Genomic DNA, 115,343 nt, shown 5'->3' with positions numbered 1-115,343 from the left:
ATAATACCTTGTTTTGATATTAGACCAATCAATGTTACAAGCCCTAGTTGGGTATATATATTTAGTGATGCCCATCCAGCACCCATATACTGACCAACATATAAAGGTATTAGTGCACCAGATATAGCCATTGGTATAGTAACTAAGATTACTAGAGAATCTCTAAAGCTCTCAAATTGAGCAGATAATGCTAAGAAAATAAGTACAATTGCAAATGCAAAAGCTACCATCATAGTATTACCGTTCTCAATATACTGACGAGCAGAGCCAGAGAAGTTGAATGAAAATCCTTCAGGTAACTCACTTCTAACCACACTTTTAACATAGTCAATAGCTTGACCTTGGGTTACTCCTGGAGCCATAACTGCTGAAATTGTTGATGCATTAAGCTGCTGGAATGTATTTAAGGTGAGAGGTTGTCCTTCAGTTTTAAAAGATACTAGTGCAGATAAAGGAAGCTCGGAATAAAACAAATCACTAGCTTCATCTGAACGGATATATATGTTGCCTAATTGCTCTTGAGTTAACATCTCATTACGAGCTAATTGAGGGATTACTTGGAAGCTATATCCTTTCAGGAAGAAATAGTTGATATATCCTCCAGCATAAGAGTAACCTAATGTTTTGGCAATATTAGACATAGTAATGCCTAATATACCAGCTTTTTCACGATCAATACTAATATCAACAACAGGGTTGTCAAATTTAAGATTACTTTGAGCGAATACAAATAATCCGCTTTTCATCATCTTATCTATTACTTTATTAGTAATTTCATCAATAGCTTCATAATCATTAACACTTTGAATAACTAAAGATAGCGGAGCACCTCTAGGTATTCCTGGAAGAGCAGGTGTTTGATATGTATAAGGTTGAATGCCTGGTAACCCTGTAACTTTTTCTTGAGCAATATTAGCAGCCTTTTGTTGAGATATTTCTCTTTTATCCCATGGTTGCATAATAAAGCCACCAAAGATTACATTTGAGCCTATTACACCATTAAGAATAAAAGTGTCTTGCTTGCCTGGAACTTCATCTAGTATGCTAGCTAATTTTGTACCAAAAGTTTCTAGATAATTGATATTTGCAGAAGATGGTGCTTGTCCCATAATTCCTAAGAAGCCCATATCTTCATTGGGAGCTAGTTCGGATTTAATGCCCTTGCCCATTATAAAACAGCTTGCTAGCACAATAAGCCCTACAATAGCTATTGCTGGTTTGATATCCAAGACAAACTCTAAGGTTGCTTTATATTTTGCAGTTAGTGCTGTAAAAAGTTTATCAATGAATTTAACTAGTTTTGTGCTCATCATTTCTCTATTTAGAATTTTAGAGCATAGCATTGGCGAGAGTGTATATGCAACTATACCAGATATTACAACTGCACCAGCAAGAGAGTAAGCAAACTCGGTAAATAGTTGTCCTGTGAATCCACCCATCATACCGATTGGAGCATATACTACAACTAGGGTTAGAGTCATTAATATAACTGGGTTGGCTATCTCTCTAGCGCCCTTGATAGAAGCTGCAAAAGGCTCCATTCCTTCTTCAATATGTCTATAAATATTCTCGAGTACTACAATAGCATCATCAACTACAAGACCGATTGCAAGAATCATGGAAAGAAGGGTTAGAAGATTAATTGAGAAGCCCATAAGCGACATCAAAAAGAATGATCCAATAATTGAAAGAGGAATTGCAACAACAGGAACTATAATTGCTCTAAACGATCCTAAGAATAAAAACATTACTACAGATACAATTATTATAGCTTCGAATAATGTATGTAGAACCTCTTCAATGGAAACTTTAATATATGTAGTACTGTTGTATGCAATATTAACATCTAGACCATTTGGTAAAGCAGCTTTAATATTTGGTAGCTCTTCAACTAGTCTATCGACGACATCTAGAGGATTTTCTTCTGGAGATACAACTGCTCCGGCAAGGACAGCATTCTTTCCATCAAAGTATACTGAAGAGTTGTAGTCTTGAGCTCCAAGCCCAACTTTAGCAACATCTTTAAGTCGCACTATTTGCTTATCACTCTTTTTGACAATTAAGTTTCTATACTCTTGAGCTGTAGACATACTTGTTTCAGGATTAAGTGTATAGTTTAAGTAAGGTCCTTGTATTTGACCGCCAGCTGAAACTAAGCTATTTGAACCTACTGCGGTAGCTAATTCTGTTGGAGTGATTCCATATTCTGCCATGCGAGTTTTATTTGGATATATACGCATTGCATAGGGCTTATTACCCCAAACATCAACAGATGAAAGACCTCCTTGAGCTAATAGTTTAGGTGTAAGCTCAGAGTTTATATATGCAGATATTTCGGATGTATTCATTGTCTTACTGGTAAAAGCTAGAATCAATGAAGGGAAGTTATCTGCAGGATTTAATTTAATAGCAGGAGAATAAGCATCTTGAGGGAGTTGGTTAAGTACAGAGTTTACGTTCTGGACTACTTCTGAGAGTACATCGTTAGTATTTTGGCCAAGTTTTACATATACAGTAATTGTACTTGTCCCTAGTGCTGATGATGATGTCATGTAATCAATACCTTTGGAGGAGCCTACTGCTGCCTCTATAGGTCTAGTTACAAAAGCTTGGATTGTAGCAGGGTTTGCACCTGGATAGGCTGTTGTAACTGTAATAGTAGCACTATCTATGTATGGATATTGTCTAATTTGTAATTGAAAAAATGAACCAACTCCTACAACAATAATCATAAAGCTTATTGAAAGAGATAGAACAGGTCTTCTAATAAAGAGATCAATTAAACGCATTATTGGATTCCCTGATTATATATATTGTTGTCAATCTTTACACTATTGTCCAGTATTGCATCCATTCCTTTATGCACTTTATTTTGTCCTGATGTGATAATGGTAGTACCAGGCTCTAAGCCTTTGACTAGTGCTAAGTTATTTCTAGTTTCTAAGACTTCAACATTAGCTTGCCCTACTTTATATAGTGTTTTGTCAGTATCAACGGTTTTCATACCACCATCAGCTGTAGATGTATAAGATGCCATAACAGGCTTACCATCTTTCATTACAGGTTCAAGTGTGAATACTGACTGACCGTAAAGGCTATATGAAACCGCATTTCTAGGGATTACAATAGAGTTTTTCTTAACAGGTAGACTAACATGGACAGTTAAAAACATTCCTGGGACGATTTTGTGGTGTGAGTTTTGGTATGTTGCCTGAACGGTTATGGATCTATTTGAATCATTAATAAAAGAGTTTATAGCTGTTATTTTCGCAGTAAATGTTTCTCCTGGATATGAGTCAGAATAGAAGTTAATTTCTTGACCAACGCTAATCATACTAACTTTGTTTTGTGGTACAGGGAATGTAATAAATATAGGATCAATTTTGGTAAGTGTAGCAGCATTATCGCCGTTGTTGAAATATTGTCCTAAACTTATATTTCTAATACCTATTTTACCATCAAATGGAGCTCTAATTTCTTTAAAACCAATTTGTGATTCTATATTTTGAACCTGTGCTAATTTAGAAAGGTAATCAGCATTAGCTTTATCAGCAGATTCTTTTGAAGTTGCTCTTTGTTCAACAAGTTTGTTATAGCGATCTTTAGTTATTTTAGCAAGTTTAAGGTTTGATAGTGCTTCTTCTAGACTAGCTTTTAGTTGACTAGTATCTAATTTGAATAAAAGATCATCTTCTTTAACCTCTTGTCCACTTTTGAAATTGATCTCACTTACAATACCGCCAGATTGAGAAGAAATCTCGGTGGATTGGATAGCTTGTGCTTCACCAATAGTGTTTATGACTTGTTTCCAGTCGGTCTTTTCTACAACAGAAGATGTTACAGCTACAGGTCGAGGTACATATGAAGCCATACCTTTCTTTATCATGCTTTGAATAAATTCAGCAAAACCAAAAATAGCTCCAAAAAGGATTAATGTCACTACTACAACTGCTGTTGAAGCAGTACGTTTATTTTTGAGTAAAGAGAGTTTTGTTTTAATATAGTTAATTTGAAAAATAAAGTAGACAATTGCTAGCGATATTCCAAGTTTACCGAGTATGAGCCAAGCTACAACAATGGTTGCCAGTGCAAAAATTGAGTAGTTTTTATTACTTGAATTAATTTTCTCTTTAAGGTCTAAAAAAGTTTTTTTAAAATCCACCGTTATATCCCACTATTTTTTAAATATTCTTACAAATAAACTGACACAATTTATGACTAATAAGCAAATTAAAAATATCAAACTATATACAGCCAAACTAACACCAGAGATCTCTTCAGCAATGCTAGTACAGCTACTGACAGTTCCTGTTAATGATTTTGTAGCATCAATTAGGAAAGGGTTGCTAATAGCACCACAGCTTGTAGGATCATCTGATATTGTTGAGGAGAAATACTGTAAATAAGCTTGATCGGCAGCGATATAGCAACCTATAATAATAATCAAGATAATTGCTGTTTGTACTATTGTGCTGAATCCTTTTGAACTATTTTTGATCAGCCCTAGAATGCTAAATATCATTGTGCAAAGTACACATAGTTGCTGTATCAGGCACATAGGGCATGGTTTCCATCCTAAGCCAATAATTGTGAACACCACTGCGGCTAACGCAATAAAACAAATAACAGTGTTAAATAAAAAAATGTGTCTAAATATAAATCTCATTATTAAACTTTTTAAATTCAAAGAAATTTTTGTAATTGTATCATAGATTTAATTGCTTTTTTATAATATCCATATAAAGGGTCTCAATGGTGTTTGCTAGATTTTCTTTTGGTACTGTTGTTATTAATGTCTTGATATTTATTGTATTTATAATATTTAGAGCACTTTTAAGTTGTTTGATAGTTGCATGAGAAAATCTTGAATTATCTATTTCTGAATATTTTTTGAAAATGTTTATCGTGTTTTGTTGTAGTTTCTTATCTTTTAGCAAATTTGCTCTTTTTATTAATTTAAGAGCGGTTTCTGCGTTCATTTTCGTAGATTCAAGAATTTTTTTGTGTTTACAGTGGCAACTAGAAGTTTGAATTGCTTATTTGTTAATAATAATTCTAGTTTTAAGTTGCTTATCGTATCATCTTCTAGATTTAACAAACATAGGCATATTTTTTCTTCATTTGATGAATTTAGATATATTTTATTTCTAAAGAAATTCTCATCTGAGATTGCATTTAAAGATTTTTTGATATTTGGGAATATTATTTGTAATGATTCAAGCTCATCTAATGTCTCAAAAAAATTTTTGGATTTCTAAGTGCTTTGATAAACTCTATATGCAAGCGCTCCTTAGTTAGGTAGTTTAGTTCTCCTGATTTAATAATGGATTTAATTATGTTTATTGTTTCATCAGCAATTGAAAAATTAAAAGCACTAAGCTGGACTTTGAAGCGGGTTAATCTAACTACACGTAAAGGATCTTCAATAAAGGCTTCTGATGTGTGTCGAAGTATTCTGTTTTTAATGTCATCTTGACCATTAAAAGGGTCGATTATGTTATTGTTTTTATCTATTTCCATAGAGTTGATGGTCAAGTCTCTACGTTTTAAATCCTCTTCTAAGGTGATATCGTTTGAAAAATTAACTTCAAAGCCATGATAGCCGTTAGCTATTTTTTTTCTGATCTAGCTAATGCATACTCTTCTCTAGTTTCTGGGTGTAGAAAGACTGGAAAACTAGATGGTACTTTTGTGAAGCCAGCTTTGGTCATTTGGCTTTCTGTAGCACCGACTACTACCCAATCTCTGTCTTTTGGCGTTATGCTAAGTAGTATGTCTCTAATAGCCCCGCCTACTAGATAAAATTCTATAGCTTGAAAAACATCTTTTTTGATTGCTTTATGTTAACAGAAAAAAGTGTATAATTATCTGTTATTCGCATTGGTTTTTTTAATAGCTTTTTATATATCTATGGCAAATATGATTGACAAAATTGATCTTAAATCTCAAGGTTCGGGCAATTTAAGTGGTGAAATGACAAATAAAGAAAGAGCGGGCACTCTTTATAAAAGGTTGTTACTTCAAGTTAAGCACTTATGGTATTTTCTAGTTATCGCGGCAATAGGAAGCATATTTTTTTCAGCTGCTGATGCTTCTATGATATATCTTATTAATCCGATACTGAATTATGGTTTTGGACCAGGAGGGGATATTACTAAGCAAAGTGCTAGTATACTTATGCTTATGGGTGTTGGTATGGTAGGGCTTTTGACCTTGAGATCAATAGGGTCATTTTTGTCACAATACTTTATAGGATCCTTAGGGCAAAAGGTAGTTTATAAGTTCAGAAAAGACATCTATAAAAGATTTATGAACTTACCTGCTAGTTTCTTTGATAAACACTCTTCGGGCCAGATTATCTCAAGACTTTTATATAATGTTGATCAAGTTACCGAAGCTACATCAACAGCTATTATCACGGTTGTTCAAGATGGTACTTTTGTTATAGGCTTGATAATAGTGATGGTGGTTTCAAGTTGGCAATTGTCATTATTCTTGATAATTATAGGGCCCTTTCTAGGCTTGTTTATTTCTATAATAAATAAGAGGTTTAGATCTTTGAGTAGAAATACTCAATCATCAATGGGCAATGTAACTCATACTGCAGAAGAAACGATAAGAAACTATAAAGAGATTAGAATCTTTGGTGCACAACAGAAGCAACAAAATAAGTTTTTTAAAAATCTTGATTATACTTATTCTCAGCAGATTAGAACAATTGCGTTAGATGCTCTTACATCTCCGGTTATACAGATTATTGCCTCACTAGTTCTTGCTTTTTCATTATTCACAATAGCAATCTTTGGAACAAATGAGGGTGGTGGATCATCTTGGTTAACTGCAGGCTCTTTTGCATCATTCTTTGCAGCAGCAGCAGCTATTCTAAAACCTATTAAGAATCTTACTAAGGTTAATGTGGTTATTCAAAAAGCAGTGGCGGCTACAGAAGATATATTCTATATCTTAGATTACCCAGCAGAGAAAGAAACAGGCAAGAAAGAGCTTGAGAAAGTCCGTGGTAAGGTAACGATTAAAGATGTTAGCTTCGCATTTGGAGATCATAAGGTTCTTAATGGAGTAAGTACAGAGATTGAGGCTGGAGAAACAGTTGCTTTTGTCGGTAAGTCAGGAAGTGGTAAGACAACGCTTACTAGCATTATCTCAAGGTTTTATATCCAGCAAAAAGGTCAAATATTATTAGATAATGTTGATATAAGAGATTTGACTTTAGAAAACTTAAGATCGCATCTATCTATGGTTTCACAAAATGTTCATTTGTTCGATGATACAGTATTTAATAATATAGCATTTGGACTTTCAAGAGATGTTTCTGAAGATGAAGTTGTAGATGCTCTCAAAAGAGCAAATGCTTATGAGTTTGTTGAAGAGCTTTCAGATGGTATTCATACCAATATTGGTAATAATGGTTCTAAATTGTCAGGCGGTCAACGTCAGAGATTATCAATTGCTAGAGCGTTATTGAAGAATGCTCCAGTACTGATATTTGATGAGGCAACAAGTGCGCTTGATAATGAGTCTGAAAGAGTGGTTCAACAAGCATTAGAAAGCTTGACTAAATCTTGTACTACTATAGTTATTGCGCATAGATTAAGCACTGTAGAGAATGCTTATAAAATTGTAGTAATGGATGATGGCAAAATAGTTGAAAGTGGTAAGCATGAGGAGCTGCTGGCAAAAGGTGGACTTTATACTAGGCTATATCAATCCGGACTTCAGTAATACTAATGATAGATAACATTTGGTATAAGCCTCAGCCAGGGATACTCAGTTATATTCTAAGCCCTATTGCTTTTGTTTTCTCAAAAATTGCTCATAATCGTAAAATCAAGTTGCAGAATAATCAATATAAGTCAAAAATTCCTGTAATTATAGTGGGTAATATTTCCGTTGGTGGAACAGGTAAAACACCGGTAGTTAGGATGTTTGCTAATCAATACTTAGAGCAAGGTAAGAAACTCGTTATAATCAGTCGTGGCTATGGTGCAAAGGCAGAAAAATATCCTTTTGAGGTAGGCTTAAAGACACCTGCAAGTGTATGTGGTGATGAGCCGGTGATGTTATTTGATGCATTAGGTGGTAAAGTACCAATAGTAATATCTCCACACAGGGTTGATTCTGTTAAATATATTGAAAAGAATTATCCTGATACCGATGTTATTATATCTGATGATGGTTTGCAGCATTATAAACTAGCTAGAACTAAAGAGGTTGTGGTAGTAGATTCAACGAGGATGTTTGGTAATCAGATGTGTTTGCCAGCTGGACCTCTACGTGAGCCAGTCGATAGATTAAAATCTGTAGATCAGATAATTGCTATAGGTAATCTCGATGACCAAAACTATGGTGAGTTGCTAGAGTATAACTCTAATATTGTCAAAGCTAAAATCAAGGCGACAAAATTTGTAAATCTTGTAACAAGACAAAACATACCCATAGATAGTTTCTATGGTAAATCAATAGATGCTGTTGCAGGTATTGGAAACCCTGATAAGTTTTTTAGTTCGTTGGATGAGCTTGGGGTGAATATCTATCATGAGCATATCTTCAGAGATCATCATAAATATATGGCTAAGGATTTTGAACATTTTGATCCTAAACAGATAGTTATTATGACTTATAAGGATGCGATTAAATGTAAAAATTTTGCCAAGAGTAATTGGTGGTATCTTGATATAGCCTTAGAGCTTTGTTGACCATTGATTAAATTGAAAATTTACCACTAGAATTGGAATCTAGAGTGTGAATCAGTTTGATATAATAAAGCATATATATTACTATTAACTTGATAAAAAAGTAGCTACAAAATCTATGAAAAAAATTGTTTTAGTTGATGGGTCATCATATCTTTTTAGGGCATATCATGCTTTACCAAACCTTACTAATAGTCAAGGCGATCCAGCAGGGGCCATTATAGGTGTGATTAACATGCTTAAGAAATTGCCCGCTATGTATGATACCGAGTATGTTGCAGTAGTCTTTGATCCTAAGGGTAAGAACTTTCGTCATGAGATGTATCCTGAATATAAAGCAAATCGTAAAGTAATGGATGATGAGCTAAGGGTGCAAATACAACCATTACATCAAATTATCGAGAATATGGGATTTCCATTGATAATAAAAGATGGTGTTGAAGCAGATGATGTGATAGGGACATTGGCAAGAGATCTTGAAAAGCAAGGTTATGATGTCATCATATCTACTGGCGATAAAGATATGGCACAGTTAGTTACGGATAGCGTGGTTCTTTATGATTCTATGAAAAACGTAACTACTGATATCGCTGGATTATTTGAAAAATATCAAATTAGACCAGATCAAATTATAGATTATTTAGCCTTGATGGGAGATTCTTCAGATAATATTCCAGGGATACCTAAGGTTGGACCTAAGACTGCAATTAAGTGGTTACAAGAGTATCAAGACATTGGAGGTATAATTGCTAATCAGGATAAAATAACAGGAAAGGTAGGTGAAAACTTACGCAATAATATTGAATTACTTAAATTATCTTATGAACTAGCGACTATAAAGTGTGATGTGGAACTTAATCTATCTATAGAAGACTTAAGGTGTAAAAATGCAAATAAAGAATACTTATATGAGGTGTTCACGCGTTATGAATTTAAATCTTTACTCAAAGATTTAAATATTCAATCTTCAGTAAAATTAACAAAACCGCAATCTGATAATATAGAAATTGACTATAAGATAGTTACAACACTAGAACAACTTAAAGACTTAGTTAGAGAGTTAGAATATAGCAGTAGTTTTGCTTTTGATACAGAGACAGATTCACTGAATACTTATGAAGCTAGTCTTGTTGGTTTATCATTTTGTGCAAAAGAGGGTCGAGCTTATTATATTCCTTTGCAGCATAGATACCTTGGAGTTCCACAGCAATTAGAACTAGAGATTGTTTTAGATAGTTTAAAAGCCATTTTCGTAGATTCTCAAAAGTCTAAAGTTGCCCACAATTTTAAATTTGATGAAAAAGTTTTGTCAAAATATGGAGTTAAGATAGTTAATCAAGTTAATGATACTATGATTATGGCATATGTGCTAAAAAGTAGTGGTAAACATGATATGGATAGCTTATCAAAAGAGCATTTAGGTATTGAGCCAATCGCATATACGACATTAGCTGGAACTGGTCGTAATCAGTTGACATTAGATCAAATAGATATAGAAAAAGTGGCTAAATATGCTGCTGAAGATGCTGATATTACATTTAGACTTTATAATCATTTCTTGAAAATGCTAAAAGATAATGAAGTCTTATATAGTCTATATTCTAAGGTTGAAATGCCATTGACTATTATTCTTAATAATATGGAAAAAATTGGTGTTAAGATAGATGCTGATAAACTTATAGAGCAGAGTGCTAATCTTGAAGACTCTATCAAAGAGCTTGAGATTAAGTGTTATGATCTTGCTGGTCAAGAATTCAATTTATCTTCTCCAGTGCAGTTAAGAGAGATTTTGTTTGAAAAAATGGGTCTTCCGCCTGTCAAAAAGACAGCTAAAGGTCAAGCTTCAACATCTGAAGAAGTTCTAGTTCAGCTAGCAGAAGAGTATGAAATAGCGGCCTTAATAATGAAGTATCGTCATTTATCAAAGCTAAAAAATACTTATACAGATAAATTACCGAAAATGCTTGATGTGAATGACCGAGTTCATACTTCGTACAACCAGACAGGAACTGTAACCGGTAGATTGTCTTCATCAGATCCAAATTTACAAAATATTCCTATTAAAAGTCCCGAGGGGCGTATGATAAGACAGGCATTTATCGCAGAACAAGAATTTTGTGTAGTTGCTGCAGATTACTCTCAGATTGAATTAAGAATTATGGCGCATTTGTCAAAAGATAAAAATCTTTTGAAAGCTTTAAATCAAGGTTTAGATATTCATAGTGCTACTGCGGCTGAGGTTTTAGGAATAAGTCTTGATATAGTTACTGGTGAACAAAGAAGAAGAGCTAAAGCAATAAACTTTGGACTTATTTATGGAATGAGTGCTTTTGGATTGGCTAAACAATTAGAAATACCACGAGGAGAAGCTCAGGAGTATATTGATGTTTATTTCAATCGCTATCCAAGTGTAAAAGAGTATATGACAACAGCCAAAGAGTTTGTAAAGCAAAATGGTTATGTTGAAACTATTTTAGGTAGAAGATTATACCTACCAGATATTAGCTCTAAAAATGTAATCCAAAGAAATGCTGCTGAAAGAGCCGCAATCAATGCTCCAATGCAAGGTACGGCTGCAGATATCATCAAAAAAGCTATGATAGATGTTAACACAATGATTTCGGAAGAGTATAATGATGATATAAAAATGGTTATGCAAGTTCATGATGAGTTGGTGTTTGAAGTTAGAAAAGCCAAGCTTAATGAAATAACTACAAAAATAAAAAGTATAATGGAGACATCTGTAAAACTAGATGTTCTTCTAGAGGTAAATGCCGATTCTGGTGAGAGTTGGGATCAAGCACATTAGGTAATAGTTAATTATAGGGTGTTTTATGTTGCTAGTAATGGATGTGGGAAATTCTCACATACACATTGGTGTTTTTGAGGGTGAGAATATAATTTCTCAGATTAGATATGCAACTTCATCAGTAGATTCGACGTCAGATCAGATTGGTGTATTTCTTAGACAAGCATTAAGAGAGAACTCAGTTGATTTAAGTAAGATCAAAGGATGTGCGATATCTTCAGTAGTTCCTCATTTGAATTATTCTTTAGGCTCTGCTGCTATAAAATATTTTGGTATGAAGCCATTTTTTATTAGTATGGAAACAACGGATCTTGATATGACAGCTGTTGAGGCTAATCAAGTTGGAGCTGATAGAATAGCTAGTTGTATCGGAGCTATAGCAGATTATCCGAATAAAAACTTACTAATCATTGACTTAGGTACGGCTACAACATTTGATCTGGTGACTAAAGATAAGAAGTATCTGAGTGGCTCAATTATGCCGGGGGTTAAACTTTCTTTAAATGCTTTGTGCCAAGGAGCTTCACAGTTATCGTCAATAACTATTATCAAACCAGATGTTGCCATAGGTTATGATACGAAAACTAATATTCGTTCAGGCTTATATTATGGTCATTTAGGAGCTTTAAGAGAGCTTAAAACTAGAAGTTTAAAAGAATTTAGAGCTCCTGTTTATACTATAGCAACAGGTGGATTTGTAGGATTGTTTAAAGATGAAGGAATTTTTGATGAGATATCCCCGGATTTAATTCTACGAGGGATTAGAATTGCATTCTTAGAGAATAACAAAAAAGGTGTTTAGTGATATGTTAAAGAATAAAAAAACGGTCATTTTATTATTTGATTCATTTGGTATAGGGCAAGCACCTGATGCTGCTGATTTTGGTGATGATGGATCGGATACTTTAGGCCACATTATTGATTACTTTACTAATAATGGTATGAGTATCAAGTTACCAAATTTAGCAAAAAAAGGTTTGTTGAAAGCTGCTGAATACAATAGATGTAAAGAATTCAGTCAACAAGTTGGTAATATAGATATTATTGAAAATGCCAAGTATGGCTATTGCGCTGAGGTTAGCAAAGGTAAGGATACACCAAGTGGTCACTGGGAGCTAGCTGGTGTGCCGGTTATGTTTGATTGGTATTATTTTACAAATAAAGGTGATCAGGGCTATTTTGATAAAGAGTTTATTGATAAATGGGTTGAAAGAGCTGGACTTACAGATGGTTTTATAGATGCTGGACATGCATCAGGAACAGAAGTTCTAAAAGAGCATGGTTGCGAGAGTTGTGTTACTAAGAAGCCTATTGTATATACATCTGCGGATAGCGTTTTTCAGGTTGCTGCTCATGAAGATTATTATGGTTTAGATAAATTATTGAATATCTGCAAAATAGCTAGAGAAATTCTTGATGAGATGGGAATGAAAGTTGGTAGAGTTATTGCTCGTCCATTTATTGGGGAGTCTGCCGATGAATATACTCGTACAGGCAATCGTAAAGACTTTTCAATATTGCCACCGGCACCAACATTACTTGATAAGTTAACTAGTCAAGGTGGTAAAGTTGTTTCGATAGGTAAAATTGCTGATATTTATGCTAATCAAGGTATATCTAAGAAAGTAAAAGCAACTGGGTTAGAAGAGTTATTCGATAATACAATTAGAGAGTATGAATCAGCAAAAGAAAGTACATTAGTGTTTACAAACTTTGTTGACTTAGACTCAAGCTACGGTCATCGTAGAGATCCTAAAGGATATGGTAAGGCATTAGAGTATTTAGACTCAAGAATTCCAGACTTAGATGCTAAGCTAGATGAAGATACTATTGTTATACTGGCAGCAGATCATGGTTGTGATCCAACCGCGCCTGGCTCAGATCATACAAGAGAATGTGTGCCGTTTTTATTATGGGGTAAAAATATCGAAGCAGAGTTCATCGGTGCAAGAGATACATTCTCTGATATTGGTCAAACAATTGCCGATTATATGGGTGTTGAGCCTCTAGAGTATGGTAAGTCAATATTTGGAGCTAATAATGACAACTAAACAAAAAATAGTATCATTAATGGATTTGACTCAGTTAGGTGAGAGTGATACTGATGCTGATATTATCAAGCTATGCACAAAAGCTAAAAATTCTTTAGGTGAAGTTGCTGCAATATGTGTTTATAAACAATTTGCCCCTGTAGTTAAAAAAACTTTAGGTAGTGATTTCAAAGTTGCAACTGTAGTTAATTTCCCTAAGGGTAATGACTCAGTTGAAGATATTGTCTTAGAAGCTAAAGAAGCGATATCATTGGGAGCAGATGAGATCGATTTAGTAATTGACTATAATGAGTATATCCAAAAAGGCCATTCACAAAAATCATGTGATATGATCGAGAAAGTCAAAAATGTATGCCAAGATCGAGTCTTGAAAGTCATAATTGAATCAGGCGAATTGAATGAAGATAATTTAATTAGTAAAGTAAGCCATGATGCGATAGTAAATGGAGCCGATTTTGTTAAAACATCTACAGGTAAAACACCAAAAGGCGCAAGCTTAGGAGCCGCTAAAGTGATTCTAGAGACTATAAAAAACTCTGGATATGAGGTTGGTTTTAAAGCTTCTGGTGGTATTAGAGAAGAAGTTCAGGCTTTAGACTATATTAAGTTAGCGGAAGAAATTATGTCAAAAAAATATGTAGTAGTAGATACTTTTAGATTTGGAGTTAGTGGTTTGCTCGATAATCTTTTAAATGGGGAAGTTAGTAGTGGCTACTAGGATATTGTTTTTTATACTGGGTATTATAGTTGTTTTTATATTGGCATATATATGGAGTAGTGATAGGAAAAAAATTAGATATAAAAATCTAGTGGTTATTTTGGTTGTACAAATAGCTCTTGGTTTTTTTATGCTCGAGTCTCGGGTAGGTATAAAGGTTGTCGGTTTTATTGCTGATGGTTTTGAGAATTTACTTAATTATGCTCATGAAGGGTCAGCATTTATTTTTGGTGATCTTACTGATATGTCTAAAAATGGCTTTATCTTCTTTTTCAATGTGGGAATGCCTATTGTTCTAGTATCTTCACTGATTGGTATTTTACAATACTTCAAAATACTACCTCTTGTAATTAAGGGCATGGGTTGGATTCTATCAAAAGTTACAGGTATGGGTAAATTAGAATCATTCAATGCTATTAGCTCACTAGCAGTTGGGCAGTCAGAGAACTTTATTAACTATAAAAAAATTATTGGCCATCTTCCTTCAAATGTGTTGTATACAATGTCTGCAACGGCAATGTCTACAGTATCTTTAGCGGTGGCTGGTGCTTATATGTCATTATTAGATCCTAAGTATGTATGTGTTGCGCTGGTGATGAATATGTTTGGGACTTTCTTTGTGTTAAACATTATTAATCCTTATGAAGCCTCTGAAGAGTTTAGTTATGATAAATTGCATGAAGAGTTTGAAGAAGAGAAGCAAGGCTTCTTTGAGATGCTTGCCGAGTACATATTAGATGGTTTTAAGGTTGCAGTTATTGTTTCAGCAATGCTTATTGGTTTTATTGCTTTAATTGCGATGTTGAATGCTATATTTAGCAGTCTATTAGGTCTAAGCTTTCAAGATCTATTAGGCTATTTGTTTTATCCTATGGCTTGGATACTTGATATTAATAATAATGAGTTGCACGCTGCAGGGCAACTTATGGGTACGAAAATGGTAACTAATGAATTTGTAGCAATGCAGATGATGAGTACACAGTCACAGCAGTTTACAGAGCATACTAAAGCCGTTATATCAGTATTTCTAGTCTCATTTGCAAATTTTAGTTCAATTGGGATAATCATAGGAGCGATTCAAGCACTAAGTAAAGAGGCATCAGTTAAAGTTTCGAAGTTTAGCCTAAAAATTCTTTATGGAGCAGTGCTAGTGAGTTTTTTATCAGCATGTGTTGTTGGATTAATAGTGTAAAGGTAAGGTTGTGATCTCAAGAATTTTATTCTTCGTTCTTGGAGTTGGAGTTGTTTTTTTATTGGCCTTTATTTGTAGCTCAGATAGGAAAGCTATTAAATATCGCTCTTTATTTATAATAATGACTGTACAATTAGTGATGTGTGTGATTTTGTTAGAAACGCGCTTTGGTGTTGTCATTATGAATGGTTTTGCCAATGTTTTTGATTTTTTAATCGATAAATCTCAAGTAGGTGTAAGATTTGTTTTTGGCAATATTGACACTAATGAGAACAATGGTTTTGTTTTATTCTTAAATGTTTTGATGCCAATAGTTTTTATTTCTGCTCTTATTGGGATATTACAGTACCTTAAGATTTTACCTTTAGTTATTAGGGGTGTCGGATTTTTGTTATCCAAGGTTAGTGGCATGGGTAAGTTAGAATCATTTAATGCTGTAAGTTCAATATCACTTGGTCAAGCAGAGAGTTTCTTAGCATATAAAAATATTATTGGGCATCTATCACCAAATGTTTTGTATACAATGACAGCTACGGCAATGTCAACGGTATCTTTGTCGATATTAGGATCATATATGACTATGATAGATGCAAAATATGTATGCGTAGCAATTATTATGAATATGCTAAGCACTTTTTTTGTACTGCATATAATAAACCCTTATGATTACAAAAAAGAATCTAGTTATGAAGAGTTAGAGGTTGATTATGATACGGACAGTAAAAGAGCTTTTTTTGTAGTATTAGGAGAATACATTCTCGATGGTTTTAAAATAGCCGTTGTAGTTGCGGCAATTTTAATTGGTTTTATGGCTCTAATAGCAACACTAAATTCAGTTTTTGAAAGTATTATTAGGTATTTCATTCCAAAACTTATTAGGTTATTTGTTTTATCCGTTTGCATGGGTTCTACATATTTCTGCAAGTGAGCTTTTATTTGCTGGAAAGGTGATGGGTACGAAATTAGTATCAAATGAGTTTGTAGCGATGTTAATGGTTAAAGATAATATGGCTAATTTATCATTACATACTCAGGCGGTTATTTCTGTATTTCTAGTATCTTTTGCAAACTTTAGTTCGATCGGAATAGTTGTTGGTACAATATATTCTTTGAGTAAAAAGTCTGGAGAGATAGTTAGAGCTTTTGGTTTCAAAATGTTGTATAGAGCTACTCTAGTCAGCTTTCTATCAGCAGTGATTGTTGGATTGTTTATATAAAAAGATATGTCAAAATTTATAGTTATAGAAGGTCTTGATGGTGCTGGTAAAAGTACAGTCATTGGTTTTATTAAGAAATATTTAGACTCTAAATCTTTAGCGGCAGTATATACACGTGAACCAGGTGGTACTAAAGTGGCTGAAGAATTAAGAAGTATAGTTCTACATAATGATTATGATGAAGAGATTCATCCGGATAGTGAACTACTGATGATTTATGCTGGAAGAATACAGCATTATAGAAATCTTATAGCTCCAGCCTTAAGTAAGGGAGTTAATGTTGTATCAGATAGATTCTACTGGTCTAGTATTGCTTATCAAGGAGGAGGGCGAGAGCTTGGTTTTGATAAGTTAAATGTTCTTAACGAGACATTCTTAAAAGATTGTCAGTCTGATTTAATAATATATTTAGATATTGATCCTGCTATTGGATTGGCTAGAGCAGGTAAAGTAGGCTCTCCTGATAGAATTGAGAAAGCTGGTTTAGCATTCTTTGATAGAACAAGAGCTGTTTTCAAAAGCTTAGTAGCAGCAAATCATAATGCATATGAAATTGATGCTTCTCAGTCTATAGATGTTATCGAAAAAGAAATCTACGCCATCTTAGATAAATATTTTTAGTTTTAAATAAAAATATTTCTAGTAAAATCTCTGTTAGTTTTATTTATGTAAGAAAATACAAATTATGAATGATATTTTAAAAGAAATTGCAAAAAGAAGAACTTTTGCAATTATTTCTCACCCAGATGCTGGTAAAACAACTATTACTGAAAAAATGCTTTTATTTGGAAATGCTATTAAAACAGCAGGAACAGTAAAGGCTAAAAAAAGTGGTGTTCATGCAACATCTGACTGGATGGAGATGGAAAAAGAAAGAGGTATATCTATCACAACCTCTGTAATGCAGTTTCCTTATAACAATAAAATTGTAAATCTGCTCGATACTCCAGGACATGAGGATTTTTCGGAGGATACATATCGTACATTAACGGCTGTAGATTCAGCTGTGATGGTTGTAGATGCTGTTAAAGGTGTAGAGGATCGAACAATCAAGCTTATGAACGTTTGTCGTCTTAGAGATACACCAATAGTAACATTTATGAATAAGTTTGACCGAGATACAAGAGATCCTTTGGAGCTTCTTGATGAGGTTGAAGATATTATGAAAATTAAGTGTGCGCCGATGAATTGGCCAATAGGTATGGGTAAATTCTTTAAAGGTGTATATGACTTATATAATGATGAAGTTACTCTTTTTGAAGGAGGGCATGGTCATGAAATTAACCCTTACAAGAAAATTAAAGGCTTAGCTAATGCTAGAGATCAAATTGGTACAGATCTGTTTGATGATTTAGAAATGGAGATAGATTTAGTTCGTGGTGCTAGCTATGAATTTGATCAAGAAGCCTTTTTAAAAGGAGAGGTAACACCAGTTTACTTTGGTACAGCATTGGCAAATTTTGGTGTGAAAGAGATGATGGATGGCTTTACAACTTATGCACCAGAACCTCAGCCACGTGAGACAAATGAAAGGCTTGTAAATACAGATGAGAATAAGTTAACAGGCTTTGTCTTTAAGATACAAGCGAATATGGATGATAAGCACCGTGATAGAATAGCCTTTTTTAGAATTTGTTCTGGAAAGTATGAGAAAAGCATGAAAATCTATCATGAGCGAACTGGTAAAATGATGCAGGTTTCGAAAGCTTTAACATTTATGGCCGGCGAACGTGAGCAGGTTGAAGAAGGTTATGCTGGAGATATTATTGGTTTGCATAACTATGGTAGTATACAGATAGGTGATAGTTTTACTCAAGGAGAGAAGCTTAAATTTAAAGGCATTCCAAACTTTGCGCCTGAAATTTTCAAGAGAGTTAAGCTAAATGATCCTCTTAAGATGAAAGCTTTACAAAAGGGGTTGGTACAACTTTCCGAAGAAGGAGCTACACAAGTTTTCAAACTAATGATTTCTAATGACTTGGTTCTAGGGGCGGTTGGTGTATTACAGTTTGACGTGGTTGCACAGCGTCTTGCTTCTGAATATAACGTTAAGTGTTCTTATGAAGGTGTTAATGTTTCTTTAGCTCGCTGGATCTTTTGTAATGATGAGAAAAAACTTAATGATTTTAAGAAAAAATACGAAGTTAATTTATCATATGATGGTGCTGGGTATCTTACATATCTTGCTCCAACGGGAGTTAACTTACAGTTAGCTCAAGATAAAAATCCTGATATTATATTTAGTGCTACAAGAGAGCATTAGAATCATATACTTTTTAAGTGGAAAAAATGTGCTATAATTTTTAAGTATTTATTCATTATTCTATTAAGGTGCTAGATGTTTAAGGGTATCAATAAGGTTATTGCTGTTGGATGTGCATTAGCTATGGCAATGCCAGTTTTTGCAATGGAAATATACACAGTCAAGTCAAATGACTATCTATATAAGATAGCCAAAAGTCATTCAATAAGTGGTGTAAGTACTTCGGAATTAACAGATGCAATGAAAGGCATAAATAAGTCAGAAATTCTAGGAATTGTTGATAATAGAATTAAAATTGGTGATAAACTAGCGATTCCTACTACAAAAGGCGAAGTTGAGGATGGTCTAACTTTAACAAGAAACCAGATGATTCAAGGCTCATATAATCAGCCTTCTTCTGTGTCAACTACTCCTAAGCTTGGTGATCAAACAATGGTTTCAAGCGATACTGAGTCTGATAGTTCTTCAACTCCAAATGTATTAAGTGAAGATAAAATTCCAACTTTGATCCCTGGAGAAGAAAATACTCAGCAATCATATAAGAGTAATTTAGATAGCCAAATAAATCCAACAGATATTCAAGAAAATGAGTCTCATGAGGAAAGTTCGTTCTCGTTTTTAGGATCTTTATTTAAATTTATAGTTTATGTTGTAGTTTTAGCAGTAGTTATTATTGTTGGTAGAAGATTTTGGGAAACAAGAAGTACAAAAAAAGAGCAAGAGCTTGAAATCATATCAAGAAAGAAACGTGATCATTTGATGTCACGTATTTCTCCTGTTGTGTCAGGCAATGAGTTTTATAGCTTTCGAAGATCTCATGATAGCCCTCGGGAAGAATTTGACTTTTTCAATAATGCTAACAAGGCTAATTCTGGTGCTCAAGCAGAGGTTAATCTAGAGGATTCTGAAAATAATAATCAAGATAATTTAGATATCAATGAAGGTGATGAGTTCGCTGAAATTGCAAATGATTTATACGCGGATAGAGATAATAATATTATAGTTAAAACAGAGCGAGGAGTTGTGTTTGAAACTAGTACTGATGAATCACTTTTAAGTAATGGTGGTGATTCAGAAATTCAAGAGATAGATGCTAAAGAACAAGCTGAGCAAGAGCTACAATATGTAAATGAGCTTGTTGAGCAATTTTTAGATAGTGAAAAGTATGTTGAAGCAAGTATAACGATTCAAGATTCTTTAGAGAAAAATCCTAATAATATTGATTTGCGTTATAAGCTTTTAGAAGTTTATGCTCAAGCAGGCGACGAGATTGCTTTTGAAGGAGAGGTTCACTTTATCAAATCTAAAAATATTGTGAGCATGTTTGATCCTTTACATCAAAAAATAGCAAAGCTTAGAGATAAGTATTTTGAGTAGTCAAATTTTATAATAATTTTTTTAGAGTATAGTGATGTTTTTTAAAAAAAAGAAAGAAACTCAATCATCTTCTGAGATAGAAAGAGTTCAGGAACAAGATAATAAAAAAGGACTATTTTCAAGACTTCAATCAGGTCTATCAAAGACAGCAAGTAAGTTTGGAAGTGGCTTAAGCACCATTCTTATGGGTCAAAAGGTGGTCGATGAAGAGCTCTTAGAAGGTATCGAAATGCAACTTTTAACCTCTGATGTTGGTGTTGAAGCAACTGATGAAATTATTGAATACTTACGCGGGAAAGTTGCGAGAAATGAACTTCAAACAGCAGATAAGCTTAATGAAATAATACAAGATAAACTGACAGAAATTATTTTGCCGTGTCAGAAACCATTGCAGATTAGTCATGAAAATACTCCTTATGTAATACTTATTGTCGGTGTAAATGGTGTAGGTAAAACAACAACTATAGGTAAGCTTACCAAAAAACTACAGTCTGAAGGTAAATCAGTGATATTAGCAGCTGGAGATACTTTCCGTGCAGCAGCAGTTGAGCAGCTTCGAGAATGGGGCGATAGAAATAATACGCAAGTTGTCTATCAAAAAGAAGGAGCTGATAGCGCGTCAGTTATTTATGATGCTATAAGCTCTGCAAAATCTAGAGGTATCGACGTCGTAATAGCAGATACTGCGGGACGCTTACATAATAAAGACAATCTGATGCAAGAACTAAAAAAAGTTGTTAAGGTAATCAAAAAAGTAGATGATTCTGCGCCTCATGAAACAATGCTTGTTGTAGATGCTACGACTGGTGGTAATGCTCTTAGTCAGGCTGAGGCATTTAATGAGATTGTTAACCTAACGGGTATAACAATCACTAAACTTGATGGTACTGCAAAAGGTGGGATAGTCTTCTCAATAGCTAAGAAAATGGGATTTCCACTTAGATTTATTGGTGTTGGTGAGAAAATTGATGACTTACAAGTATTTAACGCAAAAAACTTCACAAGCGCATTATTTAGCTCTAACTCACAACAGTAGTAAGTTTAGTTATTGAAACTTCACATTAGTAGAATATTTTTTGTTAAAATATTGTTTATCTAGTTATATAAAATATTGATTTTAATGTCTAATAAAGACTTTCTTTCAGGGTTAAATCCCCAACAAAAAAAAGCGGCCTTGCTAGAGGATCGTAATTCTTTGATACTTGCTGGAGCGGGTAGTGGCAAAACAAAAGTTTTAACTTCTCGCATAGCATATCTCTGTCGTGATAAAGGAGTATCTGTAGAAAATATTCTAGCTGTAACATTTACAAACAAAGCCGCTAAAGAAATCCAACATCGAGTTGAGAAGATGCTTGGGATTTCAACTTTTGGTATGTGGATAGGTACTTTTCATGGTATTGCTCATAGGTTATTACGTAAGCATGCTCATGAATTAGGCCTAGATAAGAACTTTAGAATTCTTGATCAAGATGAGCAGGCTCAATTAATCAAAAAAGTAATTAAAAGTTTAGATCTTGATGATAAAAAGTATCTACCAAAATTATTGCAAAATTTTATTAATAAGCAAAAAGACAAGGCTGTTCGTAGTAACAAATTAACAAAGCAGTATGATATTAATTATGCTCATATCTATATTGCTTATGAAGAGAGGTTGCAGTTAGATAATGCTTTAGATTTTGCTGATTTACTTTTGTATTTATATGAGCTGTTTTCTCTTAATCAACAGCTTAGAGAATACTATCAGAGATTATTTAGATATATTTTGATAGATGAGTTTCAGGATACTAACCAAGTCCAATATATGTGGTTGAAGTTACTTGTTACAGATAATAACTATATGATGGCAGTTGGTGATGATGATCAGTCAATATATGGTTGGCGTGGTGCCGTTGTTGATAATATTCATAAATATGTCGCAGATCTAAATGATGTTGAAATTATAAAATTAGAACAAAACTATCGTTCAACGAAGAATATTCTGAAAGTAGCTAATTCTGTAATCAAAAATAATGATAATAGAATGTCAAAAGAGCTATGGTCTGCTGCTGAAGATGGCGAAAAAGTTGAAGTATATTGTGCAGTTAATGAGCGTGATGAAGCTAAATATATTATAGATAAAATTCGCCAATTACATGATACAGGAGTTAACTATTCTGATATAGCAATTTTATATCGTTCAAACTACTTGTCGCGTGTCCTTGAGGAGAGTTGTATTTATGCAAGTATACCTTATAGGATTTATGGAGGTTTTCGTTTCTTTGATCGAGCTGAAGTCAAGGACGCCTTAGCATATTTAAGATTAGCTGTTACAAGTAATGATAACTTAGCATTTGAGAGAATTATTAATACACCAACACGAGGGATTGGCAACAAAACCTTAGATACAATTAGAAATTTCTCACAGATTAATAATGTCTCATATTGGCAAGCTACTATAGATATTGTCCAAAAGGAAATTGTAACAAAAAGAACAGCATCTCTTCTATTAAAGTTTATAGAGCTTATAAATACTATTTCATCACAAATAAATGACTTAAGTTTAGATAAGCTTCTTGAAATGGTAATCAACGAAAGTGGTTTATTGGCGTCATACGAAGAGAAGGATACTGAAAAAGACCATCAAAAAATTAATAACTTAAAAGAGTTGATAAGTGCGGCTAAAGATTTTGAACCGCAGATAGAGCTACTTGATGATAATACTGATATACTACAAGACTTTTTGTCTTTTGCGGTGCTAGAAGCTGGTGAGATGCAAGCTGATGAAAATACAGATAGTGTTCAGTTAATGACAATACACGCATCAAAAGGTTTAGAGTTTCGCTATGTCTTCTTAGTGGCGGCAGAAGAAGGAGTATTTCCTCCTAACTCGATTATTAATGCTGAAGAAGCATATACTAGTGCTGAATCTAAAAAAGTTCAAGAAAAGTTGGCTGAAGAGAGACGTTTATTTTATGTGGCCATTACAAGAGCTATGAAGGCTCTAACTATTAGCTATGCTCAAGTGCGTAATATCTTTGGCAGAAGTAGTTTCCAAGTCAAATCACGCTTTCTTATGGAAATAGACTCTGAACGTATTAATGAGGGTAAACTAACTGTAGGATCTCAAAATAAACCAAAGTTAAAACAAAAATCAAATTTTGGAGTATCTCCTTTTGACTTTCTTAAGTCAAATGATACGAAAGGTAATAAGTTCAAAAAAGGAGACAAGGTGTTCCATAAAGTTTTTGGTAAAGGAATTTTTATCAAAGCACAATCTCAAGGTTCAAAAGAGTTTTATACTGTAGACTTTGGTGTAGATGTCGGTCAGAAGATTTTATTGGTAGATATTGCTAATCTTGTTAAGGTTTAAAAAATATACAATCCTAGTATGTATAATCATTGCGTTTTAAAAATTGATAGTTTAGATTGAAATAATTAACATTTTTCATATTAGATTATGTTCAAGAAGACATTAATACTCCCATCTTTGGTTAGTGTGCTTATTTTAGCTAGTTATTCAAATGATTTGGATAAAAATTCTGATCCTTATCTGGACAATCAACAAAGGATAATAATCAACTAGTTGTAAATATAGGCTCTGATATGCCATCAATTGATCCACAACAATCTTCTGATAATAGTTCGAGTAGAGTAATTGAGGATATTTTTGAAGGTTTGGTTGATTATAATCAGAAGTCAGAGGTTATTCCAACGGGGCATCTAGTTGGAAGATATCCAAAGATGGTAAGACTTATACGTTCTATCTAAGAAAGGATGCTAAATGGACTAATGGTGATCCTGTGACAGCAGATGACTATGTCTACTCATACAGAAGATCTGTAACACTAGAGACTTTAACACGTGCTTATGCTTCATATTTTAACCCGATTGTAAATGCTGTAGCTATTCAGGCAGGCAAAAAGTCTCCAGAGTCACTCGGAGTAAAAGCCCTAGATAAATATGCTCTACAGATCAAACTCACAGAACCTAATCCAACATTTTTAGACTCTCTTACTATATATGTATTTTTCCCGGTGAATAAAAAGGCAATAGATAAGTATGGTGACTCTTGGGCGGTAAAGCCTGATACAATCATAAGTAATGGCGCATATAAGCTAATAAAATGGGTGCATAATGGTTATGCTTTGGCAGAGAAGTCTCCTAATTACTGGGATGCTAAAAATGTAAGTATTGATTCGGTAAAATATCTAATAATTAATGATGTTACTAGCGATTTGGAGAATTATAAAGCTGGAGGAGAAAGTCTCACCTTATAATACACTCCCTGCTAATACAGCGGAATAGTATAAAGAAAATTTCACAAATAATCAATTTCAACCAGCACCAATGCTTTCGCAGGCTTCATTGGAGGTAAAATAGATGGGTTTATGATGAGAATTGTAGATGCTTTGTATGAGTTACCATTTTTATTTTTTGCAATATTGCTAGTCACATTATTTGGTAGAAACTTTATACTTATATTTGTTGCAATCGGTGTGGTATCTTGGCTTGATGTGGCTAGAGTTGTGCGTGGGCAAACTATTGCACTTAGACATAAAGAATTTGTTGAAGCTGCCAAAGTTAGTGATCTTACTAATCGTAAGATTGTCACTAAGCATATTATCAGAAACCTCATTGGGATTATTATTGTATATATCACTTTGACAATTCCTACAGTGCTTATGTTATCAGCTTTTTTTAAGTTTCTTAGGGCTTGGTGTGCAACCACCAATGACAGATTGGGGTGAGATGATAAGTGACGGAGCGTCATATATAACTATGGGATATTGGTGGTTATTAGTCTATCTAGCTGCTTTTTTAACTATAACACTTCTAGCTCTAAATTTCGTTGGTAATGCAATGAGACAAGCACTAGATCCAAAGAGTAAGAGATAGATAATGAAAGATTTAGCACTTCAGATTAAAGATTTAAATGTCGGATTTAAGACTGATGATGGTATATTTTCTGCTGTCAGAGATATCAGCTTTTGGAGCCTTTAACAATACATAAGGGTATGTCTCACAAAGATACAACTAAAAAAGTCCTAGAGATGTTGGATGCAGTGCAAATTCCAGATGCAAAGAATAGGCTTAAATTATATCAACATGAGTTTTCTGGGGGTATGCGCCAAAGAGTTATAATTGCTATGGTACTACTTTATTCACCTGAAATACTAATTGCTGATGAGCCTACTACAGCTCTAGATGTTACAGTTCAATGTCGGATTTTACTGTTATTGTCTAATTTGCAAAAAGAATTTCACATGTTGATGTTATTTATTACTTATGATTTGGGTGTGGTAGCTGAGATTTGTCATGATGTAATGGTTATGTATTGTGGCAATATTATGGAGCAGGGTACAGTAGATAATATCTTTGTAAATGCGTAATATCCGTATACAAAAGGTCTGCTAAATACAATGCCTAGCATTACAAGGGATGTTGATATATTACAGACTATTCCTGGTGAAACGCCAAATATTCATAATATGCCAAAAGGTTGTCCATTTGTTACAAGATGTGATTTTGCTATAGATATATGCAGAGATATTAATCCAGAATTGATGTCATATGCAGATCAACGTACAGCGTGCCATCTTGTTAAGGAGTATAAATAGAAGAATGTTCTAGAAGTCAAAAATCTCACCGTAGAATTTCCTATAAAAAACAATCACTGGCAAAATCACCCCAAAAGTTACAGCTGTAAAGGATGTCAGTTTCTATGTCAAAGAAGGCGAGATTATCGGTATAGTTGGTGAGTCTGGCTGTGGTAAGTCATCTCTATTAAGAGCCTTGATTGGGCCTAACGAGATCACTACTGGTGAGGTTATTTGGAAAGGTGAGCACCCTCTACACAAGTATAAATCACATAAACAGTGGTTAAGTGTAAGAAGGGATATTCAGATGATTTTCCAAGATCCTTTTGCTTGTCTTAATCCAAGAATGGTAGTCAGAAATATTATTGCAGAGCCTCTTATTAATTTTAATAAGAATCTGAGTAAAAAAGAAGTTGATGAAAAAGTTCTTAAAATGATGAAAAAGTTGGTCTTAATGAATCGCAGATGTATCGTTATCCACACGAGTTTTCTGGAGGTCAGTGCCAAAGGATAGGTATCGCAAGGGCATTAATTTGCGAGCCAAAGCTACTTATCTGTGATGAACCAGTTAGTGCGTTAGATGTATAAATATAAGCACAAGTTGTAAATCTTCTAAAAGAACTACAAAAAGACTTTAAACTTACGATATTATTTATTGCACACGACTTGAGTATAGTTAAGCATATTTCTGATAGATTATTTGTGATGTATCTTGGTAGTTTGGTTGAGGTGTCTCCTAAACAAAGTATTTATAATAATCCTGTGCATCTGTATACAAAAGTACTCCTAAATGTTATTCCAATTGCAGATCCACAACTAGCTAGACAACGAACAATTGAAATAGAAAAATCAGAATTACCTTCTCCTATTAATCCATCTAAAGGTTGTGCATTTCATACAAGATGTAAGATAGCTACAGATATCTGTAAGAAAGAGCATCCAAGTTTAATATCGATCAAGGACGATGTTTATGTGGCTTGTCATAATATCTAAACTTTAAGAGTAATTTTTGATTTTTTGAGCATATTTATCATGATAATAAATGCTAAAGCTAGAACAATGCCAAAAGCAATCGTTATACTTGTATTTGCACTTATATTAAAGTGATCGCCACTATCAATAGCGAGTCCAGCACTAAGTTGTCCAATTTCTATGACTAACGTTATGAGCATATTTGTGATAGTAATTCCAACCGCAGCGAAACTTGGCGGACATATTTTATTAAAGTAGTACCATACTAGAACTTGTGATGCTGAAAAAGTTCCAAATAAGAATGCTATACTAATTGCATAATTTTTGAATAATTGTGCGTTAATTAGGATAGATACTAATAAAATCCCAGCTATTGAAATAGTTATAATTTTTTTACCGCTAAATTTATTACATAGATGAGTCATTATTGGAGAGAAAATAATCCATCCAACAAAAATGGCGGTTATCATGGTTGTTGAATATATGCTATCAAAACCATAAGACTGTTTGAAATATAGTACTCCATATTGCGATGTTAAAATCACTGTAGGCGTATATAGCAGTCCTGCCCACATTGCATTTTTCCAGATTAAACTATTTTTTATTAGTTGCTTACCTCTTTTTAGTATTTCACTAAATTTGGGCATAAGAGCAGAAGAATATTTTTCATCCGAAATTATAAGCTGAAAAAATATAGCTAACGGTAAAGCTATTACACCAGAATAGATAAAAATATTTATCCAAGAAGTGTCATAGTGAGAGATAATTACACTTATGTTTTGAGAAAATGCTGCTGCAAGAGTACCTAAAGATATAACAAGACTTGTGATAATCGGGAAATACTTTGACTCAAAATTCTCTAAAGTAAGCTTCAGAACACCAATAAATGCAAATGAAGAGCCCAGTCCAACTAACAGTCTACCGAATAATGCTAACTCATATCCCCCTGAGACAAAAATAATATTACCAATCCCACAAAGAATCGTAGCACCAATTAGTACTTTTTTACTACCATACCTATCAAGTAATATTCCTGCAGGTATTTGCATCAGTAGATATGTAATATTATAACTAGACACTAAAAAAGAAAATCCAATATGAGTTGAGATATTAAAGTGTCCAACTATTTGTTCTTGATATGCGCCAGTGAGTATTCTCAAGAAGAACTCATAACAGTAAAAACTGATTCCGACAACCAGTATTAATGATAACTTAAGCTTTTGCATTGAAATTAGAATCAATAAATCATAACTTGAGTTTAACTTTTTGATTTATAAATGTCTAATTAACTTTTTTTAACATACTTTAATTTGAACGCTATTATGATAATATTAAATTTTTGAGAAGGAGGTTGTTATCTATGAAAGTTAGGATAGTTTTCACTCTATTGTTCTTAAGTTTTTTATGGGTTACTCTGATAATATGCTTGATCCAAAAACTGGTAAGTATTACATAACAGCAAATGATGCTTTTAATCGACCAAGTACTGAGCGTGGTAATGATGTGATAGATAGAGATAATGCTTCAGAGTTTCTTTCAGGTGTCTCAGATAATGCTATTGAATTTACTGATAGTCTTGTTTTTGATGCATATACTAGCTCTACTAATTTGGTAGCTTAGGGATCTATGGGAGATCTTAAAGATACTACGTTCTATACACAAGAAACCAAGCTTGTTAAAAAAATGTGGGATGATAAGTTTGAACTTTATGGCGGTACAGTGCTCGGAGCTAATCCTTATCAATTAAATAATGTTAACTCTGCTTATGATACAGGATCTAGAATAGCTGCTTTTGCAAGTAGCCGGACTGGAGCTAAATATAATGTATCTAATAATTTTGGATTACTCTTAGAGGGTCAATATAATCTAACAGGTGAAATGGCTAGTAATAAGGATATGTTTACAGGGTTTGATGGAGCTCAGTATAAAGGTTCAAAAATGTTAAAGACAGGTTTTGAGTGGAATTTTTAAATTATTTTTTTAGTGGTTTTTTGTAGAGTATTTAGTTTAGTTTAAGTTGATATTATTTTATTTACATATAAAGGCTTTTGGAGCATAATTTTCATACATTAGTTCAATGTGTATTCAAATTATGCAAAAAATTACAAGAGCCGGTTTTACGATATGGTTTATATGCGCGTTTTTTTATGCGCTTGAGTTTATAATTCGAGCTTCAGGAAATTCACTCTATAATGATTTTTCTACAACTCCATATAATTTAACAGCAGAACAAATTAGCGTACTAAGTTCGGCATTTTACTGGGCTTATGTTGCTTCACAGCTTCCAGCTGGTATTTTGCTTGATAAATTTGGAGTCAAAAAGATTATGGCAATAAGTACTTTGATATTCTCTATAGGGGTTCTTATCGCAACTATGGCTACATCTCCAGAGTATCTTATTTTATATAGAGTATTAGCTGGTATTGGCGGTGGTTTTGCTTTCTTATCTGCGCTAAAAGCGATAGCTATATGGCTTCCTAAAAGAACTTTTCCGCTATTCACGGGCGCGACTCAGATGCTTATGTATGGTGCAGGTGCTCTTACGGGGCTACCATTAGTGATTTTAACAAATCATTTTAGTATTCAAGTGATAATGTCTGGAATTCTTGTTGTTTCAATAATTATGTTCTTAAGTGTATTGTTTTTCATACCATTTAAAGAACCTCATAATCAGACTGATACTGATGAATTAGCTGACACTCATACCAAGATTGAAGATATTCCTATAGTTTTTAAGATAAAGCAAATTTTACTAAATGGATTTTTCTGTTTCACAATTTATGGTACGACAGCTATTTTTGCAGATTTATGGAGCTATAGATTCTTGAGTTTGGATGGATATCCTGAGCACTATGCTGGTTTAGCATCGTCGATGATATTTATTGGGATTGCAATTTTTAGCCCTTTATGGGGAGTTGTAGCAACGCTGTTGAACAAACAAAAAGCCTTACTTACATGGGCTTCAATTTTTGGTTTATTTATCGTTGTGGCTGTTATATATCTGCATGTTAATCCAATAATTATGTGTATATTGTGCGTGCTATGGGGTGGGATGCAAGCAGCTCACGTTCTTAATTTTACAATTTTGCGTCAACACATCAGTCCAATGTATATAGCTACTGGTATTGCTACAGTTAATTTATTTATACCTTTAAGTGGTGCTGTACTTCAGCCATTTGTTGGATATATGGTTTCATTTTTTGAAAATTATGGCTTTGGACAGTTAGAAGCTTTTAAATATTCGTTATTCATTTTGCCTATATTAATGCTTTTATCTGTATTATTATCTCTTTTTATTAAAGAGAAAAAAGCTTAGAATATCTTTTTAGGAATTTATTATTTTTTTATAAGGGAATTTTCATGTCCAAGCAATTTATATTGGCAATAGATCAAGGTACTACTAGTTCACGAGCAATAATTTTTGATAAAAAAGGAAATATCAAAAAAATAGCACAAAAAGAGTTTACACAGATTTATCCAAAAAGTGGTTGGGTAGAGCATGATCCAATGGAAATATGGGCATCACAAAGTAGTATTGTTAGAGAAGCTCTTGAGTATGCTAGAGTTTCTCCTAGAGATATAGCAGCGATTGGTATCACTAACCAAAGAGAAACAACTGTTGTTTGGGATAAAAATACAGGTCAACCAGTATATAATGCTATAGTGTGGCAGTGTCGTAGAACATCGCATATTTGTGATGAAATTAACAAGAACGAAGATCTTAAAAAATATATCCGTAAAAACACAGGTCTTATTGTTGATGCGTATTTCTCTGCCACAAAAATCAAATGGATTTTAGACAATGTTGACGGAGCTAGAGAAAAAGCAGAAAAAGGAAATTTACTTTTTGGAACAATTGATACTTGGTTAATCTGGAATTTAACTAAGGGTGAAGTTCACGCTACTGACTTTTCAAATGCTTCAAGAACAATGTTGTTCAATATCAATACACTTGAATGGGACAAAAAAGTTCTAGAGTATTTAGATATTCCAGTATCAATGTTGCCAGAGGTTAGATCTTCGAGTGGTGATTTTGGACATACACACCCTAGCACTCTAGGAGGTGCGCGCATTCCAATAGCAGGAGTTGCTGGAGATCAGCAGTCAGCATTGTTTGGACACTGCTGTTTTGAAGAAGGAATGGCAAAAAATACTTATGGTACGGGATGTTTTGCTCTAATGAATGTGGGTGACAAGCCTATATTTTCTGATGCTGGTTTACTGACTACAATCGCTTGGGCTGAGGATGGTAAACCAACCTATGCTTTAGAGGGGAGTGTCTTTATTGCAGGAGCAGTTATCCAATGGATTAGAGATGGTCTAGGTCTTGTACGTTCTGCAGAGGATAGTGAGTACTATGCAACAAAAATAGACTCAACTGATGGTGTGTACTTGGTACCAGCATTTGTTGGACTTGGTACGCCATATTGGGATATGTATGCTCGTGGGACTATTGTTGGTATCACTCGAGATACTGGACGTGAGCATATTATTAGAGCGGCTCTTGAGGCTATAGCTTATCAAGCAAAGGATATTTTAGATTGTATGAAAGAAGATACCGGTCTTGATTTGACAGGTCTTCGTGTCGATGGTGGTGCAGTGCAAAATAATTTCTTGATGCAATTTCAATCAGATATCTTACAGTCAGAAATTTCTAAGCCTAAAATTAGTGAGATTACAGGTTTGGGAGTGGTATTCTTGGCAGGTCTGGCTGTAGGATTCTGGAAAGATAAAGAAGAACTTAAGACTATTCTTACAACAGAAAAAACTTTTGAGCCGAAAAAAGATCATAAAACTGTAGCACATGATTACAAAGGCTGGAAAAAAGCAGTTCAAAGAAGTATGGCTTGGGCTGAATAATATTTTATTGGCTAGATCTAAGGTGGCTCGAAAAGAGAGCAAATAGTTTTTAAATACAAAGATTTTAAATATAAATGAAAAAAGAATACGACATAATAATAATAGGTGGAGGTGCAACTGGTTTTGGTTGTGCTATTGAAGCGGTTTCAAGAGGCTATAAAACTTTGCTTTTAGAGGCTTATGATTTTGGTAAAGGTACATCTTCAAAATCAACTAAGTTGATACATGGTGGTTTAAGGTACCTAGAGAATTTTGATTTTGCTCTAGTAAAAGAGGGTTTGGAAGAGAGATTTTCATTCTTGCATAATGCTCCACATTTAACTCATAAACAGTCCTATCTAATACCAACGCGTAGTTATTTTGAGACAGTTAAATATACAATTGGTGTTAAGTTGTATGAGTTTTTATCAGGTAAATACAAAATTGGTAAAAGCTATAATCTTAACAAACAACAAACATTAGCAATCTTGCCAAATATCGAAGATTCGAAACTTAAAAAGAGCTTAGTGTATTATGATGGTCAATTTGATGATACTAGGCTTTTGATTTCTTTGATGAAAACTTTTGAGTTCAAAGGCGGTGTTGCTCTTAACTATCATAAAGTAGAAAAGATATTTAGTTCAACGGATTCAAAATTAGATACTGTAAAAGTAATTGATACTTTATCGAGCGAACAAAAAGAATTTACAGCTAAATACATTGTTAATGCAACAGGTACTTTTACCGATAAAACTATAGATATAGCGAATCAGCAAGATTCTCATAAATATGTATCGGTTGCTCAAGGCACACATATTGTTTTTGATAGAGAAAAGTTTCCTACCGAGCATGCAATCTTAATTCCAAAGACAGAGGATGGTCGTGTATTATTTATCTTACCTTGGTATAATCATCTAATAGTGGGTACCACGGATATAAAGAAGGAAGCTCCGAGTATTGAGCCACGAGCGGAAAAATATGAGATTGACTTTATCCTAGAGACATTTAATCAGTATGCAAAAACAAAAGCTACTATTGATGATATTAAGTCTGTATATTGTGGACAAAGACCTCTTGTATCTCCAAAAAATGCTAAAAATACAGCAAAAATCTCGCGTAAACATGAAATTGTAGAGTCAAAGGATGGCTTAATAACAGTTGTTAGTGGTAAATGGACAATCTTTAGAAGAATGGGGCAAGATGTTTTAGATTTTATTGAAACCAAAAAAATTGCTCAAAAAATATCCAAAACTTCTGATGAGTTACTTGTTGATGCTATTGAGCCAAAAGATGTATATCCTTTAAAAGTTTATGGCAAAAATGTTGAAGATATCAAAATCATTCAAAAAGAGTTAGATAATCACAAGTTGCTACATGGTGATTTACCATACTATCAGGCAGAGGTGATTTATCATGTGAGAGCTGAAAAGGCTAAGAGTGTTGAAGATGTATTAGCACGTCGTACTAGGGCAGCGTTTTTGGATATCAAAGCTAGTATTGCTGCAGCTCCAGTAGTAGCAGAGCTTATGGCAAAGGAGCTTGGTAAAGATCAATCATGGCAAGATCAGCAAGTTACTAACTTTAAAGAGTTCGCTAAAAACTTTGATGTGGATGAGTTGTATAAATAAGGTTTTTTATGTTAGAAGCATGTATAGCAGAAGTAATAGGTACAATGTTACTTATTCTTTTAGGTAATGGTGTTGTAGCGGGAGTAGTTTTAAATAAAACTAAATCTCATAATGGGGGTTGGATTGTTATAACATTGGCCTGGGGATTAGCAGTATTTATAGGAGTGTTGGTCGCAGGCTCAATTAGTGGTGCTCACATGAATCCAGCGGTTACCATAGCTCTTACTCTATCAGGCAAATTTTCATGGGTTTGGGTGGCTCCATATATCGTTAGTCAAATTATTGGAGCTATGCTTGGACAGTTGCTTGTTTGGACTATGTACTATCCTCATTACTCAGCAACTGATAATACAGACTTAAAGCTAGCGACACATTGTACTTCTCCGGCTATCAAACATTTACCATCTAATTTTGCTAGTGAAGTTATTGGTACTTTTGTTTTAGTTTTAGCAATATTGGCGATGCCTGGAGTAGTTGTACATGTTGGCGATCCAGCAATTGCAACAGCATATCCGATAGATATGGGTGCTTTAGGTGGTATACCAGTTGCATTTGTGGTGGTTGTGATTGGTTTATCATTAGGTGGAACAACTGGTTATGCTATAAATCCTGCTAGAGATTTTGGTCCAAGATTGTTTCATGCTATTATGCCGATACAAGGAAAAGGTTCTTCTCAATGGAGCTATGCGTGGATACCGATACTTGGTCCTATTTTAGGGAGTGTCATTGCCACAGGTTTATATCTGTTCCTGAAGACAAAAGGAGTTTTCTAATAAAATGTGTGAGATGATTTATCTACCACTACTAGCTGATGATCTTTTGAGAGTTTTTATTTCAATCATGTTATTTTTATGTTGCGTGATTTTAAGCTATATCTTTGTAAAAAGAAAACCTTGGGATGTGGCGTTTTGGATATGTTTTTCAGTATCTTTATTTGGGATGGGTAGTTATGGATATGTTGCTCATCATATTTATCTAGAAAATACCTTCTCCTATGATGGGTTTATCTCTGGAGCTGCATTTATTACAGTCTGTGGACTGTTATTTTCAAGAAAAAGATATTTTGATTTTAATGATAATATTTTTAGTAGGGATGCTTTGATACTGTTTGCAACTTTTTTTGTATTCGCTTTTATATATATATTTACAATAAAATATAATTTTGACTGTGTTACAGCATTTGGACATTTTTTTATAGATGCTTTACAGATAGTTATCTATCCGTTATTGTTATTATTTGCAATATCGACATTTTTATACAGGTTTTCTATATGTTTATCCGCTTTTGCTATAAGTATGGCATTATTTATCGTTGAGAACGGAGTTTTTATATTAAATGCTTTGACTGGTGCTGTGAAGCATAAAATAGCTGTTGAGGAGATTTCGTTTGCTACAATATCGATGGTCCTTAGTTGTATAGCGGTTTTTATGCTTACTAGAGCAAAAAGAATATATATGGAGAATAAAAAAAATGTTTGATCAAATTAGTATTGAAAGTTCATTGTGGATGAATTTACTTATTTCAATTTTAATTTTAGCTATAGGCTTTTGGGTATCTAAGTACATCAAAAAATTAGTCTATCGTTTGCTTGAAGATTATGACAAAACAGTATCGCAATTTTTATCTAGTGTTGTGTATACTATTTTTTTGGTTTTAGTTGTAGTAATCGCATTGGCAAAACTTGGAGTGCCTATATCGCCTGTCACAGGAGTTTTAACAGGGATTGTTTTTGGTATTTCCATGTCTCTTAAGGCATCTTATAATATCGTGGCATCAGGAATTATGCTTGCATTTAGTAAACCTTTTGAGATAGGTGAAAAGGTGGATTTAGGTGGTGTCAAAGGTCGGATTAAGTCAATTGGATTTTTGTATACAAAACTTGATGATGAAAACGATAATGAAATTGTTGTACCAAATAATTTAATTCTTTCTAGAGTTATTACAAGATTCTCTGAATCAGAAAATAAGTAATGCAAAAAAGTTTTCTTAATTCCGAAAATTATTTATATACGCAAAATGGTCAAAAAATAATTTTCAATAATCAGAAAGTAAAAGCGATTAGTCATGTAAAAAAATTCCTTAAGAGTAAAGATGCGTATTTTCTACTCTCAGGATACAGGTAAGACTGCTGTTGTTAAGAAGATCTTAGATGAGTATCCTAAGATGGAAATAGTCTCAGCACCAACCCGTAAGGCAAATGCTGTTATTTCACAATCAACTTCTGCACCTGGGTATACGATCCACTCTTTGCTTGGATTGCAACCTGATATAAATCCTATTGATTTTAATCCAAATGAACCAGTTTTTGGACAAATTAATAAAGCTACTATCAAAAACTATGATTTAATAATAATAGATGAAGCAAGCATGATAAATAAATCATTATTTGAGCTTATTGATGCTGAAATTACTAAGTCATTATCATCTAAGGTTATATTCTTGGGAGATAAAGCGCAGATACCTCCTGTAGGAGATCAAGAAAGTCCAATTTTTCAGTTAGACAATAACTATGAACTTACGCAACTTATGCGTCAATCTGATGATAATCCTATAGCAAAACTAAATCAGCAACTTAGAAATGTTGGGGAAGACTTACCAATCTTTTTGGATAAAAAAGAAAGTATGCTGAATAAAGATGGCGAGGGTGTGTTATTTGTTGATTCAAATGATCAATTTAGAGATGAGATTAAGAAAGTTTTTGGCTCCTCGTATGCAAAAGCTGATTTAAATTATGCAAAACTAATAGCTTGGTGTAATAGAACAGTTATGCAATCAAATAGGATAATCAGGGACTTGGTTTTTGGACAAAATGCTAATTTAATAGAAAAGGGGGATGTCCTAATGAGGTTATAGAGTGATAAAAGCTAGTGCTAAAGAATCTTTTTTAATAAATAATTGTGTAGATTATAAAGTGGTCGAAGTGTCCGATAGACAAAAAAACATAAATGGGTTGCTTGGCTATACCGTAAAAGTACATGAGAAAGCGAGAATTTATCGAGGATTCGATGAGAAAAGTATTTTTATAATAGATTCAGATAGTAGTGAAAACCTCAACGAGTATGCTGAGATTCACGATAATTTATTAAAAATTGCTAGAAGTGATAGGTTGTGGTCAGTATATTATGAGTTTAGAAAAAAATAATTTATTAATGATTGATATTGAAAGATATTCCGATGGCGGCTTAAGAGCTAAAAGCGATATAATAAAAAAGATTTGGACTATGGTTTTGCGGTTACAGTCCATAAAGCGCAGGGATCAACATATAAAAAGGTATTTATGCTTTTAATAGGATATTGCTTTAAATAAAAATTATACCGAAAGAAATCAGATATTGTATGTAGCTATGACAAGAGTACAAAAACAATGCATAGTTCTATAAAAAGATATAAGAGCTTTACATTTACAACTACACATAGTAATATAACCCCAGTTTTTTTGTTAGATAAGTTGTTTCTGCTAAGCAAAATGCAAATTATCATAAAAAAAGCTTGATTTTTAGTCAAATAAACTTTATAGTTATCTAAAAGTTTTAGGGGAGGGATTCCCGAGCGGTCAAAGGGATCAGACTGTAAATCTGACGGCTCAGCCTTCGCAGGTTCGAATCCTGCTCCCTCCACCATGCGGGTGTAGTTCAATGGTAGAACTTCGGCCTTCCAAGCCGATAGTGTGGGTTCGATTCCCATCACCCGCTCCACCTAAAATAAATTATAAAATAAACACTATTAATAAGCTCGCATGGCTCAGTTGGTAGAGCACTCCCTTGGTAAGGGAGAGGTCACCAGTTCAAGTCTGGTTGTGAGCACCATATTTGATTTATTGTTTTTTGTTGAAAAAAATGGAGCATAGAAATGGCTAAAGAAAAATTTGAACGTTCGAAGCCGCACGTAAACGTAGGTACAATTGGTCACGTTGACCATGGTAAGACTACTCTTACTGCTGCTATCACTAAAGTTATGGCTGAAAAGAACGGTGGTTCAGCTCGTAAGTTTGATGAGATCGATAATGCGCCTGAAGAAAAGGCGCGCGGTATTACTATTAATACTTCTCACGTAGAGTATGAGTCTCCAAATAGACACTATGCTCATGTTGACTGTCCAGGGCACGCGGACTACGTTAAAAACATGATTACTGGTGCTGCTCAAATGGATGGTGCTATCCTGGTATGTTCTGCTGCAGATGGTCCTATGCCACAAACTCGTGAGCACATCTTACTTTCTCGTCAGGTTGGTGTACCGTATATAGTTGTTTTCTTGAACAAGTGTGACATGGTGGATGACGAAGAGTTGCTAGAGTTGGTAGAGATGGAAGTTCGTGAGCTTCTTGATCAGTATGATTTCCCTGGTGATGATACTCCAGTTATCATGGGTTCTGCTCTTAAAGCTATCGAAGGTGAAGAGCAATATGTTGAGAAAATTGTTGAGCTAGTTGCTGCTATGGATGATTATATTCCAGCTCCTGAGCGTGACACTGCTAAGCCATTCATTCTTCCAATTGAAGATGTATTCTCAATCTCTGGTCGTGGTACAGTAGTGACTGGTCGTATTGAGCGTGGTGTTGTGAATGTTGGTGATGAAGTTGAAGTTGTTGGTATTCGTCCAACTCAAAAAACTACTGTGACTGGTGTTGAAATGTTCCGTAAGCTTCTTGACAAAGGGGAAGCTGGTGATAATGTAGGTATCCTAGTTCGTGGTCTTAAAAGAGATGATGTTGAGCGTGGTCAAGTACTATGTAAGCCAGGTTCAATTAAGCCGCATACTAAGTTTGAAGCTGAAGTGTATGTTCTTTCTAAAGAAGAAGGTGGTAGACATACTCCATTCTTCAAAGGATATAGACCACAGTTCTACTTCCGTACTACAGATATTACTGGTGCTGTTGAGTTGCCAGAAGGTGTTGAAATGGTAATGCCTGGTGATAACATTAAGATGACTATCACTTTAATCAATCCAATCGCTATGGACGAAGGTCTACGTTTTGCTATCCGTGAGGGTGGTAGAACGGTTGGTGCTGGTGTTGTTGCTAAAATTATCGAATAATAGATAGTTTAACAAAAAATATAGGTCAGTAGTTCAATTGGTAGAGCAGCGGTCTCCAAAACCGCAAGTTGGGGGTTCGAGTCCCTCCTGGCCTGCCATATAATTAAGGCGGTGTTGTGATTTTTGCAACATCGCCTTTTTTATTTCTTGATATTATTTATTTGGTGTGATATTTTATTGGCTACGTTTGTAATTTCTCTATATAAATACTTTTTAAAGAAAGGGATATCTTGTGAAAAAAAATCAAGGTTTAAATAAAGTGTGGGTCAGTGGTGCCACAAAGACTAGTGAAATTAAGAAAATTTCTAAGTCAAGTAGCTTATTGTTGTGGATAATAGCAACAGCAATTATAGTCTTTGGTGTTGTGATCACTATGTACTCTGATGTACTTGGTGGAAGTTATAGTTCCTATAATACATCTTTAGCTGTTGTTGTGGTTTTGGTGGCTTTGGTTGTTGCAAGATTTACGAATCAAGGGCGTCGCTTTTGGGCATTTTTTCAGGCTTCAAAACTTGAGTTGGCAAAGGTTGTATGGCCTACACGCAAAGAGACGATGACGATATCTGCTATGGTTATAGTAGTGGTTATAATTTTTGCACTAATAATATCTTTATTTGGTGTTATATTTGAGAGTTTTATTCAGTATTTTCTGGGTTAATAAAGGGATATAAATATGCTTTGGTATGTTGTGCAAGTGCACTCAGGTTATGAGAAAAGAGTGAAAACTCAGCTGGAAGAAAATATAGAAATAGCAGGCTTAAAAGAAAACTTTGGTAGAATACTTGTTCCGACAGAGAGTGTTGTTGAAATGAAAGGTGGTCAGAAACGTAAGAGTGAAAGAAAATATTTTCCTGGATATGTTTTGATTGAAGCTGATTTGACAACAGAAGCTTGGGATGTCATAAAGGCTGTACCTAGAGTGTTAACTGTTGTTGGTTCACGAGGTAAGCCAATTCCTTTAAGCAAGGCTGAAGTGGAAAGGATATTAGGATTTGTAGAGGGAAGCACTTCTACTGTTGAACCTAGATTGAGAAAAACTTACCATGTTGGAGAAGTTGTTAGAGTTCTTGAAGGGCCTTTCAATGATTTTACTGGTGTTATTGAAGAAGTTAACTATGAAAAATCAAGATTAAGAGTGGCAGTATCCATCTTTGGTAGATCTACTCCTGTTGAGCTTGAGTTTTCACAGGTTGAAAAAGAGTCTTAGTAATGATTTGCTAAGATGGTGGGGAGCTTATATCTTTATATAAGTGCTATTAACCTAAATTTGGAGAAAAATAAATGGCTAAGAAAAAAATAGAAGCTATTATCAAGTTGCAAGTTGCAGCAGGGAAGGCGAATCCTAGCCCACCTATTGGTCCTGCATTGGGTCAACACGGTGTTAATATTATGGGATTCTGTAAGGAATTTAATGCAAAGACACAAGGTATGGAACCTGGAATGCCAATACCTGTTGAAATATCAGTGTATAGCGATCGTAGTTTTACTTTTGAAATGAAGACTCCTCCAGCTTCTTATTTAATTAAGAAAGCTATCAAGGTTAAGTCAGGTTCGTCAAATCCTTCAAAAGATTTTATTGGTACTATTACTCGTGAGCAATTAGAAGAGATTGCTAAGGTTAAAGATCCTGATTTAACAGCTGCAGATATTGATGCCGCTGTAAGAATTATTGCGGGTTCTGCACGTAGCATGGGTGTAAAAGTAGAAGGGGTTGAATAATGGCTAAAATTTCAAAAAGAATGAAAGAAATCTCAGCTAAGATTGATGCTGAGAAAAAATATCCTGTATCAGAAGCTTTTGATATTTTAAGAGATGTTTCATCTGTTAAGTTTGTTGAATCTGTTGATGTTTCAGTTGCTCTTGGTGTTGATTCGCGCAAATCTGATCAAGTTGTAAGAGGAGCTTCTGTTCTTCCTAATGGTACTGGAAAAACTGTAAGAGTTGCAGTTTTTGCAAAAGGTCCTGCTGCTGATGCTGCTAAAGAAGCTGGCGCAGATATTGTAGGTATGGAAGATCTGGCTGACGAAGTTAAAAAAGGCAATATGGACTTTGATGTTGTTATCGCATCTCCTGATTCAATGAGAGTTGTTGGACAGCTTGGTCAAATCCTTGGTCCTAAAGGTCTTATGCCAAACCCTAAGGTTGGTACTGTAACTATGGATGTTGCTAAAGCAGTTAGAGATGCTAAAGCAGGTCAAGTTAGATATAGAGTGGATAAAGCAGGTATAATTCATACTACTATTGGTAAGGTAAACTTTACTAGTGATGCTTTAAAACAGAATTTAGAGCAGCTGTTAGCTGATCTTAAAAAAGCAAAACCATCAGTATCAAAAGGTATATATCTGAAGAAAGTTTCTGTATCTAGTACAATGGGTCCAGGAATAAGAGTTGACTTTTCAGATTTAAATATATAGTATACTGCTTTGCAATTTCTTTGGGTTGTATGAAAATGCGATGATCAAAGACCGTAGGAGTCACGCTTGCTTGACTTAATATTTATCCTATGCAGACGATGTTGACAACCTTTTTTGGTCTAAATATCGTGTTAATTAAATAAAGTGTGGACAATAAGTAAGGAGTCGATATGGCACTTAGAATAGAGGATAAAAAAGCAATTGTTGCTGAAGTTGCTGAACAAGTATCCTCAGCATTGTCTGCAGCAGTAGCAGACTACCGTGGTTTGACTGTTAATGAAATGACTTCATTAAGAATGCAAGCTCGTGAGTCTGGAGTTTATTTAAGGGTTGTGCGTAACAACTTAGCACGTTTAGCAATTAAAGGAACTGATTTTGAGTGTCTTGGTGATGCTCTTAAAGGTCCTCTTGTTCTTGCTCTTTCTAAGGATGAGCCAGGTGCAGCAGCTAAGCTATTTAAAAGCTTCCAAAAAGATCATAATGCTTTTGAAGTGAAAAATTTAGCCATGTCTGGTGAACTGTTTGGTCCTGAAAAGTTAGATGACTTTGCTAAGCTTCCTACTAGGGAAGAGGCACTTGCTACATTACTTAATGTTATGCAAGCACCAGTTACTAAGTTTGTTCGTACTCTTAATGAGATTCCGTCTCAGGCGGTACGAGTATTTGCTGCTGTTGGAGATAGTAAATAATGGCACTGGCTTATAGAAAAGCTAAAAAAGAATTAATTGTTAAATAAATAGGAGTTATAAAAATGTCTATAACAAAAGAAGATATCCTAAATGCTGTTGCTGAAATGAGTGTAATGGATGTATGTGATTTAGTTAAAATGATGGAAGAAAAATTTGGTGTATCTGCTGCTGCTGTTGCTGTTGCTGCTGCTGCTCCAGCTGCTGCTGCTGAAGCTGCTGAAGCTGCTGAAGAGAAAACTGAATTTGACGTTGTTTTAGTTGACGCTGGTTCAAACAAAATTGCTGCCATTAAAGCAGTAAGAGGCGCTACTGGTCTTGGTCTTAAAGAAGCTAAAGATGCTGTTGAAGGTACTCCTTTCACAGTTAAAGAAGCTGCATCTAAAGATGAAGCCGAGGCTCTTAAGAAGCAACTTGAAGAAGCTGGCGCTAAAGTTGAGCTTAAATAATAAAATTCTAAATTATAATTTTTAGAAATTTATGACTAGTGGTCAATTTTGGCCCCTAGTCTTTCTAGTATTGAAAGATACATAGATATTGGTGCAAATATAGTCATATTTGCTTTTTATTTTGTGTAAACAAAATCTTAGGGATGTTTTTGATGTCTTACTCATACGCTGAGAAAAAAAGAATTCGCAAAGAGTTTGGGGTTCTTCCTCATATCTTAGATGTGCCATATTTACTTTCCATTCAAACAGAGTCATACAAAAAGTTTTTAAATGCAAATGATGCAAAAGGTAGACTTTACTCTGGTCTTGAATTAGTGCTTAAGCAATCATTTCCTGTTGAAAGTAAAAATGGTCAATATGAACTGCATTATGTTGATTATCAAGTTGGTGAGTCTACTTTTGATGAAACAGAGTGCCAAGTGCGCGGTGCCACATACGATGCACCATTAAATGTGAAGTTGAGATTGGTTGTATATAATAAAGAGGCTCTTCCTGGTGAGAAAGTCGTAGAAAATATTAGAGAAGAATATGTTTATATGGGCGATATTCCTCTTATGACAACTAATGGTACTTTTATAATTAATGGTACCGAAAGAGTGGTTGTTTCACAGTTGCATAGATCTCCTGGTGTATTTTTTAGTAAGGATGATTCAGAGGAAGGAACATTTTCGGCACGTATTATTCCTTATAGAGGTTCGTGGCTTGACTTTGAGTTTGACTCAAAAGGTATCATATGGGCTAGAATTGACAGAAAAAGAAAATTTTGCGCTACAGTGATTTTAAAAGCTCTTGGATATACGCAAGAGGAAATATTAAATAAATTCTCTGATAGTAAGACAATAAGTTTTAATAATAAAGGTTTTGCACTTAAGCTTGATGATCTTTCTAATATGAAAGGCGAAGTACTTAAGTTTGATATTATTGATGAAAAAGATAATACGATTGTTAAGAAAAATAAAAAATTAACATCTAGAGATATTAAAAAAATTAAAGACGCAGGAGTTGACTCTGTAGCTATTGATTTTGATTTGGTTAGCACTCTTAGAGTGGCCAAAGATATCGTTAATGAAGTAACAGGTGAAGTGATAGCTTACGCTAATGACGATGTTACAGAAAGTTTATTAGAGTCATGCGTAGAAGTTGGCATGCTTGAATTAGAAGTTATTGATTTTATAACTACTGAAAGAGGTAGGTATATATCAGATACTCTTAAGTATGATCTTACTAAAAATACAGATGAAGCACTTGTAGAAATATATAAAGTTCTTAGACCAGGTGATCCTCCAGCAGCAGCTTCTGTGAAAGCTCTTTTCGAGGGACTATTCTTTATTGAAAGTAGATATAGCTTATCTGATATTGGTAGAATGAAGCTAAATGCAAGATTAGGTTCTGATAAGGTATCTGGAGATATTTACACTCTAGAAAATAGTGATATTGTAGGTGTTATCGAAGAGCTTATTAATATCCGTGATGGCAAAGGTAAAGTCGATGATATCGATCATCTAGGCAATAGACGTGTGCGTTCTGTTGGAGAAATGGTTGAGAATCAATTTAGAATAGGTCTTTATCGTGTAGAGAAAGGTATTCGTGAAAGTATGTCGCTAGTTCATAAAGACAAGCTTATGCCTAAAGATATTGTGAACTCTAAGCCAATTACAGCAGCAATTAAAGAATTCTTTACATCTGGTGCTTTATCGCAGTTTATGGATCAAGACAATCCATTATCAGAGGTTACTCATAAGCGTAGAATTTCTGCATTAGGCCCAGGTGGTTTATCGCGTGATAGAGCTGGTTTTGAGGTTCGTGACGTTCACGCAACTCATTATGGTAGATTGTGTCCTATTGAGACTCCAGAAGGTCCAAATATTGGTTTGATTAACTCATTGGCAAGTTATGCACGAGTTAATGATTATGGCTTCTTAGAAGCACCATATAGAAGAGTAGTTAATGGTAAAGTGACTAATGAAATTGAGTACTTATCAGCTATCGATGAAGATCATTATGTGATTGCACAAGCATCAACAAAACTTGATAAAAATAATCATTTTGTAGAAGATCTTATTCAGTGTCGTTCAGGTGGTGAAGCAATATTTACTGAGTCAAGTAGAGTCCAGTATATGGATGTCTCTGCTAAGCAGATGGTTTCAGCAGCTGCAGCATTAATACCATTCTTAGAGCATGATGATGCTAACAGGGTATTGATGGGTGCAAACATGCAACGTCAAGCGGTACCAACTCTTAAATCTGAAAAGCCTCTGGTAGGTACTGGTATGGAAAAGATTGTTGCTAGAGACTCCGGCAACTGTATTATTGCAAGAAATGCTGGTGAGATAGCAGAAGTTGATTCTAATAGAATAGTTGTTAAAGTTGATACTGAAAAATCTCAAACAAGTAAGTTAGTTGATATTTACAGCTTGACTAAGTTTAAACGCTCAAACAAAAATACTTGTATCAATCAGCGTCCAATAGTTGATGTTGGAGATAAGATTGAGGCTGGTGATATTTTGGCTGACGGTTTTGCAACTGATTTTGGTGAGTTATCACTTGGTCATAACCTTATGGTTGCTTTCATGCCGTGGAATGGTTATAACTTTGAGGATTCAATTTTACTTTCTGAAAGAATAGTAAAAGATGACAAATATACTAGTATCCATATTGAAGAGTTCACATGTGTGGCTCGTGATACTAAGCTAGGTCCTGAAGAAGTAACGGCAGATATTCCAAATGTCAGTGAGTCAAGTCTTGCTAAGCTTGATGAGTCAGGTATTGTTCATATTGGTGCGAATGTTGAGGCAGGTGATATTCTTGTCGCTAAAATTACGCCAAAAGCTGAGCAGCAGTTAACTCCTGAAGAAAGACTTCTTAGAGCGATCTTTAATGAAAAAGCATCAAATGTTGCTGATAGTTCATTAAAAATGCCTAGTGGTACTTCAGGAACTGTAATCAATGTTCAGGTCTTTGAGAATGATAAAGGTGGTAAGAGCAAAAGAGCTCTTAAAATTGAGAAAGAACTAATTGATAAGGCGCGTAAAGATTTCGATGAAGAATTTGCTGTAATTGAATCTGTAGTTAAATCATCAATCGAGACAGATGTGGTTGGCGCTAAGATACAAAAAGCAAAAGGACTTAAGAAAGGAGCTGTTCTTACAAAAGAATTTTTAGCAACGCTACCTTTTTCTAAGTGGTTAGAAATCTCTTTTGAAGCTGAAAAACTTGAGCAAAAAATACAGAATGCTAGAGAGTATTATGAAGAAGCAAAAATAGCTGTAGATGCTAGATTTGAAGCTAAGAAAAAATCTATCACACAAAGCAATGAGCTATCTCCTGGTGTACTTAAAACCGTTAAGGTTTTTGTTGCGATTAAAAAACGTATTCAGCCAGGTGATAAAATGGCTGGACGTCATGGTAACAAAGGTGTTGTTTCAAGAGTACTACCAATTGAGGATATGCCATATATGGAAGATGGTACTCCAGTAGATGTCTGTTTGAATCCACTAGGTATTCCTTCGCGTATGAATATCGGTCAGATTCTTGAGGCTCACTTAGGATTAGCGTCTTACGGCTTAGGTAAGAAAGTAGAGCAAACTCTAGAAAAAACAAGAAAAGCAGCAGAGTTAAGAAAAACTCTAGAAGAAGTCTATAACAGTGTTGGTGATAAAAAAGTTGATCTTAAGGCTTTAAATGACGAAGAGATACTGAATCTTTGTGAAAATCTAAAAGGGGGAGTACCAATTGCAACTCCTGTATTTGATGGTGCAAAAGAGGAAGATATTAAGTCTTTACTAAAAATAGGAGGCTTTGTAACTAATGGTCAGATGAAATTGTTTGATGGTCGTACTGGTAAGCCATTTGATAGGCATGTAACCGTTGGTTATATGTATATGCTTAAGTTAGACCACTTGGTAGATGATAAAATGCATGCTAGATCAACTGGATCTTACAGTCTAGTTACGCAGCAACCGTTAGGTGGTAAAGCGCAATTTGGTGGTCAAAGATTCGGTGAGATGGAAGTTTGGGCGTTACAAGCATATGGTGCTGCTTATACTCTAAGAGAGATGTTAACGGTTAAGTCAGATGATATAACTGGTAGATCTAAGATGTATAAGAATATAGTTGATGGTAAGTTAACTATGAATGTAGATGTTCCAGAATCATTTAATGTTTTAAGAAATGAAGTTAGAGCATTGGGAATAGATATGGATTTTGACTACTCATCTGAGGAAGAATAAGCATCTTAATTTAAAGCTACTTATTTTTTGTTATTTAAAATAAAAGTATAGGAGAATTACCTGTGAATAACGGTATCCTACATCAAAATTACAATAGTAAAAAGTTTGATATTATTAAAATATCTTTAGCATCTCCAGAGGTCATTCGTTCATGGTCTCATGGTGAAGTTAAAAAACCAGAAACTATAAATTATAGAACATTTAAGCCTGAGAGAGATGGTTTATTCTGTGCTAAAATCTTTGGTCCAATAAAAGATTATGAATGCTTGTGTGGTAAGTATAAAAGACTTAAGCATCGTGGTGTAGTATGTGAGCGTTGTGGTGTTGAGGTAGAGCAAGCTAAAGTACGTAGAGAAAGAATGGGTCATATAGATTTAGTATGCCCAGTGGTACATATATGGTATCTAAAATCTTTGCCTTCTAGAATAGGTCTATTCCTTGATATGCCATTAAAGAATGTTGAGAAGGTACTATATTTTGAGTCTTACATAGTTACAGATCCAGGTATGACACCTCTAGAGAAAAAACAGCTTCTTACTGATGATGAGTATGCTGAAGCTTTAGAGAACTATGGTTATGAGTTTGAAGCATCTATGGGTGCAGAAGCAATCAGAGACTTATTGGCAGATACAGATCTTGAAACTGAGATTGAGTCGCTACAAGCTGAATATGAAGAGAGTAAATCTACAGCTAAAAAAGAGAAAGCTATCAAGAGATTAAGACTACTTGAAACTTTCCAAGCATCTGGCAATAAACCTGAGTGGATGGTAATGACTATACTACCAGTTTTACCACCGGATTTAAGACCATTAGTTCCAATTGAAGGCGGTAGATTTGCGACATCTGATCTTAATGATTTATATCGTAGAGTAATTAATAGAAATAATAGACTTAAAAAACTATTAGATCTAAATGCTCCTGATATTATTGTTAGAAATGAAAAGAGAATGTTGCAGGAAGCTGTAGATGCATTGCTAGATAACGGTAGACGTGGTAGAGCTGTAACAGGTTCAAATAAGCGTCCGCTTAAATCTCTTGCTGATATGATAAAAGGTAAGCAGGGTCGTTTCCGTCAAAACCTACTTGGTAAACGTGTAGACTATTCTGGTCGTTCTGTAATTACAGTTGGCCCATCATTGAGATTACATGAGTGTGGTTTACCTAAAAAGATGGCATTAGAGCTATTTAAACCTTTTGTATACTCTAAGTTAAGACTAGGTGGCTATGCAACAACTATCAAACAAGCTAAGAGAATGGTTGAGCTTGAAGAAGCCGTTGTATGGGATATTTTAGAAGTTGTGATCAACGAGCATCCAGTTTTATTAAACCGCGCCCCTACGCTTCATAGATTAGGTATTCAAGCATTTGAGCCTAAGCTAATTGAAGGTAAAGCTATACAGTTACATCCTCTAGTTTGTGCAGCATTTAACGCCGATTTCGATGGTGACCAAATGGCGGTACATGTACCTTTAACTGTCGAGTCGCAGTTAGAAGCTAGAGTATTGATGATGTCTACAAATAACATCTTATCTCCAGCATCTGGTCAGCCAATTATTACTCCTACTCAGGATATTGTATTAGGTCTATACTATATCACTAGAGAGAAAGAGGGCGCTCGAGGCGAAGGTAAATTATTCTCAAACTATGATGATGTTAGTAGAGCATATAATTCAGGCACTATAGATATTCATGCTAAAATTAAACTTAGAATAGATAGACAAGTTTTTGATACTAAAGGCAATACTTATAACGAGAAAGGTGTTGTAAATACTACTGTAGGTAGAGCATTGCTTTTAAACATATTGCCTGAAGGTTTGTCATTCTCGCTATTGAATAAAGTGCTTGTTAAGAAAGAAATCTCTAAAATCGTCAACCAAGCATTTAGAGTGCTAGGTGGTAAAGCAACTGTAGTTTTAGCTGATAAACTAATGTATGCAGGTTTCAAATACTCAACATTATCAGGTGTTTCTGTAGGCGTTGATGATATGACGATACCTGAAACTAAAGAAGCTAAAGTCGAAGAAGCAGAAAAAGAAATTAAGCATATTACAGGGCAGTATCAGTCATCATTAATTACAGAGAATGAAAGATACAATAATATTATCAATATTTGGAGTAAAACTTCTGATGAGGTTGGTGCTTCGATGATGGATGCGATTTCAAAAGATACTGTAATGGTAAATGGTAAGAATAAAGAAATCGAATCGTTTAACTCTGTATATATGATGGCAAAATCAGGTGCTAGGGGTTCTTATAACCAGATGAGACAGCTTGCAGGTATGCGTGGTCTAATGGCTAAGCCAGATGGAACGATGATTGAAACTGCTATTACGGCGAACTTTAGAGAAGGCTTGTCAGTATTGCAGTACTTTACATCTACTCACGGTGCTCGTAAAGGTCTAGCAGATACGGCATTGAAGACAGCTAACGCTGGTTACCTAACTCGTAGACTTGTAGATGTTGCCCAAGATTTAGTTGTTATTGAAGAAGATTGCGGCACTGATGATGGCTTAATGTTCTCAGCTATTGTTGAAGATGGTGAAGTTAAAGTTCCTCTAATAGAGAGAGCTTTAGGTAGAACGCTAGCTGCTGATGTTGTGACTGAAAAGGGAGTTGTTCTATTAGAATCCGGTACTCTGCTTGATGAAAATCTTGTTGAGATACTTGATGATAATGGTATTGACATGATCAAAGTTAGATCTCCAATTACATGTAAAACTCGTAGAGGCTTATGTGCTAAGTGTTATGGTCGTGACCTTGCTCGTGAAAGAAAGGTCAATGTCGGTGAGTCTGTTGGTGTAATTGCTGCTCAGTCAATTGGTGAGCCAGGTACACAGCTTACGATGAGAACATTCCATACTGGTGGTGCGGCATCATTAGGTATTACAGTATCTGATATTAAAGTTAAAACTGCTGGTAAGATTAAGTTTAAAAACATCAGAACAGTTACAAATAAAGATGATCAAAACATAGTTATATCGAGAGCTGGTAAAATCATAGTTTCTGATACTATGGGCCGTGTTAGAGAGCAACATAAAATCCCTATGGGTGCAGTTGTTCCTTTAGCAAGTGGCAAGGGTGTTGAGATTGGTGATGTTATAGCTACTTGGGATCCGCATGCTCAGCCACTAATTACAGACGTTGCTGGTAAAGTTGTTCTGGAAGATGTTATTGATAGTATCACATCAAAGCATACATATGATGATTTAACTGGTCAGCAAACTATTGAGATAACTTCAATATCTCAAAGAACAACATCTAAGAACCTAAAACCAGTTGTTAAAGTTGTTGATGAGAAAGGTAATGAGCTTAAATCAATTTCATTAGCTGTAGGTGCTGTATTGAACGTTACTGATGATTCAGTGTTAGAGGTTGGTGATGTTGTTGCTAAGATTCCTTTAGAAGGCTCTAAGAATAAGGATATTACCGGAGGTCTTCCTCGAGTTGCTGAACTTTTTGAGGCGAGACGTCCAAAAGACGCTGCAATATTATCACCTTGTGATGGTATGGTTAGATTAGGTAACAGAGATACTAAAGAAAAGCAAAGGATTGAAATCTTGGATAAGAGCGGTCATATTGCTGAAGAGATACTATTACCTAAATCTAGACATCTAGTAGTTTTTGATGGTGAACAAGTATTAAAAGGCAATGTTTTAGCAGATGGTCCTACTGATCCACATGATCTTCTTAAGTACAAAGGTTTAGAAGCGTTTGCTGATTATATTTTAATTGAGGCTCAGTCTGTATATCGTATGCAAGGTGTTGTAATTAACGATAAGCATATTGAAACGATCGTTAGACAGATGTTGAGAAAAGCAACAATTCTTGATGAAGGTGATAGTAAGTTTGTCAAAGATGAAAGTATTGAATTAGTAAGAATACTTGAAGAAAATGATAGACTAGCTAAAGAAGGTAAGAGATTGATTGAGTATGAGCTTACTCTGATGGGTATCACTAGATCATCGTTATCTACAGAGTCATTCTTGTCTGCGGCATCATTCCAAGAAACGACTAGAGTATTAACTGAGGCTTCAATACATTCTCAAGTTGATCAATTAAGAGGACTTAAAGAAAACGTTCTTATTGGTAGACTTATACCTACAGGTACAGGATTTGCAGTTAGAAAAGAGTCTAATAAGATTGAGAAGATGAGAGAAGAACTTGGTGTAGAAGATAATATGATACTCACAGAAGCATCATCATTTAACACTGAAGATACAGCATTTGAGAATCAGATTGAAAAAGAAGATAAAGATATTAATGATGATATTGAAGAATCGTTAAGAAATGCTCTAGAATCTTTAGATTTCTGATAATTACCTGTATCAAGACATTATATATCTATAATGTAATCTTAAATAATTTTCTAAAATATCCTTTAAATTAAGTTTTATAATTTCAAAAAAATTAACTATAATATTGTCAATATATTTTATTTAAGAATGTAGCTAATGTTCAGTACAATTAAAAAATTATTTTGGCAAATACTATTTGGTTTAGCAATTATTGTAATTGTTTTTTTATCTATATTGAATACTGATAATGTCAGTTTTGATTATATATTTGGTAGTACAACATTGCCTCTTATGGTGCTTTTATCTATTGCTTTTGTTATTGGTTTGGTTGTGGGCTCATTTATAACTAAATTTATTCAGATCACAAAGACCAATGGTGGTGCTGGAGCGGCTAAGAAATAATGCTTGTTTTAGGTATAGAAAGTTCTTGTGATGAAACTGGTTTAGCTATTTATGACTATTCATCTAAAGCTATCGTCGCAGATGCACTATACAGTCAGATAGGATTACATAAGAAATATGGAGGTGTAGTTCCAGAACTTGCTTCTCGTGAACATATTGTAAAACTAAATATACTAACTAAAGAATTGCTGGACAATGCTAACCTCAATTTTAATGACTTAAGCTGTATTGCCTATACAGCTATGCCTGGATTGGTTGGTGCACTAATGGTAGGGGCAACTTTTGCTAAAACATTAGGGTTGATACATAATATTGATACAGTAGCTGTACATCATCTTGAGGGACACTTATTATCTCCGCTTTTAGATAAAAGTAGTGATATAGAATATCCATTTGTTGCGTTATTGGTATCTGGTGGCCATACTCAATTATTCGAAGTGAGAGAGTTTGGCGAATACTCCTTGTTGGGGGAGTCTATTGATGATGCTGCCGGAGAGGTATTTGATAAAACAGCTAAGCTTTTGGGAATGTCATATCCTGGTGGAGTCGAGGTGGCTAATCTTGCCGATAAAGCTACAGATGAAAAAAAGTATGATCTACCTAGACCAATGAAAAATAAACCTAACTTGGATTTTAGTTTTAGCGGTCTAAAGACAGCTGTACTAAATACTTGGCATAGTGAAGCAGATCAGTCAGATGAAAATAAAGCGAACTTATGTTATGCATTTCAAGATGCTGCTATAGATGTTTTAATATCAAAGTGTGAAAAAGCTCTGCAGAAGACAGAAAACAGAAGATTGGTTATATCTGGTGGGGTTAGTGCGAATAAATTGCTGCGTTCTAGGTTAGATATACTGTCGAAGAAAAAAGGCTATGAGATATTTTTCCCTCTGATGAAATACTGTACAGATAATGGCGCAATGATTGCTCTTGCTGGTGCTTATAGATATAACAATGGTTTTAAGGATTCTAATTTAGAAATCAATGTTAAAGCAAGATCTCAAATTTAAGCCTACTATAAATAACTATCAAAAAAATCAGATACGTGATACCATAATGTCGTAATTAATTTTCTCGTATCCACATCAAGTGGATTAAATTCAAAAAAAGGTTAAAGGTTCTAAATGAATAATAATGAAATAATACATCAAACCATCGAAAAAGAAGGTAGTATAGTTTGGAAAAGTATCTTCGGATTATTACTTCTTCCGTTAGTTACAATTATTGCTGTACCGTGGTATGCGATGACTTATGGCTTCTCAACTTCAGACTATGTTTGTTTAATTGTTTTCTATGCACTTACAGGTGTTGGTATCACAATGGGCTATCATAGACTTTGGTCACATAAAACTTATAAGGCTAATAAGATAGTAAGTTATGCTCTTATGGTTTTTGGGACAGCGGCTTTACAGAATAGTATAATTCAGTGGGCTTCAGATCATAGAAAGCACCATAAAGATGTTGATGATCCTGTAAAAGACCCTTATGCAGCGACTAGAGGTTTTTGGTTCTCACACTTTGGTTGGTTATTAAGACATAGTAGTTCTGATGTCCAAGAAATTAGAGGAGTTAATGATCTTCTAAAAGATAAGGCGGTGGTGTTCCAACATAATCATTATACTGTGTTAGCTATTTTAGCATGTTTTGGATTGCCTACATTAATAGGATTTATATTTGGATTCTTAACAGGCGGTACGTTAACTGCAGCTTGGCAGAGTGCTTTAGGTTTTCTAATTTTAGGTGGCTTACTTAGAGTTGTTTTAGTTCATCATGCAACTTTTTGTATTAACTCTTTAGCGCATACTATTGGAAAAAGACCATACTCTACAAAAAATACAGCGAGAGATAGTTGGATAACAGCTATAGTGACTGGTGGAGAAGGTTATCATAACTATCATCATGCTTTTGCTGGTGATTATAGAAATGGTATTAGATGGTTTGATCTTGATCCATCAAAATGGTTTATTGTCGGGTTAGCAAAAATAGGTTGGTGTTATGATCTTAAAACTACGCCTAAGCATTTGATTGAAATTGCAAAAGCGAAGGTTAAATTGGATGAAGCTCTAACTAAGAAAAATAAGACGTTTGACTTGGGTATTGAAGAGTTATATGCCAAGTTGGTTGCTAATGTGAAAAGTATGTATAGTGCTAAGCAAGAGTACCTAAAAGCGAAGAAAGAAAATGTACTATCTAAAGCTGATATAAAAGATATAAAATCTAAATATAAAGATTTAAAAATCGAATTTATTCAAGCGAAGAAAAAATATAACAAAGCTAGTACTATGGCATAGTCTAATAAACATTTCTCAAGCATTCTCTTTTCAAAGATTTTTTCTATAGTCTTTTCTAAAAGTAAGTTTTAAAAGTTATGTACTAAGAGTTGGTGAATTAGTTACTAAACTCGTTATTATCTATATACTTTTTAAAAGTAGTATTTGACTAACTAAATTATATACCTAAGCTTTTAACTCGACTAGCTATAGACACAATTTAATGAACACTACCAATTTAAATTTCAATGGTTATTAATGTCCTGATTCTGAAACCTTCGAGACCTCTAAAAGTTTTATGTTGATAGTCTCTAATAAGCCAATTATATATCTTAATATAACTTTTTTCTTACTATCTTGTATTTTTCATTAGATTGAAAAATAGATACTAGAAATGTGGGAGTTTAGTGGCATATGAGTTTACATAATTATTCTCAATATTGTATAAATAATATATATGGTTAGCTATAAACTCTTAATAAAAAGACAGTCACTTTTACATTCACGAAGTATAGTCATATTATTGTAATAGATTTTAATAATATAGGTGGTTGATTTTATTGAAGTATAAAGAATGTAAAGAAGAAATTAGATCTTAGCGGAAGATTTAAGATTATCAGCCTTATCTATTTTTTCCCAAGTAAACTCTGGTAACTCGCGACCAAAATGACCATAGTTAGATGTTTTACGATAAATAGGTCTAAGTAGGTCAAGATTTTCGATGATCTTACCAACTCTAAGATCAAAAGTTTCTGCAACTAGTTGCTCAATTTTGTTATCAGAAATTTTACCTGTACCAAAAGTGTTGACCATTAAAGAAACAGGCTTTGCTACGCCAATTGCATAAGCAACTTGAACTTCACATTTATCGGCTAGCCCAGCAGCAACAACATTCTTAGCGATATATCTACCCATATATGCACCAGAACGATCAACTTTTGATGGATCTTTTCCAGAGAATGCGCCTCCACCATGATGAGCAGCCCCACCATAAGTATCAACAATAATTTTTCTACCTGTAAGGCCACAATCTCCTTGAGGACCGCCTATTAAGAATACACCTGTTGGATTAATATGATATTTTGTATCTTTTGTGATTAGTTCAGCAGGGATTACCTCTTTCACAATCTCTTCGATAACAGCATCGTGTAAATCTTTTTGAGATATTGATTCATTGTGTTGAGTAGATAAGACAATTGTGTCAATAAACTTAGGTTTATCATTTTCATATGCTAAAGTTACTTGGGCTTTTGCATCTGGTCTTAACCATGCAAGTTTGCCTGATTTTATATGCGCTGCTTGTTTTCTCATTAGTAAATGGGAGTAATAAATTGCAGAAGGCATCAAAGTTGGTGTTTCATTGGTAGCAAAACCAAACATTAATCCTTGATCACCTGCACCAAGATCTTCTAGTGAGCCACGATCAACGCCTTGGGCAATGTCACTAGATTGTTTACCAATAGCATTGATTACAGAACAAGTCCTACCATCAATACCTTTGTTTGCATTATCATATCCAGTTTCAATGATTACTTTTCTAACTAGCTTTTCAATATCAATCCTAGCAGAAGAGGTGATTTCTCCAGCGACTAGAGCCATACCAGTTTTTACTAAAGTTTCACACGCAACACGAGCGTTTTTATCTTGTTTTAGGATTTCATCTAAGATGGCATCTGAAATTTGATCAGCTAGTTTGTCTGGATGTCCTTCTGAAACTGATTCTGATGTGAATAAATAATTTTTTGACATTTCGTTCTCCCTTTTAGTTTTGCTAAAAGGTTTCTAGAAAATCTTTTATAAAGTTTAGTAGAAACGCTTTAGCTTATTATTTAGTGTCGCAAGCAAGTTGTTTGTTAAATTCAGCGACTTAGGGTATTATATATTATGTTTATGTGAAGTCAACTATTGACATTTTGGTTAAGAGACTTTAAAGTATTGCTATTAAATTTTTGCTAGGTTTATGGCTGCTAAGCTAAGCTAAGCTAAGAAAAGTTTGAAATATAAAAAGATAAAACCGGAGAGTAATAAATGGTAGTAATTCGTATGGCTCGTGGTGGAGCTAAAAAGCGTCCTTTCTATAGAATCGTAGTTGCTGATAAAAGAAGCCCAAGAGATGGTAGATTTATCGAGAAGCTAGGTTTCTTTAATCCTTTAGCTAAAGGCGGTGAAGAGAGATTAAAGCTTGATGTAGCTAAAGCTGAAGCTTGGCTTGCTAAAGGTGCTCAACCTTCAGACAGAGTAGCTAGCTTAATCAAAGAAGCTAAAAAAGTTGCTTAATTCATACTTATAGAGTCAATTATTTTTCTTTTTATGTCACAAGATTTTGTAGAAATAGCTAAAATTGGTGCTACATATAAGCTTGATGGCGAGCTTAACTTATATCCTTTAGCAAGTTCAATAGAAACACTTTTGAGTTATGGTGATTGGTATATTCAGTTACCAGCTAATAGCGTTTGGCAACCACTTAAAAATGAGAGTGTCTTAAGACGAGCAGATAAATTGTATATCAAGCTTGCTAATGTTAATGATGCAGAAATCGCAAAGAAATATGTTAACTCTCTAATTGGAGTACCAAAAGAAGCATTACCGAAGGTTGGTAACGATGAAGCTTATTTTACAGATTTAATAGGATGCGCTGTTGTTAATACTACGAATGATTCATTTGGTAAAGTTGTTGGGATTATTGAAACTGGTGCTAATGAAGTCCTAGTTTGTAAGAAAGATTCTGATGAGTATCTGATTCCCTATGCTAAGCAATATATTGTTAGTGAAGATCTTGACTCAAAAAAAATAGTTGTTGATTGGGAATATGATTATTAGTCAATAATTATTTCTTAATAATATTTCACTACTTGCTGCGTAAGTATTGGCGACGTACTTTTTTATGTCGAAAAAGTATGCAAAATCGCCTAGCACTGAGCTATTGTATTTTAAAATCAATGAAAACAGAAAACTTGCCTTGCTCAAACAGTTCTATTTTCTAGTTATTGATTTTATAAAATACTAATCGCTAATGTGCACTCGTTGCTACAAAGTTGTATTTTATCTCTCAAATGTTTGTTTTTGTTTGTTTTAATAACTACAATTAGATTTGGTTATTTAACTTCTAAAGAAATTTGAAAAATGAAATTTGGAATAATATCTATATTTCCTGAAATGTTTAAAGCAATAAATGATTTTGGGATTACTGCTAGAGCGATAAAAGACTCTAAAGTATCTATAAAATGCTTTAACCCTCGATATTATACAACTGATAAACATGCTACTGTAGATGATACTAGCTTTGGTGGTGGAGCTGGTATGGTTATGAAATATGAACCATTATCACAGGCAATCAAAGATGCAAAAAGTACTTTAGGTTATAATTCAAAAGTAGTATACTTGTCACCTCAGGGTGGTGTGTTTAATCATAAGAAGTCTCTTGAGCTTTTGCAAAATGATTCACTGATACTGCTTTGTGGTAGATATGAAGGGGTTGATGAGCGCCTGATACAAGATCATGTCGACGAGGAAATCTCTGTGGGGGATTTTGTATTAAGTGGTGGTGAGCTCCCTGCTATGCTAGTTATGGATACTCTAATAAGACTATTGCCAGAGGTGTTGAGCAATAAGGATTCTATGATTGAGGATTCTTTTTATGACGGTCTTTTGGACTACCCGCATTATACAAAGCCAGCTGTTTTGCCTTGTGGTAACTCAGTACCTAGTGTTTTGTTATCTGGTAATCATAAGGAAATAGCAAAATGGAGGCGTAAACAGAAGTTGATAAGGACTTATGAGCGTCGTAAAGATTTAATCGAGTGCCTATGCCTATCTGAAGAAGATAAGCAAATTATAAATGATTATAAAATAGATATGGTAAGCACAAAAGGAGAAAATAATGAAAAATAAATTTGTTGAATTAGTAGAAAAGTCACAAATCAGAACAGATCTTCCAGAATTTAATCCAGGTGACTCAATCACTGTTAACCTATGGATTAGAGAAGGTGATAAGCAAAGAATCCAGGCTTTTAAAGGTTTTGTTCTTAGAAAAAGAAACAGAGGTCTTCACTCTGCTTTCACAGTAAGAAAAATGTCTTCAGGTATGGGTGTAGAAAGAACTTTCCAAACTCACTCACCTCTAATTGACAGTATCACTGTTGAGAAGAGAGCAGATGTACGTAGAGCTAAGCTATACTACATGAGAGGTCTTACTGGTAAGGCTGCTAGAATTAAAGAAAAAGTATAATTCTAGGGAAGTCAAAAAGTGTCTACAGCCGTTGATGCTTTTCTTGATAATCTTTGGCTTGAGCATGGCTTAAGTCAAAACACTATTTCATCTTATCGTACAGATCTAAAGTTTTTACAAAATTATTTCTCGCAAGCAGAATTAATTAATCTCGATTTTGAGCAGTTATATGCTTTTATATCTTATCGTTCTAAGAATGGTTATAGTAGCCGATCTAATGCACGTATGATATCTACATTACGTAAGTTCTATAATTGGCTTATATCGACAGATCAAGTTACTACTAATCCTACTACAAAATTAACCTTGCCGAAGTTAGCTAAAAAGTTGCCTAAAGATATGACAGAGACTGATGTCGAAAGACTACTTCAAGCTCCTGACTTAACGTATGATATTGGTATTCGTGATAAGGCGATGCTAGAGCTTATGTATGCTACGGGTTTGAGAGTTAGTGAGTTAGTTGGTCTAAATACTCATGATATTGATCTAAATATAGGAGTAATACAAGTAATGGGCAAAGGCTCAAAAGAGAGAATTGTACCCATTGGGGAATATGCCCTTGAATATTTACACAAGTATTTTGAAGAGTCGCGCAAGTCTTTAGCTAAAAATTTTAAAGAAAAAGCAGTTTTTATTAGCAAACATTCAAAGAGAATAACTCGACAATCTTTTTGGCATCGTATTAAGAGCTATGCACTTATTGCAGGCATAAACACAGATATATCCCCACATACTTTAAGACATGCTTTTGCAACACATTTGCTCAATCATGGTGCAGATCTTAGATCGGTTCAATTGTTGTTAGGTCATAGTAATGTATCAACAACAACTATTTACACACATATATCGCAAAATCGTTTACAAGAAATATACCAAAAACATCATCCAAGAGGTTAAAGTTATTAGAGCTAGCGTTATTTGCTTAACTTAGAAGGTATATTAAAAGTGATATTAAAGCTTAAAACTATAGTAAAAGCTAAACCAGGAAAAATGTTTTATTTATTGCACAGATATTCTCGTAAAAAATTATCTAATCCTCTAGTTTTATTAATATTTTTAATAATTTCAATTGTGGCTTTGATACTTGGTCTAATTATGATATTTACTCTAGGGCCTGGATTGTTTTTTTATAGGGTTAACGTTATTGCCATTTATTGCAATAAGTAAAAAACTTGCAAGATCACTTGATAAGTTTGAGCTTTCTTTGCGTAAAAAAATCAAGAAGAAGTTTTAGATGTTAATGTGAGTAAGTTTTTCTATCTAAGACATCATCAAGTTAATGAAACATAAAAGTATTATTGGTATAATTAAAGACAGTCCTTGAATTGTTTCCCTCTAAAAAATGGAGTAAAAATGAATATCCGTAGCGTTGATTACTATGCAGATAATGCGGCTGAAGAGTTTACAAAGTCTTTGAAAGAAACTGGTTTTGCGGTTTTAAAGACTCATCCCATTGACTGGAATCTTATCCAAACTGTTTATAATGAGTGGCAAGATTTTTTAAAATCAAGTGATGCTGATAAATACTTATTTGATGTTGAAAATCAAGATGGATATTTTCCAAAAGATGTTTCTGAGGTTGCAAAGGGTGAAACAGTAAAAGACATTAAACATTTCTATCATTTATATTTTCCTAATGGTCGATATCCTGAGGAAGTAAGTAGTGCAGCTAGAGAAATGTTTGAAAAAATGATGAAGCTTGGTGAGACAATTCTTGAATGGATAGATGAGCATATGGATTCAGCTGTTGCTAGTAAGCTACCACAACGATTAAGAGATACTGTTTCTTATGAGAGTACGTTGTTAAGAATATTACATTATCCTGCTACGAAAGGTGATGAAGAGCTAGGTGCAGTAAGAGCTGCAGCTCATGAAGATATCAACTTAATTACATTGTTGCCAATAGCTTCTTCACCAGGGTTACAAGTTTTATCTCCAGTAACTAATCAATGGTATGGTGTGCCGTGTGATAGTGAGTCTCTAGTTATAAATATCGGTGACATGCTTCAAGAAATGACTAATGGTGAGTATATTGCAACTAAGCATAGAGTTGTAAAGCCAGAAGGTGAAATAGAGAGTCTTGATCGAGTTTCAACACCTTGCTTTATACATCCTAAGCCAGAAGTATATCTATCTGAGAAATATCCCCAAGCTGGAATATTTCTAGAAGAAAGATTGAAAGAATTAGGTCTAAAATAAACTTATATATGACAAAAAAACAAGTTATTTCTTATTATGAGAGTCATGCTCATGAAGATGATGTAAGAACTATACTTGAGAAAGCTAAGCAAATAATAGATGCTCAATCTTCATTAAAAAATCATGCTATAGTTCTTGATATTGATGAAACCTCATTGAATCATTACTATCCTTTTAAAGAAGTAGGCTTTCCTCAACAGGAGAATCATCAAGTTTGGGATGAACTACTTGCAAAAACTAGTGCTTATCCAATCAAGGCTACCTTAGACTTCTATCTTTATTGTCTTACTAAAGGTCTTAAAATATTTTTCATAAGCGCGCGTTTTGCTAAACACTTAGAAGCGACAAAACAGGCATTGCTTAATGCTGGTTACGTAGGCTTTGAAGAAGTATTTGTTTTTCCAGATAACTTGACAGAATATGATTCAAAAGGTTTCAAAAATTTTAAGGCGGAGAGAAGGGCTCATATTGAATCTTTAGGGTATAAGATACTTATCTCAATTGGAGATCAGTCATCTGATCTAGTCGGAGGTTATGCTCTTAATACCTTTCAGCTACCTAATTACTTATACGGGGAAAATTCAGTCGTTTAGTAAACTGATTTGGATTTAAATATTAGATAATTGCCTGTGAATATTAAAACAGCGCAAGCTATAAGAAGTAAAATACTTATTACTTTGATCGAATAATATAAATGCAAATAAAGGCCCTCAAATAATATAAGTAATATTTAGTGACATTGCTAAAGTTACATTTGAGTATTTAAATGCTTGCATATATGCTAGATCTGCGATGTAACCAATAACACCAATAGCAACTATAAGCAATAGCACATAAATACTAACTGTATCGACTATAATCCAAGTGAATGGTAAGAATATTATAATTGTAGAGATCTTGCGTAGAAAAAGTAATGTATTTGCCGAGACATCAGCATTCAATACCATTTTATAGATAACACCTTCAAGTCCCCAAAAAATAGCTGCTAAAATTGCAAAGCTAAGACCTATAATACTATTTGCTTGATCAAATAATTCACTATATGCGGTTAGGGTAATACCAATTAAAACAATTATAAATCCGGATATCTTTAGAGGAGTTAAGCTTTCCTTAAGAAATATCCGCGCACCTATCATTCCCACAGCAGGATAGCATGATGATATTATAATTGCTGTCCTGGTAGAGATATCTCTTATCGAAAGCATATACATAGTCATCGCAAGTCCACCTAGAAGTGGGATACAGCATATACTTATAATTTGCCAAAGCTTTAGGTCTTTAACTTTTTTACAGATGATTTTGATACGACACTGACAGTTGCTGCAACTCCCAAATCATGTATTGATGTAAGTCACATTGAAACTAAAAAAGTCATTGTGAGAAGTGTGTGAACTTGTCCTGCTAATGTATAGTCAAGACCCCAAAATATTACAGATAGCGAGCCAAATAGAAAAGCTCGTTTTTTAAAATTCAAACCAAAAAATCCTGAGAATAAGAATAATTTATCTATACATTAGCTAATTGAATGAAATATTACAAGTATAGATGTTTATATAGCTTGGAGTTATCCGCTGATAGGCTCTTTTTGAGGTTCTATTAGTATTTCGTTTATGGCAACATTTTCAGGTTGATTCATCGCAAAAATTATTGTTTTAGCTATTTGTTATGGCTGTATGAAATTATCTGAATCATCGCTAGCATATTTTTTGACAGCCTCACTATCTGTAGACATGTTTTGCAATGGAGTAGCAACATTACCTGGCTGAATATTGATGATCCTAACATCTTTATCAATTAACTCCAAACAAATGGCTCTAAGAGTATATTCCATAAAAGCTTTTGAACCTGAGTAAATTGCTAGACCTGGAAAGGCTCGCCTAGCAGCATCAGAAGTTATGTTGATCAGCATGCCTTTATTTTTGATTAGTGATGGTAGTACAGAGTATAAAAGATTAGTAAATCCTATGACATTAGTATTTATGGTAGTCATCCATTCTTGGTAATTTCTATTCTCTATACATTGATAATACATAACACCTGCGCAGTTAATGACATAATCAAATTCACCAAAGTTATCTATACTTTGGTTTATAAAACTTTCTACTTGGATTAAATTCTGGATATCTACTGATTGAAAAAATATATTATCACCTTGAATATCAATTTCACGACGTGAGCATAAAGATATTTTCATTTGCTTTTCTCGGCATGCATTAGCAATAGCTTTACCCATACAACTAGAGGCACCGACTATTAATACATGTTTATTTGTAAGTAAGCTCATCTTTACCTCCTAGAAAAATATTATTTATATATTCAGCAGTTATTTCTGGATAATTGATATTGATCTCTTTCATAATTGTTTCGTAATTAGTTCTATCATAGTTACATATTGATGAGTCAATATTTAGCTTATCCTTTGCTAGAAACTTTGTTGAGCCATCTATAATAGCATCAAGCCAATTATTATATTCGATGGTTTCATAATTGAAACATTTAGTTAATATGTTTGCGTCAAGAAAATTTTTGTTAGTAATATTAAGGATGTTGTAGTCTGGTTTAGTCAATATAAGATGTTCTACAATCTTAGTTATATGATATATAGATGTCATTTCTAAGTTTATATTTTGAGGTATTTTCTTCTGGGTAATTATTTCTTTTAGTAGTAACCAGTTCGTATCAGATTTATTTATATAGCTAGGTGTTTGAGGTGATATATTTCCTAGTCTTAAAACACTTGCATTAAGACCTTTTTCAATCATATTATGGACTAGTTTTTCTGCTGCCCACTTTGTTTGTGAGTAGCCAGACTCTAATGATTCAATCCAATCAATGGAATTAGATTCATCAAAAACTTTATTTAGATATAATGGGAATATTCCATTAGTGGATATGTGTATTAAATGTTTACTCTTATTCGTAAGACAAAAGTCAATACAATGTGCTGTCCCATCAGATTGCTTGGTTTCAAAGTATTATAAGATAATAATAAGTTTACAGAAGCTGCTCTATCTCTTTAGACAGTTCTAACCATTTTTTACTATCTAAACCAAAGTTTATTTTGGTAATATCTCCATTTAAATAGACTATTTTAAAGTTTGTTTTAATATTAAGTTTTTCAAGAGTTTTTTCGACTCTTTGTCTTGCTTGATTCTTATCTGTAGCTCGTACCAAACAGTAAATCGTTTGTATTTCATCGTTTGATATTAAGTGAGCTAGAAGGTGAGAACCTAAAAATCATGTTGTGTCTGTTAATAAGATATTTTCAGTATTTGTTGAGGGTAAATCTTGGCAAATATTTGATTTTATTGCGGTTGTAAATTTGTTAATGTCATCCAAGATCTCTTGAGTGATCTTTTGTTTTGTTGAGGATTGATTATTTGTTATTAAATTATAACTATCTTGCAAAGAACTTTTTTCAACAAAATTGTTGATAGTAATATCAAAGCCAAACTCTTTTAGATTACTTATAAGTAACATTGCAGATAAGGATGATCCACCAAGCTCAAAAAACAGCTTGTTTGAGATATATCATCTTCAGATATATTTAAGATATTTGACCATAATCTTTTGTAATCTTCTATATTATTGATTGCTTGAACTTCTTGAGCTTCAATGATTAAATCATCATGTTTAATGCTATTTCTATCAAGTTTGTTTGAGTATCTATTAAGAGGTATTTCATCGAGTAGAACAATATATTTAGGGAGCATATAGTGAGCTAAATGGGGAGAAATTTTATCTAGTAGTTTTTTAGATGGCTTATTATTATTTTTTAAATCCCACTGCTGGCGAAAAGTATCTTGATTCTCTTTAGGAATCTCTAAATATGCAATCAGTGATTCTGATATTCTTGTAGCACCAATTTTATCTACTATACAGTGCATTATGTCGAGTTTATCTTTTATGACGGATTCAATAAATGGTAATGAAAGAGTATAACCTCTTAATTTGATAATATAATCACATCGACCATATATTGTTATTAATTGTCCATCATCTGATAGCTTGCCAAAATCTCCAGTTTTATAAAGTCGTTTTTTGATAGGACTATTTGCTGCGGTGATAAATCTTTCTGCGTTCAGATCAGGTCTGTTAATGTATTCATTAGCTAATCCTATTGAATGGATATATACTTCTCCCTTTTGGCCATTCTTAACTATTTCTTTATTCTCATTAAGTACAACAGCATAAACTTTTGGAAGTACGTGACCAACAGGGACAATGCCATCTTCTTCTAAATATTTATCATTTGGATGTAATTTGTATACAGTAACATCGTGACATTCAGATATAGAATACAGATTATATATATTTTTAAAGCTCATGAATTTTTCTAGTTTGTATTGTAACCAACTAGAAACTACTTCACCATTTAACCAACATGTATCAATATTATTAAATATTTCTATAGCAGTATTTTCAGAAGTGGATAGTAGTGTTTCAAGATACGAAGGTGTAAAGAGAGTTTCATTGATCTTCTTATTTTTGATATATTTTGCAAGCGCTTTAAAATCATAAAGTATGGTATCTGGAATTATATTAGTTTTTCCACCTTTTAATAAGGGTCTAAATGCTTCCCAGAGATAATAAATATTACAACCAATTGAACTACTACTATCGTAGGGTTTGATAGTTTCTCTAATCTTATATGATTCAAGTATCGCTCTGTGAGATATTGAGATGCCTTTATTTTTACCTGTAGTACCTGATGAATATACTAACCAAAAATCTTTCTCTGGATCTACGTTTATATCTATAGATTCTTGAATGTAAGAGTCATCACATTTTGAGATGATATTTATATAATCTATACATTTAACTGATTTAATATCTGGTATCTCATCACATAACATTAGATCTGAGTTTGTGTCGTCTATGATATCCTTAAGCAGAGGTGAAGGAAATGATTTATCTAACTGTACGCAACTTGCGCCAATTGCTAATATTGCAAGAAACGCAATAATGATTTCATATCTTTTTGAGCTATATATTGAGATTATACTATGCTGATCATGACCATTTTTTAATAAAAATTTTGCTAAATTTGTGATTTGATTAGCTGTTTGCTGATATGTAAGTTCAATATTTTCATCAGTGATAGCTATATCGTTAGGAGTTTGTTTAGCTTGAATAAAAAAGCTATTGCTAAGGGTATTTGGAATCACTATTTTAAGGGTGTTTACTTGAGTATTAATAACTATGTTAAATGATTTGGCTGATGAAGATAAGTAAAGAATCAAAAAAAGCTTATTTTATTAATATTTATAGATCAGATTGTTATGAATTAAATCTAATTATAAATTATCAAACTTAGAAAAATTAGTTTACAATAAGATTAGGTAGAAGATAGTTTTCTTTGAATAATGATAGATAAAAGTGGGTATCGAGCGAATGTAGCGATAGTTTTACTAAATAGACAAAATAGAGTTTTTTGGGGTCAAAGAAAGAGCAGAACTTCTTGGCAATTTCCTCAGGGAGGAGTTACAACAGGTGAGACACCATTGCAGGCTATGTATAGAGAGTTGTACGAAGAAGTTGGTTTACGCCCTCATGATGTTGAAGTAATTGCATCTACTAGAGATTGGTTTAAATATGATATTCCAGACTCACTTGTGAGAAGTAAAGAACCGGTATGTATAGGGCAGAAACAAAAATGGTTTTTATTAAGGTTAAAAACTTCAGAAAGTAATATTAACTTAGAGGCTAACGACTCGCCTGAGTTTGATAATTGGAGATGGGTAAGTTATTGGTATCCGATAAATCATGTGGTTTATTTCAAGCAAGATGTTTATCGAAAAGCACTGACTTATTTCAAAGAATATATAAATTGATTTTTAGTTCGTTCTTTTATTTTCAACAAATGCTTTTGACCATAAGTAGGTAAAAATACCTATATATGCAGCTACTATTACATCAGAGATAAAGTGATCTAATATAATAATTCTACTAACAGCAACGAAACAACATATTGCTAAAGCTATGATGGTAATAAATTTTTTGTCAAAAAAGTTGGCTATAGCAAATAAGCCAGCAAAAGTTAATGCTGTATGGCCAGAAGGCATAGAATTATAAGCTTTTTTGAAAGAGAAAAAGTGAAAGCCATATCTGTTGTCAAAGAGTAACATTTCTGGCCTATACCTTGCTAATATGACTTTGATTATAGTGGTAATTAAAATAGTCATTATTAGTGTTAATGATATAATGTAGAGTTTTTCTGATGGCTTTTTAGTTATGTGTTTATAAATACATATTAGTGGAACAATAGTAGTGATGATGGCCCAAATTTTAGGTGAAAAAATTTGAGATGTTAGGGCTGCTGCAGTACTAATAGTTGTACCAAAAAAATCACTAGTGTGTATAAGGTTTGCTACTTTTACATCTAGAAAATTATAACTAAATATTACGACTATTAATGTTACTATACCGTATAAAAAAGTTCTTTTTGCAAGCTTACAATCAAGGCATTTCATAGCTAAATTTATTCAAAATTACTGAATTAGTTGGTAAAGTATAATACTATCACAAGTAATTTTAAATACTAAAATGTTTGATAAAGGCTGGTATAAAAAAGCTAAACATATAAAAAGTCCAAACTTCAACCGAAGACCTAATATTAATGATATTAGTTTAGTGGTTGTACACTGTATAAGTTTACCAGAAGGCATCTATGATAATACTAATGTTGAAAAACTTTTTACCAACAATCTTGATTACCAGCAACATGAGAACTTTGAAAGTTTAAATGGCCTTGAAGTGTCAGCACACTTTTACATAAAAAGAGATGGTGAGATAATACAATTTGTATCTATAAATGATAGGGCTTGGCATGCTGGTATCAGTCAATTTAATGGCCGAGAAGGCTGTAATGATTTCTCAATAGGAATAGAATTGCAAGGAACTGATAATAGCGTGTATAATCAAAAGCAATATGATTCACTTAATATTTTATTAAGAGATTTGCAGCAAAGTTATCCAAAGTTGAATGATATTGTGGCACATAGTGACATTGCGCCTAATAGAAAAACAGATCCTGGTAAATATTTTGACTGGAAAAAGGTAGATTTTAAATCTAAAGGAGATTAGAGATATGAGTAGAGAACAACAATTGATAGACTTGTTGTATAAAGAAGGTTGTACCAGCTGAAGGATGTACAGAGCCTGTAGCTTTGGTATATTGTGCGGCAAAAACAAGAGATGTGCTAGGACATATACCTGATAGGATAGATGTTTTTGCTTCCGGTAATATGATTAAAAATGTGAAAAGTGTAACTGTACCAAATAGTGGTGGAATGATTGGTATAGAGGCTTCTGTTGCGATGGGCGCAATTGCTGGAAATGCAGCTAAAGAACTTATGGTTATTTCTGGGGTAACTAAAGCAGAGCTTCCGAAAGTACAAGAATATTTACAAAAAGATTGCATCAAAGTATTTAATGCATCTAAGCCTATAAAGCTATATATTTGTATAGAAGCGTATTATAAACAAGACAAGGTTATAGTTGAGTTTAAGTATACGCATACAAATATTGCTTTAATCAAAAAGAATGATGAAATTATTTATGAAGTTGATGATACAGATAATAAGAGCAATCTTGTTGATGAAATAATCTCTAAATTCTCGATTAAAGAGATTTACAAAATTGCATCTCAGTTAGATACATCTAAATTAGTGATATGTTAGATAAAATTATTAAAGACAATTCTAATATATCAAATGAGGGTTTGGTGCATCAATATGGTATCCAAACAGGTAGAAATATTCGCTCAGATATTGATAATGGCTTTTATGGGGATGATATTCGTAATCGCGCAGCAGCGGCATCAGCTGGTAGTGATGCAAGAATGGGTGGCTCAGCATTGCTTGTGATGACAGCCGCTGGTAGTGGTAACATAGGTTTAACTTTATCCTTACCTTTAATTGAGTTGCAAAGTCAAAAGGTAAGACACAAGAGGAGCTTTGTAGAGCTTTATTCTTTGCGATCGTTTCAACAGTCTATATCAAGTCTAGCATGGTAGGCTATCAGCTCTATGTGGACCAACATGCGCATCTGCAGGTATTGTAGGTGGATTACGATGATGTTGGATTTATCTGAGGATAAAGTTGAGAAATCTATTATTAATGCTTTAGCAGGAATTATTGGTATTATGTGCGATGGGGCTAATTCATCATGCTCTATTAAGATAGCAAACTCAGTATATGCAGCGTTTGATGCTGTAAATGCTGCAATGCTTGGTAATACGGTGACTCCACATGACGGTATTGTTGGTGATGATGCTGAAGATACAATCAAAAATATTGCAATTTTGGCTACTGGTAAAGGAATGAATGAAACAGATGATGCTATCTTAGGGGTAGTGACAGGAAAATTGGCAGATATCTGTAAATAAAACAGATTTTAATAACTCTAAGTTGCAGTATCTTTTATCAAAAAACATCTTTTATTTTATAAGTTTTTCTAAATGAGAAACTAAATTATCTTTTACCATTAAAGATATGCAGATAACAGTGGCGATATACACAAAATGATTCCAACGGAAATTATATAGTAAACAGAAATAGTTTTATATTTTACAAATCTATCTACCTTAAAAACAATATAGGCAGGTATTAAACAACCTATGATACCAAATATAGGACCGCACCATGGAACTAAATAGAAAATAGGTATTTTAAATATAATAGATAACCACGTTAACAATATTATCAAAATAATAATAGTTGCTTCTATTTGATTTGAAGAGAACTTTCTCTTATCAAAGAATTTTTTTGTGATATTTAATAGCACACCTCGTAATGACTCTCTCATTCCTGTTAAAATACTTAAGAAAGCTGCTAAAATAGCGCAAATATTTATAATTACTCCGAGTATTTGCAAAAATGTATTATGACTATAGATTTTTAAAAGTATTGAAAATACTGATTGGTTGTGATTCTTAGCCAAAATTGCTTGATCTTGAGGAATAATTAAAGCCAAAGAAAGAACATAAAAAGAAACGATTATTAATAATGTAAAAAAAGCTATTTTCATAGTTCTTTGAGCTTTATATTTTGCTAAATCATTATCCTTAGAATATTGTTCTCTATATCCCATCACCATAGGACTTAATGATGGTATAAATAATATGGTTGTTAAAGAAAATGGAATCATAATTATTGTTTTAGGTACAGCTTCCCAGCCTTTGGGATAAATACTCAGCTGAGAGAAGTTCCATTCAGGGATGACATATATGACTGTTATAATAACAGAGCATAGAAGTATAAGAGTTAGTAAAGTAGATGCTTTAAATAGTAGATTTTTACTTTTTGTTCCAATAGCTACTAAAATGATCATTAATATCAAGCTATAAATAGTACTATTATCGAGTCTAATATCTATTATATTAAAGTGATATAGATAATCGCTAAGAGCATTCGCTACTGTCTCAGCATAAACTATAGTCCATATCGACATCATTATGAAATACAAAAAACCAAGAACAATACTCCATTTTTCACCTAATAGGTCTTTTATGGTTTCACTGTAGCATTTTGATTCCTTGGTATCAAATAGAGTGTTCATATATAGTTTTTGAAATAAAAAAATAGCAGGGTAGGCAAATAATGCAGATATCAAATATATAAATATGCCAGATACTCCAACTGTAACTGGTACCAAAACTATACCAGCACCTAGAGCCATGCCAAAGCTTATTACAAGCCAACCCCAATCAAAAGAGTCAAAATTTTTTGAGTATAAAACAGACACTTAATCTTCCTTTAAGCTAAGTATTATTTTTAATTATACTCCTTATTTGTAAAGAGGGAAAAATATTATTCAATTTCAGCTTTATCACCATGATTTTCAAGCCAATCACGACGGTCTTTGGCTCTTTTTTTCGCCAAAAGCATATCTAAAATTTCAGCATCATCATAAGTATTAGAGATTGTAAGCTGTAAAAGTCTTCTAGATGATACATCCATAGCTGATTCACGTAATTGGATAGGATTCATCTCGCCAAGACCCTTGAAGCGCATGATATTTATCTTACCTGTTAGCTTGGCATTCTCAGCTAAAATCTTTTCTTTCTCATTTTCATCAAGAGCATAAAAAGTATTCTTACCTATGTCAATTCTAAATAGCGGCGGTTGAGCAATATAAATATGCCCATACTCTATAAGTTTTCTGAAATGTTTGAGAAACATGGCACATAAAAGAGTTGCAATATGTAGACCATCTGAGTCAGCATCAGCAAGGATACAAATCTTGTTGTATCTTAAGCCAGAAATATCATCACTATCTAGATCAACGCCAATTGCTGTAGCGATGTTATGAACTTCTTGAGAGTTCATAATAGTATCTGCATCAAGCTCCCAACTATTTAGGATTTTACCTTTAAGAGGTAGGACGGCTTGAAAGTTTTTATCACGTGCTTGTTTAGCGGAGCCTCCAGCAGAGTCACCCTCTACTATAAAAAGTTCAGTCGAGTTTACATCAGAACTGATACAATCTGTAAGCTTACCAGGCAAGCGAATAGAGGTATTCATAATACGCTTACGAGTAGTTTTTTTGTCAGCCTTGATTCTTTTTTGGGCAACGCCATTAATATTTTCGATGATTTGGCGTGCTTCATCAGGATTTTGATTGAGCCATATTGTTAGCAAATCTTTGACGGCTGTAGTTACAAATGAAGTTACATCTTTATTGGAGAGTTTTTCCTTTGTCTGGCCTGCAAACTGAGGATTTGTTATCTTTACGGATATTACGTAATTTAACTTAGCAAATGAGTCATTTGCTGTAATTTTGACATTCTTTATTCCTAGAGAATTTTTTTCAATATAGGTTTTAATAGCTTCATAAACACCATTTTTAAGACCTGTAACATGTGTGCCATCTTGCGGTGTTGGAATTAGGTTAACATAACTGTTTTTGATACTTTCTAAAGGATCTTCACACCAACAAAATACAGCATCTAAATAAGAATAACCATTTGAAAAATTATCTATCATAAAAGGTTCAAGAGGAAGTGTTTCAGCTTCTAACTTATGGTCAAGGTAACCTTTTAACCCAGTTTCAAAATGCCAAGAGATTCTCTCTTTTTTTATTTCATTTGAGTATTTAATTGTAAGTGCTTTACAGAGTATTGCTTTAGCTTCTAAGAGATTCTTAAGAGCTTTAACGTTAACTTTGATATCATCAAAATATTTTTTATTAGGCCAAAATCTAATTTTAGTGCCAGTATTTTTTTTACCAACGCTATCAATAATCTCTAAATCTTTAGTTTTTAGACCATCTTCAAAAGTTATTTGATAAACATTACAATCACGTTTGATTTCTGCCTCAAGTTTGCTTGATAAGGCATTGACAACAGAAACACCAACTCCATGAAGACCACCAGAGTGGGTATAGTTCTTGTTGCTGAACTTACCACCTGAATGTAGTTTAGTCATAATAAGCTCGATACCGGACATTTTGTGTTCTGGATGGATATCTACAGGCATGCCACGACCATCATCAGCTACTTCGATACTATTATCATCATATAAGGTGATATTTATTTTACTAGCATATCCAGCTAAAACTTCGTCAACACTATTATCAACAATTTCTTGTATAAGATGGTTTGGGTTTTCGGTATTGGTGTACATACCTGGTCTTTTCTTTACAGGATCTAAACCGGTAAGAACTTCGATAGATTTAGCATTATAGTTTTGCATTTATAAATTGTTAGGTATTAGAAATATATTATTTAAAGTAGATTCTATCATATAATCATTTTAATTCGTAAACCTAAGACATAAAGGTCTTAGATATTTACTTTTTGAGGAAATAGCAGCTGTAAGGAAAAAATATTATTAGTCCAATAAGTGGCAGTAGTACAAATGCAAAAGCTAGAGTAAATTCACTACCAAAATCAATTTGACTAATTACAGCGGTAGTTACTGAAGCAATTCCAATCTGCATAAAACCCATAACTGAAGATGCTGCTCCAGCAGTAGCAGTAAAGTTCTCTAATGCTATGGGTGTTAATAAAGGCACACTAAATGATACACCTATAAATGTGAGAGAAAGAACACCAGTTAAAGCTATAGATAGAGTTAATCCTGTTAATTTATGGAATGCATAGATAAAGAGCAATCCTGATATTAAAGTACAAAGCATACCAAAATTAACTAAATGCTTATAAGCTATTATACGACTTAGCTTTGAGCATATAATTGATCCTAATACTACAGCAGTAACCATAATTGTAAGTAGATATAAGAAATTAGCTTTTTCAAGCTTTAAAATATTTATAAAAATATCAGGAGCTGTAACTAAACAGGCGTATATCACACTAATATTTATTCCTAATACAAAGGTTGCAAAGAAGAATTGATGATCCTTGAAAAGGGCAAAATAATTTTTAAAGAAGGATCTTAGGGTTAGTGCATCTATGTTTTTTTCTTTTACTGTTTCTGGAAAAAAAACAGTTACTTGAACAAATAAAAATGTAGCAGCAACTAATAATATCCAGAATATCAGGTTAGGACTAAGGAAAACACCTAAAATAGCACCAAATGCTGGTGCTAAAGCAAAAGCAATATTCATAATAGCAAATATAGCGCCTTGCTCACTAACTTTAAAAGCATCTTTGACGGCAACTGTAGCTATTACACCGCCAGCAGCAGCACCAAAGCCTTGAAGTAGTCTTGCATAAATTAGAGTATCAACATTGGTGCTAAGTAGACATATTATTGAGCTAATGATAAAAAAACCTGAGCCTACTAACATTACAGGCTTACGTCCAAACCTATCTGAAAAAGGACCATATAAAAGCTGACTAACTGAATAACCAAGTAGATAAGATGTTATAGTTAGTTGTACATGAGGATAGTCTGTGCCTAAAATGGTTTTGATTTCTGGTAGCGCAGGAGCATAAATAGTATCACCAAAAGGTCCTAAAGAGACCATTAGAATCAAAATGAAAATTGATGGTCGTATGCCTTTATACATTAGTCAGAATCACCTTTACTGAAATTGCCTATTATTATCGTAGCAGTTTTGCCTTTTGGAGTAGGTGATGTTTCATTTGATGTGACAACACCTTCAGCTATCGAAGAATCGGAGTTTTGTGCTTCTGAATTTGTACTGTTGCTCGAACTTGGTGATTTTTGATTAGTTGAGTTCGATATATCTGTATTATTAGCATTTGCTACAACTGCTGTAGTTGACGCTACTGAGCTAGTATTGTTTTTAGACTTATCAGAGTCAGCTTCTTTGCCAGATAGATCTTTTGGAGTATTTTCCATAGGAGCTGCTTTTGGTTGTTCTAGAGGATAAATGACCTTAACATTTTGACCTTGGTCGATTTTATAGTCACCTAGAATATTTTCATAAACAACTCTATCACTATGAGCATCAACTAAATATGTAGTACCGCTATCAGCTTCTACAAGTATACCTTTTTCAGTTGGAACTAATTGTCCTGAAATTCCATAGTCAAAAAAGTCGCTTCTAGGAGTAAGTTTATATCTACCTAAGTAATCGCCATTTAATGAGTTAAAAAAGTGTAAATAACCTTGAAAATCAGCAACTACAATCAATCCTTTATAATATATCGGAGCTGTTATTTTACGCCACTCTAATGTGCTTTGTGTCCAAACAGTGTTACCAGTTTGGATGTCGTATGCTTTAAGCTCACTATTGGCTTGTACGGTAAAAATCACGCCATTATTAATAGCCATGTTATTAATTATAGAAACTTTTTTTGCCCAGAGCATTTTTCCTGTATCTTTATCTAGAGCTACAATAGCACCTTGGTAAGCAGCGAAGATTAGATAGTTACCATACAACATTGGATTTGATGTGATATCCACCATCTTATCAGCGGGAGATGAGCCATGAGCAATAGCAATTGGCAAGTTGATAGTTCTATCACCACTGTCTAGAGTAAATCCTAGTACTGTACCAAAAGCAGACCCCACCATTACAGTGTCATTAAGTATGATAGGGGACGAGTCACTTGGTAGCGTTATCTCTGGAATATTATTTGTTACATTCCACACTTTTGAGCCGTTGGTGGCATCAAAAGAAGTCACAGAACCATCGTGAGTATGAGTATATAAATGGTTGCTATATATTGTTGGTTGAGAAAAAATACTACTTAGAGCATCTGTCCGCCATAGTATTTGACCGTCTTTTTGATCAACAGCTGTTAAAGCTCCTTTTATAGAACCAAATATTACCGCGTTAGCGATAGTGCTTGGTTGAGATGAAAGCGTAGTACCAGTATCATGTTTCCAAATTATTTTACCATTTGTAATTGCTAAACCATAAGCCATACCATTTTGATTAGGAACAAATACCATATCATTGGCATAAGCAGGGGAAACATTATAGATTGGTAAACCGCTATTACCATTACCCGTAGATCTGCTCCATTTAACTTTCACTTTAGCCTCCTTAGGAGGTTTTTCAGCTAATGGTGTTGGTAGTGGGACATTACTCTCAGAACAACTAGCAACTAATAATGATAGTAGCAAAGGCGTTGTTAATAAAAATAATTTTTTCATGATTAGTTAGCGTTATTTATAAGTTGGGTAACTATTTGTTTGAATTCTGGCGAACTGTTAGGATCTTGTAGAGCTTTACTCCAAGCATCTAATACTCTATCTTTATCTTTTTTCTCATTATAAGCTTCACCTAGTAGCATTAATGGGTAAGCATTGCTATTTAGAGAGCTAATGCTGTGAAGAGTAGAGATAGCATTATCGGGATTGTTACTTGATATATAAAGCTTAGCAAGTCTTACTTTTGTAATGTCTGTCAAGCTGTCTTTAGGGTTATGCTGAGCACTTTGCTGCAATACATCAATAGCTTTAGGAACATTAGATAGGTTAATATTAAAACTTTTAGTATCTAAATCAGTAGGAGCTGTGTATAAATCAGCTAATTGCCAACTAGCAAATATGCCAAAGCTAGTATCAGAGTAGTTTTTTGTAACTTCTTCAAATTTAGCTATTTTTACACTTGTAGGAGATTTAGGGTTTTCATTTGTAATTAGCGCTCTTTGATACATGTCAGATGCTTCAAACAAGCACTTTTCATTATCAGAGTTATAAAACTGTAAAATTATAGTACAAATGATAGCTACAATTATTATACCTACTATTGTGTATAGAGCTTGACTTTGTTTTTTTGATAAATTTTTCATAGTTATTGATGTCTACAAATTAAATTTGTTTATAGTAAACTTACAACATCTTAACATAAAAGTCCTCAACGTTCTAAGTTTATTAATCAGATTAGAATGTAATGTCTTGGTCTTTTATGTTAAAATAAGATTTTGTTTTTCTAAGTTAATTAGTAATTATTTACATTTAAAAATTATTTGAATATGGCATTAATATCTTTAGCAATTGATTATAAAAAATCCCCAATAGAGGTTCGTAGTGAGTTCGCGCTTTCAGGACTTGATGTATCAATGTTATATAAATCAATATTAGCTATAGATGATGTTATTCATGCTGTAATTTTATCGACATGCAACCGTACTGAAGTATATCTTGAAATAGCAGATTTAAGAGTCGTTGATGATATTTTAGCTTGGTGGCAAAGCTACGTTAGGAATCATGATTTTAAAATAAGAGATTACTTTAAATTACGTCAAGGTACAGAGGTAATCATGCATTTGATGAAATTAGCTTGTGGTCTAGAATCGATGGTTTTAGGAGAGCCACAGATATTAGGACAAGTTAAAGATTCATATACTCTTAGTAAAAAAAATCACGCTATTGGTAAAGAATTAGATAGAGTTTTTCAGAAAGTTTTTGCAACAGCTAAAAAAGTTCGTAGTGAAACTAGAATCGGTCACTGTCCAGTATCAGTAGCATTTTCCGCAATTACTTTGGCTAAAAAGCAGTTGGACAATATTTCTACTAAAAATGTGCTTATAATCGGTGCTGGTCAAACAGGAGAGCTTTTATTTCGCCATGTGACAGCTCTTAATCCTAAACATATTATGTTAGCTAATAGAACAATAGAAAAAGCTGAAAAAATCACATCTACCTTTGATAATGCTAGTGCATATTACTTGGCAGATCTGCCTAAATTAATTAAAAAATCAGATATTATAATCGCTGCAGTTAATGTTACTGAGTATATAGTCAAATGTGATGATGTAGGAGAAAAACCAAGAGTTTTTATTGATATCTCTATACCACAAGCATTAGATCCTAAACTAGGAGATTTAGAACTGAATGCATATTATTGTGTTGATGACATTAATACAGTTATAGAAGGTAATAAGGATAAAAGGAATCATGAGAGCTCAAGAGCTCAAAAAATTATTGTAAAATCACTAGAAGATTATCTAGAAAAAGAAAAAGCAATTATTTCAAATAGTGCTATTAAGGAGCTATTTCAAAAAGCGGATGGCTTAGTGGATTTATCATTAGAAAAAAGCTTAGCGAAAATAAGAAATGGTAAAGATCCTGAAGAAGTGCTCAAAAGATTTGCTTATGAGATTAAAAAGAAAGTATTACACTATCCTGTGGTTGGTATGAAAGAGGCTTCTAAGCAGGGTAGAAGTGATTGTTTAGTATGTATGAAACGAATGTTTGGTTTAAATGTGGAAAAATAAATGAAAGATTCTATTAAGACAAAACTGCAAAGTTTGATAGAAAGACATGAAGAAGTTAGCGCATTGTTAGGTGAAGCTAATATTATTTCTGATCAGAATAAGTTTAGAGATTTATCAAAAGAATATTCTCATCTTGAGCCTATTGTTAAGGCATTTAAAGAATATACACAAGCTCTTGAAGATAAAGAAGCAGCCTATGAAATGCTCAACGAGAAAGATGTAGAGCTTGTCGAAATGGCAAAAGAAGAATTAAAATTAGCTAATGAGGCTATCGAGAGACTTGAAGATGAATTACAGATACTTCTTCTGCCGCGTGATCCTAATGATGATGCTAACATTTTCTTAGAGATTCGTGCTGGAACTGGTGGTGATGAAGCATCAATATTCTCTGGTGATTTGTTTAAGATGTATTCAAAATATGCTGAGCAGAGAGGCTGGAAAATTGAAGTGGTTTCAGCTAGTGAAGGTGAGCACGGTGGTTACAAGGAAATTATCTCAAGAATATATGGCGATGGTGTATATTCACAACTAAAATTTGAATCAGGTGCTCATAGAGTGCAGAGAGTTCCTGCTACAGAGTCACAAGGTAGAATTCATACTTCAGCATGTACTGTTGCGGTTATGCCTGAAGCAGATGAAGTTGAGGGAATTGATATTAATCCAGCTGATATCAAAGTAGATACTTTTAGAGCATCAGGTGCTGGAGGGCAGCACGTCAACAAGACTGACTCAGCGATTAGAATTACACATATTCCAACAGGTGTTGTTGTCGAATGTCAAGACCAAAGATCACAGCATAAAAACCGTGCAGCTGCTATGTCAATGCTTAAATCAAAACTTTTACAAGCAGAGATTGACAAGCAACAAAAAGAGCAGTCTGATACACGTAAGAATCTAGTAGGTAGTGGTGATAGATCTGAGCGAATTAGAACATATAATTATCCTCAAGGTAGAGTTACAGATCATCGTATTAACTTAACTCTTTATAAACTTGATGAGGTTATGGAAGGAAGTCTAGATAGTATTATCCAGCCACTAATTTTAGAGCATCAAGCCGATCTTCTAGCAACTATGTCAGATGAGTAATATTTCAATATCTCAACTGTTAGCTTCAGCTGTAGCTAAATTTCCTCAAAGCGACTCATCTATAAAACATGAGCTGCAAATGACTATTTGCGATGTTTTAGGTGTTGATAAGACTTATCTGTATCTAAATTCAGATAAACAGTTAGATAATGCCATACTTACAAAAATAAATGAGAAAATTTTACGTCTTTTAGCAGGTGAGCCATTAGCTTATATTCTTGGCTATAAATATTTTTGGAATCAAAAGCTATATGTAACTAAAGATACTCTTATACCCCGAGCAGATACTGAAGTTATAGTTGCTACAGTGTTAAACGATATACAAGATAAGAATGCTCAACTAAAAATATTAGATTTTGGTACGGGCTCTGGCGCGATTGCTTTAGCTTTAGCCGAGGAGCTCCCTAAGAGTCAAGTTGTAGCTGTTGATTTATACTTTAAGACTCTAGATGTTGCTAAAAAAAATGCTCAAGCCAATAATATTGCTAATGTTGAATTTATGCAAAGTAGTTGGTATGAAAGTTTAGATGAGACTAAGTTTGACATCATAGTATCAAATCCACCATATATAGATATTGACGATGCTAATGTTGATGATAGTGTTATGGAATATGAACCATCAAGAGCATTATTTGCTACAGATAATGGCTTAGCAGATATTAGAATAATCATATCCCAGGCAAGTGATTTTCTAAAACAAGGAGGATATTTGTATATAGAACATGGCTTTACCCAAGCGAATGATCTAGCAAGTATATTTTCTCAGTATGGTTTCTGTGATATTCAAACTATTAAAGACTTAAATCATAAAGATAGGTGTACAAAAGCTAGACTTGGTAGTTATTTGTGATAAGGGCGGCCTTCTAATATTGTATAAGCTCTATACAACTGTTCAGCAATAATGATACGTACTAAAGTATGAGGAAAAGTCATTTTTGATATGGATATTTTTTCTTTAGCAATATTTTTGATACTTTGATCTATACCATCTGGACCACCAATTAAAATCACAACATTTGGATTGTTAAATTTCCAATTTTGCATTTTTTCAGCTAGTTCTTCCGTTGAAATTATTTTAGAGTTAACATCAAGAATTATTAAGTGATCAGAATCGCTAAGTTTAGTAAGAATAGTTTTAGCTTCTTGTTCCATCCAAAGTTTGGGATTACCAGTTTTAGTTCGTTTAGCTATTGGTAATTCGAGCAGTTCAAGCGGGATTGATTTACTCAGGCGCTTTTTGTACTCATCATAACCTTCACTAACCCATTTTGGTGGTTTTTCTCCTAAAGAGAGTATTCTAATTTTCATAAACTATCTCGTAAAGCACATAAGATTTTCATTTGAAAGTTCTAGATTATATTTATAGTCAGCTATATTGAAATTTTTAATATCACTGATATTTTCTATTCTATTTTCAAGAATATACCTTGTCATTAACCCACGTACTTTTTTAGCATGAATCCCTATAGTCTTATATGTACCGTTTTTATTTTCCTTAAAATCAATATCTAGCCATTTTGCATCTAAAGATTTTTTATCTATTGCTTGGGAATATTCATTAGAAGCAAGATTTATCAAAACTTTATTTTGTTGCTCGCTGAAGTATTCATTTAATTGAGCTGTGACCTTATCTTGCCAGTACTTATAAAGAATTTCTCCATCAATTTTAATTTTTGTACCCATTTCTAATCTGTAAGCTTGAATTAAATCGAGAGGGCGTATCAGTCCATATAGTCCAGATAACATCAAAAGATGATTTTGAGCATATTCGATAGTTTCTTTGTCTAGCGTATCTGCCTCAAGACCTTTGTAAACATCTCCACTAAATGTAAAAATAACAGCTTTTGAATTTGACTCGTTATAATTCTTAGGGTCAAAGTTATTATGCTTAGCAAATACTTCTTCAGCCAGTTTAGGACTGATCTTCATTAGCTTTTCAATCTCATCAATTTCATAATGCTTGAGAGTGTTAACAAGTTTAGTTATCTGATCTTTGAATATAGGTTGTGTAAATTGATACTTTGCTGTTGCGGTTTCAAAATTTTGACTTTTAGCAGGCGATATAACTATTATCATGATATTTGTTAAATTTGACTATTTTTGATAATAATACCAATTTATCTTAGATAATGGAATTTGCTTTGTTAGCTTGTAATTTTAGGATATATCTAGTAATATACCTAATGCTGACTTGGTTTCCACGCAATGATAGATTGTGAACCCCGCCAGGTCTGGAAGGAAGCAACGGTAACTTTTGATTCATGTGCCGTGTCAAAGCTAAGTCAGCACTTTTCAGAAAAAGCCATTATTTTTGACCAGAAATTATATATAATGTTTTTACTATATAAATTGTTTAAACTTTATAGATGCTTAGTACAAAATCAAATATAAAATATCAGATATTTATTTACCTTTTGATATTCACTTATTTTTTAATTATAAATTTGTGTCAGCCTTTGATGATGGATGATCTTTGGAGATCAAATGTAAATGCTCTTCATGATGGAACTGTATGGTTTCACATTAGAAGTGACTATTTCTATTGGACTGGTAGAGTTTCGGCACAGTTACCAGTTTATATTCTTTTTAATAAAAGTTATCCTTCTTTGATTTATGTTGTAGATATGTTAAATGCTTTTGCACTAACCGTATTAGTTATTTATTTATATAAATTAATATTTAGAGATCAATTTAGTATTCTATCTAGAAAGTTCGTTATATATGCTTGTTTATTTATGGATTACTTCATAGAGAATACTTTTTTAGGTAATGCAATGTGGAAGACCATAGGCATTCAGTATCTTTGGGGTATTAGCTTGCTTGTATGGGTTTTTTATTTTCTTTTCGTAGAGAACAAGCACTCAAAAGTATTAAGTATTATTTTGGGTATTTTTCTTGGTTTATATAATGAAGCATTTTTCATGGTAATTTTTATCATTTGCTTTTATCTATATAATTCATCAAATTGTCAAAAAAGATAAACTAAATAAGAATACTTTATATTGGTTTAGAAATGCGAGTTGAAATGCTATACATGCTTATATATTTTTATATCATATGTAAATACTTATTTCGTTCAGGTTTTTCATATTTATTTGATAAGTTATATTTATTTTTTGTTGTCGCTTTATTATTTTTTGTAGTTAAGTTTTTTTTATGCTTATCTTCAATTAGGTTATTACAATCATCTGAGAATGGTTGATGTAAGGCATTATCAACAAATACATGAGAAAAATATACTTTTACCAAGTTTTCATCTGATGAGACACACCGGTGTAGTTTATTTTGAGCTTATGGAATATTCAGATGATCCAGAATATGTTAAAAGTCAAGGCTGGAACAATGAGCAGTTTGCACAATATTATGGCTTTGATAGTGTCTTTACAAAATAGGATATATCAAAAAAATTATTGATCTAAATCTGTTATGTTAATAGTATAGTTGTAGTGATAGTTGTGAATAGTTATTTTTTTATTATTATCACTGTATTTTATTGTTAGAATTTTTTTGCTGTCTTTAGAAATTAAAATCCTTTCATTTGCTTTTGCTGAAAGGCTAATGCTTGTGTTGGTAAACATCTCTTTGACAACGTCGATAGGAGCTTGGCTTATAATGAACTCTGTGAGGCTTTGTTTAACACCAATATTTTGGTTTGGCATTGGCAAGCTGCTACTTTGGATATCTTTACCATTATAATCAAGCTTAAATAAAGATCCTCCCCAAGCTGATAGCGCTACCATTACGATATGTTTTGAGTTGGCTTCAATAATCATATTTGTAGTTAGGTTTTTTTGTTTGCCATCTTTATCATAATAAGTAACAGAGACTATTTGAGATATTGTTTTATTAATACCTAGTTGTTGTGGTTGGGGTAGTGTTACAGTTGTATCTGGTGTTATAGCTACTTTTACATCGATTTGCTGTTTTGTTTGCAATAATGAGCAACCGCTTAAAAATATGAATATAAAAATAGTTGAAAGAATTTTACTTTTCATAATTTTGTACCTTAATTGCTATAGGAGCTAATGAAAATGCTACCAAAATACCTATTAATACAGTTAGACCAAAATATTCAATAGCTGGAGTATTACTTAATGCTAAAAGTCCAAATGATAGGATAGTAGTAATAGCTGATAGTGCTAATGCTAGCATAGTACTATTGAATCCATTATGACTCTCAGCTAAGAATAAAACATAATCCATACTTATTCCTAAGACAAGTATTATCGCAAAGATGCTAAATAATGTCAGAGGAATATTGAGTAATCCAAGAAATGCTATAGATGTGAAACATGATAATAATGGTACTACAATATAGACTATAGATTTTCTAAAAGAGTATCTAACAGTTAATCCTAACCATAGTAAGACAAACACAATCGCCATTATGTAAGAAATTATATTACGATAATGCCCAAAAATATCACTTATCTGACTTACCTTATCAACAACATAAACGTCATCGATAGAGTTAAGCAAGCTTTGTAGTTTAGTAATATCAATGTCTTTTGAAAGTGCTATTGCCACAGCTTTATAGTCATTTGGCTGATCTCTTAACCACAAAAATCTCATCTGTGCTGAAACTGGCTTATCTAGCCACGCAGATAGCTCTAAAGCATCAAATTTTGTAGTTTTGATTTTATCTATCACTCTTACTTCTTGATCATCTGAGAAACCTATTTGTTTAAGGTACTCTTGTGGATATTTGGTATTAATAAAGTTTTGTATAAGATTATAGTTTTGTTGCTGCTGCTCTAAGCTTGGTACATAGTCACTTATGCTAATTAGTGGATTTTTAATATTAGCAAAGTTGTTACGAATAATGCTTGTTACATGATTAGCTTTTGACAGAAGTGTATTATCATCTTTAGCTAATACAATAATATAGCTAAGACTTATATCAGTACCAATTATGCTTTTAAGCTGTTGTTCTTCATCTTGGAGTTCTTTAGGTGTAGATTGTAATATATGAATATCATCATTAGGCTTTATTTTATATATTCCTGCAATAATTATTATCACTAGAGCTAGTAAGATAATAATAATTTTTCTTGTACTAATATTTTTCCACAGATTTAGATATTTATCCGTAAGCCTTAACAGAGGAATACTTTTATGGCTTTTTGATTTGATATTGATAATATATGGGAAAAAACATATCACTGTTAGGTATGACACAGCTAAGCCAATGATACCAAAAACTGCTAGTTGATGTAGTCCAGGAAAAGGTGCGATTGCTATAACTAAAAAAGCTATAATAACATTTAAAAGTCCTAATGTTATGCCTTTGAAAATACGATTTAATCCTGTTTTTGGAGTCCAATTAGCATCAGCTAAAAGCTTCTCAGAATAATAAAAGAAAGCATAGTCAACAGATATACCAATCAAACTTGCACCGAAAACTAGCGTAAATAAGAAAACGCTACCAAATATATAATGTGTAACAACAAATGCAGCAACAAATCCACAAAGGATTGAAAATAGTGTAAAAAAAAGAGGAATAATTGATCTAAATGTTAGAATTATCAAAATCAAGACGCCTATCATAGAGCCAATACCAATAGTATTTATCTCATGATGAGCATCTTCGGCTCCAGCATTTGCATAAAAGAGCATGCCAGTTTTTAGAACACTAATATCATTTGATTTAATTTGTGTGATAGCATTATTAACGCTTTTGATAATTTCAGTTTGAGTTGTTAATGAAAAGCTTTGTCCTTTAATTTCAGCTTTAATAAGAACGTAATAAGTATTATTTTTTTCAGCTATTAGAAAGCCATTTCTAAGCTTCAAGTTGGAGCTTGGTTTGGGTAAGTTCAAAAGATAGTTTTGATATGTAAAGAAAGGATCATTATTCAGTAAGTTACGATTAACCACTCCTGTTGGGTTATATATATTTGCCAGAGCATTTTGGTACAATCTTTGGTAGTTTTTATCAATTAATAGCTGTTGGTCTTTATCGCTAAGTAGTTGTAGCCTGTATGGAAAATAGAATTTTGCCCAAGATAATTGCTGGTCTTGGTTTATTCCTGTATTTACTGCTGTGAAATTATTACTTTGTTCTAGTAAATGACTAAACTTTGCTGCAGCATTTGTAGCTTTAGTTTGATCTTTAGAACTTATTAAAAATACAATATCATTACTTATACGGTCAGAAAACTTATTTGATGCTGAGGTAAGTTCAGGTGATGTCTCTTGGTTTGGTAACAAAGCTAGAATGTTTGTATTTAAGTTTAGTCCTTTTGTAATAATAGTTATAAATAGGATTGTGGTACTTAGAACAATTACACTCCAAATAATAAGACGGATAAGAGATTTATTGATCATAATATTTAGTTTGTTGTGATATCAAAAAGTGGTATTTTGATTATATTGTCTTGAGTATCAGCAACTTCAATATTTGTAATATATCTATTACCTTTTAGAGTTATCTCTTTTATAGCCTTATTCAGAGGGCTAGATTTTGGTGTGAGGGTGATAGTCCAGTTTTGTGTATTACCATCAAAATTGATATTAAAAAATTCTGATATGGTTTTTGTATCACCTTTAAATACAGACATAAAGACACTTGTGAATGTGAAAACTACAGGTTGGTCTTCGCGTGTTAAAATAGTAGGAGGATTATCCATAATAGTTTGTGTAAGCTTATTTTTAGACATTTGCATTGTGGTTTTGATTGGTGATTGCTGTTGCCATAACAGAGATCCATCATTAGTTAGTTTAAATGTTCCTGAAGATTTTAAACTTGAGTTTAAACCTGCAATTTGTCTGATTTGTATAAATTTACCCGAGATATTAGTATCTTTGGTCAATTGCTTTTCAACCGCTTGGAATTCTGAATTATTAGTAATATCTGAAGCATATAAGGGAGCCGCAATAGTTAAAAAAATGCTAATAAAAGTAAATAGTTTCTTCATTTTTTAATAATCTCTTTTATTTTTTGTTGCCACTGATGAGGTGTTACGAAACAAGTTTCTTTTTTGTTAATATCCACAGCAAGCTGTGTAGTATAACCTTGACATAACTTTATTTTAGTTAAGCTATCTAAAATAGTATAGTTTATTTTAAATCGGTTCTCGAACTCAATTAGATCACAATAAATATCAATATCTTGTCCGAATCTTGCAGATTTAATAAATTTAGCTTTTATATCAACTATGGGCCAAGCGAAACCATCTTTCTTCATAGCTATATAATCATAGCCAATTTCTTTGAGCATACTGCATCTAGCCATTTCAAAGTACTTGATATAATTACCATGCCAAACAATTTCGAGCATATCAACATCAAAAAATGGGATAGTCATTTTGTAAACATGTGTGAATAACCTATCTTTAAGCATTTATTTATTCTCCTTGATGCCAAAAATCAAAAAAATTAAACCATTGTTTGGGATATTTTTTACAATATGATTCAAGCATTTTGGCATATTTTTGTGCATATTTTTCTAAATCTTGCTGTTTCGTCTTTCTATTTAAAATAATGCTATTTTGATCAAACTCTTTGAAAATAAAATCAAATTTATTACGATCTTTTTTTGGGCATAGCATAAAGTATGTAGGACACTTTAGAATGCTTGCTAATATAAATGCTCCTTGTGGGAAAAATGCTATATCATCTAAAAATGATAATCTAAGATTTCTCTCTGGTTTAGTTACAGAAGTTCTATCTGCAGGTATAACGATAAATTCACCATTAGCAATGCGCCCATATAACTCAATTGCCAAATCTGGAGTAACATCTTGTATACATATCATATTGATTGAGTATTTAGGATTAATCTTTGTCAAAAGTTTATTAAATGTAGGAGCTTGCTTGCTAAATACTAGAGCATTTATCTTCATACTACTATCAAAGTCTGCTAATGATCTTGCAACATCAAGATTACCAAGATGAGCTGTAAAAATAACACTACCTTTTTGTGATTTGATAGCTTGGTTCATGGTTTTGCGATCTTGTAGTGAGAAGTCTACATTATCTATAGTAATCTTATTACTCCAAACAGCTATTTTGTCTATAACCATCTCACCAAATGCTAAAAAATGTCTAAAGCTATAAAACCATAATTTTGAAGTTTTAATATTTTTATCGAGGTGTTTAATATATTTAAAAGAATAGTTACGCGCACTTTTGTACAATAAAAAATAATAGATCATAACTACTGACATGATTGAGTAGGTGAGTCTACGACCTAACAAACGAAATAAAATAAAAGTAGTTCTAAGCCCCAATAGACCACCGGCTTCTTTTATCTTAGTCCAATGTTTCACCTGATTTTTCTCCATAATAGTATTGGTGATCTAATAATCATACCAGTAACTAATTTTGTATGAGTCCAAGATATTCTGACGTTATCTCGAAACATTCTGAAATTGGAGTAACCATCTTGAGGGTAAATTACTTTGGTATTTATATAGACTATAGGAAGACCTAACCAGTACATTCTCACGATTACATCTATATCGAAATCCATCTTCACTGAGAAAGTTCTTTTCCGCATAAGCTTTGTATAAGCCTCTAGTGGATAGATACGAAAACCGCACATTGATTCTTTGAGATCAAACGACAGAGTTTCTATTGCTACCCAAAAATTTGTAATTTTTCTACCATGAAGTCTACTTTGGGGAATACTATTATCATAGATCGGCATACCAGATATTAGTGCCTGAGGGTTTTGCTGCATTGCTTGTATAAATTTAGGGATATCGGTCGAATTATGCTGACCGTCAGCATCTATTTGAAGCATATGTGTATAACCCATTTTAAAAGCTAAATTGGCACCATGACTTACAGCAACACCTTTACCTTGATTTTTATCAAGTGATTCTGTCAAAACAATATTATTAAATTCACCAGCAACTTCTCTCATGATTTGTTTAGTGTTATCTTGGCTACCATCATTTATAAGTATGATAGGTAAGTCATATCTAGCGATATTTTTGATGGTGTTACGTAGTTGCTTTCCATGGTTATAGATTGGTACTACAATACATAAATTACAATCACTACTACTCATATTTTATTTTACCCTGAGATGCTACTTGATTATTGACAGAAATTTCAAAAGTAATTGTATTGTTGTTATTTGTGATTTTTATTTCTATATCATTATTAGGTAATATAACTTTTTTGAATTTTAATTGTGGAATATTACCAAAATAGAGTTTATTAATACCAAATATTTGGCTTGCCAAATTTATGACAAAATCAACTTGAGCAATACCCGGTAAAATGGCCTGCTCTTGAAAGTGACCTTTAAAAAAATCACACTCGTGGAGTACTTGCGCCGATACTAAAACACAGCAATCATCAATATTTTGTATATTATTTATCTTAAGATGTTTGTTCATAGCTTATTTCGCCATAAATTTTAAATAAAGTCTCCTTAATAAGTTTAAATCTTATCAAACTTATAAGCTCTGACCTATTTAATTATCATCTAATAATTCAACTAATCGTTCTAGAGTTCTTTTTCCTTGAGAGTTAGTCGGTATTTCAGTTACAAAGCGCCATTGTTTAGGTATAACTACATTTGAGTAATAGTTTAATAGATAGCTCTTTATTTGTTTAATTAAATTTTGTTTACCAAAATTTTGTAATAAGTCTTGTCCAGCTTGATTTAGACATATTATTGCTGCTATATATTCACGATAGCTTTGACGCTTGATACATACACAATCTTGTATTAAGTCATAATCAATTAATATATTTTGCATTTGTGATATTGATAAACGATTACCAGCAATTTTGACAATCTTATCGACTCTACCTTTTAGTTCAAATTTATCGTTGTATAATGCAACGATATCTGACATTAGTTGTTTTTTTTGCTTAAAAAAGAGAGATCTAACAACTAGTTGATCAGACTCTGTAGTAATACAAACATTATCAAAAGGCTTCCATAGTCTATCAATTAACTGTTGCCTATACGCAATAACTCCAGTTTCACTACTGCCATAAGCTTCAAGAATAGGAATGTTGTAACTATTTTGAAATTTAATCGCGATATCGGTACTTAATGCGCTAGCTGATGAAATAAGCAAAGAGTTAGTGATAGGTGTTGTAATATTGCCTTCAAGGTGAGAAATTATTACAGGAGTGGTTATCAAAATATTGTTATCTTGAAGTAGCTTTTTGTGGATAAGTTCGGGTACAAATAGCCTTTCTGTGTGGATGATTTTTTGGTATAGTAGTGGCCATACTATAGCCCAGCTAAAGCCATACAGGTGCTGATGTGATACTGTTGTAAGCACATTGATTTTTTTAAGACTAAAGCTTTGTATGACACTGTTGATCGCTGATGACTCTTGTTCAAGATTGTATATAGTTTTGCTATAGCCTTTATATTCACCTGTAGATCCAGATGTGAAAAATATAGTTTCACAATCCTTTAATGTATACTCATTGATGATTTTTGCTGATAAATCAAGATCATTATCAGTTATTAAAGAGTCGTAATGTGTTGCAAGTTTGATAATTGTGCCAGATTTGTTATTTGGTAGCATAATAGTAGTTTTACCTAAAAACTGACATGCTATCCATGTGCAACAAAATAAGTAAATATCATCAATAGATAGTGCGACTTTGCTGTTATTATTTAGAATGATATCAAGATGATTTGCTAAAGTTTTTATATCATTCAAAAACTCTTTTGCAATGATATTATTTGGATCTTTGATAAATACAATTTCAGAAGGATTTTGTGCATGAAATTCTAGTATCGATTTAAGCGTGCTTTTCAAAATATCTCCTAACAACAATTCTAATTATAGTTTCACTAAGCATCATCAATCCTATAAGGATGTAACTAATAAAATCGTTATAAAGCGTCCATAATTGTACCGAGCCTAATATAATAGTGTATACTGAAATACAGGCATTTATAGCAAAAAAAATGCACCAGGCTAATGTCACGTACCATGTGTATTTTATTGCATAGTCTGGTGGAGGTTCTTTGCTTATGCGAATTGCAAGTTTTGTAATCAAGCTTTTGTCTTGGAATAATGAATAACAAAAAATGCAGAAGAGACTAATACTTACAAAGACAGGGTATAGTAGCATAACGGTGATATTATCCACAATGATGGCTATACCTGCAAGAAGTATCCCTACAATAGTAATAAGTTTCCAAGTGATGTTAGGATCTTTTTTTAAGATTAGTAATCTTAGTATAAATATTAAGACAATAATTAAGCCAAGATACTTTATCGAGAGTAAATTTAGGCCAATATAGACTATAAATGGATATAGTATAATTATTATCAATATAAGGAATTTAAATAGAGATTTCATTAAGTGTGTATTTAGTCTTGTGCTAGAGCTGCAACTATAGTATCAACAACATCCCCAACAGTACGAACAGATTTAAATTCCTCAGGTTTAAACTTGCGACCTGTGAAGTTTTGCAGTTGTACTACTAAATCAACAGCATCAATACTATCTAAATCAAGATCTCCGTATAGTGTTGAATCTAGAGTGACATCATCCTTATCTATTTCAAAAAGATTATTAAGAATATCCTGTAATTGTGCGAAAATTTGTTCTTTAGAAAAGCTCATCAGTATATCCTTAAAATTTATTTTCTTCTACAAATTTAGCCAAAGATGCCACAGATTCAAAGTGTTTTTTGACATCCTCATCGACAACCTCAAGACTTATGTTATAGCGTTTTTTTAACGCAACCCCTATTTCTAAAGCATCTATTGAATCAAGTCCTAAACCATCTCCAAAAAGTGCTTCATCAGCATCTATTTCATCAGCTGTAATATCTTCAAGATTTAAGACCTCGATGATCATTTCTTTTATTTCTTGTTGCATGTTTTAAAGTACCTATTTTATAAAAAATCTAATTTAGTAGAGAGATTGTGCTGTAAAAATTTAGTTAGCCTACGAGCAGCAAGAGATGGTATCCCATCTGCCTCATCAATAAAATCTTGATGATTAACCTTGTCTCCTACAACTACTCTAAACAACGGCGTTGTTTCGGCAATGTTATACCATTTGGTATTTTTTGTCAAAGTAACAGGGGAGCATGAAATATGTATCATTCTTATAGGAGCATTTGTTCTAATTGCTAGTTGTGCGGCTCCTCGTTTTAGTTTTGGTAATTGGTTGGGACTAGTTCTAGTACCTTCTGGGAACATTAACAAATTTCTACCTTCTGCAAACATTTCATTTAAGCGTGAGAATGTTTGATCAGGATTGATATTGGGGATATATCCAGCTGTTTCTATTACATGCTTATAATATGGGTTTTCCCATAAGCTTTGTTTGACAATATTATCGCAAAGTTTGAGTCTAGATACTATTGCAACATAGTCGATTAAAGTAGGGTGATTAGCTATAAAAATACAACCTCTATCCTGATATAGTTTTTCAATACCTTCAAACTCAAATCGAATGATTCTAAAATGATGAATAATTCCAATAAAAATTTTAAAACCAATGTTTATTGTGTGTTGAGCATGTATCGTGCGAGCACTTTTATCTTTTATAAATACTCTGACTAGAGGGAAATATATATAGCCTAATATTGTGCTAAAAAAGCTAAATAAAAAGAAACATATTCCTGTACCAATTCTACGATAAAACCTATTTAAGTATTTATACATAATTACATCTTCTCTATAGATATGCTCTTCAAAAATAATGGTTTAAATTCATTACAAGCATGCCAGTTTGCAAAAATAATCGCAGATGGGAGTTGATTAAATTTTTGTAATAATGTTTTGTTGTTATTAGTTTCTAATTTTAAGCCCATACTTGACAGTGATAGTGGTTCTCTTGATATGACAAAACTAATTCCATAAGCAAGATTATCTGATATATTAAGTTCATCAAATACTTCCGGTACATTATCATCATAACAAGTAAATAAAACACTATCATGGTCTTGTAATTGCGTGACAGCGTCAATTAAGCCCATTTCAAAAGTCTCGGTACCAGCAGCTATTGAGTTAAAAGGTATTTTTAGTTTATGTTGGATTGATAGGAGTCCAGAAGGAGTATTATGTACTGATTGAGAAAACGAATTTGGTGAAAGGATTTCTTGATTAGAGATATCTTTAAATATGGATAATGTATTTGCTAGTTCGCCATGCTGAGATGCGAATACTACAGCACCTATTTTATATTTATGGATTTGAGGTATGGATACTAAAAGAGCGATTTTGCTAGATTTACTACATCTTCTTCTAATGGCTGTAGCTATTAGGCTAGTATCGATGTTGATGTCCTGTTTTATCATTTCAAGGTATGATACATCTTTAAAATCAGAGATATCATTCTTTCCTTGAGCTATGACTAGCAATGAATCTATATAAAACTTCATTTAGTATCTTCTAAATTATTTTCATTAGAATTTATCATATTGAAGCAAAAAAATGTATCTCTATAAATTTTTTAATTATTAAATACAGTTAACATACACTTAATAGTATTTAAACTAATTGTAATTGTATTGTATACTTACAAGAAGTTATTCAAAATTATGTAGAATATGAGTGACAATGAAATCTATCTAAATTCGCTAGGTATAATTAATTGTTTAGGTGATTCTAAACAAGTTCTTTTGCAATCATTGCTTAATAATCAAACCGGTTTGGTAACTGATAAGAAGCTATTGTCGGGTCGCAAGACAATCGTAGGGCAAGTAAATGATAAGATACTCCCAGAAATTCCTCACCGATTAAAAGAATTTGACTGTCGTAATAATCAAATAGCGCTTCATGCATGTATGCAAATAGATCAAGATATAGGTAGAATTATAGATAAATATGGAGCTGGTAGAATAGCTGTGGTTTGCGGTACTAGTACATCAGGTATAGATAATGGTGAACGAGCTTTAACTAATAAGTTTATATCAGGCCAATTTCCTAAAGAATTTAGCTACAAGCAAGAGGAAACTGCAGGCCTAAGTGAGTTTTTGCGAGAATATTATCAACTTGAAAATATTGCGTTTACGATATCAACGGCTTGTTCATCAAGTGGTAAAGCATTTGCCTCAGCTGCTAGATTATTAAAACAGGGCTTGTGTGATGCAGTTATTGTCGTTGGTTGTGATACTCTTTGTGAGTTAACGTTAAATGGCTTTGATTGTTTAGATGCTATATCTCAAAAATTGTGTTTACCTTTTCATAATCAAAGAGATGGTATAAATATAGGTGAAGGTGCTGCAGCGTTTATTATGTCTAGAGATTGCTCAGAAATAGTACTTTTAGGTGTTGGGGAATCATCAGATGGTTATCATATTACAGCTCCAGATCCTAGTGGTGAAGGCGCTAAATTAGCTATGATACAGGCATTGAATTCAGCAAATCTAGCTCCTGATGATATCGGTTATCTAAATTTGCATGGTACAGCAACCATACTAAATGATAATATGGAAAGTAAAGCAATAAGGGATATATTTAAGGTTCCTGTTGCGTGTAGCTCTACTAAATCTTTGACAGGTCACACACTAGGTGCAGCGGCAGCTACAGAGGTCGGGATATGTTGGTTATTATTATCAGATAATTATAATCCTAACAAAAAACTACTAAAGCAATACGATTCAGATAAGGATATTATTTCTGATATTGGTATAATAACTAGTGATATTCGATACCACAAGCCAAATTTTATGAGTAATTCGTTTGCTTTTGGTGGTAATAACGTAAGTGTAATTATAGGAAAGAAATAGATGCATAATATTTCCGATTTGATACCTCATGAACCACCTATGAGGCTTGTTGATGAATTTATTGGTTTCGAAGACAATACGGTGCAGTGTAGAGCTATTGTGACAGATGATAATATATTCTTCGATAAGCAATTAGATGGTATACCACACTGGGTAGCGGTTGAAATCATGGCTCAAACCGCTGCTTCCTATGGCAGAGCTAGTAAGCTTGCTGCATCTATTGTTAGCACTAATGAACCCCCAGTAGCATTTTTACTGAGTGTGAGAGGTTATAAGACAGATGTTAAAAGATATAAAACGGGTAGTGTTTTAGATATATTTGCTGAATGTATTATTCTTGATAAAGGGACAGGGGTATTCAGTTGCAAAGTAGTGTTGGATCAACAAGAGGTTGCATCACTTACAATCAATGCCTATCAGCCACAAAGTTTTGAAGATGTAAAAAAAGTTATTAGTAGAGAAATATAAAACATGAAAAGAATATTAGTCACAGGTGCGAGTAAAGGAATCGGTAAGGCGATAGCACTGAAACTAGCGGCTGAAAATAGGCATATAACTATACACTACAACACTGACAAAGTTGGTGCTGAAAACGTTCGTGATAGTATTCTTGATAAGGGTTTTCAAGCGGATATTATAAGTTTTGATATCTCTAATAATCAGCAGACAGAACAAGCTATTGGCGAGTATATCGAAAATCAAGGTGCATTTTATGGAGTGATTAATAATGCCGGTCTTTGTAGGGATACTGCATTTCCAGCAATGACAAAAGATGATTGGTCAAGAGTCATAGATACTAATCTGGATGGTTTTTATAATGTTTTAAAGCCTTGTATTATGCCAATGATACAGCTTAGAAAAGGTGGCAGGATTATTACTATGGCTTCTGTATCTGGTATCGTGGGTAATAGAGGGCAGGTCAACTATAGTGCTGCAAAAGCTGGTATTATTGGAGCTACAAAAGCTTTGGCTGTAGAGTTAGCAAAAAGAAAAATTACAGTAAATTGTATAGCACCAGGTTTGATAGATACAGAAATGACGGATGATATTGAGCATTATGATGAGATTATTAAGCATATACCAATGAAAAGGGCAGGTAGTGTAGAAGAGGTGGCAAGCTTAACAGAGTATCTGATGTCGGATGTTGCAGCTTATATAACAAGACAGGTAATTTCTATTAATGGAGGACTTGTCTAATGAGTAGAGTCGTTGTTACCGGTATGTCAGGCGTTACAGCTCTTGGTAGTGATGCTGATACTATTTTTGAATCATTATTAGCTGGAAAAGTCGCAACTAAGAGAATGCCTTGGGATGATATTCAAGGTCTTAATACTAAACTTGCTGCTCCTGTAACAGATTTTAAAATTCCAAATTATCCTCGTAAAAAAATACGTGGTATGGGTATGGTGTCAAAGTTAGCAACCGTAGCAACCTCACAAGCATTAGCAGATGCTGATTTACTTGATAAGATAGATATATTAACTAGAGGTAGAACAGGTGTTGCTTATGGATCATGCTCTGGCAGCCCACAACCATTGTCTGATCTTTTGATGATTCTTACTGACAAAAAAATTGGCAATGTTAATGCAACAACTTATATCAAAGGTATGAGTCATACTTGTGCAGTTAATATAGCTTTATTCTTTGGATTAACTGGTAGATTAATCCCGACATCTAGTGCATGTACCTCAAGTAGTCAAGCTATAGGATATGCTTATGAAGCTATTAAGTATGGTATGCAGGATGTGATGGTTGCTGGTGGAGCAGAAGAACTTTGTGTAAGTCAGGTTGCAATATTTGACACATTATTTGCGACAAGTCAGATGAATGATACGCCAAGTTTTGCACCTAAACCTTTTGATAGAGATAGAGATGGCTTAGTTATAGGAGAGGGTAGTGCTACTTTGATATTAGAGTCATTAGGGCATGCACAACAGCGTGGAGCAAAAATTTATGCGGAGGTTGTAGGTTATGGCACAAATTGTGATGCTGAGCATGTTACACAACCGACAACCGAAAAAATGCAGATTGCTCTTAAACTTGCTTTAGATGATGCACAGATAACACCAGATATGATAGGTTATGTCAATGCTCATGGCACATCGACAGAGGTTGGAGATATAGCTGAGAGTATTGCTACGCGTGAAGTTTTTGGTAGGGATATTAGCATCAGTTCACTAAAAGGTTATTTTGGCCATACATTAGGTGCTAGTGGTTCGCTTGAGGCATGGCTAACTATAGAGATGATGAATAGAGGTGTATTTATCCCAAATGTGAATTTACAAAATGTAGATCCAAGGTGTGCTAGCTTAGACTATCTTGTAGATAAACAAAATATAGAGACTGAGTATGTGATGACTAATAACTTTGCTTTTGGCGGAGTTAATACATCTTTGATTTTCAAAAAATTTTAGAATAAAGATATATACTTTAGTCACAAAATTGATATGATATTTAACACAATTTTCTGAAAAGTTATAGGATACACAATATGAAAAAGATATTACTTTCATTGGTTGCTGCAGGCTGTTTTGTTTTACCTTTATCTGTTTATGCTTCGGATGATATTCATGATGTGAGTATCAAGAATGCTATGGAAGTAATGCCTGAGAAAGTCAAAAATAAACTTGGTGATTTTAAGTTTTATTTTGGTAAAGATTCTAAGCCATTTGATTATTCAGCTGAAGGAACAATATATACAAGCAAAAGAACTAATGGTGCATTTAAACATTATGAGAAGTCTTGTAATTGGGCTTTTTATTCAGCATTAATTGATCTAAAAGAGCGATCACAAGCTGCCGGCGGCAAAGGGGTTGCAGATATTGAATCTAACTGGAAAAATAATCCTACATCAAGTAAAGATACTTATGTTTGTGGAGAGGGTCTCTTAATGTCTGGAGTTGCATTGAAAGGGGTTGTTATCAAATAGTATTTTAACAACACAATCTTGATAAAGCTCTAATTCCTTGTCTAGGATTTCTAACAAAAGGGTTATTTTTATCTCAAGCATATCCAGCTAAGATTGATACAATTTGTTCTTTTATATTTTGACTACTATTTTTATGAAATATAATATCTTGTAAACTTCCATCATACCAAGCACTAACAAATTCTCTAAAAGTATTAATACCTATATATAATTCATCAACAAATTCTTTTTGCCAGTCGACTTCGATACCTTTTAGATGTCTATCAAGAGCATTTACTGCTAAGGATACGGATTTAACAGCAATGGTTATACCTGATGAAAATTCTGGGTCTAAAAATTCAGCGGCATTACCAAGCAAGGCAAATCTTTCGCCATAAAGTTTAGAAACATTTGCTAAGTAACCTTTGATAGTTTGAACATCAGATTTGAGTGTCGAGGTTGATGTTAAGTTTGCTAAATATGGTATTTGTTTTATAAAGCTATCAAGATTTTGTATATTGGTATTGTTATCAATGAAGCTTTTTGGCTTCGCAACTACGTCGATAGATGATGTTCCGTCAGCGAAAGGTATTAGCCAGTACCAAATATCTCGATGCTCTGGATGAACACTTATAAGAATTTTATTGCGATCGAAACTTTCATCAGTAATATTATCTTCTATATGACAAAAATATGATTGGTGCATTAGAAAGTTAGAAGGTTTTTCAAGATTAAGTAATTTTGGTAGTACTCTTCCAAAACCACTAGTATCAAGTATGAAGTCAGCTTCTAATTTATATTGTTCTTGGGTTTCAAGATTTTTGATGGTTAGAGTGATACTATCTATTTCTTCAGCTACATGGATAACTTCAGTATTATAAAATATTTTTGTACCTAACTCTTGAGCTTTATCAGCTAAAGCTTTGTCGAAAATCCCTCGTTTAACCTGAAAAGTATCACCATAACCTGCTGTAAATTTTTGATTAAAATCTATAGAAATATAGTCGGTATTATTATTAAAAGCAGCTCCATTTTTATGCTGAAACATCGCTTGTTGTTTGATAATATCAAGCATCTCAGCTTCTTCAAAATACTGCATTGATTGGGATAAGAGGCTCTCACCAATCGAGAATCTTGGGAATATTTGTCTTCCAATGATAATTACATCATAACCTTTTTTGACTAGTATTGCTGCTGCAACTGAGCCAGATGGACCAGCTCCAATTATTGCAACAGTAGTTTTTAAATTATTATTAAGCATGCAAGCCTTAAACTTAGATTTACATGTAAATTCTAGCACTATTATATATTATTAGATACTTTGATCGTTTATTTTGGCTATAGTTTATGCAAGATAAATGCTAAGAATAAAGTTGGTGTTTTTATTTTCTAACTTGGCAAGTTGAGCAACCAGTTAAATTTGCTACAAACTTGATTCTAGTTGAGAGATACCTCATTATAGCAATTACAATACCTAATCCAATTATGGCAATTGTGCTATATATAATTGATTTGTCTGGTGTGTTAAATATATTGCCAAGCTGATATACAACTACAGCAGAAGTGTAGGCAATAGTTGAACTCCATAATATAGATAATATTGCCCAGCCTCGAGTAGATTCTCTAACTGTAGCACCAATTACAGATATACAAGGTATATATAATAGAACGAATAGTAAATATGAAAATGCAGCTAGCCCAGAGCTAAATTTACTTGTCATATTACCCATAGCAGAGCTACTCATATTAGCATCTGCCTCATTACTTGTGATTGGGTTTAGGTCCATGTTGAAAAGGTTATCCCAAGTTGTATAAATAGCATTTTTGAAGTTATCGGTAACGCTGTAGCTATCAGGAATACCTTGACTATCATCTTGCGTATAAAGAGTGTTTAACGTACCTACAACGACCTCTTTTGCAAGTACTCCAGTCATTAAGCCAACAGTAGCTTGCCAGTTATCATCACTAACTCCCATAGGTGCAAATATTGGAGTTATTTTTTTACCAGCATAGTTAAGAGCGGATTCGTTTTTAGTAACATTTATACTATTTAGGCTACCAATAATAATAGCTATTGGGACAATAACTTTACCAGCTTTAAGTATGAATGATTTTAAGCGATTCCAGCTATAAAGCATAATTGTACTAAAGTGTGGTAAGTGATATTTTGGTATATCTAGTACAAAAGGAGTTGCTTCATTTTTTAGGAATGTAAACTTAATAACATATCCAGTTAAAATTGCAGCGATAATTCCTAGTAAATATAATAAAAATATTACAGATGCTCCATGCTCTGGAAAAAATGCAGTTGCGAATACCGAGAAGATAGCAAGTCTAGCTCCACATGACATAAATGGTGCCATCATAATAGTCATTAGACGATCTTCTCGTGTTTCTAATGTTCTAGATGCCATTATTGAAGCAACATTACACCCAAATCCAACTATCATTGGTACAAAAGCTTTACCAGATAATCCTATAGATTGCATAAATCTATCTATGACAAAAGCAGCTCTTGACATATATCCAGAGTCTTCGAGCAGCGATAGGAATATAAACAAGAATCCTATTTGCGGAATAAAAGCAAGAACAGTATTAATACCGGTACCTAAGCCTTGAGAGAGTATCATAGTCAACTGTTCAGGTAGACCAATAGCATTTGAGTAGTATGCTATACCATCTATAAATATTGATGCTGTAAAGTCATCAAATAAAGGTTGAACAGCAGATCCAAACGTAATTGAGAAAAAGAACATTAGATACATCATCATAAGAAATACAGGTATACCTAAAAATTGATTCATACACACAGAATCTAGTATTTGGGTTATATTTCTACGAGATTTTGAAGTTGTATAATTTACAGTTTTTTCAATAATGTCATCAACAATACTATAACGAATTTCAGGTATCTTATGTCCTGAGTTTGTTATTAGCTTAGCATGTTCAGTAAGTAGAGCATTAATATCAATATCCGGAGAGTCATGCTCTAACTGAATAGTTCTACCCTCATAGAGCTCCCCTGCTAACCATAGATTTGCAATATCAGATTGGCGTAGTTGTTGTAATTGATTATCTAATGCTAATATATCTTTGGAGTAGTGAGATCTTAAGTCATAATGTGGGGTTAATTGAGGCTTTATAAGAGCATTTTTAAGCTCATTTATACCTACACCTTTTGATCCTATCACAGGAAAAACATTTATTCCTAAGAGTTTAGACAAGCCATCAAAATTAATTACGACGCCATTTTTATTAGCAACATCAACCATATTGATAGCTAAAATCATAGGTACATTTAGCTCTAATAGCTGAATAGTCAGATACATGCTTCTTTCAAGATTAGATGCATCTAACACATTTATGATAGCATCAGGTTTTTCTTGAATAACATAGTTAAAAGCTATTTGCTCATCTATAGAGCTATTATCTGATGCTGATAGACTGTATATGCCAGGAATATCAACAATTTCAACTTGTTGATTGTCAACTTTAAAATATCCTACTTTTTTATCTACTGTAACACCAGACCAATTTCCAACTTTTTGGTTAAGTCCTGTAAGGACATTAAATATTGTTGTCTTACCACAATTTGGATTACCTACTAAGGCATATCTCATGATTTGATCTCCTCTAGATCTAATAAATCTAGCTCTTTTATACGTATTGAAATATCAGCATTTCTTACACTGACTTGGCATGGGCCACCAAAAATAGCTTTGCGCTTGATCTCAAGGATTTTACCAGGTAATAACCCTAAAGATAAAAGTCTATTTCTGTATGCGACAGGACAATTATGAAGATATCCTCTAATTAAATATTGTGTTTTAGTCTTGTACTTTGACATTTATTTATTCCATAAATGATAATTATTATCAATAATTGTGTAGATTATAATTTCTGTATGCCAGTTTTGCAATAAGTCTTTTCTTAGTTATAACTATTAAAAATAATAACATTTTTGTAGTATTTCTATAGGTGGAATGGATTATATTTTATGGCACACCTAGAGGGACTCGAACCCCCGCATTCGCCTCCGGAGGGCGACGCTCTATCCAGTTAAGCTATAGGTGCTATATTTACTTATTTATAAAACCAAAGTAAATTTTATCAAAGATATAATTATACACAAAAGCATATACAAGATAAAAAAATAACAAAGCCAATATCAACAATAATAGCCTCTATCAGTCCCATATCGAGCATATAAGCAACAAGCGGAATTATTACAATCAAAAGCTCAGCTTCAAAAAGAATGGCATGTAATACTCTTATAATGACTCCTCTTTTTGAACGACACATATCTACTTTACGCTCGATGACATCAAAAATATAGTTATAAATGAGATTCTAAAGCATTGCTATTATCGACAGAATAATAGCGAATCCTGCGATATGAAACATATCTTTATGCAAAACAAACATAGCAAATGGTGTAAATATTAATATACCAAAAAATTCAAAGCCAATAGTATGGATTAATCGAGCTAAGAAGCTCATGCTTTTCTTTAACAAAATAGACCAGCTTATATACAAATAAATTTTTATGAAGCAATTCTAACAAAAAAATACAAAAAATTCTTGAAAATGACTTTTTTGGCTCAATATGTAGTTCTGTAAGTACTTAGAATATATGGATTTTCTAAGTTGTACAAAATTTAAAACATTTTTAAAGAAACAAAATAACAATAATTAACAAAGGAGTAAGATTGTTATGAACATTCGTCCATTACAAGACAGAGTATTAGTACGTCGTGCAGAAGAAGAAACAAAATCTGTAGGTGGAATTATCTTAACAGGTAGTGCTCAAGAAAAGCCAAGTCAAGGTGAGGTTGTAGCTGTTGGGAATGGTAAGAAATTAGACAACGGTTCTACTCAGCCAATGGATGTCAAAGTAGGCGATAAAGTACTATTTGGTAAATATTCAGGCAGTGAAGTGAAAGTAAATGATGAGACTCTTCTGATGATGAGAGAAGATGACATCATGGGTATTATCGGATAATCAAAAAATCTTACAAATTTCAAAGGAGAAATTAAATATGGCTGCAAAACAAGTTTTATTTTCAGGTGAAGCTCGTGCAAAGATGCTAGATGGTGTTAATACTTTAGCTAATGCTGTAAAAGTTACTTTAGGTCCTAAAGGTCGTAATGTTGTTTTAGACAAAGCTTATGGTGCACCAACAATCACTAAAGATGGTGTATCTGTCGCTAAAGAGATCGAACTAGAAGATAAGTTTGAAAATATGGGTGCTCAAATAGTTAAAGAAGTAGCTTCTAAAACTGCAGATGTAGCAGGTGATGGTACTACTACAGCTACTGTACTTGCTCAAGCGCTACTTACAGAAGGTCTAAAAGCAGTTGCTGCAGGTATGAGCCCTATGGATCTAAAAAGAGGTATTGATAAGGCTGCTGCTAAATTAGTAGAAGAGCTAAAAGTATTTTCTAAGCCTTGTTCAGATACTAAATCTATCGAGCAAGTGGGTACAATCTCTGCTAACTCTGATTCTACTGTAGGTAAGCTTATCGCTGAAGCTATGGCAAAAGTTGGTAAAGAAGGTGTAATCACTGTAGAAGAAGGCAAGGGCTTTGAAGATGAGCTTGATGTCGTAGAAGGTATGCAATTTAATAGAGGTTATTTATCTCCATATTTTGCGACAAACCAAGAGAATATGACTACTGATTTAGAAAGCCCATATATTTTACTAGTTGATAAGAAAATCTCTAATATTCGTGAGTTACTTCCAGTATTAGAAGGTGTTTCTAAGTCAGGTAAAGCTCTACTGATCATCGCTGAAGATGTTGAGAGTGAAGCTTTAGCTACTTTAGTTGTTAATAATATGCGTGGTGTAGTGAAGGTATGTGCAGTCAAAGCTCCTGGTTTTGGTGATAGAAGAAAAGCTATGCTAGAAGATATCGCGATCTTAACAGGTGCTACAGTTATCTCTGAAGATCTAGGTATGAAGCTAGAAGAAGCCAATATGGAGCACTTAGGTACAGCTAGTAGAGTACAAGTATCTAAAGATGATACTACTATCATTGACGGTGCTGGTAATAAAGATGCTATTGCTAATAGAGTTAACCAACTTAAAGCAAATGTTGCTGAAGCTACTTCTGATTATGATAAAGAGAAGCTACAAGAAAGACTAGCTAAGCTATCGGGAGGTGTTGCTGTAATTAGAGTTGGTGCTGTTACAGAAGCTGAGATGAAAGAGAAAAAAGATCGTGTGGATGATGCTCTTCATGCAACTCGTGCAGCTGTAGAAGAAGGTATCGTTGCTGGTGGTGGTGTTGCTCTTATCAGAGCTCAAAAAGCTCTTGATGGCTTAACTGGTGATAATGATGACCAAAATCACGGTATCGCATTACTTAAAAAAGCAATCGAAGCACCATTAAGACAAATCGTATCAAATGCTGGCGGTGAGTCTTCTGTAGTTGTTAACGAAGTAAAAGCTAAAGAAGGTAACTATGGCTATAATGCTGCTAATGATACTTATGGTGATATGGTTGAGATGGGTATCTTAGATCCTACTAAAGTTACTCGTTCAGCTCTACAACATGCTGCATCAATCGCTGGTCTTATGATCACTACAGAAGCTATGGTTGCTGAGATCAAAGAAGATGCTCCAGCTATGCCTAGGGGTGGTATGGGTGGTATGCCAGGCATGATGTAATATTAGTCTTAATATCCAAAAGTATCTCTTGTTAGATATATTTTGGATATCATCCAAAGACTATATTCAAATTTTCATATCTTTCTTATCTAAAAATCAAATTCATCATTTAAAAAATTACCTTATAGAATATTTATTCTTAATCATGATGTATATAATCATCTTATGAATTATTAACGAGTAATATATTTTATGAGTTCAATCTCAATAGATAATAAAGTTCTTGGATTAAAAGATGTCACTATAATGGCAGTCACTGTTAACTTTTGTATTCGTTGGATACCTGTTACCGCGTGTTTAGGAGCATCAGCAATATTTTTTTGGATACTCGGTGATTTGGTATTTTTCTTGCCATTAGTTGTTATCGCTACACAGTTGTCACGTAAGTATCCTGATGAGGGAGGTATGTATGCTTGGACTACTAGAGCTTTGGGTGAAAAACCAGGCTTTATGGTTGCATGGCTTTATTGGATTAATACGATATTTTATTATCCAGCAGTTCTAATATTTTTGGCTACAAATTTTGCTTACTTCATTGGTAAGCCTGAATTAGTTGAGAATCATTATTATATCACTGTGATGGTATTGACAGCTTTTGGTTGATTACGGTAATTAGCTTTTATGGTCTAAAGGCAAACAAATATCTAGTAGATATTGGTGGTATTTTAGGCTCATTTATACCTGCTATTGAGATAATCGTCCTAGGAGTGGCAGCTTATCTAGCTGTAAGGCATAGTGCTACTGATTTTTCTGTGGCTAAAATAGCTCCTCATGGTAGCTCGTGGGACAATCTTTCTACTTTGACTATTATTATGTTTGCTATGGCTGGTATTGAGATAATTCCTACTTTTGCCAACTCTGTTAGAGATGCTAAGAAAAATCTTTATTATAGTTTGATTTTATCTGCTTTTATATTACTTGGACTATATATACTAGGCACCGTAGCTCTGAATCTAGTAGCATCACCTGATGATATTGGTAAGGCATCTGGTTTGATGACAGCATTTGAGATTATAGGTCATCAATTTCATTGGTCAATTTCATTGGGTATGGTTTCCCAAGCTAATGACATTTTTATTAACATTTGCTGAATTTGCCGCAGTTAGTATTTGGTTATTAGCACCTGTGATTATGTTTTTTTAAATGTGTCCCAAAGGGATTTTGCCAGACTGGTTACATAAAACTAACAAGCACGATTCTCCAAGGAATACTTTGATATTTATGGGTGTGTTAGTTACCTTTATAGTTGTATTTACAAACTTGTTGCCTTCAGTTGATGCGATGTATCAAATCTTGATCCTCATGGCTACTGTACTTTATTTTATCCATTATTTATATCTTGTAATCGCTTATATCAAGCTTATGAATCATAAGATAAAATATTTGTTTGCAGCGCTAGTTTTTGTATCGACATCATTAGGTATAATATTTAGCTTTCAACCACCAAGCGATATGACAAGCTTTTATGATATTGTACTATATGAATCTGAGTTGATCTTAGGGCCAATGATTTTTATATTTGTAGGATGGCTTTTGTATAAGTTTAGAAAATAATGGTTAATACTTTCCTACAACCTTGTCAAAAGCTTTTGTTGTCAAAAATTTTTTAAGAGTTGTCATAATCCAAGTGGCTTTTGTTATAAAGTATCTAGGTCTTGGTTTTCTTGCTATAAGAATTTTTTCAACAACTTTGGCTACTTCAATTGCTGGTAGGTTAAAAGGGATAGGTTTGTGATTACCAAGCATTATTCTATAATACTCTTTATGATGAGGAGAGTTTTCTACTTCAACATTATCGATAGTCTTTAGTGCATTCTCTCTAAATTTACTTGTTACAGGACCAGTATTTAATAGACTAATAAAAATATTGGTATCCCTAAGCTCAAGTCGCATAGTATCAGTCATACCTTCTAGAGCATACTTACTAGCCACGTATGATCCGCGATACCTCATGCCAATAAGCCCTAATATTGAACTATGCTGTATTATTTTCCCATAACCTTGTTTACTCATGATTTTTATAGCTTTGTTAGTTAGATTGTGTACAGCAAATATATTGGTTTCAAATTGCTTTTTGATAAATTGTGTATCGATATCTTCTAATGCGCCAACTTGTCCAAATCCAGCATTATTAAATACAGCATCTAATTTGCCAGCAGTTTTAGCTAAAATAGTCTCTAAAGCATTATCAACCTGCTGATAATTAGTGACATCTATCAAGTAAGTATCAAAGCCTTCAGCTTTAAGCTTATCTACATCTTCTTGCTTTCTAGCAGAAGCAAAAACTTGATATCCTTTGTCTCGAAGATAGATAGCTGTAGCATAACCAATTCCACCATGAGAGCAACCAGTTATTAGAATATTTTTTTTGTTATCCATTTTATAAAATCAAACTCACTTTATTGAGTTAGTTTATTTTAAGTCTACTAAATAGTCAAAATAAGAAAAATTTAAATATTTTTAATAGGAGCTTCTTTGTATGCCTTAGCGTATGCAAATGATATTGAGCTAATTGTTAAATATAAAGATAATCAAAATAAAACTGGAGCTGTATTTAGTGCTAATGCTGTAGGTACTAGTCAAGCTCAAAATTATCAAGTCCTTGAAGAAATAGATTCAAGAACAAAAATTGTAAAAGTAAGTGATGCTCAGCCTTTACAGCCAACTACTACTAGTTTAAAGACTCAATCAAGTAGAGCAGCGCAAAAGGCATCAAACAGTAATGCTTATGCAGCGGCTAAAAGTTTTATGGATAGTAATCCAAATGTTGAATATGCTATCCCAAAAAATTCAAAAATGTATGCTTATGATTTAAATAATACACAAGCGACTAATGCAGCTGATTTTCAAAATAACATCATAAGCTGGGGACAACAATGGGATATGAAGAGCCCTAAAGAAGTCACTGGTGGAATTGATGCATACGGAGCATGGGACTTGGTTTTAGATAACTCAAAGAGAGTTGATGTTGCAGTAATTGATTCAGGATTAGCTTATGCCGCTCCTGAAGATATATCAAAAAAGATAGATAGAGATTATAAGCATTATTATTTTTTTATGAAAAATAGAGAGCTTAGAGTATCTAGTAATATCTATGATAATGGTAGTTTTCATGGTACACATGTAGCAAGGACAGTAGCTGCAAATGGCCCTAAAGTTAAAGGTGTGGCAGGGCCAAATAGGTGGTATTAAAATTTTGCCTATTAGAGCTCTAGGAGATGATGGCAGTGGTGATACCTATGCTATATTAGAATCTGTCAAATGGGCAGCTGGAGCACGGGTATATGCAAAAAATAGTAGTGGCCAATATTTAGAGAACAACAAAGCACCCGTTAAAGTTATTAATCTAAGTCTGGGAATGTCTAGGATTGATCCATATACTGGACAGCTTATAGTTAGTCAAGATGAGTGGAGAGATAACTACATGGGTACATTATGCCCAGCATGGAAAGAGGCTATTCAGGCTGCACATTAAAGAGGTGTCACGGTAGTTATTGCTGCAGGTAATGATGGTAAAAATCTATTTAATGACATACCATCAGGTTGTAGAGATATAAATGCGATAGTTGTTGAATCTACAGGACCAAAAGGATTGTTAGCACCTTACTCTACATACTATGCTCCGGATGGAATTCTAAAATGGAGAGTAAACAGTCTAGTTGTTAGAGCTCCTGGTGGTGATAGTTATAATTATGGCAAAACAGCACAGATTTACTCTACATTAAATAATTATGAGTATGGCTATATGCAGGGTACATCTGTGGCTACTCCTCATGTTACTAGTATTATTGCGTTGTTATATGCTAATTTACAAGAGTCGCAGTTTCCAGAGCAAGATATAAGTACAGTAAGAAAGGCTCTAGAAGATTCTAAGGATATTTATAGTCCAAATATTGTTAATGCTAAAAACTCATTGAAGAATTTGGGAAATACTAGCCAAAAGCAAGTGGCTTAGATAATTATCTCAGAAGAAAAAGTTATTTAAGGTTCTTAAGAGCTTCCTTAAGTTCTAAATTTCTAATGTTAGCATCAAAAATTCATTCTGTTTTTTCTAGAATAAATTTCTGAATTTTCTCAGCATCATTAGTGAAATGAGTAATTAATTCTTTTACAGTTTCTTCTGATATGTAATTTTTATGTGCAAATTCCGCAATATTTTCTATAAGTTTTGACATGGTAGTTCCTTTACTAAATAATTTTTTTAATTTTTCCAAAGACCTTATTCAAAAAACCTTTTTTTGCTCTTAATTTATTAGCTTTTTTGAGTTCATTAAGTCTTTGCATTTGTTCTACGGAATCTTGAATTGATTCTATAGTTGCTAAACTATTATCTTGCAGATGGCTTTCATCAGAAAAAGTTTCATTATCTACAGTTTCGATAGGTTGATTTTGTTCAGAATAAGTATCAGGGTCACTTAACTCAGCATATTTTAGATCAAGACTAGCGGTCTTAGGAGTTTCTGGTTTCATAGAAAATTTATTCTCAGTAATGACATACATATCATTTTCATTTTTTCTGATGAAACCTTGATCTCTAAGTACTCTACGATATTTGTATATCAGGCTTCTAGAAACTCCAAAACCATCCGCTAACTGAGCAACGCTATAGCCTTGCTCAAGGGCTTTTAGAATAGCTTTTTTTATAGCGAATTCTTTCTCGTTAGGTATTTTCATATTAGAATATTTGACCCGAAAAATATTTAGTTAATTATAGCTCAGCGATTAGATTTATACAACTTGTCCTGAGGCCCATCCAGAAGCCCAAGCCCACTGAAAATTATATCCACCTAGCCATCCAGTTACATCAATAACCTCACCAATAAAGTATAAACCTTTGACTCTATTTGCTTCAAGAGTTTTTGATGATATTTCATCACAACTAATACCACCTAATGTAACTTCTGCGGTACGATAGCCCTCTGTAGTTTGTGGATATACTATCCATTGATGGAGCTGTTGGTGAGTTTTATTTATCTGTTCTGCAGATAAATCACATAATCTTTTTTCAAGTAGAGAGTCTTCAAAAAATGTACTAAGGAGATTTTTCGGTAGCAGTTCCGATAGAGTATTTTTTAGGATGACTTTTGAGCCTTGTTCTTTTTTTGAAGTTAAAAAATCACTAATATTTACATTTGGGGAAAGATTAATTTCGATACTCTCTCCCGAGTGCCAATAAGATGATATTTGTAAAATTGCTGGACCACTTAATCCCTTGTGTGTAAAAAGAATTTTTTCGTCGAAGCTTGCTCGATTATTTGAAGCTCTACAGTAAGTTGATACGCCACGTAATTGTCCAAATTTTTGTTGATCTTCCGAGTTGAAAATAAAAGGTACAAGACCTGCTCTTTGAGGGTTAACTTTTAAGCCAAATTTTTTGGCGATTTTATAACCAAATCTAGTTGCCCCCATAGTAGGTATAGATAACCCACCAGTAGCAATCACTAGTGATTGACATATGTATTCACCATTGCTGGTTGTTAGATAAAATATGTCTTCTTTTTTTGTAATGTTATCAATAGTTGTATGCAACTGTATCTTAGCTTGATATTTCTGGCATTCATCTAACAGCATATTAACGATATTTTTAGCTTTGTTATCACAAAAAAGTTGGCCTAGAGTCTTCTCATGATAAGGAATATTATATTCACTAACTAGACTGATAAAGTCCCATTGAGTATATCTTGATAGTGCAGATTTCATAAAATGCGGATTATCAGCTAAGTATCTATCAGCTGCGATATTATAGTTTGTGAAATTACATCTTCCTCCACCAGACATTAGAATCTTTTTGCCTACTTTATTAGCATGGTCTAATACTAGTACATTACGAGATCTTTTGGCTGCTTCTATAGCACACATAAGCCCAGCTGCACCGGCACCGATTATTATTACATCATAATTTTTGATAGACATAAGATTTAAAGATCCTTTAGTTTATACCAGTATAACCCAACAATTATAAACATTAAAACCAAGTAAATACTTATAATGTTTGTAATACTGTGAGCATGAACATAGCTTTGTAAAAATGATGTCAAACTAGTCATTGAGATATTCACAAAATACATAATTGCTGCTGCAGTTCCAGGGATATGTTGAAACATTGAGATACCTTTTCCCATCGATAGTGGAAAGATTGATCCACATGTGAAATAAACAGTCATAGTAGCAATAATAATCAAAGATATACTGTTATTTATTAGGCTAATTATAAAGAAAATAGCAGTTAAGATTATGAATAAATGGATAACTACAAAAAATATTTTACCAACGGAGTAATGATCTAATAATTTACGCCCAAGTATCGGTGCTGGTAGAAAGGCGCAGCCTAAAAATATAGCTAATTTACCAAAGTAAACAGCATAATATCCTATTACATCTTGAATTAAAAAAGGGCCTAAAGTATTAAAACTAATGATAAGTGAATAAGCTATTTCCATGGCTACACAGAGAGTCATAAATTCTCTATTAGTTATAACTTCTATTATATCTGGTTTGATTTTAGTTGTGCTTAGTTTTGATTTTTTGCTAAGCGTTTCAGGGATATGGATAAAAACTAATATTGTCAGCAAGGCTACTACGATACTAAAGAAGTAAAATCCAGATTTTCAACCAAAAGCATCTTGTAAGAAGCCACCGATTATAGGTCCTGCTATAGGCCCTAATCCCCATAAAAATCCCATTGTTGGTCCAAGTTTTAGAAGCTTCTCAGGTGGTAGAATATCTGAAAAAATATCTCGAGTAACAACTCCCATTGATCCCATCAGAAATCCTTGACAAAATCGTGAGCCTAGCAATACATATTCATTTGGTATTAGAGTAGGTAGTAAGCAAGTATTAGAGTAGGTAGTAAGCAAACTATGACAAATAGTACACATGATGTCCTAAGTAGAACTTTACGACCTATACCGTCAGTAATAATACCTATTAGGAGATTACCTATAGCATAACCTATCAGATATATAGATATCACCATTTTTGAGATAGAAGCGGTTGTATTAAGAGATGCACTAATACCAGGTAAAGATGGTGCAAATAAATCTATACTCATACCCATTAGTATTGGGAATGAAAGTAATACAAGCATTCTTATCTTTATGCTGATAATTATTAGTCGTAAAATTATTCTGTTTAATCAATTTGTTTTTTTAAGAAAGAACTTTGAGAGAATGATTTTAGCAGATTTTGCCAGTGATTGAATAGTCACTAGCAGTATATAAGTAATATATTCTTAGATATTAATATCTACCTTGTTGGATCATAGCATTAGCTACTTTTTCAAAACCTGCAAGGTTTGCACCAGCTACTAAGTTGTAGCCAAGACCATATTTCTCAGATGCGAATTTACAAGCATCAAAGATATTAGCCATAATTTGCTCTAACTTAGCTTCTACTTCTTCAGCAGTCCAAGCTATTCTAGCAGAGTTTTGACACATTTCTAAACCAGAAGTAGCAACACCACCAGCGTTAGCAGCTTTACCTGGAGCTAGAATTACACCTTTCTCCATTAGGAATTCGATAGCTTCGTTAGTTGTAGGCATGTTAGATGCTTCAACAACATATTTAACACCAGCATCGATAAGCTTCCGAGCATCTTCAACATCGATCTCGTTTTGAGTAGCAGAAGGGATAGCGATATCTCCTTTAACTCCCCAAGGCTTTTGACCAGCATGGAAAGTAGCACCAAATTTCTCTGCATAATCTTGCATAGAAACTTTGCCTTCACGGATTTGTAATAAGAAATTGATTTTTTCTTCTGTAGTGATACCTGCTGGATCATGTACGAAACCTTTTGAACCAGAGATAGTAACAACCTTACCACCTAACTGAGCAACTTTCTTACATACACCCCAAGATACGTTACCATAACCAGAAACTATAACAGTTTTACCTTGCATAGTCTCACCATCATGTTTAAGCATGTTTTGTAAGTAGAAAACAGCGCCATAACCTGTAGCTTCAGGACGAATTAAGCTACCGCCTGACTCTAAAGATTTACCAGTTAATACACCGTTTTCAAAAGCACCACGGATTCTTCTGTATTGACCATACATGTAGCCGATTTCTCTACCACCAACACCGATATCACCTGCAGGAACATCGATATCTGGACCGATATGGCGTTGTAATTCAGTCATGAAACTTTGGCAGAAGTTCATGATTTCTGCATCAGTTTTACCTTTAGGATCGAAGTCAGAACCACCTTTACCACCGCCCATAGGAAGTGTAGTTAAACTGTTTTTAAATATTTGCTCAAAACCTAAGAATTTAATGATTCCAGAATATACGCTAGGGTGGAATCTAATACCACCTTTGTAAGGACCTATTGAACCATTAAATTGATATCTGTAACCTCTATTAACCTGAACATTGCCATCTCTGTCAATCCATGGAACTCTAAATGTAATTCCTCTTTCTGGCTCAACGATTCTTTCTAGAATATTTTCTTCGATGAACTTTGGATTTTTTTCTAATGCTGGCCTAAGAGTAGAAAAAACTTCTTTTACAGCTTGAATGAGCTCTTTTTCATGTCCATCTCTTTTTTCTACTTTAGCGATTACGCTATCAATATATTTTTGGGCATCCATTTATGCATCTCCTTTGTGATTTAAAAATTTATTTAGAATATTTCTCATATACGAGATAGACTCAATCATGAATTTTCATGATGAATCATATAAGAGAATATCCTACATGTACAAGTTTGCATTTTACTAAATCAGTTTACAACGAACTTGGCTTAATTAACATGATATTTATAATAATATTTTATTAATAAAAGTCAAATAATCTAATTTCATATATAAAAATATTTTACAAAAAATTGATTATTGTTTAGTCTAATGAAATAAATGATATTTTTCGTTAAATTAAACCAAAAGGAATAGAGCATGAATATGTCATTTGGTTATAACTTTATGAGTCGTATTTGGAACCTCTAACAGTAGGAGAATAGTGTATGTATATTTCAAAATTTTATTTCAAAATAAATTATTCATTAATACCAAAAAACCATAAAACATACACTAAGCGAAAACCTCTTATTCTTTAAATTTATTGATTGAAATTATAGTTTAGGAGGACAAAAATGGTTAGTCAAAATCTAAGTATACAAAAAATACCAAAAGCTAAGCAATTAATTGTAGTAACTACATTAAATTGACAGAGTATATCAGGGAGGCTTTGGTTTTTTGAAAAAGACAATCAAAATAATTGGTTGGCTAAGAAATTAGCGACTACTGTAGTAGTCGGTAAGAATGGCTTAGCTTGGGCAAATAGTATATATCAAAGTCTAGCAGATGCAGACTCAAAAAAAAAAGAAGGTGATAGTAAATCACCAGCAGGTATTTTCGATATTGATAAAACTTTTGGATTTGCTAATATCTCAGCAGTTGAATATGTACGGCTAAAAACTGGAATCGAATGTGTAGATGATAGTAATTCAAAATACTATAACCAAATAGTTAATAGTAATCTTATTGATGATAAAGATTGACTATCAGCTGAAAATATGTCATAGATTGCTATCTATAAATATGGTGTAGAGATTTTGTACAATACTAATCCAGCGATAGCCAAAAAAGGCTCTTGTATTTTTATGTATATCTAGAAGTCTCCGACTACAGGTACAGAAGGAAGTACTGCTATGGCAGATGATGATATTAGAGATATTCAATCTTATTTGGATATGAATAAAAATCCTATATTGGTACAATTAACTCAAGATGTTTATAAACAAGTACAAGATGATTGGCAGTTGCCGATTCTTATATTTAAAAGGATAATTAAATGAGTAACTATATAGTTTTTGATAGAGCTAGACTAGCTAATTATATAAAAGGGCATAAACTCACGACACCATGTTATATATATGATAGTACACTTTTAGAATATACATTTGCCAGTGCAAAAAAAGCATTAGATAAAAATTTCAAAAACGCTGAGATTCATTATGCAATTAAGGCAAATCATCATCCAAAGATAGTAAATATTGCTAAGAAATATGGTATGGGAATTGATTGTGTAAGTGGCGGTGAGATTAGAAGAGCGCTTGAGCAGAATGCAGATCCTCAGCATATTGTTTTTGCAGGAGTTGGCAAAGCTGACTAGGAGATTGAATTGGCTATTGATAATGATATTTTTGCTTTTAACAGCGAGTCTTTAGAAGAGATAGAGGTTATTAGCCAAATAGCGTCTTCGAAGAATAAACAGGTAAATATTTGTCTGAGAGTTAATCCAAATATAGATGCACAGATTCATCATTATATAAGTACAGGGCAATTTGATGATAAGTTTGGCATTGCTTTTGCTAATATTCTTAATTGGTTAAAAAATGATTTTCAAAACTTTGGAAATATAAAGATTATAGGACTACATTATCACGTAGGTTCACAGATATTGAATTATCAGGTTTTTCAATCATTAGCTATTACTACAAATGAGCATATAAAATTATTGAAAGAAAATAATATTAGTATTGAGCATATTAATTTTGGTGGTGGTTTGGGGATTGATTATCAAAATTCACAACAGAATCCTATAGTAGACTTTGATAACTATTTTGCTAGATTTAGAGAGTTTTTTGAATATTGTGATGATGTTAAGCTACATTTTGAGCTTGGTAGATCATTAGTAGCACAGTCAGGGGTGCTTGTATCACAGGTATTGTTTAATGAAGTAACTCAGGATACTCATTTTGCGATTATAGATGCAGGTATGACAGAGCTTATTAGACTAGCATTGTATCAAGCGCAATATAATATTGAGGCTTTGGTCGATGAAAGTGTTGATGAAAAACAGCATTATCATATAGTTGGGTCTATTTGTGAATCCAGTGATGTATTTGCAAAATATTCTCAGCTTCCTAAAATAAAGCGTTGTGATTTATTAGCAATATATTCAGCAGGAGCTTATGGTAAGGTTTTAGCTAGTGAATACAATTTAAGACCAACTGTTCAAGAGTATTTTATATAAGGTTTATTTGAATTATGCATATATCTAACAAAAAAATTTCAACACTATCGCTAACAATGCTAAATATCTCAGCGATAATTAGTTTAAGTTCGATAGCTTATATGGCAACAATAGGTTTACAGAGTGTTTTCTTTTATCTAATTGCTGCAGTTACATTTTTATTACCAACATCGCTTATTTGTGCTGAGCTTAGTAGTATGATAACGCAAAATAATGGCGGTGTATTCAGCTGGGTTAAAGCAGGTCTTGGTGAAAAATCCGGCATACTTGCGATGTGGTTAGAGTGGTTTAATAATGTGGTAGGCTTCCCAAGTTCTGTGACAGCACTAATTGCAACATTCTCATATATTGGCTTTAGAGGTTTTGCTGAGAATACTCAAACAAGTGTTACTTTTTGGTTGGTGATGGTTGCTGTATTTATCGTTATAAGTTTGTTTAACTGCTTACCATTACGAAAAGTTGTTGTGCTAAATATTATTGGTGCAGTATTTGGTATGATAATTCCAGGAATACTATTAGTTTCTGGTGCAGTATATTTCTTAGTTACTGGTCAAAGTAATTTAGAGTATCATGGATTTAGTGATCTTTTACCAGTGTTTTCTGTAGGTACTTATGCTCTTTTGGTTAAGACATTGTCATCATATTCTGGTATTCAGTCAGTAGCTTTCCATATGACAAATATCGAAAATCCTCAGAAAAATATTCCAAAATCAATACTAATAGCTACTTTGATAATCGTATCATTAACTATTTTAACAACAGTTGGTTTAACTATTATTATTCCTGTACAAGATGTTAATGTTTTAAATGGTCTGATACAGGGTATCTCACAAGTATTAAACATAATAGGCTTGGGTAAAGTTAAGCTAGTAGTTGTGATAATGATAAGTTTGGGTATGTTAGCGGCTCTTAGTACATGGGTGTTAGGACCTGCTCGTGGTATGCAGACAGCAGCAGAACAGGAGCTTTTCCCAAAAATTATGGCTGGTAAAAATAGATTTGGTATGCCAGTAAATATGCTTGTAATACAAATTTTGATAGTTTTAGTGTTATCATCTGTATTTTTAGTAATGCCATCAGTATATGCAGCATTCGCATTATTAATTGCTATTACATCACAGTTTACTGTAGTTATGTGGATAATGGTTTTTGCCGCGGCGATTAGACTTAGATTTACACAACCACATACTCATCGAGTATTTCATGTGGGTAGAAGAAACTCTAATTGGCTACTCGTAACTATGTCATTAGTTGCAATATTTATGTATATGTTAGGCTTTATACTTGGGTTATTCCCACCTGCATTTTCACATGTTAAAAATGTCCTCCAATACACAATGATTTTGGTTGTGGCGGATATTATAATTATAGCAGTTCCACTGATATGGATTTGGTTACATAGAAAGAGAATTTTGTAATAAAAATCTTATATGCAATAGTTACTTCTAATCGCTAATTAGATTCTAGATTTAACAAAAACTCTTTTTTATCTAATCCACCAGTATAGCCACCAAGTTTACCACTAGAGTTGATTACTCGATGACAGGGGATAATTATGGCCAATAGATTCTTACCATTAGCATTAGCTACAGCTCTAAAAGCAGTTGGTTTGCCGATATTTGTAGCTTCTTCACGATAGCTGATAGTTTCTCCATAAGGGATCTTTATCAGCTCGTGCCAAACTTGTTTTGAAAGTCAGTGCCTGTTAGTTGTAGGGGGATAGAGAATGTTTTTAATTCTTTGTTAAAGTATTTATTAAGTTGATTTCTAGTTTGGTTGATTATGTCATTTGTTTTGAATGATATCTTTGCATTATAAATTTTCAATAATTTTTCTATAGAATAGATATTTAAATCACTAATAAAAAAGCAAGCATATAGGTAATTATCATCAGCAATAGCAATGAGATTACCAATAGGAGTTTTCATCTCTTCAGAATAGAATACTGTTTTATAATTTTCTTTGTTAATTGCTGCTAAATAACTTTGATGAGTTTCTTTGAGCATAAGTATATTATGTAATTTAGATACATTAGATAATAGCGAAGTAATGGCAAATAGTAAATTTTATAAATTTTTTCCAATAGCAGTACTAATCATTGGTATAATCTCTTTCTTTAGTTTTTGGGGGCAGCAATATTTATCTCTTGAAGCACTCAAAAATAACTATCAAACAATATTAGACTTTGCTAATCAGCATTTTTTAGCTTGTATATTGGTATTTTCGGTTGCATACATAGTTGTTGTGGCGTTATCTATACCAGGGGCTACTATTATGACTTTGTTAGGTGGTTTACTATTTGGTTTGGTATTAGGTTCAATTATTGTTGTATTAGCTGCAACATTAGGAGCAAGTGTAGTTTTCATTGCTGTTAGAACAGCATTGGGAGATTCACTAAAGAGCAAGGCTAAAGGCAGTATCGAAAAAATGCGACAAGGCTTTGAAAAGGATGTCTTTAACTATTTATTAATACTTAGATTGATACCTATATTTCCATTTTTTATTATAAATATCGCAGTGGGTATGTTTGGTGTTAAATTCAGAGACTTTTTTTGGGCAACATTACTTGGGATAATTCCTGGTAGTGTTGTTTATGTATGGGTTGGTACAAGCTTTGCTTATGTGATTCAGCAAGGAGCAGATATTAACCTAGGTATCATATTAGAGCCTCAATTTATTTTGCCATTAATAGCCTTAGCAGTACTGTCAATTGTTCCAGTAATTATTAAAAAGAGAAAGTAGCTATGATTAAAACAGATATTTGTATTATAGGTGGTGGTTCCGGCGGACTTTCTATAGCTGCTGGTGCAGTACAAATGGGTGCAAGTGTAGTTCTCTGTGAAGGTGGTAAGATGGGAGGT

104 protein-coding genes, 5 tRNA genes, 1 other RNA gene and 13 pseudogenes (2 of these 123 cut by a window edge) are annotated in these 115,343 nt (G+C 33.3%); 76 read left to right on the top strand and 47 right to left on the bottom strand.

All coding sequences use genetic code 11. The features are described 5' to 3' along the window. The 4 genes and pseudogenes from FNO12_RS08580 to FNO12_RS11635 form a co-directional block, all read right to left on the bottom strand. Positions 1 to 2,789: the 5' portion of an efflux RND transporter permease subunit gene (locus FNO12_RS08580; protein WP_030005770.1), read on the bottom strand. It extends 328 nt beyond the left edge of the window; 2,789 of the gene's 3,117 nt are visible here — the first part of the coding sequence; its start codon is at positions 2,787 to 2,789; its stop codon lies beyond the left edge, outside the window. Beyond that, positions 2,789 to 4,162 (bottom strand): efflux RND transporter periplasmic adaptor subunit, encoded by a 1,374-nt coding sequence (locus FNO12_RS08575; RefSeq protein WP_014714655.1) that lies wholly within the window; start codon positions 4,160 to 4,162, stop codon positions 2,789 to 2,791. The genes FNO12_RS08580 and FNO12_RS08575 overlap by 1 nt, the downstream gene beginning before the upstream one ends. A 12-nt stretch (positions 4,163 to 4,174) precedes the next feature. Then, positions 4,175 to 4,666: a disulfide bond formation protein B gene (locus FNO12_RS08570; RefSeq protein ID WP_030005769.1), complete on the bottom strand. Its 492-nt coding sequence runs from the start codon at positions 4,664 to 4,666 to the stop codon at positions 4,175 to 4,177. A 40-nt stretch (positions 4,667 to 4,706) separates the two neighbouring features. Next, positions 4,707 to 5,810 (bottom strand): annotated as a pseudogene (locus FNO12_RS11635) (CCA tRNA nucleotidyltransferase). A 100-nt stretch (positions 5,811 to 5,910) separates the two neighbouring features. On the opposite strand from FNO12_RS11635, the gene msbA reads away from it, so the two are divergent. The 20 genes and pseudogenes from msbA to FNO12_RS11795 all read left to right on the top strand — a co-directional run bounded on the left by msbA (position 5,911) and on the right by FNO12_RS11795 (position 26,907). Then, on the top strand, positions 5,911 to 7,740 hold the full coding sequence (gene msbA / locus FNO12_RS08560) for a lipid A export permease/ATP-binding protein MsbA (RefSeq protein WP_014714657.1): 1,830 nt from the start codon (positions 5,911 to 5,913) through the stop codon (positions 7,738 to 7,740). A 5-nt stretch (positions 7,741 to 7,745) separates the two neighbouring features. Beyond that, the gene (gene lpxK, locus FNO12_RS08555; protein ID WP_014714658.1) at positions 7,746 to 8,714 is read left to right on the top strand and encodes a tetraacyldisaccharide 4'-kinase; all 969 of its coding nucleotides are present in this window, start codon (positions 7,746 to 7,748) and stop codon (positions 8,712 to 8,714) included. Positions 8,715 to 8,829: 115 nt separating this feature from the next. Next, positions 8,830 to 11,520: a DNA polymerase I gene (polA, locus tag FNO12_RS08550; RefSeq protein ID WP_014714659.1), complete on the top strand. Its 2,691-nt coding sequence runs from the start codon at positions 8,830 to 8,832 to the stop codon at positions 11,518 to 11,520. A 25-nt stretch (positions 11,521 to 11,545) separates the two neighbouring features. Continuing rightward, positions 11,546 to 12,322 (top strand): type III pantothenate kinase, encoded by a 777-nt coding sequence (locus FNO12_RS08545; protein ID WP_014714660.1) that lies wholly within the window; start codon positions 11,546 to 11,548, stop codon positions 12,320 to 12,322. Positions 12,323 to 12,326: 4 nt separating this feature from the next. Beyond that, the gene (locus FNO12_RS08540; protein WP_014714661.1) at positions 12,327 to 13,571 is read left to right on the top strand and encodes a phosphopentomutase; all 1,245 of its coding nucleotides are present in this window, start codon (positions 12,327 to 12,329) and stop codon (positions 13,569 to 13,571) included. Then, entirely contained in the window at positions 13,534 to 14,289 is a 756-nt protein-coding gene (deoC, locus tag FNO12_RS08535) for a deoxyribose-phosphate aldolase (protein ID WP_174805268.1), read from the top strand. The genes FNO12_RS08540 and deoC overlap by 38 nt, the downstream gene beginning before the upstream one ends. Next, on the top strand, positions 14,279 to 15,481 hold the full coding sequence (locus FNO12_RS08530) for a NupC/NupG family nucleoside CNT transporter (protein ID WP_041257466.1): 1,203 nt from the start codon (positions 14,279 to 14,281) through the stop codon (positions 15,479 to 15,481). The genes deoC and FNO12_RS08530 overlap by 11 nt, the downstream gene beginning before the upstream one ends. A 10-nt stretch (positions 15,482 to 15,491) precedes the next feature. Beyond that, a pseudogene (locus FNO12_RS08525) lies at positions 15,492 to 16,698 on the top strand (NupC/NupG family nucleoside CNT transporter). A gap of 6 nt (positions 16,699 to 16,704) precedes the next feature. Beyond that, complete coding sequence (gene tmk, locus FNO12_RS08520) at positions 16,705 to 17,319, top strand: dTMP kinase (protein WP_014714663.1); 615 nt, start codon at positions 16,705 to 16,707, stop codon at positions 17,317 to 17,319. A gap of 64 nt (positions 17,320 to 17,383) precedes the next feature. After that, positions 17,384 to 18,961: a peptide chain release factor 3 gene (locus FNO12_RS08515; RefSeq protein WP_030005766.1), complete on the top strand. Its 1,578-nt coding sequence runs from the start codon at positions 17,384 to 17,386 to the stop codon at positions 18,959 to 18,961. Positions 18,962 to 19,036: 75 nt separating this feature from the next. Next, positions 19,037 to 20,338, top strand: coding sequence for a LysM peptidoglycan-binding domain-containing protein (locus FNO12_RS08510; RefSeq protein WP_014714664.1), 1,302 nt, complete (start codon positions 19,037 to 19,039; stop codon positions 20,336 to 20,338). Between the two features lie 34 nt (positions 20,339 to 20,372). After that, positions 20,373 to 21,374, top strand: coding sequence for a signal recognition particle-docking protein FtsY (gene ftsY / locus FNO12_RS08505; protein WP_030005765.1), 1,002 nt, complete (start codon positions 20,373 to 20,375; stop codon positions 21,372 to 21,374). A gap of 84 nt (positions 21,375 to 21,458) precedes the next feature. Then, positions 21,459 to 23,687 (top strand): UvrD-helicase domain-containing protein, encoded by a 2,229-nt coding sequence (locus FNO12_RS08500; protein ID WP_030005764.1) that lies wholly within the window; start codon positions 21,459 to 21,461, stop codon positions 23,685 to 23,687. Between the two features lie 233 nt (positions 23,688 to 23,920). Next, the gene (locus tag FNO12_RS11185) at positions 23,921 to 24,085 is read left to right on the top strand and encodes a hypothetical protein (RefSeq protein ID WP_014714667.1); all 165 of its coding nucleotides are present in this window, start codon (positions 23,921 to 23,923) and stop codon (positions 24,083 to 24,085) included. Continuing rightward, positions 24,049 to 24,594 carry an ABC transporter substrate-binding protein gene (locus FNO12_RS08495; RefSeq protein ID WP_233418152.1) on the top strand — a complete coding sequence of 182 codons (546 nt, stop codon included), beginning with the start codon at positions 24,049 to 24,051 and terminating at the stop codon, positions 24,592 to 24,594. Before FNO12_RS11185 ends, FNO12_RS08495 begins: the two co-directional genes overlap by 37 nt. Before the next feature lie 111 nt (positions 24,595 to 24,705). Further along, a complete protein-coding gene (locus FNO12_RS08490; RefSeq protein ID WP_231138729.1) occupies positions 24,706 to 25,065 on the top strand; it encodes an ABC transporter permease subunit in 360 nt (119 codons plus the stop codon). After that, the gene (locus tag FNO12_RS11180; protein WP_231138728.1) at positions 25,049 to 25,213 is read left to right on the top strand and encodes a hypothetical protein; all 165 of its coding nucleotides are present in this window, start codon (positions 25,049 to 25,051) and stop codon (positions 25,211 to 25,213) included. Before FNO12_RS08490 ends, FNO12_RS11180 begins: the two co-directional genes overlap by 17 nt. A 3-nt stretch (positions 25,214 to 25,216) precedes the next feature. Continuing rightward, positions 25,217 to 25,935, top strand: a pseudogene (locus FNO12_RS08485) (ABC transporter ATP-binding protein). A 52-nt stretch (positions 25,936 to 25,987) separates the two neighbouring features. After that, positions 25,988 to 26,502 (top strand): annotated as a pseudogene (locus FNO12_RS11800) (ATP-binding cassette domain-containing protein). 78 nt (positions 26,503 to 26,580) lie between these two features. Then, on the top strand, positions 26,581 to 26,907 hold the full coding sequence (locus FNO12_RS11795; RefSeq protein ID WP_367888644.1) for an oligopeptide/dipeptide ABC transporter ATP-binding protein: 327 nt from the start codon (positions 26,581 to 26,583) through the stop codon (positions 26,905 to 26,907). Here FNO12_RS11795 and FNO12_RS08475 read toward each other — a convergent pair. After that, on the bottom strand, positions 26,904 to 28,112 hold the full coding sequence (locus FNO12_RS08475) for an MFS transporter (protein WP_014714669.1): 1,209 nt from the start codon (positions 28,110 to 28,112) through the stop codon (positions 26,904 to 26,906). The genes FNO12_RS11795 and FNO12_RS08475 overlap by 4 nt on opposite strands. A gap of 134 nt (positions 28,113 to 28,246) precedes the next feature. On the opposite strand from FNO12_RS08475, the pseudogene FNO12_RS08470 reads away from it, so the two are divergent. The 24 genes and pseudogenes from FNO12_RS08470 (at position 28,247) to FNO12_RS08355 (ending at position 53,154) form a co-directional block, all read left to right on the top strand. Continuing rightward, positions 28,247 to 28,857, top strand: a pseudogene (locus tag FNO12_RS08470) (hypothetical protein). Positions 28,858 to 28,978: 121 nt separating this feature from the next. Then, positions 28,979 to 30,202 (top strand): MFS transporter, encoded by a 1,224-nt coding sequence (locus FNO12_RS08465; RefSeq protein WP_014714670.1) that lies wholly within the window; start codon positions 28,979 to 28,981, stop codon positions 30,200 to 30,202. A 44-nt stretch (positions 30,203 to 30,246) separates the two neighbouring features. After that, a complete protein-coding gene (gene glpK, locus FNO12_RS08460; RefSeq protein WP_014714671.1) occupies positions 30,247 to 31,746 on the top strand; it encodes a glycerol kinase GlpK in 1,500 nt (499 codons plus the stop codon). A gap of 74 nt (positions 31,747 to 31,820) precedes the next feature. Next, positions 31,821 to 33,353 carry a glycerol-3-phosphate dehydrogenase/oxidase gene (locus FNO12_RS08455; protein ID WP_014714672.1) on the top strand — a complete coding sequence of 511 codons (1,533 nt, stop codon included), beginning with the start codon at positions 31,821 to 31,823 and terminating at the stop codon, positions 33,351 to 33,353. A gap of 8 nt (positions 33,354 to 33,361) precedes the next feature. Continuing rightward, the gene (locus tag FNO12_RS08450) at positions 33,362 to 34,126 is read left to right on the top strand and encodes an MIP/aquaporin family protein (protein ID WP_014714673.1); all 765 of its coding nucleotides are present in this window, start codon (positions 33,362 to 33,364) and stop codon (positions 34,124 to 34,126) included. A gap of 4 nt (positions 34,127 to 34,130) precedes the next feature. After that, complete coding sequence (locus tag FNO12_RS08445; protein WP_014714674.1) at positions 34,131 to 34,832, top strand: hypothetical protein; 702 nt, start codon at positions 34,131 to 34,133, stop codon at positions 34,830 to 34,832. Continuing rightward, positions 34,825 to 35,325 (top strand): mechanosensitive ion channel family protein, encoded by a 501-nt coding sequence (locus FNO12_RS08440; RefSeq protein WP_014714675.1) that lies wholly within the window; start codon positions 34,825 to 34,827, stop codon positions 35,323 to 35,325. The genes FNO12_RS08445 and FNO12_RS08440 overlap by 8 nt, the downstream gene beginning before the upstream one ends. Further along, positions 35,325 to 36,734, top strand: a pseudogene (locus FNO12_RS11630) (ATP-dependent DNA helicase). The gene FNO12_RS08440 and the pseudogene FNO12_RS11630 overlap by 1 nt, the downstream one beginning before the upstream one ends. 155 nt (positions 36,735 to 36,889) lie before the next feature. Then, positions 36,890 to 36,974, top strand: a tRNA-Tyr gene (locus FNO12_RS08430). 1 nt (position 36,975) lies between these two features. Next, a tRNA-Gly gene (locus FNO12_RS08425) sits at positions 36,976 to 37,049 on the top strand. Between the two features lie 35 nt (positions 37,050 to 37,084). Continuing rightward, positions 37,085 to 37,160: transfer RNA gene (locus FNO12_RS08420), tRNA-Thr, on the top strand. A 43-nt stretch (positions 37,161 to 37,203) separates the two neighbouring features. After that, a complete protein-coding gene (gene tuf, locus FNO12_RS08415; protein ID WP_014714676.1) occupies positions 37,204 to 38,388 on the top strand; it encodes an elongation factor Tu in 1,185 nt (394 codons plus the stop codon). Between the two features lie 22 nt (positions 38,389 to 38,410). Then, positions 38,411 to 38,486: transfer RNA gene (locus FNO12_RS08410), tRNA-Trp, on the top strand. A 134-nt stretch (positions 38,487 to 38,620) separates the two neighbouring features. Next, a complete protein-coding gene (gene secE / locus FNO12_RS08405; RefSeq protein WP_014714677.1) occupies positions 38,621 to 39,046 on the top strand; it encodes a preprotein translocase subunit SecE in 426 nt (141 codons plus the stop codon). A gap of 15 nt (positions 39,047 to 39,061) precedes the next feature. Then, on the top strand, positions 39,062 to 39,595 hold the full coding sequence (gene nusG, locus FNO12_RS08400; RefSeq protein ID WP_014714678.1) for a transcription termination/antitermination protein NusG: 534 nt from the start codon (positions 39,062 to 39,064) through the stop codon (positions 39,593 to 39,595). Positions 39,596 to 39,669: 74 nt separating this feature from the next. Then, on the top strand, positions 39,670 to 40,107 hold the full coding sequence (rplK, locus tag FNO12_RS08395; RefSeq protein ID WP_012280431.1) for a 50S ribosomal protein L11: 438 nt from the start codon (positions 39,670 to 39,672) through the stop codon (positions 40,105 to 40,107). Then, the gene (gene rplA / locus FNO12_RS08390; RefSeq protein ID WP_014714679.1) at positions 40,107 to 40,802 is read left to right on the top strand and encodes a 50S ribosomal protein L1; all 696 of its coding nucleotides are present in this window, start codon (positions 40,107 to 40,109) and stop codon (positions 40,800 to 40,802) included. Before rplK ends, rplA begins: the two co-directional genes overlap by 1 nt. Before the next feature lie 170 nt (positions 40,803 to 40,972). Next, positions 40,973 to 41,491 (top strand): 50S ribosomal protein L10, encoded by a 519-nt coding sequence (gene rplJ / locus FNO12_RS08385; RefSeq protein WP_014714680.1) that lies wholly within the window; start codon positions 40,973 to 40,975, stop codon positions 41,489 to 41,491. 62 nt (positions 41,492 to 41,553) lie between these two features. Next, a complete protein-coding gene (gene rplL / locus FNO12_RS08380) occupies positions 41,554 to 41,937 on the top strand; it encodes a 50S ribosomal protein L7/L12 (RefSeq protein ID WP_048349220.1) in 384 nt (127 codons plus the stop codon). 152 nt (positions 41,938 to 42,089) lie between these two features. Further along, entirely contained in the window at positions 42,090 to 46,166 is a 4,077-nt protein-coding gene (gene rpoB / locus FNO12_RS08375) for a DNA-directed RNA polymerase subunit beta (protein WP_014714682.1), read from the top strand. Positions 46,167 to 46,228: 62 nt separating this feature from the next. Then, the gene (rpoC, locus tag FNO12_RS08370) at positions 46,229 to 50,479 is read left to right on the top strand and encodes a DNA-directed RNA polymerase subunit beta' (RefSeq protein ID WP_014714683.1); all 4,251 of its coding nucleotides are present in this window, start codon (positions 46,229 to 46,231) and stop codon (positions 50,477 to 50,479) included. Positions 50,480 to 50,617: 138 nt separating this feature from the next. Next, on the top strand, positions 50,618 to 50,863 hold the full coding sequence (locus FNO12_RS08365) for a lipopolysaccharide assembly protein LapA domain-containing protein (RefSeq protein WP_004287062.1): 246 nt from the start codon (positions 50,618 to 50,620) through the stop codon (positions 50,861 to 50,863). Further along, the gene (tsaD, locus tag FNO12_RS08360; protein WP_014714684.1) at positions 50,863 to 51,873 is read left to right on the top strand and encodes a tRNA (adenosine(37)-N6)-threonylcarbamoyltransferase complex transferase subunit TsaD; all 1,011 of its coding nucleotides are present in this window, start codon (positions 50,863 to 50,865) and stop codon (positions 51,871 to 51,873) included. The genes FNO12_RS08365 and tsaD overlap by 1 nt, the downstream gene beginning before the upstream one ends. Positions 51,874 to 51,987: 114 nt before the next feature. Further along, on the top strand, positions 51,988 to 53,154 hold the full coding sequence (locus FNO12_RS08355; protein WP_014714685.1) for an acyl-CoA desaturase: 1,167 nt from the start codon (positions 51,988 to 51,990) through the stop codon (positions 53,152 to 53,154). Positions 53,155 to 53,721: 567 nt separating this feature from the next. Here FNO12_RS08355 and metK read toward each other — a convergent pair. Next, complete coding sequence (metK, locus tag FNO12_RS08350) at positions 53,722 to 54,882, bottom strand: methionine adenosyltransferase (RefSeq protein ID WP_014714686.1); 1,161 nt, start codon at positions 54,880 to 54,882, stop codon at positions 53,722 to 53,724. Positions 54,883 to 55,161: 279 nt separating this feature from the next. Here metK and rpsP point away from each other — a divergent pair, with 279 nt between their 5' ends. The 7 genes from rpsP to FNO12_RS08310 all read left to right on the top strand — a co-directional run bounded on the left by rpsP (position 55,162) and on the right by FNO12_RS08310 (position 60,153). Further along, entirely contained in the window at positions 55,162 to 55,410 is a 249-nt protein-coding gene (gene rpsP / locus FNO12_RS08345; protein WP_004287066.1) for a 30S ribosomal protein S16, read from the top strand. A gap of 33 nt (positions 55,411 to 55,443) precedes the next feature. After that, on the top strand, positions 55,444 to 55,953 hold the full coding sequence (rimM, locus tag FNO12_RS08340) for a ribosome maturation factor RimM (protein WP_014714687.1): 510 nt from the start codon (positions 55,444 to 55,446) through the stop codon (positions 55,951 to 55,953). 303 nt (positions 55,954 to 56,256) lie between these two features. Further along, positions 56,257 to 57,024, top strand: coding sequence for a tRNA (guanosine(37)-N1)-methyltransferase TrmD (gene trmD / locus FNO12_RS08335; protein WP_014714688.1), 768 nt, complete (start codon positions 56,257 to 56,259; stop codon positions 57,022 to 57,024). Next, on the top strand, positions 57,014 to 57,361 hold the full coding sequence (gene rplS / locus FNO12_RS08330; protein WP_013922421.1) for a 50S ribosomal protein L19: 348 nt from the start codon (positions 57,014 to 57,016) through the stop codon (positions 57,359 to 57,361). The genes trmD and rplS overlap by 11 nt, the downstream gene beginning before the upstream one ends. An 18-nt stretch (positions 57,362 to 57,379) precedes the next feature. Continuing rightward, the gene (gene xerD / locus FNO12_RS08325; protein WP_014714689.1) at positions 57,380 to 58,258 is read left to right on the top strand and encodes a site-specific tyrosine recombinase XerD; all 879 of its coding nucleotides are present in this window, start codon (positions 57,380 to 57,382) and stop codon (positions 58,256 to 58,258) included. Between the two features lie 456 nt (positions 58,259 to 58,714). Next, entirely contained in the window at positions 58,715 to 59,560 is an 846-nt protein-coding gene (locus FNO12_RS08315) for a 2OG-Fe(II) oxygenase family protein (RefSeq protein WP_014714691.1), read from the top strand. Between the two features lie 8 nt (positions 59,561 to 59,568). Then, positions 59,569 to 60,153: an HAD family acid phosphatase gene (locus tag FNO12_RS08310; RefSeq protein WP_014714692.1), complete on the top strand. Its 585-nt coding sequence runs from the start codon at positions 59,569 to 59,571 to the stop codon at positions 60,151 to 60,153. On the opposite strand, the pseudogene FNO12_RS08305 reads toward FNO12_RS08310, so the two are convergent. From FNO12_RS08305 to FNO12_RS11150, 6 genes and pseudogenes are all read right to left on the bottom strand, one after another. Then, a pseudogene (locus FNO12_RS08305) lies at positions 60,150 to 61,034 on the bottom strand (DMT family transporter). The gene FNO12_RS08310 and the pseudogene FNO12_RS08305 sit on opposite strands and share 4 nt — an antisense overlap. A gap of 189 nt (positions 61,035 to 61,223) precedes the next feature. Continuing rightward, positions 61,224 to 61,844: an SDR family oxidoreductase gene (locus tag FNO12_RS08300; RefSeq protein ID WP_014714693.1), complete on the bottom strand. Its 621-nt coding sequence runs from the start codon at positions 61,842 to 61,844 to the stop codon at positions 61,224 to 61,226. Beyond that, positions 61,825 to 62,460, bottom strand: a complete 636-nt coding sequence (locus tag FNO12_RS11165) for an SDR family oxidoreductase (protein WP_306807238.1) — start codon at positions 62,458 to 62,460, stop codon at positions 61,825 to 61,827. Before FNO12_RS11165 ends, FNO12_RS08300 begins: the two co-directional genes overlap by 20 nt. Before the next feature lie 94 nt (positions 62,461 to 62,554). After that, on the bottom strand, positions 62,555 to 62,743 hold the full coding sequence (locus FNO12_RS11160; RefSeq protein ID WP_302846520.1) for an SDR family oxidoreductase: 189 nt from the start codon (positions 62,741 to 62,743) through the stop codon (positions 62,555 to 62,557). 54 nt (positions 62,744 to 62,797) lie between these two features. Then, positions 62,798 to 63,040, bottom strand: coding sequence for a hypothetical protein (locus tag FNO12_RS11155; RefSeq protein WP_231138725.1), 243 nt, complete (start codon positions 63,038 to 63,040; stop codon positions 62,798 to 62,800). Next, entirely contained in the window at positions 63,028 to 64,803 is a 1,776-nt protein-coding gene (locus FNO12_RS11150; protein WP_231138724.1) for an AMP-binding protein, read from the bottom strand. Before FNO12_RS11150 ends, FNO12_RS11155 begins: the two co-directional genes overlap by 13 nt. 123 nt (positions 64,804 to 64,926) lie before the next feature. Here FNO12_RS11150 and FNO12_RS08290 point away from each other — a divergent pair, with 123 nt between their 5' ends. Beyond that, entirely contained in the window at positions 64,927 to 65,394 is a 468-nt protein-coding gene (locus FNO12_RS08290) for an RNA pyrophosphohydrolase (protein ID WP_014714694.1), read from the top strand. Positions 65,395 to 65,397: 3 nt separating this feature from the next. Here the strand turns inward: FNO12_RS08290 and FNO12_RS08285 are convergent, their stop codons facing one another. Beyond that, complete coding sequence (locus FNO12_RS08285) at positions 65,398 to 66,033, bottom strand: phosphatase PAP2 family protein (protein WP_014714695.1); 636 nt, start codon at positions 66,031 to 66,033, stop codon at positions 65,398 to 65,400. A gap of 73 nt (positions 66,034 to 66,106) precedes the next feature. Between FNO12_RS08285 and ampD the strand changes: the two genes are divergently transcribed. The 3 genes and pseudogenes from ampD (at position 66,107) to FNO12_RS11140 (ending at position 67,949) form a co-directional block, all read left to right on the top strand. Continuing rightward, positions 66,107 to 66,646: a 1,6-anhydro-N-acetylmuramyl-L-alanine amidase AmpD gene (gene ampD, locus FNO12_RS08280; protein WP_014714696.1), complete on the top strand. Its 540-nt coding sequence runs from the start codon at positions 66,107 to 66,109 to the stop codon at positions 66,644 to 66,646. Between the two features lie 83 nt (positions 66,647 to 66,729). Continuing rightward, entirely contained in the window at positions 66,730 to 67,242 is a 513-nt protein-coding gene (locus FNO12_RS11145) for a hypothetical protein (protein WP_231138723.1), read from the top strand. Further along, a pseudogene (locus FNO12_RS11140) lies at positions 67,236 to 67,949 on the top strand (L-serine ammonia-lyase, iron-sulfur-dependent, subunit alpha). The gene FNO12_RS11145 and the pseudogene FNO12_RS11140 overlap by 7 nt, the downstream one beginning before the upstream one ends. Positions 67,950 to 68,047: 98 nt before the next feature. Here FNO12_RS11140 and FNO12_RS08270 read toward each other — a convergent pair. The 5 genes from FNO12_RS08270 to FNO12_RS08250 form a co-directional block, all read right to left on the bottom strand. Beyond that, on the bottom strand, positions 68,048 to 69,307 hold the full coding sequence (locus FNO12_RS08270; RefSeq protein WP_014714697.1) for an aromatic amino acid transport family protein: 1,260 nt from the start codon (positions 69,305 to 69,307) through the stop codon (positions 68,048 to 68,050). Between the two features lie 65 nt (positions 69,308 to 69,372). Continuing rightward, the gene (parE, locus tag FNO12_RS08265; protein ID WP_014714698.1) at positions 69,373 to 71,256 is read right to left on the bottom strand and encodes a DNA topoisomerase IV subunit B; all 1,884 of its coding nucleotides are present in this window, start codon (positions 71,254 to 71,256) and stop codon (positions 69,373 to 69,375) included. Positions 71,257 to 71,353: 97 nt separating this feature from the next. After that, on the bottom strand, positions 71,354 to 72,535 hold the full coding sequence (locus tag FNO12_RS08260) for a multidrug effflux MFS transporter (protein WP_014714699.1): 1,182 nt from the start codon (positions 72,533 to 72,535) through the stop codon (positions 71,354 to 71,356). Next, the gene (gene bamB, locus FNO12_RS08255; RefSeq protein WP_014714700.1) at positions 72,535 to 74,094 is read right to left on the bottom strand and encodes an outer membrane protein assembly factor BamB; all 1,560 of its coding nucleotides are present in this window, start codon (positions 74,092 to 74,094) and stop codon (positions 72,535 to 72,537) included. Before bamB ends, FNO12_RS08260 begins: the two co-directional genes overlap by 1 nt. A 2-nt stretch (positions 74,095 to 74,096) precedes the next feature. Next, positions 74,097 to 74,735, bottom strand: a complete 639-nt coding sequence (locus FNO12_RS08250; protein WP_014714701.1) for a YfgM family protein — start codon at positions 74,733 to 74,735, stop codon at positions 74,097 to 74,099. Positions 74,736 to 74,918: 183 nt separating this feature from the next. On the opposite strand from FNO12_RS08250, the gene FNO12_RS08245 reads away from it, so the two are divergent. The 3 genes from FNO12_RS08245 to prmC are packed head-to-tail and all read left to right on the top strand — an operon-like array spanning position 74,919 to position 78,099. Continuing rightward, positions 74,919 to 76,163, top strand: a complete 1,245-nt coding sequence (locus FNO12_RS08245) for a glutamyl-tRNA reductase (RefSeq protein ID WP_014714702.1) — start codon at positions 74,919 to 74,921, stop codon at positions 76,161 to 76,163. Then, positions 76,164 to 77,249: a peptide chain release factor 1 gene (prfA, locus tag FNO12_RS08240; protein WP_014714703.1), complete on the top strand. Its 1,086-nt coding sequence runs from the start codon at positions 76,164 to 76,166 to the stop codon at positions 77,247 to 77,249. Beyond that, positions 77,242 to 78,099: a peptide chain release factor N(5)-glutamine methyltransferase gene (gene prmC, locus FNO12_RS08235; protein ID WP_014714704.1), complete on the top strand. Its 858-nt coding sequence runs from the start codon at positions 77,242 to 77,244 to the stop codon at positions 78,097 to 78,099. The genes prfA and prmC overlap by 8 nt, the downstream gene beginning before the upstream one ends. Here the strand turns inward: prmC and rlmH are convergent. Then, a complete protein-coding gene (rlmH, locus tag FNO12_RS08230) occupies positions 78,090 to 78,557 on the bottom strand; it encodes a 23S rRNA (pseudouridine(1915)-N(3))-methyltransferase RlmH (protein WP_014714705.1) in 468 nt (155 codons plus the stop codon). The genes prmC and rlmH overlap by 10 nt on opposite strands. 3 nt (positions 78,558 to 78,560) lie before the next feature. Further along, positions 78,561 to 79,325, bottom strand: coding sequence for a peroxide stress protein YaaA (gene yaaA, locus FNO12_RS08225; RefSeq protein ID WP_014714706.1), 765 nt, complete (start codon positions 79,323 to 79,325; stop codon positions 78,561 to 78,563). A 113-nt stretch (positions 79,326 to 79,438) separates the two neighbouring features. On the opposite strand from yaaA, the gene ffs reads away from it, so the two are divergent. Both ffs and FNO12_RS11135 read left to right on the top strand, forming a co-directional pair. After that, positions 79,439 to 79,535: signal recognition particle sRNA small type (ffs, locus tag FNO12_RS08220), an RNA gene on the top strand. Positions 79,536 to 79,615: 80 nt separating this feature from the next. Further along, positions 79,616 to 80,230 (top strand): hypothetical protein, encoded by a 615-nt coding sequence (locus FNO12_RS11135; protein WP_234387230.1) that lies wholly within the window; start codon positions 79,616 to 79,618, stop codon positions 80,228 to 80,230. A gap of 67 nt (positions 80,231 to 80,297) precedes the next feature. On the opposite strand, the gene FNO12_RS11130 is transcribed toward FNO12_RS11135, so the two are convergent. From FNO12_RS11130 to FNO12_RS08150, 13 genes are all read right to left on the bottom strand, one after another. Next, positions 80,298 to 80,498, bottom strand: a complete 201-nt coding sequence (locus FNO12_RS11130; RefSeq protein ID WP_048349476.1) for a hypothetical protein — start codon at positions 80,496 to 80,498, stop codon at positions 80,298 to 80,300. 158 nt (positions 80,499 to 80,656) lie between these two features. Beyond that, the gene (locus FNO12_RS08210) at positions 80,657 to 81,244 is read right to left on the bottom strand and encodes a DUF3261 domain-containing protein (protein WP_014714707.1); all 588 of its coding nucleotides are present in this window, start codon (positions 81,242 to 81,244) and stop codon (positions 80,657 to 80,659) included. Next, positions 81,234 to 83,576, bottom strand: a complete 2,343-nt coding sequence (locus FNO12_RS08205; RefSeq protein ID WP_030005761.1) for an MMPL family transporter — start codon at positions 83,574 to 83,576, stop codon at positions 81,234 to 81,236. The genes FNO12_RS08210 and FNO12_RS08205 overlap by 11 nt, the downstream gene beginning before the upstream one ends. Before the next feature lie 5 nt (positions 83,577 to 83,581). After that, positions 83,582 to 84,166 carry a LolA family protein gene (locus FNO12_RS08200; RefSeq protein WP_014714708.1) on the bottom strand — a complete coding sequence of 195 codons (585 nt, stop codon included), beginning with the start codon at positions 84,164 to 84,166 and terminating at the stop codon, positions 83,582 to 83,584. Next, positions 84,163 to 84,591, bottom strand: coding sequence for an acyl-CoA thioesterase (locus FNO12_RS08195; protein ID WP_014714709.1), 429 nt, complete (start codon positions 84,589 to 84,591; stop codon positions 84,163 to 84,165). The genes FNO12_RS08200 and FNO12_RS08195 overlap by 4 nt, the downstream gene beginning before the upstream one ends. A gap of 4 nt (positions 84,592 to 84,595) precedes the next feature. Beyond that, a complete protein-coding gene (locus tag FNO12_RS08190) occupies positions 84,596 to 85,519 on the bottom strand; it encodes a lysophospholipid acyltransferase family protein (protein ID WP_231138721.1) in 924 nt (307 codons plus the stop codon). After that, on the bottom strand, positions 85,516 to 86,265 hold the full coding sequence (locus FNO12_RS08185; protein WP_014714711.1) for a glycosyltransferase family 2 protein: 750 nt from the start codon (positions 86,263 to 86,265) through the stop codon (positions 85,516 to 85,518). The genes FNO12_RS08190 and FNO12_RS08185 overlap by 4 nt, the downstream gene beginning before the upstream one ends. Next, on the bottom strand, positions 86,258 to 86,599 hold the full coding sequence (locus FNO12_RS08180) for an ApeI family dehydratase (protein WP_014714712.1): 342 nt from the start codon (positions 86,597 to 86,599) through the stop codon (positions 86,258 to 86,260). Before FNO12_RS08180 ends, FNO12_RS08185 begins: the two co-directional genes overlap by 8 nt. Before the next feature lie 78 nt (positions 86,600 to 86,677). Next, complete coding sequence (locus tag FNO12_RS08175; RefSeq protein ID WP_030005759.1) at positions 86,678 to 87,991, bottom strand: AMP-binding protein; 1,314 nt, start codon at positions 87,989 to 87,991, stop codon at positions 86,678 to 86,680. 561 nt (positions 87,992 to 88,552) lie between these two features. Continuing rightward, the gene (locus FNO12_RS08165) at positions 88,553 to 88,807 is read right to left on the bottom strand and encodes an acyl carrier protein (RefSeq protein ID WP_014714714.1); all 255 of its coding nucleotides are present in this window, start codon (positions 88,805 to 88,807) and stop codon (positions 88,553 to 88,555) included. A 10-nt stretch (positions 88,808 to 88,817) separates the two neighbouring features. Beyond that, the gene (locus FNO12_RS08160; protein ID WP_014714715.1) at positions 88,818 to 89,066 is read right to left on the bottom strand and encodes a phosphopantetheine-binding protein; all 249 of its coding nucleotides are present in this window, start codon (positions 89,064 to 89,066) and stop codon (positions 88,818 to 88,820) included. Positions 89,067 to 89,083: 17 nt separating this feature from the next. Continuing rightward, positions 89,084 to 89,860, bottom strand: a complete 777-nt coding sequence (locus FNO12_RS08155; RefSeq protein ID WP_030005758.1) for a lysophospholipid acyltransferase family protein — start codon at positions 89,858 to 89,860, stop codon at positions 89,084 to 89,086. 2 nt (positions 89,861 to 89,862) lie between these two features. Continuing rightward, positions 89,863 to 90,579: a beta-ketoacyl synthase chain length factor gene (locus tag FNO12_RS08150; RefSeq protein ID WP_014714717.1), complete on the bottom strand. Its 717-nt coding sequence runs from the start codon at positions 90,577 to 90,579 to the stop codon at positions 89,863 to 89,865. 168 nt (positions 90,580 to 90,747) lie between these two features. Here FNO12_RS08150 and FNO12_RS08145 point away from each other — a divergent pair, with 168 nt between their 5' ends. From FNO12_RS08145 to FNO12_RS08125, 5 genes are all read left to right on the top strand, one after another. Then, positions 90,748 to 91,929: a beta-ketoacyl-ACP synthase gene (locus FNO12_RS08145; RefSeq protein WP_014714718.1), complete on the top strand. Its 1,182-nt coding sequence runs from the start codon at positions 90,748 to 90,750 to the stop codon at positions 91,927 to 91,929. Further along, positions 91,930 to 92,397 carry a hotdog family protein gene (locus FNO12_RS08140; protein WP_014714719.1) on the top strand — a complete coding sequence of 156 codons (468 nt, stop codon included), beginning with the start codon at positions 91,930 to 91,932 and terminating at the stop codon, positions 92,395 to 92,397. Between the two features lie 3 nt (positions 92,398 to 92,400). After that, entirely contained in the window at positions 92,401 to 93,126 is a 726-nt protein-coding gene (fabG, locus tag FNO12_RS08135; protein ID WP_014714720.1) for a 3-oxoacyl-ACP reductase FabG, read from the top strand. Further along, a complete protein-coding gene (locus FNO12_RS08130; protein ID WP_014714721.1) occupies positions 93,126 to 94,343 on the top strand; it encodes a beta-ketoacyl-ACP synthase in 1,218 nt (405 codons plus the stop codon). The genes fabG and FNO12_RS08130 overlap by 1 nt, the downstream gene beginning before the upstream one ends. A 77-nt stretch (positions 94,344 to 94,420) precedes the next feature. Beyond that, positions 94,421 to 94,858, top strand: coding sequence for a hypothetical protein (locus FNO12_RS08125; RefSeq protein ID WP_014714722.1), 438 nt, complete (start codon positions 94,421 to 94,423; stop codon positions 94,856 to 94,858). 73 nt (positions 94,859 to 94,931) lie between these two features. Here the strand turns inward: FNO12_RS08125 and FNO12_RS08120 are convergent, their stop codons facing one another. The 5 genes and pseudogenes from FNO12_RS08120 to FNO12_RS08100 form a co-directional block, all read right to left on the bottom strand. Continuing rightward, positions 94,932 to 96,098: an NAD(P)/FAD-dependent oxidoreductase gene (locus FNO12_RS08120; protein ID WP_014714723.1), complete on the bottom strand. Its 1,167-nt coding sequence runs from the start codon at positions 96,096 to 96,098 to the stop codon at positions 94,932 to 94,934. A 121-nt stretch (positions 96,099 to 96,219) separates the two neighbouring features. Continuing rightward, the gene (gene feoB, locus FNO12_RS08115; RefSeq protein ID WP_014714724.1) at positions 96,220 to 98,457 is read right to left on the bottom strand and encodes a Fe(2+) transporter permease subunit FeoB; all 2,238 of its coding nucleotides are present in this window, start codon (positions 98,455 to 98,457) and stop codon (positions 96,220 to 96,222) included. Continuing rightward, the gene (locus tag FNO12_RS08110) at positions 98,454 to 98,684 is read right to left on the bottom strand and encodes a FeoA domain-containing protein (RefSeq protein ID WP_004287111.1); all 231 of its coding nucleotides are present in this window, start codon (positions 98,682 to 98,684) and stop codon (positions 98,454 to 98,456) included. Before FNO12_RS08110 ends, feoB begins: the two co-directional genes overlap by 4 nt. A gap of 151 nt (positions 98,685 to 98,835) precedes the next feature. Next, positions 98,836 to 98,911, bottom strand: a tRNA-Arg gene (locus tag FNO12_RS08105). Between the two features lie 5 nt (positions 98,912 to 98,916). Continuing rightward, positions 98,917 to 99,337, bottom strand: a pseudogene (locus FNO12_RS08100) (PACE efflux transporter). A gap of 214 nt (positions 99,338 to 99,551) precedes the next feature. Between FNO12_RS08100 and FNO12_RS08095 the strand changes: the two are divergent. The 3 genes and pseudogenes from FNO12_RS08095 (at position 99,552) to FNO12_RS08085 (ending at position 103,062) form a co-directional block, all read left to right on the top strand. Then, entirely contained in the window at positions 99,552 to 99,839 is a 288-nt protein-coding gene (locus tag FNO12_RS08095; protein WP_014714725.1) for a co-chaperone GroES, read from the top strand. Between the two features lie 37 nt (positions 99,840 to 99,876). Then, positions 99,877 to 101,508 carry a chaperonin GroEL gene (gene groL / locus FNO12_RS08090; RefSeq protein WP_014714726.1) on the top strand — a complete coding sequence of 544 codons (1,632 nt, stop codon included), beginning with the start codon at positions 99,877 to 99,879 and terminating at the stop codon, positions 101,506 to 101,508. A 192-nt stretch (positions 101,509 to 101,700) separates the two neighbouring features. Then, positions 101,701 to 103,062, top strand: a pseudogene (locus tag FNO12_RS08085) (APC family permease). Positions 103,063 to 103,065: 3 nt separating this feature from the next. Here FNO12_RS08085 and FNO12_RS08080 read toward each other — a convergent pair. Next, positions 103,066 to 103,887 carry an SDR family NAD(P)-dependent oxidoreductase gene (locus tag FNO12_RS08080; protein ID WP_014714727.1) on the bottom strand — a complete coding sequence of 274 codons (822 nt, stop codon included), beginning with the start codon at positions 103,885 to 103,887 and terminating at the stop codon, positions 103,066 to 103,068. A 96-nt stretch (positions 103,888 to 103,983) separates the two neighbouring features. Between FNO12_RS08080 and FNO12_RS11125 the strand changes: the two genes are divergently transcribed. The 3 genes from FNO12_RS11125 to FNO12_RS11115 are packed head-to-tail and all read left to right on the top strand — an operon-like array spanning position 103,984 to position 105,463. After that, entirely contained in the window at positions 103,984 to 104,700 is a 717-nt protein-coding gene (locus tag FNO12_RS11125) for a S8 family serine peptidase (RefSeq protein WP_231138720.1), read from the top strand. After that, positions 104,672 to 104,983, top strand: a complete 312-nt coding sequence (locus tag FNO12_RS11120) for a hypothetical protein (RefSeq protein ID WP_231138719.1) — start codon at positions 104,672 to 104,674, stop codon at positions 104,981 to 104,983. The genes FNO12_RS11125 and FNO12_RS11120 overlap by 29 nt, the downstream gene beginning before the upstream one ends. An 18-nt stretch (positions 104,984 to 105,001) precedes the next feature. Next, on the top strand, positions 105,002 to 105,463 hold the full coding sequence (locus FNO12_RS11115) for a S8 family serine peptidase (RefSeq protein ID WP_306807231.1): 462 nt from the start codon (positions 105,002 to 105,004) through the stop codon (positions 105,461 to 105,463). 82 nt (positions 105,464 to 105,545) lie between these two features. On the opposite strand, the gene FNO12_RS09705 is transcribed toward FNO12_RS11115, so the two are convergent. From FNO12_RS09705 to gdhA, 7 genes are all read right to left on the bottom strand, one after another. Continuing rightward, a complete protein-coding gene (locus tag FNO12_RS09705; protein WP_166687631.1) occupies positions 105,546 to 105,683 on the bottom strand; it encodes a hypothetical protein in 138 nt (45 codons plus the stop codon). 13 nt (positions 105,684 to 105,696) lie between these two features. Beyond that, on the bottom strand, positions 105,697 to 106,182 hold the full coding sequence (locus tag FNO12_RS08070) for an FTL_1293 family small RNA FtrC-regulated protein (RefSeq protein ID WP_030005757.1): 486 nt from the start codon (positions 106,180 to 106,182) through the stop codon (positions 105,697 to 105,699). 54 nt (positions 106,183 to 106,236) lie between these two features. Then, the gene (locus FNO12_RS08065; RefSeq protein WP_014714730.1) at positions 106,237 to 107,421 is read right to left on the bottom strand and encodes a BaiN/RdsA family NAD(P)/FAD-dependent oxidoreductase; all 1,185 of its coding nucleotides are present in this window, start codon (positions 107,419 to 107,421) and stop codon (positions 106,237 to 106,239) included. Between the two features lie 5 nt (positions 107,422 to 107,426). Then, on the bottom strand, positions 107,427 to 107,966 hold the full coding sequence (locus tag FNO12_RS11110) for an MFS transporter (protein ID WP_234385425.1): 540 nt from the start codon (positions 107,964 to 107,966) through the stop codon (positions 107,427 to 107,429). 150 nt (positions 107,967 to 108,116) lie between these two features. Next, positions 108,117 to 108,386 carry an MFS transporter gene (locus tag FNO12_RS11105; protein ID WP_234385426.1) on the bottom strand — a complete coding sequence of 90 codons (270 nt, stop codon included), beginning with the start codon at positions 108,384 to 108,386 and terminating at the stop codon, positions 108,117 to 108,119. Then, positions 108,323 to 108,595: an MFS transporter gene (locus FNO12_RS11100; RefSeq protein WP_234385427.1), complete on the bottom strand. Its 273-nt coding sequence runs from the start codon at positions 108,593 to 108,595 to the stop codon at positions 108,323 to 108,325. Before FNO12_RS11100 ends, FNO12_RS11105 begins: the two co-directional genes overlap by 64 nt. Before the next feature lie 151 nt (positions 108,596 to 108,746). Continuing rightward, the gene (gene gdhA / locus FNO12_RS08055) at positions 108,747 to 110,096 is read right to left on the bottom strand and encodes an NADP-specific glutamate dehydrogenase (protein WP_014714731.1); all 1,350 of its coding nucleotides are present in this window, start codon (positions 110,094 to 110,096) and stop codon (positions 108,747 to 108,749) included. A gap of 581 nt (positions 110,097 to 110,677) precedes the next feature. On the opposite strand from gdhA, the pseudogene FNO12_RS11625 reads away from it, so the two are divergent. The 3 genes and pseudogenes from FNO12_RS11625 (at position 110,678) to FNO12_RS08040 (ending at position 113,900) form a co-directional block, all read left to right on the top strand. Further along, positions 110,678 to 111,301 (top strand): annotated as a pseudogene (locus tag FNO12_RS11625) (L,D-transpeptidase family protein). Continuing rightward, positions 111,298 to 112,482: pseudogene (gene lysA, locus FNO12_RS08045) on the top strand (diaminopimelate decarboxylase). Before FNO12_RS11625 ends, lysA begins: the two co-directional pseudogenes overlap by 4 nt. Positions 112,483 to 112,496: 14 nt before the next feature. Next, a complete protein-coding gene (locus FNO12_RS08040) occupies positions 112,497 to 113,900 on the top strand; it encodes an APC family permease (RefSeq protein ID WP_014714732.1) in 1,404 nt (467 codons plus the stop codon). A gap of 34 nt (positions 113,901 to 113,934) precedes the next feature. Here the strand turns inward: FNO12_RS08040 and FNO12_RS08035 are convergent. After that, a pseudogene (locus FNO12_RS08035) lies at positions 113,935 to 114,488 on the bottom strand (methylated-DNA--[protein]-cysteine S-methyltransferase). Between the two features lie 43 nt (positions 114,489 to 114,531). On the opposite strand from FNO12_RS08035, the gene FNO12_RS08030 reads away from it, so the two are divergent. Continuing rightward, positions 114,532 to 115,224 (top strand): TVP38/TMEM64 family protein, encoded by a 693-nt coding sequence (locus FNO12_RS08030; protein WP_030005754.1) that lies wholly within the window; start codon positions 114,532 to 114,534, stop codon positions 115,222 to 115,224. 2 nt (positions 115,225 to 115,226) lie between these two features. Next, on the top strand, positions 115,227 to 115,343 hold the beginning of the coding sequence (locus FNO12_RS08025; RefSeq protein WP_014714734.1) for a dihydrolipoyl dehydrogenase family protein. 1,296 nt of this gene lie beyond the right edge of the window; only the first 117 of its 1,413 coding nucleotides appear in the window; the start codon lies at positions 115,227 to 115,229; its stop codon lies beyond the right edge, outside the window.

Source organism: Francisella orientalis FNO12, assembly GCF_001042525.2.
Lineage (GTDB): Bacteria > Pseudomonadota > Gammaproteobacteria > Francisellales > Francisellaceae > Francisella > Francisella orientalis.
The sequence above is the reverse complement of the archived record's forward strand: the minus strand, read 5'-3'. Positions and strand labels throughout refer to the sequence as shown.

What these genes read in the sequence shown, in the direction of transcription:
- FNO12_RS11180 (WP_231138728.1), top strand. Translation starts at nt 25,049, where the DNA reads ATGACAGATTGGGGTGAGATGATAAGTGACGGAGCGTCATATATAACT.
- FNO12_RS11185 (WP_014714667.1), top strand. Translation starts at nt 23,921, where the DNA reads ATGCCATCAATTGATCCACAACAATCTTCTGATAATAGTTCGAGTAGA.
- FNO12_RS08110 (WP_004287111.1), bottom strand. Translation starts at nt 98,684, where the DNA reads ATGTCAAAGTACAAGACTAAAACACAATATTTAATTAGAGGATATCTT.
- rlmH (WP_014714705.1), bottom strand. Translation starts at nt 78,557, where the DNA reads ATGAAAATTAGAATACTCTCTTTAGGAGAAAAACCACCAAAATGGGTT.
- msbA (WP_014714657.1), top strand. Translation starts at nt 5,911, where the DNA reads ATGGCAAATATGATTGACAAAATTGATCTTAAATCTCAAGGTTCGGGC.
- FNO12_RS08250 (WP_014714701.1), bottom strand. Translation starts at nt 74,735, where the DNA reads ATGAAAAATTTATCAAAAAAACAAAGTCAAGCTCTATACACAATAGTA.
- FNO12_RS08030 (WP_030005754.1), top strand. Translation starts at nt 114,532, where the DNA reads ATGGCAAATAGTAAATTTTATAAATTTTTTCCAATAGCAGTACTAATC.
- FNO12_RS08145 (WP_014714718.1), top strand. Translation starts at nt 90,748, where the DNA reads ATGAGTGACAATGAAATCTATCTAAATTCGCTAGGTATAATTAATTGT.
- FNO12_RS08570 (WP_030005769.1), bottom strand. Translation starts at nt 4,666, where the DNA reads ATGAGATTTATATTTAGACACATTTTTTTATTTAACACTGTTATTTGT.
- gdhA (WP_014714731.1), bottom strand. Translation starts at nt 110,096, where the DNA reads ATGGATGCCCAAAAATATATTGATAGCGTAATCGCTAAAGTAGAAAAA.
- ftsY (WP_030005765.1), top strand. Translation starts at nt 20,373, where the DNA reads ATGTTTTTTAAAAAAAAGAAAGAAACTCAATCATCTTCTGAGATAGAA.
- FNO12_RS08315 (WP_014714691.1), top strand. Translation starts at nt 58,715, where the DNA reads ATGAATATCCGTAGCGTTGATTACTATGCAGATAATGCGGCTGAAGAG.
- FNO12_RS08545 (WP_014714660.1), top strand. Translation starts at nt 11,546, where the DNA reads ATGTTGCTAGTAATGGATGTGGGAAATTCTCACATACACATTGGTGTT.
- yaaA (WP_014714706.1), bottom strand. Translation starts at nt 79,325, where the DNA reads ATGATAATAGTTATATCGCCTGCTAAAAGTCAAAATTTTGAAACCGCA.
- FNO12_RS08300 (WP_014714693.1), bottom strand. Translation starts at nt 61,844, where the DNA reads ATGAGCTTACTTACAAATAAACATGTATTAATAGTCGGTGCCTCTAGT.
- rplA (WP_014714679.1), top strand. Translation starts at nt 40,107, where the DNA reads ATGGCTAAAATTTCAAAAAGAATGAAAGAAATCTCAGCTAAGATTGAT.
- FNO12_RS08200 (WP_014714708.1), bottom strand. Translation starts at nt 84,166, where the DNA reads ATGAAGAAACTATTTACTTTTATTAGCATTTTTTTAACTATTGCGGCT.
- rpsP (WP_004287066.1), top strand. Translation starts at nt 55,162, where the DNA reads ATGGTAGTAATTCGTATGGCTCGTGGTGGAGCTAAAAAGCGTCCTTTC.
- FNO12_RS08040 (WP_014714732.1), top strand. Translation starts at nt 112,497, where the DNA reads ATGCATATATCTAACAAAAAAATTTCAACACTATCGCTAACAATGCTA.
- groL (WP_014714726.1), top strand. Translation starts at nt 99,877, where the DNA reads ATGGCTGCAAAACAAGTTTTATTTTCAGGTGAAGCTCGTGCAAAGATG.
- FNO12_RS08260 (WP_014714699.1), bottom strand. Translation starts at nt 72,535, where the DNA reads ATGTATAAAGGCATACGACCATCAATTTTCATTTTGATTCTAATGGTC.
- tmk (WP_014714663.1), top strand. Translation starts at nt 16,705, where the DNA reads ATGTCAAAATTTATAGTTATAGAAGGTCTTGATGGTGCTGGTAAAAGT.
- FNO12_RS08290 (WP_014714694.1), top strand. Translation starts at nt 64,927, where the DNA reads ATGATAGATAAAAGTGGGTATCGAGCGAATGTAGCGATAGTTTTACTA.
- FNO12_RS08515 (WP_030005766.1), top strand. Translation starts at nt 17,384, where the DNA reads ATGAATGATATTTTAAAAGAAATTGCAAAAAGAAGAACTTTTGCAATT.
- deoC (WP_174805268.1), top strand. Translation starts at nt 13,534, where the DNA reads ATGGTAAGTCAATATTTGGAGCTAATAATGACAACTAAACAAAAAATA.
- fabG (WP_014714720.1), top strand. Translation starts at nt 92,401, where the DNA reads ATGAAAAGAATATTAGTCACAGGTGCGAGTAAAGGAATCGGTAAGGCG.
- FNO12_RS08195 (WP_014714709.1), bottom strand. Translation starts at nt 84,591, where the DNA reads ATGCTTAAAGATAGGTTATTCACACATGTTTACAAAATGACTATCCCA.
- FNO12_RS11100 (WP_234385427.1), bottom strand. Translation starts at nt 108,595, where the DNA reads ATGCTTGTATTACTTTCATTCCCAATACTAATGGGTATGAGTATAGAT.
- FNO12_RS08140 (WP_014714719.1), top strand. Translation starts at nt 91,930, where the DNA reads ATGCATAATATTTCCGATTTGATACCTCATGAACCACCTATGAGGCTT.
- FNO12_RS08160 (WP_014714715.1), bottom strand. Translation starts at nt 89,066, where the DNA reads ATGCAACAAGAAATAAAAGAAATGATCATCGAGGTCTTAAATCTTGAA.
- bamB (WP_014714700.1), bottom strand. Translation starts at nt 74,094, where the DNA reads ATGAAAAAATTATTTTTATTAACAACGCCTTTGCTACTATCATTATTA.
- lpxK (WP_014714658.1), top strand. Translation starts at nt 7,746, where the DNA reads ATGATAGATAACATTTGGTATAAGCCTCAGCCAGGGATACTCAGTTAT.
- FNO12_RS08355 (WP_014714685.1), top strand. Translation starts at nt 51,988, where the DNA reads ATGAATAATAATGAAATAATACATCAAACCATCGAAAAAGAAGGTAGT.
- tuf (WP_014714676.1), top strand. Translation starts at nt 37,204, where the DNA reads ATGGCTAAAGAAAAATTTGAACGTTCGAAGCCGCACGTAAACGTAGGT.
- FNO12_RS08180 (WP_014714712.1), bottom strand. Translation starts at nt 86,599, where the DNA reads ATGAACAAACATCTTAAGATAAATAATATACAAAATATTGATGATTGC.
- FNO12_RS08365 (WP_004287062.1), top strand. Translation starts at nt 50,618, where the DNA reads ATGTTCAGTACAATTAAAAAATTATTTTGGCAAATACTATTTGGTTTA.
- FNO12_RS08540 (WP_014714661.1), top strand. Translation starts at nt 12,327, where the DNA reads ATGTTAAAGAATAAAAAAACGGTCATTTTATTATTTGATTCATTTGGT.
- FNO12_RS08500 (WP_030005764.1), top strand. Translation starts at nt 21,459, where the DNA reads ATGTCTAATAAAGACTTTCTTTCAGGGTTAAATCCCCAACAAAAAAAA.
- FNO12_RS08510 (WP_014714664.1), top strand. Translation starts at nt 19,037, where the DNA reads ATGTTTAAGGGTATCAATAAGGTTATTGCTGTTGGATGTGCATTAGCT.
- FNO12_RS08065 (WP_014714730.1), bottom strand. Translation starts at nt 107,421, where the DNA reads ATGTCTATCAAAAATTATGATGTAATAATAATCGGTGCCGGTGCAGCT.
- FNO12_RS11135 (WP_234387230.1), top strand. Translation starts at nt 79,616, where the DNA reads ATGCTTAGTACAAAATCAAATATAAAATATCAGATATTTATTTACCTT.
- FNO12_RS08450 (WP_014714673.1), top strand. Translation starts at nt 33,362, where the DNA reads ATGTTAGAAGCATGTATAGCAGAAGTAATAGGTACAATGTTACTTATT.
- FNO12_RS08310 (WP_014714692.1), top strand. Translation starts at nt 59,569, where the DNA reads ATGACAAAAAAACAAGTTATTTCTTATTATGAGAGTCATGCTCATGAA.
- rplK (WP_012280431.1), top strand. Translation starts at nt 39,670, where the DNA reads ATGGCTAAGAAAAAAATAGAAGCTATTATCAAGTTGCAAGTTGCAGCA.
- FNO12_RS08080 (WP_014714727.1), bottom strand. Translation starts at nt 103,887, where the DNA reads ATGGATAACAAAAAAAATATTCTAATAACTGGTTGCTCTCATGGTGGA.
- FNO12_RS08445 (WP_014714674.1), top strand. Translation starts at nt 34,131, where the DNA reads ATGTGTGAGATGATTTATCTACCACTACTAGCTGATGATCTTTTGAGA.
- ampD (WP_014714696.1), top strand. Translation starts at nt 66,107, where the DNA reads ATGTTTGATAAAGGCTGGTATAAAAAAGCTAAACATATAAAAAGTCCA.
- trmD (WP_014714688.1), top strand. Translation starts at nt 56,257, where the DNA reads ATGAAATTTGGAATAATATCTATATTTCCTGAAATGTTTAAAGCAATA.
- tsaD (WP_014714684.1), top strand. Translation starts at nt 50,863, where the DNA reads ATGCTTGTTTTAGGTATAGAAAGTTCTTGTGATGAAACTGGTTTAGCT.
- polA (WP_014714659.1), top strand. Translation starts at nt 8,830, where the DNA reads ATGAAAAAAATTGTTTTAGTTGATGGGTCATCATATCTTTTTAGGGCA.
- nusG (WP_014714678.1), top strand. Translation starts at nt 39,062, where the DNA reads ATGCTTTGGTATGTTGTGCAAGTGCACTCAGGTTATGAGAAAAGAGTG.
- parE (WP_014714698.1), bottom strand. Translation starts at nt 71,256, where the DNA reads ATGCAAAACTATAATGCTAAATCTATCGAAGTTCTTACCGGTTTAGAT.
- rplJ (WP_014714680.1), top strand. Translation starts at nt 40,973, where the DNA reads ATGGCACTTAGAATAGAGGATAAAAAAGCAATTGTTGCTGAAGTTGCT.
- FNO12_RS08455 (WP_014714672.1), top strand. Translation starts at nt 31,821, where the DNA reads ATGAAAAAAGAATACGACATAATAATAATAGGTGGAGGTGCAACTGGT.
- FNO12_RS09705 (WP_166687631.1), bottom strand. Translation starts at nt 105,683, where the DNA reads ATGTCAAAACTTATAGAAAATATTGCGGAATTTGCACATAAAAATTAC.
- FNO12_RS08285 (WP_014714695.1), bottom strand. Translation starts at nt 66,033, where the DNA reads ATGAAATGCCTTGATTGTAAGCTTGCAAAAAGAACTTTTTTATACGGT.
- glpK (WP_014714671.1), top strand. Translation starts at nt 30,247, where the DNA reads ATGTCCAAGCAATTTATATTGGCAATAGATCAAGGTACTACTAGTTCA.
- FNO12_RS08070 (WP_030005757.1), bottom strand. Translation starts at nt 106,182, where the DNA reads ATGAAAATACCTAACGAGAAAGAATTCGCTATAAAAAAAGCTATTCTA.
- feoB (WP_014714724.1), bottom strand. Translation starts at nt 98,457, where the DNA reads ATGAGATATGCCTTAGTAGGTAATCCAAATTGTGGTAAGACAACAATA.
- FNO12_RS11155 (WP_231138725.1), bottom strand. Translation starts at nt 63,040, where the DNA reads ATGTTACTTATAAGTAATCTAAAAGAGTTTGGCTTTGATATTACTATC.
- prmC (WP_014714704.1), top strand. Translation starts at nt 77,242, where the DNA reads ATGAGTAATATTTCAATATCTCAACTGTTAGCTTCAGCTGTAGCTAAA.
- FNO12_RS08095 (WP_014714725.1), top strand. Translation starts at nt 99,552, where the DNA reads ATGAACATTCGTCCATTACAAGACAGAGTATTAGTACGTCGTGCAGAA.
- FNO12_RS08165 (WP_014714714.1), bottom strand. Translation starts at nt 88,807, where the DNA reads ATGAGCTTTTCTAAAGAACAAATTTTCGCACAATTACAGGATATTCTT.
- FNO12_RS08210 (WP_014714707.1), bottom strand. Translation starts at nt 81,244, where the DNA reads ATGAAAAGTAAAATTCTTTCAACTATTTTTATATTCATATTTTTAAGC.
- prfA (WP_014714703.1), top strand. Translation starts at nt 76,164, where the DNA reads ATGAAAGATTCTATTAAGACAAAACTGCAAAGTTTGATAGAAAGACAT.
- FNO12_RS08120 (WP_014714723.1), bottom strand. Translation starts at nt 96,098, where the DNA reads ATGCTTAATAATAATTTAAAAACTACTGTTGCAATAATTGGAGCTGGT.
- rpoB (WP_014714682.1), top strand. Translation starts at nt 42,090, where the DNA reads ATGTCTTACTCATACGCTGAGAAAAAAAGAATTCGCAAAGAGTTTGGG.
- FNO12_RS11110 (WP_234385425.1), bottom strand. Translation starts at nt 107,966, where the DNA reads ATGACTCTCTGTGTAGCCATGGAAATAGCTTATTCACTTATCATTAGT.
- FNO12_RS08475 (WP_014714669.1), bottom strand. Translation starts at nt 28,112, where the DNA reads ATGCAAAAGCTTAAGTTATCATTAATACTGGTTGTCGGAATCAGTTTT.
- FNO12_RS08185 (WP_014714711.1), bottom strand. Translation starts at nt 86,265, where the DNA reads ATGAGTAGTAGTGATTGTAATTTATGTATTGTAGTACCAATCTATAAC.
- rplL (WP_048349220.1), top strand. Translation starts at nt 41,554, where the DNA reads ATGTCTATAACAAAAGAAGATATCCTAAATGCTGTTGCTGAAATGAGT.
- FNO12_RS08490 (WP_231138729.1), top strand. Translation starts at nt 24,706, where the DNA reads ATGATGAGAATTGTAGATGCTTTGTATGAGTTACCATTTTTATTTTTT.
- FNO12_RS08125 (WP_014714722.1), top strand. Translation starts at nt 94,421, where the DNA reads ATGAAAAAGATATTACTTTCATTGGTTGCTGCAGGCTGTTTTGTTTTA.
- rplS (WP_013922421.1), top strand. Translation starts at nt 57,014, where the DNA reads ATGAAAAATAAATTTGTTGAATTAGTAGAAAAGTCACAAATCAGAACA.
- FNO12_RS08205 (WP_030005761.1), bottom strand. Translation starts at nt 83,576, where the DNA reads ATGATCAATAAATCTCTTATCCGTCTTATTATTTGGAGTGTAATTGTT.
- FNO12_RS08245 (WP_014714702.1), top strand. Translation starts at nt 74,919, where the DNA reads ATGGCATTAATATCTTTAGCAATTGATTATAAAAAATCCCCAATAGAG.
- rimM (WP_014714687.1), top strand. Translation starts at nt 55,444, where the DNA reads ATGTCACAAGATTTTGTAGAAATAGCTAAAATTGGTGCTACATATAAG.
- FNO12_RS08155 (WP_030005758.1), bottom strand. Translation starts at nt 89,860, where the DNA reads ATGTATAAATACTTAAATAGGTTTTATCGTAGAATTGGTACAGGAATA.
- FNO12_RS11105 (WP_234385426.1), bottom strand. Translation starts at nt 108,386, where the DNA reads ATGTGTACTATTTGTCATAGTTTGCTTACTACCTACTCTAATACTTGC.
- FNO12_RS08440 (WP_014714675.1), top strand. Translation starts at nt 34,825, where the DNA reads ATGTTTGATCAAATTAGTATTGAAAGTTCATTGTGGATGAATTTACTT.
- metK (WP_014714686.1), bottom strand. Translation starts at nt 54,882, where the DNA reads ATGTCAAAAAATTATTTATTCACATCAGAATCAGTTTCAGAAGGACAT.
- FNO12_RS08130 (WP_014714721.1), top strand. Translation starts at nt 93,126, where the DNA reads ATGAGTAGAGTCGTTGTTACCGGTATGTCAGGCGTTACAGCTCTTGGT.
- FNO12_RS08465 (WP_014714670.1), top strand. Translation starts at nt 28,979, where the DNA reads ATGCAAAAAATTACAAGAGCCGGTTTTACGATATGGTTTATATGCGCG.
- FNO12_RS08150 (WP_014714717.1), bottom strand. Translation starts at nt 90,579, where the DNA reads ATGAAGTTTTATATAGATTCATTGCTAGTCATAGCTCAAGGAAAGAAT.